111 protein-coding genes and 5 pseudogenes (1 of these 116 running past the window's edge) are annotated in these 115,343 nt (G+C 65.3%); 43 read left to right on the top strand and 73 right to left on the bottom strand.

Features of this window, described 5'->3' with window-relative positions; all coding sequences use genetic code 11:
• On the bottom strand, positions 1-763 hold the start of the coding sequence (locus tag AB0L58_RS34640) for an MMPL family transporter (RefSeq protein ID WP_364393739.1). Its footprint begins 1,358 nt before the window's first position; 763 of the gene's 2,121 nt are visible here — the first part of the coding sequence; the start codon lies at positions 761-763; its stop codon lies off the left edge, out of view.
• 438 nt (positions 764-1,201) lie between these two features.
• Here AB0L58_RS34640 and nrdF point away from each other — a divergent pair, with 438 nt between their 5' ends.
• Positions 1,202-2,164, top strand: coding sequence for a class 1b ribonucleoside-diphosphate reductase subunit beta (nrdF, locus tag AB0L58_RS34635; protein ID WP_364393736.1), 963 nt, complete (start codon positions 1,202-1,204; stop codon positions 2,162-2,164).
• Positions 2,165-2,228: 64 nt separating this feature from the next.
• On the opposite strand, the gene AB0L58_RS34630 is transcribed toward nrdF, so the two are convergent.
• From AB0L58_RS34630 to mgtE, 3 genes are all read right to left on the bottom strand, one after another.
• A complete protein-coding gene (locus AB0L58_RS34630; RefSeq protein WP_364393733.1) occupies positions 2,229-2,630 on the bottom strand; it encodes a hypothetical protein in 402 nt (133 codons plus the stop codon).
• A gap of 17 nt (positions 2,631-2,647) precedes the next feature.
• Positions 2,648-2,938 carry a hypothetical protein gene (locus tag AB0L58_RS34625; RefSeq protein ID WP_364393731.1) on the bottom strand — a complete coding sequence of 97 codons (291 nt, stop codon included), beginning with the start codon at positions 2,936-2,938 and terminating at the stop codon, positions 2,648-2,650.
• Between the two features lie 120 nt (positions 2,939-3,058).
• Positions 3,059-4,423, bottom strand: coding sequence for a magnesium transporter (gene mgtE, locus AB0L58_RS34620; protein WP_364393729.1), 1,365 nt, complete (start codon positions 4,421-4,423; stop codon positions 3,059-3,061).
• A 655-nt stretch (positions 4,424-5,078) separates the two neighbouring features.
• Between mgtE and AB0L58_RS34615 the strand changes: the two genes are divergently transcribed.
• Positions 5,079-6,071, top strand: coding sequence for an LLM class F420-dependent oxidoreductase (locus AB0L58_RS34615; protein ID WP_364393768.1), 993 nt, complete (start codon positions 5,079-5,081; stop codon positions 6,069-6,071).
• Positions 6,072-6,265: 194 nt separating this feature from the next.
• Positions 6,266-7,078 carry a CPBP family intramembrane glutamic endopeptidase gene (locus AB0L58_RS34610; protein ID WP_364393728.1) on the top strand — a complete coding sequence of 271 codons (813 nt, stop codon included), beginning with the start codon at positions 6,266-6,268 and terminating at the stop codon, positions 7,076-7,078.
• 95 nt (positions 7,079-7,173) lie between these two features.
• Here the strand turns inward: AB0L58_RS34610 and eccCb are convergent, their stop codons facing one another.
• The 6 genes and pseudogenes from eccCb to AB0L58_RS34580 form a co-directional block, all read right to left on the bottom strand.
• A complete protein-coding gene (gene eccCb, locus AB0L58_RS34605) occupies positions 7,174-11,478 on the bottom strand; it encodes a type VII secretion protein EccCb (protein WP_364393727.1) in 4,305 nt (1,434 codons plus the stop codon).
• The gene (locus AB0L58_RS34600; protein ID WP_364393724.1) at positions 11,471-11,842 is read right to left on the bottom strand and encodes a hypothetical protein; all 372 of its coding nucleotides are present in this window, start codon (positions 11,840-11,842) and stop codon (positions 11,471-11,473) included. The genes eccCb and AB0L58_RS34600 overlap by 8 nt, the downstream gene beginning before the upstream one ends.
• 120 nt (positions 11,843-11,962) lie before the next feature.
• Positions 11,963-14,068 (bottom strand): annotated as a pseudogene (gene nrdE, locus AB0L58_RS34595) (class 1b ribonucleoside-diphosphate reductase subunit alpha); the annotation flags it as partial.
• A 38-nt stretch (positions 14,069-14,106) separates the two neighbouring features.
• The gene (gene nrdI, locus AB0L58_RS34590) at positions 14,107-14,568 is read right to left on the bottom strand and encodes a class Ib ribonucleoside-diphosphate reductase assembly flavoprotein NrdI (RefSeq protein WP_364393722.1); all 462 of its coding nucleotides are present in this window, start codon (positions 14,566-14,568) and stop codon (positions 14,107-14,109) included.
• A gap of 48 nt (positions 14,569-14,616) precedes the next feature.
• Entirely contained in the window at positions 14,617-14,850 is a 234-nt protein-coding gene (gene nrdH / locus AB0L58_RS34585; RefSeq protein ID WP_364393720.1) for a glutaredoxin-like protein NrdH, read from the bottom strand.
• 394 nt (positions 14,851-15,244) lie between these two features.
• Positions 15,245-15,811, bottom strand: coding sequence for an NAD(P)H-dependent oxidoreductase (locus AB0L58_RS34580; RefSeq protein ID WP_364393718.1), 567 nt, complete (start codon positions 15,809-15,811; stop codon positions 15,245-15,247).
• 130 nt (positions 15,812-15,941) lie between these two features.
• On the opposite strand from AB0L58_RS34580, the gene AB0L58_RS34575 reads away from it, so the two are divergent.
• Together AB0L58_RS34575 and nadE are read left to right on the top strand one after the other, a co-directional pair.
• On the top strand, positions 15,942-16,568 hold the full coding sequence (locus AB0L58_RS34575; protein ID WP_364393765.1) for a helix-turn-helix domain-containing protein: 627 nt from the start codon (positions 15,942-15,944) through the stop codon (positions 16,566-16,568).
• A gap of 6 nt (positions 16,569-16,574) precedes the next feature.
• Entirely contained in the window at positions 16,575-17,399 is an 825-nt protein-coding gene (gene nadE / locus AB0L58_RS34570) for an ammonia-dependent NAD(+) synthetase (protein WP_364393715.1), read from the top strand.
• Here the strand turns inward: nadE and AB0L58_RS34565 are convergent, their stop codons facing one another.
• From AB0L58_RS34565 to moaA, 3 genes are all read right to left on the bottom strand, one after another.
• Entirely contained in the window at positions 17,400-17,807 is a 408-nt protein-coding gene (locus AB0L58_RS34565) for a DUF1003 domain-containing protein (RefSeq protein WP_364393713.1), read from the bottom strand.
• Positions 17,808-17,904: 97 nt separating this feature from the next.
• On the bottom strand, positions 17,905-18,147 hold the full coding sequence (locus tag AB0L58_RS34560) for a MoaD/ThiS family protein (RefSeq protein WP_364393711.1): 243 nt from the start codon (positions 18,145-18,147) through the stop codon (positions 17,905-17,907).
• Positions 18,140-19,198 (bottom strand): GTP 3',8-cyclase MoaA, encoded by a 1,059-nt coding sequence (gene moaA, locus AB0L58_RS34555; RefSeq protein WP_364393709.1) that lies wholly within the window; start codon positions 19,196-19,198, stop codon positions 18,140-18,142. The genes AB0L58_RS34560 and moaA overlap by 8 nt, the downstream gene beginning before the upstream one ends.
• Positions 19,199-19,338: 140 nt before the next feature.
• On the opposite strand from moaA, the gene glp reads away from it, so the two are divergent.
• From glp to AB0L58_RS34535, 4 genes are all read left to right on the top strand, one after another.
• A complete protein-coding gene (glp, locus tag AB0L58_RS34550) occupies positions 19,339-20,607 on the top strand; it encodes a gephyrin-like molybdotransferase Glp (protein ID WP_364393707.1) in 1,269 nt (422 codons plus the stop codon).
• Positions 20,604-21,644, top strand: a complete 1,041-nt coding sequence (moaCB, locus tag AB0L58_RS34545; protein WP_364393705.1) for a bifunctional molybdenum cofactor biosynthesis protein MoaC/MoaB — start codon at positions 20,604-20,606, stop codon at positions 21,642-21,644. The genes glp and moaCB overlap by 4 nt, the downstream gene beginning before the upstream one ends.
• Positions 21,631-22,068, top strand: a complete 438-nt coding sequence (locus AB0L58_RS34540; RefSeq protein ID WP_364393703.1) for a molybdenum cofactor biosynthesis protein MoaE — start codon at positions 21,631-21,633, stop codon at positions 22,066-22,068. The genes moaCB and AB0L58_RS34540 overlap by 14 nt, the downstream gene beginning before the upstream one ends.
• Positions 22,069-22,215: 147 nt before the next feature.
• Positions 22,216-23,226, top strand: coding sequence for an AraC family transcriptional regulator (locus AB0L58_RS34535; RefSeq protein ID WP_364393701.1), 1,011 nt, complete (start codon positions 22,216-22,218; stop codon positions 23,224-23,226).
• Between the two features lie 44 nt (positions 23,227-23,270).
• Here the strand turns inward: AB0L58_RS34535 and AB0L58_RS34530 are convergent, their stop codons facing one another.
• The 4 genes from AB0L58_RS34530 to AB0L58_RS34515 form a co-directional block, all read right to left on the bottom strand.
• Positions 23,271-23,462 (bottom strand): hypothetical protein, encoded by a 192-nt coding sequence (locus AB0L58_RS34530; RefSeq protein ID WP_364393698.1) that lies wholly within the window; start codon positions 23,460-23,462, stop codon positions 23,271-23,273.
• A 199-nt stretch (positions 23,463-23,661) separates the two neighbouring features.
• Positions 23,662-24,693: a CobW family GTP-binding protein gene (locus AB0L58_RS34525; protein ID WP_364393696.1), complete on the bottom strand. Its 1,032-nt coding sequence runs from the start codon at positions 24,691-24,693 to the stop codon at positions 23,662-23,664.
• 215 nt (positions 24,694-24,908) lie between these two features.
• The gene (locus tag AB0L58_RS34520) at positions 24,909-26,450 is read right to left on the bottom strand and encodes an N-acetylmuramoyl-L-alanine amidase (RefSeq protein ID WP_364393694.1); all 1,542 of its coding nucleotides are present in this window, start codon (positions 26,448-26,450) and stop codon (positions 24,909-24,911) included.
• Between the two features lie 213 nt (positions 26,451-26,663).
• Positions 26,664-27,143, bottom strand: coding sequence for a sigma-70 family RNA polymerase sigma factor (locus AB0L58_RS34515; RefSeq protein ID WP_364393763.1), 480 nt, complete (start codon positions 27,141-27,143; stop codon positions 26,664-26,666).
• Positions 27,144-27,407: 264 nt separating this feature from the next.
• On the opposite strand from AB0L58_RS34515, the gene AB0L58_RS34510 reads away from it, so the two are divergent.
• The 5 genes from AB0L58_RS34510 to AB0L58_RS34490 all read left to right on the top strand — a co-directional run bounded on the left by AB0L58_RS34510 (position 27,408) and on the right by AB0L58_RS34490 (position 30,600).
• Positions 27,408-27,773 carry a hypothetical protein gene (locus AB0L58_RS34510; RefSeq protein ID WP_364393692.1) on the top strand — a complete coding sequence of 122 codons (366 nt, stop codon included), beginning with the start codon at positions 27,408-27,410 and terminating at the stop codon, positions 27,771-27,773.
• A gap of 52 nt (positions 27,774-27,825) precedes the next feature.
• The gene (locus AB0L58_RS34505) at positions 27,826-28,575 is read left to right on the top strand and encodes an SDR family oxidoreductase (RefSeq protein WP_364393689.1); all 750 of its coding nucleotides are present in this window, start codon (positions 27,826-27,828) and stop codon (positions 28,573-28,575) included.
• A 108-nt stretch (positions 28,576-28,683) separates the two neighbouring features.
• Complete coding sequence (locus tag AB0L58_RS34500; protein WP_364393686.1) at positions 28,684-28,851, top strand: hypothetical protein; 168 nt, start codon at positions 28,684-28,686, stop codon at positions 28,849-28,851.
• 140 nt (positions 28,852-28,991) lie between these two features.
• Positions 28,992-30,194, top strand: coding sequence for an MFS transporter (locus tag AB0L58_RS34495; RefSeq protein ID WP_364393684.1), 1,203 nt, complete (start codon positions 28,992-28,994; stop codon positions 30,192-30,194).
• Positions 30,195-30,198: 4 nt separating this feature from the next.
• Positions 30,199-30,600 (top strand): PaaI family thioesterase, encoded by a 402-nt coding sequence (locus AB0L58_RS34490; protein ID WP_364393682.1) that lies wholly within the window; start codon positions 30,199-30,201, stop codon positions 30,598-30,600.
• 17 nt (positions 30,601-30,617) lie between these two features.
• On the opposite strand, the gene AB0L58_RS34485 is transcribed toward AB0L58_RS34490, so the two are convergent.
• A complete protein-coding gene (locus tag AB0L58_RS34485; RefSeq protein ID WP_364393680.1) occupies positions 30,618-31,475 on the bottom strand; it encodes a cyclopropane mycolic acid synthase family methyltransferase in 858 nt (285 codons plus the stop codon).
• Between the two features lie 428 nt (positions 31,476-31,903).
• On the opposite strand from AB0L58_RS34485, the pseudogene AB0L58_RS34480 reads away from it, so the two are divergent.
• Positions 31,904-33,001: pseudogene (locus AB0L58_RS34480) on the top strand (transcription termination factor Rho, short form); the annotation flags it as partial.
• A gap of 137 nt (positions 33,002-33,138) precedes the next feature.
• On the opposite strand, the gene AB0L58_RS34475 reads toward AB0L58_RS34480, so the two are convergent.
• The 3 genes from AB0L58_RS34475 to AB0L58_RS34465 all read right to left on the bottom strand — a co-directional run bounded on the left by AB0L58_RS34475 (position 33,139) and on the right by AB0L58_RS34465 (position 35,734).
• Entirely contained in the window at positions 33,139-33,897 is a 759-nt protein-coding gene (locus tag AB0L58_RS34475) for a dienelactone hydrolase family protein (RefSeq protein ID WP_364393678.1), read from the bottom strand.
• 48 nt (positions 33,898-33,945) lie between these two features.
• On the bottom strand, positions 33,946-35,052 hold the full coding sequence (locus AB0L58_RS34470; protein WP_364393675.1) for an MAB_1171c family putative transporter: 1,107 nt from the start codon (positions 35,050-35,052) through the stop codon (positions 33,946-33,948).
• Positions 35,053-35,296: 244 nt separating this feature from the next.
• Positions 35,297-35,734 (bottom strand): DoxX family protein, encoded by a 438-nt coding sequence (locus AB0L58_RS34465; RefSeq protein WP_364393673.1) that lies wholly within the window; start codon positions 35,732-35,734, stop codon positions 35,297-35,299.
• A gap of 99 nt (positions 35,735-35,833) precedes the next feature.
• Here AB0L58_RS34465 and AB0L58_RS34460 point away from each other — a divergent pair, with 99 nt between their 5' ends.
• Positions 35,834-36,403 (top strand): TetR/AcrR family transcriptional regulator, encoded by a 570-nt coding sequence (locus tag AB0L58_RS34460; RefSeq protein WP_364393671.1) that lies wholly within the window; start codon positions 35,834-35,836, stop codon positions 36,401-36,403.
• A gap of 37 nt (positions 36,404-36,440) precedes the next feature.
• Positions 36,441-36,800 carry a hypothetical protein gene (locus AB0L58_RS34455; protein WP_364393669.1) on the top strand — a complete coding sequence of 120 codons (360 nt, stop codon included), beginning with the start codon at positions 36,441-36,443 and terminating at the stop codon, positions 36,798-36,800.
• Between the two features lie 321 nt (positions 36,801-37,121).
• On the opposite strand, the gene idi is transcribed toward AB0L58_RS34455, so the two are convergent.
• Genes idi through AB0L58_RS34415 form a run of 8 tightly spaced genes read right to left on the bottom strand, consistent with a single transcriptional unit; the run spans position 37,122 to position 52,016 of the window.
• Complete coding sequence (gene idi, locus AB0L58_RS34450; RefSeq protein WP_364393667.1) at positions 37,122-37,799, bottom strand: isopentenyl-diphosphate Delta-isomerase; 678 nt, start codon at positions 37,797-37,799, stop codon at positions 37,122-37,124.
• Between the two features lie 34 nt (positions 37,800-37,833).
• Positions 37,834-38,847 carry a UbiA family prenyltransferase gene (locus AB0L58_RS34445; protein WP_364393664.1) on the bottom strand — a complete coding sequence of 338 codons (1,014 nt, stop codon included), beginning with the start codon at positions 38,845-38,847 and terminating at the stop codon, positions 37,834-37,836.
• A complete protein-coding gene (locus tag AB0L58_RS34440) occupies positions 38,847-39,659 on the bottom strand; it encodes an SDR family oxidoreductase (protein ID WP_364393662.1) in 813 nt (270 codons plus the stop codon). Before AB0L58_RS34440 ends, AB0L58_RS34445 begins: the two co-directional genes overlap by 1 nt.
• A 2-nt stretch (positions 39,660-39,661) precedes the next feature.
• Positions 39,662-40,627, bottom strand: a complete 966-nt coding sequence (locus AB0L58_RS34435) for a DUF1702 family protein (RefSeq protein ID WP_364393660.1) — start codon at positions 40,625-40,627, stop codon at positions 39,662-39,664.
• 40 nt (positions 40,628-40,667) lie between these two features.
• Complete coding sequence (locus tag AB0L58_RS34430; protein WP_364393657.1) at positions 40,668-42,281, bottom strand: hypothetical protein; 1,614 nt, start codon at positions 42,279-42,281, stop codon at positions 40,668-40,670.
• Positions 42,278-44,245, bottom strand: a complete 1,968-nt coding sequence (locus tag AB0L58_RS34425; RefSeq protein ID WP_364393655.1) for a CRTAC1 family protein — start codon at positions 44,243-44,245, stop codon at positions 42,278-42,280. The genes AB0L58_RS34430 and AB0L58_RS34425 overlap by 4 nt, the downstream gene beginning before the upstream one ends.
• 38 nt (positions 44,246-44,283) lie before the next feature.
• On the bottom strand, positions 44,284-45,678 hold the full coding sequence (locus AB0L58_RS34420) for an aminotransferase class I/II-fold pyridoxal phosphate-dependent enzyme (protein ID WP_364393652.1): 1,395 nt from the start codon (positions 45,676-45,678) through the stop codon (positions 44,284-44,286).
• Positions 45,675-52,016, bottom strand: a complete 6,342-nt coding sequence (locus AB0L58_RS34415; RefSeq protein WP_364393650.1) for an SDR family NAD(P)-dependent oxidoreductase — start codon at positions 52,014-52,016, stop codon at positions 45,675-45,677. The genes AB0L58_RS34420 and AB0L58_RS34415 overlap by 4 nt, the downstream gene beginning before the upstream one ends.
• A gap of 284 nt (positions 52,017-52,300) precedes the next feature.
• Between AB0L58_RS34415 and AB0L58_RS34410 the strand changes: the two genes are divergently transcribed.
• The gene (locus AB0L58_RS34410; RefSeq protein WP_364393647.1) at positions 52,301-52,840 is read left to right on the top strand and encodes a nuclear transport factor 2 family protein; all 540 of its coding nucleotides are present in this window, start codon (positions 52,301-52,303) and stop codon (positions 52,838-52,840) included.
• Here AB0L58_RS34410 and AB0L58_RS34405 read toward each other — a convergent pair whose 3' ends face one another.
• The 14 genes from AB0L58_RS34405 to AB0L58_RS34340 all read right to left on the bottom strand — a co-directional run bounded on the left by AB0L58_RS34405 (position 52,841) and on the right by AB0L58_RS34340 (position 65,104).
• Entirely contained in the window at positions 52,841-53,548 is a 708-nt protein-coding gene (locus AB0L58_RS34405; RefSeq protein WP_364393644.1) for a TetR/AcrR family transcriptional regulator, read from the bottom strand.
• A 28-nt stretch (positions 53,549-53,576) separates the two neighbouring features.
• Positions 53,577-55,211: an MFS transporter gene (locus AB0L58_RS34400; protein WP_364393760.1), complete on the bottom strand. Its 1,635-nt coding sequence runs from the start codon at positions 55,209-55,211 to the stop codon at positions 53,577-53,579.
• A 217-nt stretch (positions 55,212-55,428) separates the two neighbouring features.
• A complete protein-coding gene (locus AB0L58_RS34395; protein WP_364393642.1) occupies positions 55,429-55,779 on the bottom strand; it encodes an HPF/RaiA family ribosome-associated protein in 351 nt (116 codons plus the stop codon).
• A gap of 133 nt (positions 55,780-55,912) precedes the next feature.
• Positions 55,913-56,449, bottom strand: coding sequence for an MFS transporter (locus tag AB0L58_RS34390; protein ID WP_364393758.1), 537 nt, complete (start codon positions 56,447-56,449; stop codon positions 55,913-55,915).
• A gap of 239 nt (positions 56,450-56,688) precedes the next feature.
• Positions 56,689-58,155 carry a nitrilase-related carbon-nitrogen hydrolase gene (locus tag AB0L58_RS34385; protein WP_364393640.1) on the bottom strand — a complete coding sequence of 489 codons (1,467 nt, stop codon included), beginning with the start codon at positions 58,153-58,155 and terminating at the stop codon, positions 56,689-56,691.
• A gap of 123 nt (positions 58,156-58,278) precedes the next feature.
• Entirely contained in the window at positions 58,279-58,872 is a 594-nt protein-coding gene (locus AB0L58_RS34380; RefSeq protein ID WP_364393637.1) for a hypothetical protein, read from the bottom strand.
• Positions 58,873-58,886: 14 nt separating this feature from the next.
• Complete coding sequence (locus tag AB0L58_RS34375) at positions 58,887-59,405, bottom strand: hypothetical protein (RefSeq protein WP_364393635.1); 519 nt, start codon at positions 59,403-59,405, stop codon at positions 58,887-58,889.
• A 1-nt stretch (position 59,406) separates the two neighbouring features.
• Positions 59,407-60,132, bottom strand: coding sequence for a WXG100 family type VII secretion target (locus tag AB0L58_RS34370; protein WP_364393632.1), 726 nt, complete (start codon positions 60,130-60,132; stop codon positions 59,407-59,409).
• On the bottom strand, positions 60,132-60,461 hold the full coding sequence (locus AB0L58_RS34365) for a type VII secretion target (RefSeq protein ID WP_364393630.1): 330 nt from the start codon (positions 60,459-60,461) through the stop codon (positions 60,132-60,134). The genes AB0L58_RS34370 and AB0L58_RS34365 overlap by 1 nt, the downstream gene beginning before the upstream one ends.
• A 163-nt stretch (positions 60,462-60,624) precedes the next feature.
• The gene (locus AB0L58_RS34360) at positions 60,625-61,287 is read right to left on the bottom strand and encodes a response regulator transcription factor (protein WP_364393628.1); all 663 of its coding nucleotides are present in this window, start codon (positions 61,285-61,287) and stop codon (positions 60,625-60,627) included.
• Positions 61,284-62,468 (bottom strand): sensor histidine kinase, encoded by a 1,185-nt coding sequence (locus AB0L58_RS34355; protein WP_364393625.1) that lies wholly within the window; start codon positions 62,466-62,468, stop codon positions 61,284-61,286. Before AB0L58_RS34355 ends, AB0L58_RS34360 begins: the two co-directional genes overlap by 4 nt.
• Before the next feature lie 84 nt (positions 62,469-62,552).
• Positions 62,553-62,930: a P-II family nitrogen regulator gene (locus tag AB0L58_RS34350; RefSeq protein ID WP_364393623.1), complete on the bottom strand. Its 378-nt coding sequence runs from the start codon at positions 62,928-62,930 to the stop codon at positions 62,553-62,555.
• Positions 62,927-64,363, bottom strand: a complete 1,437-nt coding sequence (locus AB0L58_RS34345; RefSeq protein WP_364393620.1) for an ammonium transporter — start codon at positions 64,361-64,363, stop codon at positions 62,927-62,929. Before AB0L58_RS34345 ends, AB0L58_RS34350 begins: the two co-directional genes overlap by 4 nt.
• Before the next feature lie 99 nt (positions 64,364-64,462).
• Positions 64,463-65,104, bottom strand: a complete 642-nt coding sequence (locus tag AB0L58_RS34340; RefSeq protein WP_364393617.1) for a TetR/AcrR family transcriptional regulator — start codon at positions 65,102-65,104, stop codon at positions 64,463-64,465.
• Between the two features lie 91 nt (positions 65,105-65,195).
• Here AB0L58_RS34340 and AB0L58_RS34335 point away from each other — a divergent pair, with 91 nt between their 5' ends.
• Positions 65,196-65,915, top strand: a complete 720-nt coding sequence (locus AB0L58_RS34335) for an SDR family oxidoreductase (protein WP_364393615.1) — start codon at positions 65,196-65,198, stop codon at positions 65,913-65,915.
• Between the two features lie 74 nt (positions 65,916-65,989).
• Here the strand turns inward: AB0L58_RS34335 and AB0L58_RS34330 are convergent, their stop codons facing one another.
• The 9 genes and pseudogenes from AB0L58_RS34330 to AB0L58_RS34290 form a co-directional block, all read right to left on the bottom strand.
• Positions 65,990-66,136: a DUF1059 domain-containing protein gene (locus AB0L58_RS34330; RefSeq protein ID WP_063721623.1), complete on the bottom strand. Its 147-nt coding sequence runs from the start codon at positions 66,134-66,136 to the stop codon at positions 65,990-65,992.
• A 133-nt stretch (positions 66,137-66,269) separates the two neighbouring features.
• On the bottom strand, positions 66,270-66,611 hold the full coding sequence (locus AB0L58_RS34325) for a histidine phosphatase family protein (protein WP_364393611.1): 342 nt from the start codon (positions 66,609-66,611) through the stop codon (positions 66,270-66,272).
• A gap of 93 nt (positions 66,612-66,704) precedes the next feature.
• Positions 66,705-66,890: pseudogene (locus tag AB0L58_RS34320) on the bottom strand (hypothetical protein); the annotation flags it as partial.
• 350 nt (positions 66,891-67,240) lie between these two features.
• Positions 67,241-67,501, bottom strand: a complete 261-nt coding sequence (locus tag AB0L58_RS34315; RefSeq protein WP_364393608.1) for a hypothetical protein — start codon at positions 67,499-67,501, stop codon at positions 67,241-67,243.
• A 120-nt stretch (positions 67,502-67,621) separates the two neighbouring features.
• Positions 67,622-67,786, bottom strand: a complete 165-nt coding sequence (locus AB0L58_RS34310) for a hypothetical protein (RefSeq protein ID WP_364393605.1) — start codon at positions 67,784-67,786, stop codon at positions 67,622-67,624.
• A gap of 80 nt (positions 67,787-67,866) precedes the next feature.
• On the bottom strand, positions 67,867-68,634 hold the full coding sequence (locus AB0L58_RS34305; RefSeq protein ID WP_364393603.1) for a 3-oxoacyl-ACP reductase: 768 nt from the start codon (positions 68,632-68,634) through the stop codon (positions 67,867-67,869).
• A 10-nt stretch (positions 68,635-68,644) separates the two neighbouring features.
• The gene (locus AB0L58_RS34300) at positions 68,645-70,003 is read right to left on the bottom strand and encodes an aldehyde dehydrogenase family protein (protein WP_364393601.1); all 1,359 of its coding nucleotides are present in this window, start codon (positions 70,001-70,003) and stop codon (positions 68,645-68,647) included.
• On the bottom strand, positions 70,000-70,740 hold the full coding sequence (locus AB0L58_RS34295) for a gamma-glutamyl-gamma-aminobutyrate hydrolase family protein (protein ID WP_364393599.1): 741 nt from the start codon (positions 70,738-70,740) through the stop codon (positions 70,000-70,002). Before AB0L58_RS34295 ends, AB0L58_RS34300 begins: the two co-directional genes overlap by 4 nt.
• Positions 70,721-72,085 (bottom strand): glutamine synthetase family protein, encoded by a 1,365-nt coding sequence (locus AB0L58_RS34290; protein ID WP_364393596.1) that lies wholly within the window; start codon positions 72,083-72,085, stop codon positions 70,721-70,723. Before AB0L58_RS34290 ends, AB0L58_RS34295 begins: the two co-directional genes overlap by 20 nt.
• A gap of 103 nt (positions 72,086-72,188) precedes the next feature.
• Between AB0L58_RS34290 and AB0L58_RS34285 the strand changes: the two genes are divergently transcribed.
• The 5 genes from AB0L58_RS34285 (at position 72,189) to AB0L58_RS34265 (ending at position 79,409) form a co-directional block, all read left to right on the top strand.
• Positions 72,189-73,844 (top strand): FUSC family protein, encoded by a 1,656-nt coding sequence (locus tag AB0L58_RS34285; protein ID WP_364393594.1) that lies wholly within the window; start codon positions 72,189-72,191, stop codon positions 73,842-73,844.
• Positions 73,845-74,271: 427 nt separating this feature from the next.
• Positions 74,272-75,108, top strand: a complete 837-nt coding sequence (locus tag AB0L58_RS34280) for an SDR family oxidoreductase (protein ID WP_364393591.1) — start codon at positions 74,272-74,274, stop codon at positions 75,106-75,108.
• A 70-nt stretch (positions 75,109-75,178) separates the two neighbouring features.
• Entirely contained in the window at positions 75,179-76,228 is a 1,050-nt protein-coding gene (locus tag AB0L58_RS34275; RefSeq protein ID WP_364393588.1) for a 3-oxoacyl-[acyl-carrier-protein] synthase III C-terminal domain-containing protein, read from the top strand.
• 3 nt (positions 76,229-76,231) lie between these two features.
• Positions 76,232-77,143 carry a hypothetical protein gene (locus AB0L58_RS34270; RefSeq protein WP_364393585.1) on the top strand — a complete coding sequence of 304 codons (912 nt, stop codon included), beginning with the start codon at positions 76,232-76,234 and terminating at the stop codon, positions 77,141-77,143.
• Between the two features lie 220 nt (positions 77,144-77,363).
• Positions 77,364-79,409, top strand: coding sequence for a LuxR C-terminal-related transcriptional regulator (locus AB0L58_RS34265; RefSeq protein ID WP_364393583.1), 2,046 nt, complete (start codon positions 77,364-77,366; stop codon positions 79,407-79,409).
• Positions 79,410-79,412: 3 nt separating this feature from the next.
• On the opposite strand, the gene AB0L58_RS34260 is transcribed toward AB0L58_RS34265, so the two are convergent.
• Both AB0L58_RS34260 and AB0L58_RS34255 read right to left on the bottom strand, forming a co-directional pair.
• Entirely contained in the window at positions 79,413-80,645 is a 1,233-nt protein-coding gene (locus tag AB0L58_RS34260; RefSeq protein ID WP_364393580.1) for an MFS transporter, read from the bottom strand.
• Positions 80,646-80,662: 17 nt separating this feature from the next.
• Complete coding sequence (locus tag AB0L58_RS34255) at positions 80,663-81,898, bottom strand: hypothetical protein (protein WP_364393577.1); 1,236 nt, start codon at positions 81,896-81,898, stop codon at positions 80,663-80,665.
• Positions 81,899-82,269: 371 nt separating this feature from the next.
• Here AB0L58_RS34255 and AB0L58_RS34250 point away from each other — a divergent pair, with 371 nt between their 5' ends.
• Positions 82,270-83,256 carry a DUF4389 domain-containing protein gene (locus AB0L58_RS34250; protein WP_364393755.1) on the top strand — a complete coding sequence of 329 codons (987 nt, stop codon included), beginning with the start codon at positions 82,270-82,272 and terminating at the stop codon, positions 83,254-83,256.
• Positions 83,257-83,260: 4 nt separating this feature from the next.
• Here AB0L58_RS34250 and AB0L58_RS34245 read toward each other — a convergent pair.
• Together AB0L58_RS34245 and AB0L58_RS34240 are read right to left on the bottom strand one after the other, a co-directional pair.
• Positions 83,261-83,377: pseudogene (locus AB0L58_RS34245) on the bottom strand (ATP-dependent DNA ligase); the annotation flags it as partial.
• A gap of 61 nt (positions 83,378-83,438) precedes the next feature.
• Positions 83,439-84,713 (bottom strand): annotated as a pseudogene (locus AB0L58_RS34240) (MFS transporter); the annotation flags it as partial.
• Between the two features lie 134 nt (positions 84,714-84,847).
• Here AB0L58_RS34240 and AB0L58_RS34235 point away from each other — a divergent pair.
• Complete coding sequence (locus AB0L58_RS34235; RefSeq protein WP_364393574.1) at positions 84,848-85,729, top strand: LysR family transcriptional regulator; 882 nt, start codon at positions 84,848-84,850, stop codon at positions 85,727-85,729.
• Between the two features lie 103 nt (positions 85,730-85,832).
• Positions 85,833-86,363, top strand: a complete 531-nt coding sequence (locus AB0L58_RS34230) for a phenolic acid decarboxylase (protein ID WP_364393572.1) — start codon at positions 85,833-85,835, stop codon at positions 86,361-86,363.
• A gap of 5 nt (positions 86,364-86,368) precedes the next feature.
• On the opposite strand, the gene AB0L58_RS34225 is transcribed toward AB0L58_RS34230, so the two are convergent.
• The 4 genes from AB0L58_RS34225 to AB0L58_RS34210 form a co-directional block, all read right to left on the bottom strand.
• Positions 86,369-87,601 (bottom strand): cytochrome P450, encoded by a 1,233-nt coding sequence (locus AB0L58_RS34225; RefSeq protein ID WP_364393570.1) that lies wholly within the window; start codon positions 87,599-87,601, stop codon positions 86,369-86,371.
• A gap of 404 nt (positions 87,602-88,005) precedes the next feature.
• Positions 88,006-88,587 carry an ElyC/SanA/YdcF family protein gene (locus tag AB0L58_RS34220; protein WP_364393753.1) on the bottom strand — a complete coding sequence of 194 codons (582 nt, stop codon included), beginning with the start codon at positions 88,585-88,587 and terminating at the stop codon, positions 88,006-88,008.
• A gap of 62 nt (positions 88,588-88,649) precedes the next feature.
• Positions 88,650-89,669, bottom strand: a complete 1,020-nt coding sequence (locus tag AB0L58_RS34215) for a winged helix-turn-helix domain-containing protein (protein ID WP_364393567.1) — start codon at positions 89,667-89,669, stop codon at positions 88,650-88,652.
• A gap of 46 nt (positions 89,670-89,715) precedes the next feature.
• The gene (locus tag AB0L58_RS34210) at positions 89,716-89,904 is read right to left on the bottom strand and encodes a hypothetical protein (RefSeq protein WP_364393564.1); all 189 of its coding nucleotides are present in this window, start codon (positions 89,902-89,904) and stop codon (positions 89,716-89,718) included.
• 192 nt (positions 89,905-90,096) lie between these two features.
• On the opposite strand from AB0L58_RS34210, the gene AB0L58_RS34205 reads away from it, so the two are divergent.
• Both AB0L58_RS34205 and AB0L58_RS34200 read left to right on the top strand, forming a co-directional pair.
• The gene (locus AB0L58_RS34205; protein ID WP_364393561.1) at positions 90,097-90,477 is read left to right on the top strand and encodes a cupredoxin domain-containing protein; all 381 of its coding nucleotides are present in this window, start codon (positions 90,097-90,099) and stop codon (positions 90,475-90,477) included.
• A gap of 220 nt (positions 90,478-90,697) precedes the next feature.
• A complete protein-coding gene (locus AB0L58_RS34200) occupies positions 90,698-91,315 on the top strand; it encodes an LppP/LprE family lipoprotein (RefSeq protein WP_364393558.1) in 618 nt (205 codons plus the stop codon).
• Between the two features lies 1 nt (position 91,316).
• Here AB0L58_RS34200 and AB0L58_RS34195 read toward each other — a convergent pair whose 3' ends face one another.
• On the bottom strand, positions 91,317-91,904 hold the full coding sequence (locus AB0L58_RS34195; RefSeq protein ID WP_364393555.1) for a hypothetical protein: 588 nt from the start codon (positions 91,902-91,904) through the stop codon (positions 91,317-91,319).
• A 160-nt stretch (positions 91,905-92,064) separates the two neighbouring features.
• Here AB0L58_RS34195 and AB0L58_RS34190 point away from each other — a divergent pair, with 160 nt between their 5' ends.
• The 3 genes from AB0L58_RS34190 to AB0L58_RS34180 are packed head-to-tail and all read left to right on the top strand — an operon-like array spanning position 92,065 to position 93,440.
• A complete protein-coding gene (locus AB0L58_RS34190) occupies positions 92,065-92,223 on the top strand; it encodes a CopG family transcriptional regulator (protein ID WP_364393553.1) in 159 nt (52 codons plus the stop codon).
• Between the two features lie 20 nt (positions 92,224-92,243).
• The gene (locus AB0L58_RS34185; protein ID WP_364393551.1) at positions 92,244-92,588 is read left to right on the top strand and encodes a VOC family protein; all 345 of its coding nucleotides are present in this window, start codon (positions 92,244-92,246) and stop codon (positions 92,586-92,588) included.
• Between the two features lie 3 nt (positions 92,589-92,591).
• Complete coding sequence (locus AB0L58_RS34180; RefSeq protein WP_364393549.1) at positions 92,592-93,440, top strand: class I SAM-dependent methyltransferase; 849 nt, start codon at positions 92,592-92,594, stop codon at positions 93,438-93,440.
• 57 nt (positions 93,441-93,497) lie between these two features.
• On the opposite strand, the gene AB0L58_RS34175 is transcribed toward AB0L58_RS34180, so the two are convergent.
• Positions 93,498-94,166, bottom strand: a complete 669-nt coding sequence (locus AB0L58_RS34175; protein ID WP_364393546.1) for a CPBP family intramembrane glutamic endopeptidase — start codon at positions 94,164-94,166, stop codon at positions 93,498-93,500.
• 93 nt (positions 94,167-94,259) lie between these two features.
• Positions 94,260-94,493, bottom strand: a complete 234-nt coding sequence (locus AB0L58_RS34170) for a hypothetical protein (RefSeq protein ID WP_364393543.1) — start codon at positions 94,491-94,493, stop codon at positions 94,260-94,262.
• Between the two features lie 240 nt (positions 94,494-94,733).
• Between AB0L58_RS34170 and AB0L58_RS34165 the strand changes: the two genes are divergently transcribed.
• The 3 genes from AB0L58_RS34165 (at position 94,734) to AB0L58_RS34155 (ending at position 96,680) form a co-directional block, all read left to right on the top strand.
• Positions 94,734-95,339 carry an MspA family porin gene (locus AB0L58_RS34165; protein WP_364393541.1) on the top strand — a complete coding sequence of 202 codons (606 nt, stop codon included), beginning with the start codon at positions 94,734-94,736 and terminating at the stop codon, positions 95,337-95,339.
• Positions 95,340-95,371: 32 nt separating this feature from the next.
• A complete protein-coding gene (locus AB0L58_RS34160; RefSeq protein WP_364393539.1) occupies positions 95,372-96,103 on the top strand; it encodes an MspA family porin in 732 nt (243 codons plus the stop codon).
• Positions 96,104-96,248: 145 nt separating this feature from the next.
• Positions 96,249-96,680 carry a hypothetical protein gene (locus tag AB0L58_RS34155; protein ID WP_364393537.1) on the top strand — a complete coding sequence of 144 codons (432 nt, stop codon included), beginning with the start codon at positions 96,249-96,251 and terminating at the stop codon, positions 96,678-96,680.
• Between the two features lie 28 nt (positions 96,681-96,708).
• Here the strand turns inward: AB0L58_RS34155 and AB0L58_RS34150 are convergent, their stop codons facing one another.
• From AB0L58_RS34150 to AB0L58_RS34110, 9 genes are all read right to left on the bottom strand, one after another.
• The gene (locus tag AB0L58_RS34150) at positions 96,709-97,650 is read right to left on the bottom strand and encodes an acyl-ACP desaturase (RefSeq protein ID WP_364393535.1); all 942 of its coding nucleotides are present in this window, start codon (positions 97,648-97,650) and stop codon (positions 96,709-96,711) included.
• A 187-nt stretch (positions 97,651-97,837) separates the two neighbouring features.
• Entirely contained in the window at positions 97,838-98,521 is a 684-nt protein-coding gene (locus AB0L58_RS34145; protein ID WP_364393532.1) for a hypothetical protein, read from the bottom strand.
• A 388-nt stretch (positions 98,522-98,909) separates the two neighbouring features.
• Positions 98,910-100,181: an ABC transporter substrate-binding protein gene (locus AB0L58_RS34140; protein WP_364393530.1), complete on the bottom strand. Its 1,272-nt coding sequence runs from the start codon at positions 100,179-100,181 to the stop codon at positions 98,910-98,912.
• Positions 100,182-100,218: 37 nt separating this feature from the next.
• Entirely contained in the window at positions 100,219-100,995 is a 777-nt protein-coding gene (locus AB0L58_RS34135) for an ABC transporter ATP-binding protein (protein WP_364393528.1), read from the bottom strand.
• Positions 100,992-103,679, bottom strand: a complete 2,688-nt coding sequence (locus AB0L58_RS34130; RefSeq protein WP_364393525.1) for a branched-chain amino acid ABC transporter permease/ATP-binding protein — start codon at positions 103,677-103,679, stop codon at positions 100,992-100,994. Before AB0L58_RS34130 ends, AB0L58_RS34135 begins: the two co-directional genes overlap by 4 nt.
• 337 nt (positions 103,680-104,016) lie before the next feature.
• Positions 104,017-104,997: an AraC family transcriptional regulator gene (locus AB0L58_RS34125; RefSeq protein WP_364393523.1), complete on the bottom strand. Its 981-nt coding sequence runs from the start codon at positions 104,995-104,997 to the stop codon at positions 104,017-104,019.
• Positions 104,998-105,206: 209 nt separating this feature from the next.
• Complete coding sequence (locus AB0L58_RS34120) at positions 105,207-105,737, bottom strand: ROK family protein (protein ID WP_364393520.1); 531 nt, start codon at positions 105,735-105,737, stop codon at positions 105,207-105,209.
• 504 nt (positions 105,738-106,241) lie between these two features.
• A complete protein-coding gene (locus tag AB0L58_RS34115; RefSeq protein WP_364393518.1) occupies positions 106,242-107,012 on the bottom strand; it encodes an MFS transporter in 771 nt (256 codons plus the stop codon).
• 116 nt (positions 107,013-107,128) lie between these two features.
• Positions 107,129-107,812, bottom strand: coding sequence for a GntR family transcriptional regulator (locus AB0L58_RS34110; protein WP_364393516.1), 684 nt, complete (start codon positions 107,810-107,812; stop codon positions 107,129-107,131).
• Positions 107,813-107,901: 89 nt separating this feature from the next.
• On the opposite strand from AB0L58_RS34110, the gene AB0L58_RS34105 reads away from it, so the two are divergent.
• Together AB0L58_RS34105 and AB0L58_RS34100 are read left to right on the top strand one after the other, a co-directional pair.
• Positions 107,902-108,435, top strand: a complete 534-nt coding sequence (locus tag AB0L58_RS34105; RefSeq protein WP_364393513.1) for a YbhB/YbcL family Raf kinase inhibitor-like protein — start codon at positions 107,902-107,904, stop codon at positions 108,433-108,435.
• A 182-nt stretch (positions 108,436-108,617) separates the two neighbouring features.
• Positions 108,618-109,460, top strand: a complete 843-nt coding sequence (locus AB0L58_RS34100) for an SDR family NAD(P)-dependent oxidoreductase (RefSeq protein ID WP_364393511.1) — start codon at positions 108,618-108,620, stop codon at positions 109,458-109,460.
• 88 nt (positions 109,461-109,548) lie between these two features.
• Here the strand turns inward: AB0L58_RS34100 and AB0L58_RS34095 are convergent, their stop codons facing one another.
• The gene (locus tag AB0L58_RS34095; protein ID WP_364393508.1) at positions 109,549-110,010 is read right to left on the bottom strand and encodes a PPOX class F420-dependent oxidoreductase; all 462 of its coding nucleotides are present in this window, start codon (positions 110,008-110,010) and stop codon (positions 109,549-109,551) included.
• 569 nt (positions 110,011-110,579) lie between these two features.
• Between AB0L58_RS34095 and AB0L58_RS34090 the strand changes: the two genes are divergently transcribed.
• The 6 genes from AB0L58_RS34090 (at position 110,580) to AB0L58_RS34065 (ending at position 114,665) form a co-directional block, all read left to right on the top strand.
• Positions 110,580-110,915: a hypothetical protein gene (locus tag AB0L58_RS34090; protein WP_364393506.1), complete on the top strand. Its 336-nt coding sequence runs from the start codon at positions 110,580-110,582 to the stop codon at positions 110,913-110,915.
• A 435-nt stretch (positions 110,916-111,350) separates the two neighbouring features.
• Positions 111,351-111,521 (top strand): hypothetical protein, encoded by a 171-nt coding sequence (locus tag AB0L58_RS34085; protein WP_364393503.1) that lies wholly within the window; start codon positions 111,351-111,353, stop codon positions 111,519-111,521.
• A gap of 39 nt (positions 111,522-111,560) precedes the next feature.
• Positions 111,561-111,740: a hypothetical protein gene (locus AB0L58_RS34080; RefSeq protein WP_364393501.1), complete on the top strand. Its 180-nt coding sequence runs from the start codon at positions 111,561-111,563 to the stop codon at positions 111,738-111,740.
• 66 nt (positions 111,741-111,806) lie between these two features.
• The gene (locus AB0L58_RS34075; RefSeq protein ID WP_364393499.1) at positions 111,807-112,943 is read left to right on the top strand and encodes a polyprenyl synthetase family protein; all 1,137 of its coding nucleotides are present in this window, start codon (positions 111,807-111,809) and stop codon (positions 112,941-112,943) included.
• Positions 112,944-112,955: 12 nt separating this feature from the next.
• The gene (locus tag AB0L58_RS34070; RefSeq protein WP_364393496.1) at positions 112,956-113,597 is read left to right on the top strand and encodes a biliverdin-producing heme oxygenase; all 642 of its coding nucleotides are present in this window, start codon (positions 112,956-112,958) and stop codon (positions 113,595-113,597) included.
• Between the two features lie 192 nt (positions 113,598-113,789).
• A complete protein-coding gene (locus AB0L58_RS34065; RefSeq protein WP_364393493.1) occupies positions 113,790-114,665 on the top strand; it encodes a geranyl diphosphate 2-C-methyltransferase in 876 nt (291 codons plus the stop codon).
• Positions 114,666-115,343: the final 678 nt, after the last annotated feature.

Below are 115,343 nucleotides of genomic sequence, written 5' to 3'. Positions count from 1 at the left end.
CCGCGCCGAAGACCAGGACGGTGAGTATGGCCTGGCTCTGCGCGTTGACGGTCAGCCCCACTTTGGTGGCGCCGAATACCGCGGCCTGCGATATCGCCAGTGCGAAACCGACGGTGAGCAGTGGAAACACCCACAGCATCGGACCGTAGGTGATCAGCAGAATGACGATGACGACCGCGGCGGCCGAATAGAGCAGCAGACCGTCGATCCGCTGGAAAACCTCGCCGAATTCGGCCGCGTACCCGGCCGGTCCGGTGGCATAGAAGGACAATCCGTCGGGTCGCTCCCCGGCCGCGTCATTGATCGCGTCGACCACATTCGTCAGGCGGTTCCAGCCCTCGGATCCCATCGAGATCGGCACCAGAATCTCGAGCGCCTGACCGTCGCCGGACTGGATCGGGCCGAGCACCTTATCGGAAACCACATGCTCGACCTGCCGGAACCGACCGGCATCGGCGCCGACCGTGAGTCGATCGGCCTCGGTGATCCCGTCGCGGCGCTCATATACCAGCACCACCGGAACCTGATCGCTATTGCCGAACTTCTCGGCCAGCTTGAATGCCTGGGTGGATTCGGCGCTGTCCGGCAACCAGGTGACATTGTCGTTCTTCTGCGCGCCGGTGAGCTTTCCGGCGAAGGTGCCCAGCGCCAGCAGGGCGATGATCCAGACGCCGAGCACCACCCATTTGCTGCGGCGACCGCTCGGCACCCGCGAGAGCCGGCCGAGCAGATCGGACATATCAGGATCGGTCGGTGCGGACATCGGGCCCCCTCGGTCGCTGCCACACGGTCGGACCGATGCTACTGCCGGGCTCCGACATCCGCGAGTGAAAATGTGATGCTGCGCCCACTTCGGTGCGGCCGACCAGGCCCGGCGCACCGTCGGTTGCCACCGGGCAATTGCAGCAATCCCGGCGCCGACACCAGAACCAGGTGTCCGTGGCGCACCGAGCCTGCGACCGGCCGGCCGGCAAACCACAGGCGACCGCGCCGACAGCGCCGACATCGATGCACGGATTTCGCGGCGCGTGGCGCACAATGGGGGCCGCACGCGGTGGTCGCCGGCGCATCTGCGCCATCAGGAAAGACCCCGCTGCGACACAAGCTGTTGTGCTGCAAGGACTTGTCACCCCCAAGGAGTAGTGTTCAGGGTGTAGCAATTCCGCGACGGCAGCGTGCTCGGGAAGGGTGTGGAGGCAGGATGAAACTGATCGATCGGGTGTCGGCCATCAACTGGAATCGGGTGCCCGACGAGAAGGATGCCGAGGTCTGGGATCGCCTGACCGGCAACTTCTGGCTGCCCGAGAAGGTGCCGGTATCCAACGACATCCCGTCGTGGAACACCCTCACCGCCGACGAGAAGCAATTGACCATGCGGGTCTTCACCGGCCTGACGCTGCTGGACACGATCCAGGGCACGGTCGGCGCGGTGAGCCTGATCCCGGACGCCGCGACGCCGCACGAGGAGGCGGTGCTCACCAATATCGCGTTCATGGAGTCGGTACACGCCAAGAGCTACAGCTCGATCTTCTCCACGCTGTGCTCGACCCGCGAGATCGATGACGCGTTCCGCTGGTCGGAGGAGAACCGAAACCTGCAGCGCAAGGCCGAGATCGTACTGGAGTACTACCGCGGCGACGACCCGCTCAAGCGCAAGGTGGCCTCCACCCTGCTGGAGAGCTTCCTGTTCTACTCCGGCTTCTATCTGCCGATGTACTGGTCCTCGCGGGCCAAGCTCACCAACACCGCCGATCTGATCCGCCTGATCATTCGTGACGAGGCGGTGCACGGCTACTACATCGGCTACAAGTACCAGAAGGGCCTGGAACTGCTCGGCCAGGCCGAACGCGACGACCTCAAGAACTACACCTTCGAGCTGCTGTTCGAGCTCTACGACAACGAGGTCGAATACACCCAGGATCTCTACGACGAGGTCGGTCTCACCGAGGACGTCAAGAAGTTCCTGCGCTACAACGCCAACAAGGCGCTGATGAACCTCGGCTACGAGGGCCTGTTCCCCAAGGACGAAACCGAAGTCAATCCGGCCATCCTCTCGGCACTGTCCCCCAATGCCGACGAGAACCACGACTTCTTCTCCGGCTCCGGCTCCAGCTACGTCATCGGCAAGGCCGTCAACACCGAAGACGAAGACTGGGAGTTCTGACGCCCGACGCATCAAAGAAATCCGGCTCACCCCTCAGGCTGAGCCGGATTTCTCATATCTCGAACTACTTGTCGCCCTTGGGCTCCCGCAAAATCTGCAGAATCTGCGCGACATCGGACTTCAGACACCCGACATCAGCCTCGATCGACGTCAGCCGTCCATCCATCACATCCTGCCGCGACACCATCGCATCCAACCCCGACGCCATCACATCCTGCCGCGACACCATCGCATCCAACCCCGACGCCATCGCATCCTGCCGCGACACCATGTTGCCGATGTCGATACTCATCGAGATCAACCGCGACGCAACCGACCGACCCTCGAGATCTCCAATACTGGTGCGGATTTCCGCAACGCTCGCATCGAGAGTATCCAGCCGATCATTGATACCGGTCACTGTCGCAGTATCCCAGGTGAGCTGGTGAATCCGCCACCGTTCGAGCGCTTCCAGTCGGCGCTCCACAGATCCCTCCGCCTTACTCATCGGGCTGAGCCCCCAGGCTGATCGGCTCCGACATCGACGGTGTCGTGCTTCTGCAGGATGTCCAAGATCTGCGCAACATCGACTTTGATGCGGTCGAGCTCCGACTGCACAGAGATCGGACCTACCGCATCCGCGAGACGGATCTCCAGAGTGTTGATTTCGGATTTGATCGCGAACACGTACTTGTACAGGTCTCGTACGATCCAACCGTCGAGCGGAAGCCGGTACTCCCGCCATTGTTCCAGCTCACGTATCCGTTCTTCAATTGTCTTTCCGCTGTTGATCATTGGGTTGAGCCCTCCCCTTCATCCCGGAATCGAAATTCTGTTCGATGATAGCGGTAGGCTCTGACATGTGCCAGAGGTTTGCTCGAAGGCGGGAATCTAGTTGCCGCAACGCAATTCGCCTCAGATGCCGAGGACCAGTTTGGCTGTGGTGAAGTAGATGATGAGGCCGGTGGCGTCGACCAGCGTGGTGACCATGGGGGCGGAGACCACGGCCGGATCGATGCGGAATCGCTTGGCGAGCAATGGCATGGTGCCGCCGATGGTTGCGGCCCAGCCACAGATGATGACCAGGGTGATGCCGACGACCAGGGCCGTGCCGGGGTCGACGAAGAGCGCACCGATGGCTATGCCCGCGGTGGCCAGCATGGTGCCGAGGACCAGGCCGACGCGGCATTCGCGCCAGATCACCTTGAACAGGTCGGAGACGCGCACCTCACCGACGGCGAGTGCGCGCACACATGCGGTCGCCGCCTGGGCACCCGCATTCCCGCCCGCGCCGATGAGCAGCGGAATGAACAACGCCAGGTGCGCCGCCTGCTGCAGGGTGCCTTCGAAGAAGTCGGTGACGCTGACCGTCAGAGTGGCGGCGAACAGCAACAGCAGCAACCACAGCGCGCGGTAGCGGGCCAGCTGGAACACCTTGGCCGCCATGTAGTGGCCCTCCCACGGTGCCGAACCCGCCTGCTTGGCGACGTCCTCACTGTCGGCGGCCTCGATGACCTCGACGGCGTCATCGATGGTGAGCAGGCCGACCAGTCGGTCCTCACTGTCGACGACCGGCAGGTTGATGACATTGGTTTCGCGCATCAGCCGCGCCGCCTGTTCGGCGGAGTCGGTCGCGCGCACGAATGTCGGTTCGGTGACAACCAGATCCGACACCATGGTGTCGGGCCGGCTGAGTACCAGCTCACGCAATTCGACAATGCCGGTCAGTCGGCGACCGGCGTCGACGACGGGCAGTGTGTACACCGTTTCGGCATTGATGCCCTTGATCCGTACCGTCTGCAGTGCGTCCGGCACGCTCAGATTGCGCGGCAGCGCAACGACTTCCGGCGTCATGTACAGCCCGACCGATCCCTCCGGGTAACCGAGCAATGACGCGGTCATCCGGCGTTCGCGCGCGCTCAGCCCGGCCAGCACCTTCTTGGCGACCTTGGCCGGCGCCTCGCGCAGCATCCGGGCGCGGTCGTCGGGATCCATGGCCTCGACCAGATCACGGAAGCTCTGATCGCGCAGACCCTCCAGAATCTGTTGCTGGTCAACGGGTTCGAGCTCTTCGAAAACGGCGAGCGCGAGATCCTTGTCGAGCAGACGGAAGGCGAGGCCCGCTTGGACGGCGTCCATGCGCGCGAGTTCGTCCGCGATGACGTGCGGCTGCTGGTTGTCGAGCCAGTCGAGTGCGGCATCGACACGATGGGTGTCCACGATGTCCTGCAGGGATGCGGACAGCGTCGGACGTGCTTCGACGAGATCGGTCTGTGACATGGGAGGTCCTCAGCACATGGCGAGTAAGGCGAGTGAATCGAAAACGAAGTCACACCGCGGGCACCAACCCCGGGACCGACTACTTCAGGACGGTTTTACGAAGGGGCGGCGCCGCGCGGCCTTCGACTGGGAGGTTCGCTGCGCATCGCAACCCCACCTCCTCAACGCCGCCGCAAGGCCGTCACCACTGCGGATTCTCGAATGCGCCGCCCGGATCGGGCGGACCGCACAGCTTCCGGTTGAAGGATACATGCGTTGACGCGGGTGTTCACACTCGAACCGCGTAAAGATCGACGGTATCTCGCTCGGCTATGAGCCGACCCACATCCGGTGTCATGATGTCGAAGTAGCCCCGACGGCGATCTCGACATCGGGCCAGGTGGGATGACCCAGGCCCGGCCGACGAATCGCCGCACCAACCGGGCCAGAACCTCGAACGCGTCGGCACTCGGGGTGATGCCAGCGCCTGCATGAACCGGACCGCACCCGCCCCGCCAGCGATTTTCGCGTCAGCAGCGTGATTCGACGCAGGCCGAGCCGAACTCTGTGCCGAGCACAGGAGGCCAGCGAGGATCGTTGCAGCTGAATTTACCCACCCGCCGGCTCCGCCGGCTGCCATCCCCTAAGTTCGGTGAAAACTATGAAGGAGAGATCTGTGCGCTTCGGCATCTTCATTCCACAGGGGTGGCGGCTGGATTTGGTCGATATCGACCCGGCGGCGCAGTGGGGGGTGATGCGCGATCTCGCCCAGCGGGCGGACGCCGCGGACACCTGGGAGTCGCTATGGGTATACGACCACTTCCACACGGTGCCGGTGCCGACCGAGGAGGCGACACATGAGGCGTGGACGCTGATGTCGGCGTTCGCGGCCACCACATCGCGAATTCGGTTGGGACAGATGTGTACCGCGATCAGCTACCGCAATCCGGCATATCTGGCCAAGGTCGCCGCGACCACGGATCTGATTTCCGGCGGCCGGGTCGAAATGGGCATCGGCGGCGGCTGGTACGAACACGAGTGGCGCGCATACGGTTACGGATTCCCGCCGCCGGGCGAGCGGCTCGGGCGCCTCGATGAGGGCGTGCAGATCTTCCGCCAGGCCTGGACCATAGGCGAGGCCACACTGGACGGTAGGTACTACCAGGTCGACGGTGCGATCGTGCGGCCACTTCCATTGCAGGAGGGCGGTATTCCGATCTGGGTCGCGGGCGGCGGCGAGAAGAAGACACTGCGCATCGCGGCAAAGTACGCCCAGTACACCAACTTCAGCGGCGCACCCGAGGAATTCACCCACAAGTCCGAAATCCTGCGCGCGCACTGCGCCGATGTCGGCACCGATTTCGACGCCATCGTGCGCTCCGCCAACTTCAACGCCGTCATCGGGTCCACCGAAGCCGAAGTCGAACAACGCCTTTCGGCCCTACAGGCCCGCTTGGCCACGGTAATCGGCGACGACCGGGCCAAATCCTTCGTCGACGGCATGCTCCGCACCTCCGCCGCCGTCGGTACCCCGGAACAGATCACCGAGCGACTGTCCGCCGTCGGCGACCTCGGCCTCGCCTACGCCATCTTCAACTTCCCCGAATCCGCCTACGACACCAGCGGAATCGACCTGTTCGAACGCGAAATAGCCCCAGCGCTGCGCTGACCCCATCCGCTGCAGCGGCGGTCGCCGCACGGCGTCCGCCGCTCGGAGACCACAGCGGAAACCCGTCCCACACGCGGAAGACAAGCCACAACCCGACAAACGCCCCCGCCGCGTGGGGACTCCGGTCCGACGTGTCAGCTCCATGTCAGTGCCGTGTCAGCGCTGTATTCGCGGAACCTGTGATGGTCTACGGCATGGACAAAGCACAGACTCCTACTGCCACCACGGAAAATCCTCGACCGACCGGAGTCGCCGGACGGCTGCTCGCCGACCGACACTCCCTGCCACTGTCCATCGCGCTACACCTCGTCCCCGGCGCCCTGATCGTCGCCGTCTACCTGCTCATCGCCGAACCACTCGTCAAGGCCATCGGTTATCCGCCGCTCATGGGTTGGGCGATCGCCCTGTGCCTGATTTTGATACCGGTCCTGTTGGCTCTGCTGTGGCTGGGCCGCAACTGCAACGGCCGGTTCTCGCTGCGCGGCGTGCTGCACTACACCGACAAACCGGTCCCGCGCGGAAAGCTTGTCGCGATGGTCATCCCGCTCATCGTGTGGATGGGGGTGCTGTCATTCGCAACCGTGCCGGTGAACAAATTCTTCTTCCAGAACTTCTTCACCTGGGTCCCGTTCACGGACAAAGGGGGCACCTTCACCGCCCCCTTCGATGGATACTCGCACTCGGTCGTGCTCACCACGATGGTGATATGTCTGCCGCTGACCGGAATTTCCCTCCCGTTCATCGAGGAACTCTACTTCCGCGGTTTCCTGCTGCCCCGCCTCCCCCAGCTGGGCCGGTGGGCACCACTGGTCGACACGGCACTGTTCTCGCTGTATCACTTCTGGTCGCCCTGGGTGTTCGTGTCCAGAGTGATCTTCTTCTGCCCAGGGCCCTGGCTCGCCTGGAAGCACAAGGACATCCGGCTTTCGATCGGGATGCACGTCGGGGTGACCTCGCTCACGGCGACGCTCGGCACCATCGCCTGTGCGCTGAACCTCTTCCCATAACACCCCTCGATGAGTCGATCCAACACCTACCAGCCGGAGGAGCTGGTACGGCTTGGACGGGGTGATACCCGCTGGACGATGTGGCGTGCCTTTACTCAGTCTTCGTGCGGAATGTCACAGATCTGCACCAGTTCCGGATCGCGGGCGCGGGTCACAAACACACCTCGGCCCGGCGGCAATGGCGACGGTCGCACACCGGCGATCAGCGCGCCTTCCTCCCGTGACCCGCTCATTACCAACCCTTCGGTCCCGAGATCACGCAACCTGCTGAGCACCGGATCGTAGAGGGCGCGTCCGGCACCGCCGGTGCGCCGGGCGATGATCAGATGGAATCCGAGATCCTTTGCCTGCGCGAGGTAGTCGACCAGCGGCGCCAATGGATTGCCCGAACTGGTGGCAACCAGGTCGTAATCATCGACGACGATGAACACCTCCGGCCCACTCCACCAACTGCGCTCGCGCAATTGCTGCGGTGTGACATCCGGCCCCGGGACGCGGCGAGAAAGGATCTCGGCAAGTTGGGTGACCATGGCGGACGCCGTCTGCTGGCTGGTCGAGTATCCCGCGAGATGGGCGTCGTCGACTATTCCGAGCATCGACCGGCGAAAGTCGAGCAGCGCAATTCTCGCTTGCTCCGGCGTGGCATGCCCGGTCAGCCCGGCGACAATATTCCGCAGTAGCGTCGTCTTACCCGATTCGCCGTCGGCGAACACCAGAAAGTGCGGCTGACTTCGGAAATCCAAAACCACCGGTCGCAGATCGGACTCACGTACGCCGATGATCACGCGATCCCAACTCTGCGCGATCGCCCGCGCTTCGGAGGTCGCGAGTACCTCGGCGCGGGTGATGTGCGCGGGCAGCAGCCGGATCTCGGGAGCACGCCGGCCGGGATATTCCGTGGCGATCCGGCGCGCGGCCGCGCGGATTCCGGCAGGCACGGTGTCGAGGTCGTTGTTCGAGTCCAGTCGCGGCAGCGCCATCATGACGTGCAGGACGGCCGCGGGCGCCCGCGTCACGCGCCCCGGTAGCCCGCGGATCAGCCCACGCCCAGACAGGACGGGTACGAGGGCCGCCGCCTTCCTGCCGAGTTCGGACTCATTCGGGTCGTCGAGCCGCAGCTCGATTTTCATATCGACCCGCTCGCGTACCGAAGGCCGAATGTCACGCCAGGCGGCGGTGGCCATAATCACCTGGATGCCGAACCGAAACCCTTGCACGGCAAGAGTATTCAGCTCCTCCTCCAGCGATTCGAACTGCCCCGTCAGGTCCCGCCAACCGTCGATGACAAGATATATCCCACCGAACTCCCTGCCACTACGGCGTTCATCCGTCCGGTCGGCGTGTTCGGAGTTGAACATATCCGCGCGCTCACGCATCCGCGTCGTCAATTCGGTGATGGTGCGGCGCACCCGATCGGGATCTGACCTATCCGCGACCGAACCGACATGCGGGACGTCCGCGAGTTCCCCGAGCAATCCGCCGCCGAAATCGAGAATGTAGAACTGCACCTGCTCGGGAGTATGTGTCGCGGCGATCGACAGCACCATGGTCGCCAATGCCCTGGACTTCCCGGACTTGCGGCCGCCGACCACCATTACGTTTCCCTGATCGCCAACCGCGGGCATGGTGAGCACATGTTGCCCCTGAAAGTAAGGGTCATCAATGACGCCGATCGGCGCGAACGCCATCCGCTGGTGCCCCGGGGGCGGCAACAGCCTCTCGATGGTTGTCGGCGAGGTCAATGGCGGCAGCCACACCGCATGCGCGGGCGGCGCAGCACCGTGGAGTTGCGCAACCAGTGCCTCGAGCAGCGTCCGCTGGACCGTTGCGCCGGTGTCTTTTCCTGGTTCGGCACGCTCTGGTCGCGATACGTACGCGGCTCGGATGCGAACCAGCTCGGAGTGGTCATACTTCAGATACGCGTGCCCCGGCGTGTTGGGCAGGTGATACGCATCCGGTACACCCAATACCGCGCGCGATTCATTGGCCGAGAAGGTCCGCAACCCGATCCGATAGGACAGGTGACCCTCCAGCGCACCAATCTTCTGTCCGTCGAGTCGCTGCGTTGCCAGCATCATATGCAGCCCCACCGAACGCCCGAGTCGTCCGATCATGACCAACGCGTCCGTGAATCCTGGTCGCTGTGCAATGAGTTCGGTGAACTCATCCACCATGACGAGCAACGGCGGCAGGGGATCGAGCTCAACGCCCACCGCGCGCGCCGCCTCGTATTCGGCGGTGTTCGCGAAGTTCCCCGTCGACCGCAGCAACTCCTGCCGTCGCGCGATCTCACCCGCGATCGTCTCGCCGAGGCGATCGATCAGCGGAAGATCGGCCTCCAGATTCGGGACAATCGCCGAAACATGTGGCAGCCCGGCGAATCCGTCGAACGCATCGCCGCCCTTGGCGGAGACCAATAGGAAGTTGAGCGCGTCCGGCGGGTGGTTGAGCGCCAGACCAGCGACAATGTTCTTCAGCAACGTCGACTTGCCCGATCCCGTGGCACCGACCACCAGGCCGTGTGGCCCCATACCTCCCTCTGCGGACTGCTTCAGATCCAGCTCGACGGTTTCGCCTATCGGTGTCACACCGATCGCGACGCGCAGCCGCTCCCGCCCCACTCTCGGCCGCCATGCCACATCGAGATCGACCCGGTCGTTCGCATCCAGCCCGAACAAGTCGGCGAAGTCGACCTCACCCTCGAACGGCGAACGCCGCGCCTCCGGACCGCCGGCTGCGGGCCGAGCTCCGACAACCCGGCTCACCAGTTCGCCCGCGCCATCGGTCATTTCCACCATGCCTACCGAATCCGGTTGCAGCTCACGCAGATCCGGCATGGCTGTGCGAAATGGCCGCTGCCCGTACAGCGCCCAGCCCGGCCCCTCGGGCAGACGCGCGGCGCGCTCGGGATTGAGCCGCGATTCCACCGGACGGTGCAGCCGGAGTTCGATATGCGCGGGCAGCAGATCGGCCAACCAGTCCGGGATTTCGGTCCAGTCGCGAGCCGTCGCGACCACATGCACGCCGTACTCCGGGCCGGCACTGGCCACCTGTTTGATCCTGGCGTCGAGTTCGGCAATGTGCTCACGAAAGTCACCCCACCGATCGATCAGCAGGAATACGTCGGCGACGGGTCCGTTGGTCAGCAGGGGCCGGGCCGCACGCAAGCTGGCAGGTGAGTCGATATTGTTGTCGCGGTAGAGCTTCTTGCGAGTGCGGATCTCGGCGGTGATCTTCTCCAGCAGCATGAGCACCTGCTCGGGTTCATCATCGCTTGCCACGTCGGCGAAATGCGGTAGCGCGCTCATCGAGCCCAAACGATTACTGGACTCCAGCACATAGATCTGCACTTCGTCCGGGGTATGTGTGAGCGCGAGCGATCCGGCGAGCGTGCGCAGCAATGTGCTCTTCCCGGCCCCAGCGCGGCCGATGACCAGCAGGTTCCCATCGGCCCCCGCCAGATCGAGCCAGACCGTCTCCCCCTCCGCGCCGTCCGCGCGCCGCTCCTGGCCGACCGGCACCTTCAGTCGGCCTGTCCCCCACCAGTTCTCGGCACGCAGCCCCGCCACCGGATCGCGTTCGAGCCGACCGAGCAGATCCCCGAGTTGAACTCGGTCGCCCGCCTCGAGGATGCTGGAATACTTCCGCCGGACCCGTGCGATGTACACCTCGTCCTTGAACACCCCGTAATGATTCGGAGTCTGCCTGCTCGTGCGGGCGCGCACATCGGCGCTGACATAGGTCCACAGATCGTGCACTCCGATGAGTCCGCTGCCGTTATCCGCCAGTCCGGTGCCGATGCCCTTCACCAGCGCCGAGGTGAAGACCGACAGTGGCGCGGACTGATCCGCGCTCGCCCGTCCGTCCTCGGCGGTCTCGATCGCACTGGACGCGGTCAGCACGCAAATACCGTCTCCCGCAGAGAGTTCGCGGCCGATATCGTCGATATTCGGCGCGGACTTGACCACATCCGGGCCGAGGAACGCGCCACTGTAGCAGCAGTCCAGCAGAATGATCTTCGCCGCCGCGGCCGATTCCCTGATCAATTCCCGGATGAAGGTCGAAGACACTGCCGTACTGCTGATCAACTGCGGGTCGGTATTGCTGGTCGCCAGATATAGGTTCTGCCGGGTTCGCAGGCCGTGACCGGAGAAGTAGAAGAGGATGACATCCTCCGGCTCGGCCCCGCGGAACAACCGCTCGATGCTACGTTCGATCTCGGCCTTGGACTCGTTGATCAATAGCTCGGTCGGCCGGAAACCACCGATCTCCGGGTCGCGCAGCAACTCTCGCAACTGATCGGCGTCGGTGACCGGCGCGTAGAGCCGAGGCAGGCCCGCGAAGTGGTAGGTGTCGTTGGCGACGAATAACGCTAATCGGCGGCCGGTCGGACTAGTCATCGTCGAGCAGCTCGCGCAGCTGATCGACGATCTTGTCGACCTGCCCGTCGCTCGCACGGGCGATGGTGACCTCCCGATCGCCATTCCTCACCGTGACCGAACCGGCCCTGGTGCGGTCGAGAAATCTGATCACGATGTCCCGTATCGCCCATGCCGCGGTACCGATCGCACCGCCGGAGGCCACCAGCTGGCCGACCTGCTCGAGCGCCCCGGATTTCACACCATCGCCCGCGGCCGCCGTCGCACGTCGTACGACGAGACCCTTGATCTCGCGCAGATCGGCCTGTAGCTCATCGGCCAGTTCGTCGAGCCACTCGACATCTCGTCGACGACCCGAATCGATCACCAGCACAACATCGGCCATGGCCCGTCGCCCCTCCTGTCGACTCACACGCACGGTGGTCCGATAACTCTAGCCAGAGATGTGACCGGAAAGCCGAAGGGGCGGTCTCGCAATCGAGACCGCCCCTTTTTCGGACAGGAACTACAGCATGCAGGAGACGCAGCCCTCGACTTCGGTTCCCTCCAAAGCCATTTGGCGCAGGCGGATGTAGTAGAGGGTTTTGATGCCCTTGCGCCAAGCGTAGATCTGGGCGCGATTGAGGTCGCGGGTGGTGGCGGTGTCCTTGAAGAAGAGGGTCAGCGACAGGCCCTGGTCCACGTGTTGGGTGGCGGCGGCGTAGGTGTCGATGATCTTCTCGTAGCCGATTTCGTAGGCGTCCTCGTAGAACTCGAGGTTGTCGTTGGTGAGGTAGGGAGCCGGGTAGTAGACACGGCCGATCTTGCCTTCCTTGCGAATCTCGATCTTCGACGCCACCGGGTGGATCGAGCTGGTGGAGTGGTTGATGTAGGAGATCGAGCCGGTCGGCGGGACGGCCTGCAAGTTCTGGTTGTAGATGCCGTGCTCCATGACCGAGGCCTTCAGCTCACGCCAATCGTCCTGGTTCGGAACGTGCACGCCCGCATCGGCGAACAGTTGCGCGACCCTTTCGGTCTTCGGCTCCCAGGCCTGATCGGTGTACTTGTCGAAGTACTCACCGGAGGCGTACTTGGATTCGGGGAAGCCACCGAAGTAGGTGCCACGCTCCTTCGCGATCAGGTTCGAGGCCCGAATCGCGTGGTACACCACGGTATAGAAATAGATATTGGTGAAGTCGATCCCCTCTTCGGATCCGTAGTGCACCCGCTCCCGAGCCAGGTACCCGTGCAGATTCATCTGTCCGAGGCCGATCGCGTGGGATTCGTTGTTGCCCTGTTCGATCGAGGGCACCGAGTAGATATGTGTTTGATCCGATACCGCGGTCAGCGCCCGGATCGCCACCTCGATGGTCCGCGCGAAGTCGGGTGAATCCATCGTCTTGGCGATATTCAACGAGCCGAGGTTGCACGAAATGTCCTTGCCCACCTTGGCATAGGTCAGATCGTCGTTGAACAGCGACGGCGTCGACACCTGCAGGATCTCCGAGCACAGATTCGAATGGGTGATCTTGCCCGCGATCGGATTGGCCCGGTTCACCGTGTCCTCGAACATGATGTACGGGTACCCGGATTCGAACTGCAGCTCGGCGATGGTCTGGAAGAACTCACGCGCCTTGATCTTCGACTTGCGGATGCGCTTATCGTCGACCATCTCGTAGTACTTCTCGGTGACATCGATATCGGCGAACGGCACGCCGTAGATGCGCTCCACGTCGTACGGCGAGAAGAGGTACATATCCTCGTTCTTCTTCGCCAGTTCGAAGGTGATGTCCGGGATCACCACGCCCAGAGACAGGGTCTTGATGCGGATCTTCTCGTCCGCGTTCTCCCGCTTGGTATCCAGGAACCGGTAGATGTCCGGGTGGTGCGCATGCAGATACACCGCGCCCGCACCCTGCCGCGCACCGAGTTGGTTGGCGTAGGAGAACGAATCCTCAAGCAGCTTCATGATCGGGATGACACCCGAGCTCTGGTTCTCGATCTTCTTGATCGGCGCGCCGTGCTCACGAATATTGCTGAGCAACAGGGCAACTCCGCCACCCCGCTTCGACAGCTGCAGCGCAGAATTGATGGAGCGCCCGATGGACTCCATATTGTCCTCGATGCGCAGCAGGAAGCAGGACACCGGTTCGCCGCGCTGCTTCTTACCCGAGTTGAGGAAGGTCGGGGTGGCGGGTTGGAAACGGCCGTCGATGATTTCGTCGACCAATCGGCTCGCGAGCACCTCGTCACCCGCGGCCAGCGTCAGCGCGACCATGACCACGCGGTCCTCGAACCGCTCCAGATAGCGCTTACCGTCGAAGGTCTTGAGCGTGTAGGAGGTGTAGTACTTGAACGCGCCGAGGAAGGTCGGGAACCGGAACTTCTTGGCGTAGGCCTGTTGGAACAGCGTCTTGATGAACGGGCGGCTGTACTGCTCGAGCACCTCTGCCTCGTAATAGTTCTCCTCGACCAGGTAGTCCAGCTTCTCGTCGAGATTGTGGAAGAAGACAGTGTTCTGGTTGACGTGCTGCAGGAAGTACTGGTGCGCAGCCTCGCGGTCCTTGTCGAACTGGATCTTGCCGTCAGCGCCGTACAGATTCAGCATCGCGTTGAGGGCGTGGTAGTCCATGACCTCGCCTGTCTCGGCGGTACGGACCGGGGCCTGCTCTAAGCGAGCCGTTTTTCCGGTCGGTGCTGTCGTTGCTGTTGCCAAAACAATCCCAATCCCTCGCGGACGCGCTCGACGTCCTCAGCGGTTCCCATGAGTTCGAAGCGATACAGGTAGGGCACCCCGCACTTTCGCGAGATCACCTCGCCCGCATAGCAATACGTATCGCCGAAGTTCGTGTTTCCCGCCGCCACGACACCGCGCAGCAGCGCGCGATTGTGCGGATCGTTGAGGAACTTGGCGACCTGCCGCGGTACGAAATCCCTATCGGATCTGTTTCCCCCCAGCACGTGCCGACCGCCCCCGTAGGTGGGGACGATCAGCACGTATGGTTCGTCTACGCGCAGCGAGTCAGCGGTGTGCAGTGGTATGCGAGTCGCCGGGAGTCCCAGCTTCTCGACGAAACGGTGCGTATTCTCCGAGGCGCTGGAGAAGTAGACCAGCGCTGTCCCTGTCGACATGGCTACCTCCTCCCCTTTCCATCGGATACACCGGAAAGCTGGCTGCGATCAGGCCGCCACGGTCGCGAGCGACTTGATGCGGTCGGGCCGGAAGCCGGACCAGTGGTCCGCACCGGCGACGACGACCGGCGCCTGCAGGTAGCCCAGCGCCATGACGTAATCACGCGCCTCGTCGTTCTCGGAGATATCGATGACGTCGTAGTCCACCCCGGCCTTGTCGAGCGCCTTGTAGGTGGCATTGCACTGGACGCAAGCGGGCTTGGTGTACACGGTGATGGTCATTGATGTCCCTCTCTCCTATGCCTGATCCATAGCCTGTGATCCGTATGCAGTGCTTTGATCCGACTACGCTGCGCAAACTCCTGGATCCGTACCTGAAACCCCTGCTCAGCCGCTCGCGGCCGACGCTGATCTCATCCCGTCTTCCAGTACCGAAGACACTACACCTAGTGGCCGACAGAGTCACAAAACACGACATGTTGCGAGTCACAAAGATGAAATTCCCAAGCGGTAAGTACCTGGACGCTCGATTCGCAACCTGACACAACAGTGGCGCAGATCACAATTTCGTACCGTAGCTCCCTTTCAGCAAACTTCTTTCGGCGAACGAAAAAGGGCCGCCCCCGCAACTCCGTGGATGGAGCCCGGGGGCGGCCCTGCTGGCGGGACTCGACGCTCAGGCGGACACCAGCTCGCCGGTCGCCTGGACAAGTTCGTGCACAGTCGCGCCGAGTTGCGTCAGCGCCTCGGCATCCTCGCGCGGATGCGAGTCGGTGAACCGCTCGCCGAATCCGGCGAAGTGCAGGTGGGCGTTCTCGACAACCCGGGCACCCGCGACGCCGAGCGCCTTGACCACATCGCCGTGCGCCCATTTGGCCGCATTGTGGCTGATCGAACCGCTGACCACCGCGACCGGCCGATCCTTCAGCGCACCGACACCGTATGGGCGCGAAGCCCAGTCGATGGCGTTCTTCAATACGGCGGGGATGCTGCCGTTGTACTCGGGCGTCACCACGAGCAGGCCGTCGGATACGGCAACCGCGTCACGCAGCGCCTGCGCCGCGGCGGGTACGGAGCCGGGCACGTCGAGATCCTCGTTATAGAACGGGATATCGGCGAGGCCCTCGTAGATGGTGATCTCGACGCCCTCCGGCGCGGTCTGCACTGCCGCCTCGGCAAGCCTGCGGTTGATCGATGCGGCACGAAGGCTGCCCACAAGAGTAAGAATCCGGGTCTGGCTCATGATGGCTCCTGGTGTACTGGGGTGTGGTGTCCGAACTTCCGCCTACACTAACCGGACTACGGTCCGATTCCATTCCCGGGAGAACCGCGAGAGGCCTGTGAGCTACAGCACATCCATGCCGGACGGAGTAATGCCCGAGCGACCGCTGCTCGGCGTCGGCGCGCCCCTGCCCGGAAATCACGAACGCGCCGATGCCGCGCGCAACCGCCAGCTACTCCTGGACGCGGCGCAGGAGATCGTGCGCGAACAAGGTGTGGACAGCCTGACGATGGACGCGCTCGCCAAGCGGGCCGGCGTCGGCAAGGGCACCGTCTTCCGACGGTTCGGCAGCAGGTCCGGGCTATTGCGCGCGCTCTTGGACCACGCCGAGCGAAAGTTCCAGGAAGAATTCATGTTCGGGCCACCTCCGCTGGGGCCGGGCGCGCCCGCGGTGGAGCGACTGGTCGCCTTCGGCCGGGCCCGGCTACTGGATATCGAGGTCGCGGGCGAACTGCATCGCGCCGCGGAAATCGGCGAGGCGAGCGACCGCTTTACCGGCCCGCCCTACGGCCTGCTCCGCGCGCACGTGACGATGCTGCTGCGGCAGGCGCGGGTCGACGGCGATGTCGTGCTGGTCGCCGACGGTCTGCTCGGCCTGCTCGGCGCCGCTTTGGTCATGCATCAGATGCATGTCCTCGGCTATGACCGCTGTCGGATCGGCGATAACTGGGAGGCGTTCGTTCGCCGGGTTGTCATCCAGGCGCGGCCAGTAGAGTGATGCGTCATGGGGAACCTGCGTGCACAGATCATCGCCGAGTTGGGCGTCCAATCGAATATCGAACCGAAGCTCGAAGTCCGGCGCCGGGTCGATTTCCTCAAGGACTATCTGAGCGCAAGCCCCGCACGCGGTTTCGTACTCGGCATCAGCGGTGGTCAGGACAGCGCGTTGACCGGACGACTGTGCCAGCTCGCCGTCGAGGAGCTGCGCGCCGACGGCGCGGAGGCCGCCTTCATCGCGGTGCGACTGCCCTACGGTGTGCAGGCCGATGCGGCCGATGCCAGGATCGCGCTGCGGTTCATCCAGCCCGACCGGTCGGTGGTGGTGAATATCCGCCCGAGCGCCAATGCCGTTGCCGCCGAGGTCGCCTCGGCGTTGAGCGTGGACAAACTGCGCGATTTCGTGCGTGGCAATATCAAGGCCCGCGAACGTATGGTGACCCAGTACGCCATCGCCGGTCAGGAAAATATGCTCGTCGTCGGCACCGATCACGCGGCCGAGGCGGTGACCGGCTTCTTCACGAAATTCGGGGACGGCGGCGTCGACATCACCCCGTTGACCGGTCTCACCAAGCGCCAGGGCGCGGCGCTGCTGCAGGAACTCGGTGCACCGTCGAGCATCTGGTCCAAGGTTCCCACCGCCGATCTCGAGGACGACCGCCCGGCCCTGCCCGACGAGGAGGCACTCGGCCTGCGCTACAGCGAGATCGATGACTATCTGGAGGGCAACGACGTCACCCCGGAAGTCGCCCGGAAACTCGAGACGATCTTCCTGAACACCCGCCACAAGCGCACCGTCCCGGTCACCCCGCTCGATACCTGGTGGCGCTGACTACTTCGAATCCGGGGTCTCGACCAGCCTGCGGTGCAGTTCCTTGGTCATCTCGTGGATGGCCCTGGTCAGCTCGGTATTGGTCTTGAGCTCCAACTCCTGCTCGTTGAAGTCGTGATCGGCCTTCAGCTGCTGGAATTGGGCCTGCCGATTCTGGCCGATCATCACGAAGGTGGACAGGAATATCGCCTCCAGGGAGACGACCAGGGTCAATGTCGGCCATGGACTCTGTTCGGCCCAGATCATCCAGACCGCGAAACCGATGGCGTGGAGGTAGACGAACCGCATCGACCCGGCGAATTTCGTGATCCAGTCCGCTACCCGCAGTTGCAGACTCTCGCCCCGCATCTCGCGTAGTCGCACCACCGACGGGTGCTGCACCGATACCTGATTCGACGGCTGGGACATATCGATGCGACTCCTCATCCGGTCCGGCGCACGGCATTGGCGCCGATGCTAGCCCGGCCGACCGGAATCTTCAGTGTCCGCACACCGCCGATGCGGGTCAGCCGCCCGCAAAGGGAGGGAGGACATCGACACGCGGAGTCAGCGCGACCGACGGGTCGCGGGTGAGTTCGTCGCCGACGAGGTAGGCGCAGACGGCGAGCATCTTGTCGAGGTCGGGCCCGTAGGACTCGGCGAGGGTGGTGCGTAGGTCGGCGACGGTGGCGTGGGCCGGCAAGTCCAGCGTTTCCCGATCCTTGCCGACCGCGTCGGCAATCGCGGCGAAATAGCGGATCTCAACCACCAATGGCTCCCATCGTGCGTTCCGGGGGGACGAAGTCTTCGGCATCGATACCGTGTCCTGCCCATTTGTTCCACATGGCGCCGCGCCAGATGGTGGCGATCTCATCGTCGTCGGCACCCGCGCGCAGTGCCTGACGCACATCGAATTCCTGATCGCTGAACAGGCACGACCGCAGCATGCCGTCAGCGGTGAGCCGGGTCCGGTCGCAGCTATCGCAGAATTTGCGGGTCACCGTCGCGATGATGCCGACCGCCGCCGGGCCGCCGTCGACGAGCCATTTCTCCGCGGGAGCCGCGGGATCGGACCGGCCGGCCTCGGTCAGCGTGAATCGGGTGCCGAGCACGGTGAGCAATTCGGCCGCGGTCACCATGTTGGTACGGGCCCATTCGTGGTCGGCGTCCAGCGGCATCTCCTCGATGAACCGCAGTTCACAGCCCTCGTCCAGACACCAGCGCAACAGATCCGGCGCACCGGCGAGAGTGTCGCGCATCAGCACGGCATTCACCTTCATCGGCGCCAGTCCGGCATCCCTGGCCGCGCGGATGCCCGCGAAGACCGATTCGAGCCGATCGCGGCGGGTCAGGCGCGCGAAGCCGAGCCGATCCACGGTATCCAGCGAGACATTCACCCGGCTCAGCCCGGCGGCCGCGAGACCGCGGGCCCGATGGGCGAGTCCGACACCATTGGTGGTCATCGACAGCGGAACATCGGGCACCCGCTCGTGGCAGCCCGCGATGATCCGCTCCAGATCGCGGCGCAGCAGCGGCTCACCGCCGGTGAACCTGACCTCGCGCACCCCCAACTCCCGCACCGCGAGTGCGACGAGCCGCACAATCTCCTCGACCGTCAGCAGTTCGTCCTGCGGGATCGCGGGCAGGCCCTCCTCGGGCATGCAATAGATACATCGCAGCGAACACTTCTCGGTGATCGATACGCGCAGATCACGTGCGGTGCGACCGAATCGATCAACCAGGAACGGCGTGTCGGGCCGTCCATCGAGCGAGGGCAGCCTGGACCGCACGGCGGGAATCCCCATCTCGACCAACGTCACAAGTCCATTATGACCGGTCCGCGCGCTGTGCCCATGGGCGGACCGCACCATCCTGGGCTCACAAACGCCGAGTTCACCGGGTGAGCGTTCGTGCGATACGACAAGCGAACTCGCTACCGCTCGGCGATTAGGCTGACCGTATGACCTCGCGTGCCGACACCTCCGGTGGCCACCGGCCGAGCCCGCCCGCCACCGCCCGGTCCGTCGACGCCTACCGGGACACCATCGAGGCGCTGCTGCGCCCGCTGGCCGCCCGTGCGGTCGAATCCGTCGCGGTGCCCGCGGCGCTGGGCAGACAGCTGGCCGACGATATCCACGCGCCGGTCGACCTGCCGGTATTCCGCAACTCCGCAATGGACGGATATGCGGTGCGCGCCGAATCGGTGGTGGTCACTCCGGTGACGCTGCCACTGGTCGGGGTGGTCGCGGCGGGTGCGGCCGGACAGACGCCATTGCCGCACGGCGCCGCGATGAAGGTGATGACCGGTGCGCCGATTCCGCCCGGTGCCGATTGTGTGGTGCCGGTGGAGGATGTGCACAGCGATGACACGACGGTGACCGTCGAGCGGGGTCGCACCGCGGGTGAGTTCGTGCGCGAACCGGGCACCGATGTGCGCACCGGCGATCTGCTGGCCCGTGTGGGCACCACACTGGCACCCCGCCACATTGCCGCGCTTGCCGCGGTCGGACTGCCGAATGTGCCGGTATTCCAGCCGATTCGGGCGGCGGTCATCACCACCGGTGACGAATTGGTCGCCGCCGGAACACCATTGCGCCCCGGTCAGATCTACAACTCCAACGGTATCGCTCTCGCCGCCGCGCTCGGCGCCAACGGCGTCAACGTGGTGTCGGTGGAGCACAGCACCGACGATCCGGCGAAATTCCGCGTATTGCTTTCCACCGCAACGAAATCCGCCGATATCGTCTTCACCTCCGGCGGGGTGTCGAAGGGTGATTTCGAGGTCGTCAAGGAGGTATTGCAGCCGCTGGGCGGCGAATTCGGTTCGGTCGCGGTGCAACCCGGTGGGCCGCAAGGACTTACCGTCGTCAATGGTGTGCCGGTGCTGAGTTTTCCCGGAAATCCGGTGAGCACCATGGTGTCGTTCGAGGTATTCGCGCGGCCCATACTGCGCCATATCGCGGGCCTGCCCGAGATTGAGATCTACGAGGTGCCGCTGCGCAATGCGGTGCGCTCCCCCGAGGGACGACGCCAATTCCTGCGCGGGCAGCTGGTGCGCGACGACGGCGCCGCACCCGGATTGCATCGCAGCCCAACGGCCGTCGAGGTCGTATCGGGACCCGGTTCGCATCTCATCGCGGGTATGGCCTGGGCGGATGCATTGATCGATGTGCCCGCCGAAGTCACCTCGCTCCCAGTCGGCGCACCTGTGCGAGTGTGGTCGCTATGAGTGAGTTGTCCCATGTCGATCGGGAAGGTCGCGCCCGCATGGTCGATGTGAGCGCGAAGTCCGACACCACCCGGATCGCGGTCGCGGCCGGTGAGCTGCGCACCACCGCCGAGGTCGTCGCGCTGGTCCGAGCCGACGATATGCCGAAAGCCGATGTGCTCGCCACCGCGCGGATCGCCGGTATCGCGGGCGCGAAGAAAACCTCGGAACTCATTCCGCTGTGCCATCAGCTGGCATTGTCCTCGGTAAGGGTCGAATTCGGCTTCACCGAGGACACCATCACGATCGAGGCGAGCGCGAAAACCAAGGGGCCCACCGGCGTCGAGATGGAGGCGCTGACCGCGGTCGCGGTGGCCGGACTCACGCTGCACGACATGGTCAAGGCGGTCGACCCGGCGGCGACACTGAACGGAGTGCGGCTGCTCACCAAAGAGGGTGGTAAGCACGGACACTGGGAGCGCCCCGCGGAGCAGATACCCGTGGAAACTCCAACGTTCGCCGAGGAACCCGAGGCCACCACGGAAGATAATGCGCCGGAACAGATCTCGGATGCCGACCGGCGCAGCGCCGTAGTCTTGGTCGCTTCCACCGGAGCCGCGGTCGGTACCCGCGTGGATACGACCGGTCCGGTACTCGCGGACTGGCTTGGCGGACTGGGCTTCTCGGTGCGCGGCCCGCTGGTCTACGCCGACGCCGAGATCGATATCGGCTTGGCTGATGCCCTGCGGTTCGAACCGTCGCTGGTGATCAGCACCGGCGGCACCGGCGCCTCGCCCACCGATGCGACACCCGAGGCGACGCTGGCCGTACTGGATCGTGAATTGCCCGGTGTCGCCGAGGCGATTCGGCAACGCGGCACCGCGAAATTCCCACTGGCCGCGCTCAGTCGCGGGGTGGCCGGACTCGCGGGCCGATCGGTGGTGGTGAATCTGCCCGGCTCCCCCGGCGGTGTCAAAGACGGTATGGCGGTACTCGAGCCGCTGCTGGATCATCTGCTCGCGCAAGTAGCCGGAGGCGGCAACCATGACAACAAGTGAATTCGCGGGCGTACGCCTGGCCGGGATCAGCGCAGCACCCCTCGATCCGGCGGTGGTCGAGGCGGCGGTGACCGGACCGGAGCACGGCGCCGTCGTGGTCTTCACCGGCAAGGTGCGCAATCACGATGGCGGACAGGCGGTTTCCGCTCTGGAATATTCGGCGCATCCGGAAGCTGAGCGGTTCCTGCGAAATTGCTGTGCCGACCTCGCCGAGCGCTCCGGACTCCCGGTCGCGGCCGTGCACCGGATCGGGCAGCTGAGCGTCGGCGATCTCGCGATCGTCGTCGCGGTCGCCGCCCCGCACCGCGCCGAAGCCTTCACCACCTGTGCGGAATTGGTGGATCGCATCAAACACGAAGTGCCGATCTGGAAGCGCCAGCTCTTCGCCGACGGGTTGTCGGAATGGGTCAACGCCTGCGGGTAAAGGCCCATTGCGAGTGAATAACCATGTGGTGAGCGCCTGTTGTTGTTACCCGCAACAACACTGTGACGCGAAATTACTGACGATTCAATAGGCGCGGGATAGCGTTCTCCCGCACAAGATACGTCGATCCGCGGTAGGAGGGGCGCATTGGGAACCGATCAGGTATTGCTGCACAGATTCGTCATCTCGCAGCTCATGGATGCGGGACTGGATCGAGATCGGCTGATCCGCGACACCGGCCTACCCGAATGGACCATGGTCGGCGCGGACGTGCACCTGCCGAGTCACACCTTCTCGCGACTCTGGGAACTGGGCGAACACGGGCTCGGCGATCCGAATGTCGCGTTGCATGTGGCCAGCCGCTACAAACTCAGCAGCCTCGGCCTCTACGACTATCTCTTCTCCACCGCGCCGACACTCGGTGCGGGCCTGGCCACCTGCGGCCCGTACGTGGCCGCGGTGACCACCAATCACCGCTTCGACCTGGTCGTCGAGAACGAACATGAGGTCACGCTCTATCTGGACATGATCGATGGCGAGGGCCGCGGCCGCGACCTCACCCAGTTGTGGGGGCTGACCGCGGTGCTCAGCCGAGCACGACGCGTGGTCCGCGAACCGCTGATTCCGTTGCGGGTGACACTGCGGCAGCAGGCACCGGCCGAAATCGATACATTCGTCGAGGTATTCGGTACGACCGCCATCGAATTCGACGCACCGGTCGATGCCATGACCTTCCGCGCCGCCGATATGGAACTACCACTGACCACCAGCGATCCCGTACTCGCGGCCGTGCTGCAACCGCTGGCCGATGCCCTCCCGCCACCGCCGCCCTTGGCGACCGCATGGCCGGATCGAGTGGCGACCGTGCTGGCCGAGGCGCTGGCGGAGGGCACGGTATCGCTGGATCGGGTGGCCCGCCGGCTCGCCACCAGCCCGCGGACGCTGCAGCGTCGGCTGATGGAGGCCGGCACCACTTGGCGGATGGAATTGGAGCGGGCGCGCAATGCCCGGCTCGCGCAGGCGAGCGTGGCGGGGACCGCACTGAGCCGACCACGCCAGGCCGAACTGCTCGGATATTCGGATGTGGGTTCGATGCGGCGGGCAGCCCGTCGACGATCCATGACCCAACTCATGTACCGATCCGACCTACCGGCCTGATCCGCCGCATCCCCACGCACCGCATCCTGCCCCGTCGGGCCCGGTCAGACCTTCAGGAAGGTCGCCGCGATCCGCCAGAAGGTCGCATCCTCGATGGCACGAAAATCCCAGCTGTCGGCAATATCCCGGGATGCGGCGACTATGGCCGGCACATCGAAATCGTCACGGGTCGCGGTGCCCTTGGCCTCCAGCGCGGCGACCACGTACGCGGTGGCACTCTCCCAGGTCTCTGACACGGAACTCTCCAATCGGTCGTAGAGACAAATACGGTCGATTACGGTTCTTGGGCCGAACCGACGCCGCGCGTGCCACTTTCGCTCCGTTGCGCACCTGCCGCGCGCGGCGGGGCAATATCTCAGTTCTATGTCCGCGCGATCGCCGCGCCAAGTACCGAACGCGCCAGCTTCCAACAGAACGCGCCAATCTTTCGAGGCATCAGTGCGGGGCATAGCGCCAGATACCCAGCATGGCATGCTCATCCAGCGGTTCGGCGGCGGTGTGCACCGTGTCGTGCAGTCGCGCCAGTGCCGCGTCGGCGGGCAGCCCCGCACCGATCAGCACCAATCGGGTCATGCGCGATTCGCCGCGCGACCAGGAGTCCGGTTCGAAGACGATGTGGCGACCGACCATGTGCAGCACGAACTTACGGCGTTCGGCCGCAACCCCGAAGGCCGCGAATCCCTTGGCGCGGAACAGGCCGGGCGGCGGATCCTCGAGGAATTCGACCAGGCGGCGTGGATCCAATTCCCGTTCGCTGCTGAAGGACACGCTGGTGTAGTCGTCGTGCAGATGGCGGTGCTCGGCGTGGTCGTGGTCGTGGTCGTCGAGCAGTTCGTCGAAGCTCAATTGTTCGGCGACGCTGGGGATTTCCCGCAGCGGCTCGTCGAAGAGCAGGCCCGGGTCGATGCGGCCTCGGGTCGTCGCGTAGACCGGCACCTGGCCGATCAGGTCGGTGATCTCCTGCCGCAAACCGGTCAGCCGCTCCGGCACCACCCGATCGGCCTTGTTGAGCACCACCAGATCAGCCAGCCGCAGATGGGTGGCGAGTTCGGGATGACGCTCGCGACTATCCGGGAACTGCTCGGCGTCGACCACCTCGACCAGACCGCCGTAGCGGATGCGCGGGTTCTCGCTGCCCACCACCATCCGAATCAGATTGCGCGGCTCGGCGAGCCCACTGGCCTCGACCACGATCACGTCGATCTTGGCACGCGGCTGCGCGAGCCTGGTGAACAGCTCATCGAGTTCACCGACATCCACCGCACAGCAGACGCAGCCGTTGCCGAGCGAGACCATCGCATCGACCTGTCCGGCCACCAGCATGGAATCGATATTGATGGCCCCGAAGTCGTTGACCACCACCCCGATCCGCGTGCCTCGGTTATTGCGCAGCAGATGGTTGAGCAGCGTCGTCTTCCCGGATCCGAGAAACCCGGCAACAATCAGAACAGGAATCGGCGGGGCCACCGGCTGAGTCTAGTGTTTTCGGCAGCGCCTTCGGCGCTGCGTGTTCGCGGCCCCCTTCGGTCTCGCGTCCGAGCCGTCGAGACTCGCGACTTCGTCGCATGCGCTTCGACGGCTCGGACGCGAGACAGGCCGCGAACTCCTCGCTCGTAAGACTCGCTCCGTGGTGGTTACGAATGCGGTCTACTCGTGTCCATGTCCATTGTCGGGCGACTGCATTACTTGGTCGGGCCGAGCAGGGTGCTGGCCAATGTGTACGCGAGGTTGATCAGCTCGGAGGTGATCACGGTGTTGTCCATGCCGAGGGACGTCGCCAGCGGCAGCATCATTTGTATGATCGTGCCGACCAGCGCGGGCAAGGTACCGGTCGTACTCGGGGCGGTCTGGCCCGGCACGAATGGGGAACCGGGCGTTTGGGCCGCACCTGGTGATTGCGGCGAGTTGGGCGCGAATCCATAGCCCTGTGACTGCGGCGAGTTGGGCGACAATCCGTAACCCTGTGACTGCGGCGAGTTGGGCGACAATCCGTAACCCTGTGACTGCGGCGAGTTGGGCGACAATCCATAGCCCTGTGACTGCGGCGAGTTGGGCGAGGGTGCGTAGCCCTGTGACTGCGGTGAACCCCCTTGCGGCGCACCGGGTGACTGCGCCAACCCCGGTGTCTGCGTATCCGGGGAGCTGGGCAGCGGCGCGTATCCCGGTGCCGGTGTGTACCCCTGCGGCGGATCCGATGATGCGGGCGCCGTCGGCACCGTCCCGTCCGATGTCGGCACCGCCGCAGGTTCGGGAACGGCCTGCGGCTGCTGGATGGCCGACGCTTGCGTTCCTTCGGGAACCTGCTGCGTGGCGGGAGCCTGCGGCACCGACTGCGCCGGCGGAACCGATTGGACCGGCGGGGTATCCGACGGCGGAGCCGAGGCAGGCCGATCGGCCGCCGAACCGGTGTACGCCGGAACCGCCCCCGCCTGCTGCGGTGCTCCGAGCAGGAAGCCGACCAGGCCCGTCGTAATGGCCAGGGCGTGTTTGACCTGTCCCTCCGGACTCTCCAGCAGTGCGGCGTCCTCGACATTGGCACCATTGCCCATCTCGAGGAACACATCCGGCACAGTGGTCATCGCCGGACCGGCCACATCGGCGCGCGTCTGCAGACCATCCTGTGCGCCCGCATAATTCGCGGCCGGGAATCCGGCCTCCAGATACGCGTCACGCACGGCCTTTGTCGCCGCGAGACCGGGTCCGGACTGGACCTGATCGGCCTTCGGATCCGGAATCGGCAGCTGCGGCACGATCAGATGGAAACCGCGGTCCTGCGCGGGTGCGCCATCGGCGTGGATGCTGACCGCGACATCGGCACCGGAGGCATTGGCGGCCTGCGCGCGTTCGTCGACGCAGCCGCCCCAGCCGGAATCGTCCTGACGACTGAGCACCACCTTGGCGCCCAGATCCTGCAGCGCAGCCCGGACCAGGTCGGCCACCTTCCAGTTGATGGTGTGCTCGGGTACGCCGTTGACCGTGGTCATGCCGGTGGTCTGGCAGTCCTTGGTGCCGCCGCGACCATTGCCGACTTGCCTCGCCAAGTTCTCGGCGTGGTTGGGACCCTGATGACCCGGGTCGAGGAATACTGTCTTGCCGACGAGTTTCGTGGATATATCGGGCGATGTCGGATCGGCGATCGCGACCGGGGCCAGCCCCGACAGCGTCACCACGACGGCGGCCGTCACGGCGCCGCAGATACCGGTGCTGATGATGCTTGGCTTCATGTGCGGTGTCGGTGCCCCGGGACGGAGCACCCCTCCCTTCCCACTAGTAACACCAAACCCAGTGGTTCACTCTGGCAACGCCAGCATCAGCAAAGCAAGCTACGTTATCGAAATGTTATCGATCTAAATCGGCACATTCTCGCTGATCAGACGACCAAAACCCGGTTCGCACCGCCGCGCGGCGCCGATTGCCGGATGAATGCGGGAGCGGACTCAAGCCCCGATCGGCAAGCGGCGCAACGACCGCAGTGCGTAGTGCACCCGGGTCTTGACCGTGCCGACCGGAATGCCGAAGTCATCGGCCACCTCTTGATAGGCCCGGTCCCGCAGGATCACCTCCACCACCGCGACGCGCTGCGATTCGGGCAGCCGGGCAAGTAGATCGGCGACGAGCAGACCGTCGACGAGGCGCTCGGCGAAATCCGGATCGGCGAAGCGGGCAGCACTGAGCTCGGTGATCTCGTCCCATCCGGCATCCGCGGGCCGGACCGCGCGGGCACGGGCGATATCGATCATGACGTTGCGTTCGATGGCGAGCAGCCAGGTGCGCACCGTGCCCTTGCGTTCGTCGAACACCGCGCAGGAGCGCCAGGCCCGTAGCAGGGTCTCCTGCACGGCCTGTTCGGCGAGACCCGAATCGCCGAGTCCACGCATGGCGCGCCAATGCAGTAGTGCCCGGTCCGCGGCAAGCACGGCGGCCAACCCATCGTCGGTACAGAGCCCAGCACATGCCGTCCCGCAAGTCGGCCGCCGGCCCGCGACGCCGACCACCGGACAAATACCACTCATACAACAGATATCGCGGGAATCCGCGCGAGTGGAATCACCGCCGGCCGGAATCTCGCGATTCCACCGAAATCGACCGCCGAGTCTGGTAGACCTTGGCCCCGGAGATTCGGGGATCTCCGCAGGTCAGCCGCCAGTGGCGGCCAGAGCACAACTCGAGGAGACAGCAGTATGCGTGCAAGCACGCTCGTGATCGCGGGGGCGATGGCGTCCACCGTGACACTGCTGGGCACCGGAACCGCGGCCGCCCAGCCCCGCAACACCATCACCGAAGATGGTGTCTACCTGGTCGGCGTCGATATCTTCCCCGGTACCTGGGAGGCACCGGGCACCCCAGACCCGGCCGTTGGTTGCGACTGGCGGCGGCTGCGCAAGGTCGAAGGCGATAACACCGATCAGCACTACATCATCAATAACGACTTCACCAGGAACAGTCCGGTCCGAGCCGAGATCGCACCGACCGATGTCGCCTTCAAGACCGTGAACTGCGGCGCCTGGCACATGGTGCCGCCGAGCACGGGCTCATTCGGCGGTTGAGTCGAACCCAGGGATATTGACTCGCGTTCAGTAACCGCTATGGTTCGCAACCATGACGCGGAGCAAGATCCTGATCACCGGCGCGAGCGCCGGACTCGGCGCAGCCATGGCGCGGGAATTCGCCGCCAAGGGCCGTGACCTGGCCCTGTGCGCTCGACGCCTGGATGCGCTCGCGGCCCTGCGCGACGAACTCACCGCCGCGCACCCGGGCATTACCGTCGCGGTCCGTGCGCTCGACGTCGATGACCATGCGGCCGTCCCGCGGGTTTTCGCGGAACTGCGCGATGAACTCGGCGGACTGGATCGGGTGATCGTCAATGCCGGTATCGGTAAGGGCGCACGGATCGGCACCGGTCGCACGGATGCCAATCTCGCCACGGCCACCACCAATTTCGTCAGCGCCCTCGCCCAGACCGAGGCGGCACTGGAGATCTTTCGCGGTCAGGAGTCGGGTCACCTGGTGCTGGTGTCCTCGATGAGCGCGGTACGCGGTCTGCCGGGGAAGAAGGCCGCCTACTCCGCGAGCAAGGCCGGACTGGCCGCCCTCGGTGCGGCGCTCACGGTCGAATTCGCGAACTCACCGATTGCGGTGACCACACTGCTTCCCGGATTCATCGCCACCGATATGGCGGCGCAGGCCGGTGACGCACGCATGGTCGCGCCATTGGCAAAGGGCGTCTCGGCGATGGTGCGGGCGATCGAGCGGGAGCGGATTCGCGCTTGCGTGCCGGGGTGGCCGTGGCGACTCGTCGATGTGGTGCTGCCACATCTGCCGCGCGCGGTCGTCGCCCGGCTGAGCTGACGCCAAGGAGGTCGGCGCCGTCGATTCGATGCCGCGCTCGGCACCGCGGCCACCCGGTTCGGTCCGGCCACCACCAGCGGCACCCTGGTCGGCACCGTCACCGGTGCGGTGCTCGGCGGTGTCGCGGGCGGCATTGTCGGCATGCCCGCGCTGTTCGTCGGCGGACCGTTCGGCAGGTGCCACGCCGGGCCGCCGCGGGCGTCACGCTCGGCGCCCGCGGCGGGCATGATCGTCGTCGGTGTGCCCGCCAACGCGATCCAGTTCTTCAGCTCGTAGCACACCGATGCCAGTTGTGCGATGCCTGTCAGGCCGCACAACGCGCATCGTGGCTCGCGTCGAATAGTGCGGCACGGCACCGACATTCGCGGCCTGAACCCGCCAGCACTCGGGGTGCCGGAGTTGCTGGACTGGAGCGCATGTCCACTGCTCTCGAGCCCGCCCCCGCCGTCATCACCCGGCCGCCGCTGATCCGGTGGCTCGCCGTCGTCGCGGTGATGCTCGGCATCTTCTCGATCGTGACCACCGAAATTCTGCCGATCGGCCTGCTGACCTCGATCGGAGCCGATTTCACGATCTCCGACGGCATGTCGGGGCTGATGCTGACCCTGCCCGGTCTGCTCGCCGCGATCGCCGCGCCCCTGGTGACGGTCGCGGCCGCACGGATCGACCGCCGACTGTCGCTGTGCGGCTGCACGTTGTTGCTGGTGATCGCCGATGTGGTGGCTGCGAACGCGCCGCAGTTCTGGGTGGTGCTGGCCTCCCGCGTACTGATCGGGATCACCATCGGCAGCTACTGGTCGATCGCGGCCGGATTGGCCGGACGATTGGTGCCGCCGGAGTTGGTACACCGCGCGACAGCGGTAATTTTCTCGGCCGTTCCGCTCGGCTCGGTGCTCGGCGTGCCCGCGGGCACCTTTATCGGAAGTGTCGCGGGCTGGCGCGCCGGGTTCGTCGTCTTGGGCGTACTGTCCGCGGTGGTGCTGGTACTGCTCGCGGTCGCACTGCCCGCACTGCCCACCGAACAGGCCCTTCACCTGACCACGCTGCGCCTCGGCCTGCGCGGCGCGGGTGTCCGAATCGCCTTGTCGGCCACGTTTTTCGTGGTGATCGCACAGTTCGGCACCTATACCTACGTCACGCCGTTCCTGGAACAGGTCACCGAGGTGAGTGCCGGCACGATCACGGTGCTGCTGCTGATCTACGGCGTCGCGGGTATCGCCGGGAACTTCCTGGGCGGCACCATGTTGGGCCGTCCCCGGCTTGCGCTCGGCTTCGCGGCGAGTGCGATGGCGGCCGCGATGCTGCTACTGCCGGTGCTGGGTCACTGGGAGTTCGGCACAGTCGCACTGCTGATCGTCTGGGGTATCGGATACGGCGGTGTGCCGGTGGTGCTGCAGACCTGGTTCGCCAGTGCGCTGCCCGATGTGCCCGAGGTGGCGTCGGTGCTGTTCACCGCCGCGTTCCAGGCGACCTTCTGCATCGGTGCGCTGGTCGGCGGGGTGATCGTGGATCGGACCTCGCCCGGGACAGTGCTGCTCTGCGGCGGCGCGACCGTGCTACTCGTACTGCTCATTACCTCGGGGGTAATCGACGCGCGCCGGATCTATCGGGCAGGCTGACTTCATGATCGATGAGGCGGGCACCAAGCTCTTTCACCAGTCCATGCCGTTCACCGAGCGCATCGGCGTCGAGGTGCTCGAACACGGCGCCGCATTGGTGCGCAGCCGGATCGCCTGGGACGAATCGCTGTGCACGCTGGGCGGGGTACTGCACGGTGGGGTGCTGATGTCGCTCGCCGATGGGACCGCCGCGGTATGTGCATTCCTGAATCTGCCCGAGGGCAAGCAGGGTACGACGACGGTCGAGTCCAAGACGAATTTTCTGCGGGCCGTGCGTTCCGGCTATGCGATCGCGTCGGCGCGACCGCTGCACGCGGGACGGTCCTTCATCGTAGTGGAGACCGAAATCCATGATGACGCAGACAAACTCGTCGCCAAGGTGACCCAGACCCAGGCCGTACTCTGATCCGAGGCCCGCCGGGTTCATTTCACCATCGTGAACTGCATGACATCGATGTGCCCGCTACGGAAGTACTGGGCACATCCGGTGAGGTACTTCAGGTATCTCGCGTAGACCTCCTCGGAGGCAATCCGCACCGCCTCGCTGCGATGGTCCGTCAATGCCTGGGCCCAGTAGTCCAGCGTGCGCGCGTAATGCAGCCGCAGCGGCTGGATCCGCTCGGTGCCGAATCCGGCCTGTCCGGCCAGACGGGTGACCTCGGTGGGCTGGGGCAGCTGTCCGCCGGGAAAGATCTCGCGCTTGATGAAGATGTGGAAAAGCGCGGCTTCCCTGGTCACCGGAATATTCATGCGACGCAGGTCGTTGAGTGTATGGCCGATAATCGTATGTAGGAGCATCCGGCCGTCGGGCGGAAGCATGCGGTGGCAGCGCGCGAAGAATGCGGGGTATCGCTCGCGACGGAAATGTTCGAACGCGCCGATGCTGACGATCCGGTCCGCACATCCGTCGAATTCCTCCCAGCCCTGCAGCAGAATCTCGACACCTGCCACACCCCGCCGATCGATCTCCGAGCGGACGTGCTCGTACTGATTGTGGCTCAAGGTGAGGCCGACGACCTTCACGCCGTAACGCTCGACCGCACGGAACATCGTTGCGCCCCAACCGCATCCGATATCGAGCAGGGTCATCCCGGGCCGCAGATCCAATTTGCCGAGCGCGAGATCTATTTTGGCGAATTGGGCCTGCTCCAGGGTCATATTGTCACGCTCGAAGTAGGCGCAACTGTAGGTCATCGACGGGTCGAGGAACAGTCGGTAGAAGTCGTCGGAGACGTCGTAGTGCGATTGGACTTGCCGGTAGAACGGTTCGAACTCGGCCATTGCAGCTCCTACCGTCGATCGGTCTCGGCCGGATACCCACTGATACGAGATACACCGCCGCGGCGTTTCGCATGATCGGCTACCGATACGAAAATGTGGCTCGCTCCGGTCGTCGTGGCCGGGCTGTGACCATTGCGCAACAGCCGTTCGACGATGTATCCTCGGCCCTGTCCTTGTGGATGCTGATATCCCGGCCGCTCAGAGCCCCGGGCTTCCCACAGGATCTCTCCGCTTCCCGACCACGCATGGTGGTCCACCCCGTTCCCGGAGCCCCACAGGGACATTCACCGCAGCGCGCCACGTCGCCGCTGCCTCACACGGCAATTCGCCGTATCCCACGCAAAGGAAAAACCATGAAAGACAACACATTTCCCGTATCACACGACGGGGATGCGGCGGCCGAGGACGCTGCGCGCCCCGTACGATCCGTCAGCGGCATCCTCGACATCGCCGACAACCGTGCCGCCGCCCTCCGGGTCGACGAATACCTCCCGGGTCCGCAAGACGTGCATGTGCCACCCCGGCTGATCCGCGAATTCGGTTTGCGCCGTGGCGATTTCATCGTCGGCATGGCTGAGCCGGCGCGCAGCGGCAAGCTCGACCCGCTGGTCCGCATCGAATCGGTCAACGGATACGATCCCGAACGCGCCGCGGCCCGGCCCCACTTCGAGGACCTCGTCCCCATCTATCCCAATCAGCGGCTGCGCCTGGAGACCGAACCGCATGCCATGACGACCCGGGTCACCGACCTGGTCATGCCCATCGGCAAGGGCCAGCGCGCACTCATCGTGGCACCGCCCAAGGCAGGCAAAACCTCTGTGCTGCAAGCGATCGCGCACGGTATCGCGAAGAATCACCCGGAGTGCGAACTGATGCTGGTACTGGTCGGCGAGCGTCCCGAGGAGGTCACCGATCTGGCCAGGTCGGTTCCCGCCGATGTCGCGGCCGCCACGTTCGACCAAACGCCACGCGAGCAGATCGCACTGGCCGAACTCGCCATCGAACATGCCAAGCGCCAGGCCGAAATGGGGCGAGACGTCGTCGTGCTGCTCGACTCGCTGACCCGCCTGGCCCGCGCCTACAACAACGCGGCCCCGTCCTCCGGGCGCGTACTTTCCGGTGGTGTCGATGCCGCCGCGCTCGCGCCGCCGAAGAAATTCCTCGGCGCCGCACGCAATTTCGAGAACGGCGGCTCGCTCACCATTATCGCCACCACCCTGGTCGAGACCGGCTCGCTGGCCGATACCGTGATCTTCGAGGAGTACAAGGGCACCGGCAATGCCGAGCTGAAACTGGATCGCGCCACCGCGAGCCGTCGGGTCTTCCCCGCCGTCGATATCGCCCAATCGAGCACCCGCAAGGACGAATTGTTGCTCACCCCGGACGAATTGGCGGCCACCCACCTGCTGCGGCGCACCCTCGCCGCGGTGGACGGTCAGCAGACCATCGAACTGCTGCTGGAGGGGCTGCGCCAGGCCCCGACCAATGCCGAATTCCTGGCCCAACTCGGCGTCAAGCGGCACTGATCCGCTCGACACGTCGCCATTAAGGCTCCGTTAAGGCCCTGTCAAGTGCTCCGAGGAATATTTATTACAGCCCGATCGGGCCTGTCTTCGGAGGGGGAGACAGGGCCGGTCGGGCTCGGCTCGTATTCGGCTCGGGCTCAGCCCAATTCGGCAGCGAACAGCTCGGATGTCCGCTGCCACGAATCCGTGGCAGCGGCTTCGTCGTACGGCTCCCGGCCGGGGAAGAAGAAAGCGTGCCTCGCGCCCGGGTACACCACCGATTCGTGCCGCACATCGGCCTGATTCAATGCCGTCTCGAGCTGTTCGCGCTGCGCGGCGTCGATGACGTGATCGAGTTCGGCGAAGAACAGCACCAGCCGCACATCCCCCTTGGCGATGTCCTCGGTCGCCGCCAGCAGCGGCTCCGGCCGACTCAGCGCGGTGCCCGCCGTGGTCAGCCAGCCCGGGTAGAAGACGGCCGCTGCATCCAGCTCCAGTCGGGTGGCCGCGAAGTAGGCCAGATGGCCACCGAGGCTGAAGCCGAGCACACCGGTCTTATCGGTGGCGCCGCCGTGTTCGCGGGCATAGGCGATGGCGGACCGGAAGTCGGCCTCGACACCATCGCGGGTCAGCTCGTCGAGCAGGCCGAAGGCACGCATCCGGTTCTCGTCGGTCTCGGCCAGGCCCGCCGCCGTCTCCGGACCCGAGCGGTGATAGACGTTCACGACGAAGGCCACATACCCGAGCGCGGCGACCCGATCGACGATCCGACGCGCGTCCTCGGTGAGTCCCCACAGCTCGGCGCCGACCAGAACCGCCGGAAATGTGCCGGTGCCCTGGGGGCGAGCGAGATAGCCATTCAGGGTTGAGCCGTCCACTTCGAGGTCGAACTGCCGGGAAACGATCTTGTAGGTCATGGGATACAGCCTATGACCGGGTGCGGCCCGTAGCACCCGATGCGAGCTTCATCGCACCGCGGTCTTCGGCCAGACGCGGGCGAGGCGGAGCAGATGCCGGACTTCGGTGTCGAAATCATGGGCGGTCACGCGCGGTCGCGGGCCGGATCCGACCACGACGGCCAGTTCGCCTGCCTTTCTGGCACGTACGGCGTATGCGAGACGGTGCGCGTAATCGGTTATTTCCCAGTCTGATTCGACCTGATTGGGCGGTTGCGCGGGCGCGGCGGGGAGGTAGGAACCGAGGTGTAGCAGTGCGTCGCGGATCTCTACGGTCATGCGGAACAGTCGGGCGACCGGATCCGCACCGTGTCGCGCGTCGGCGGGTAGCACTATCGCCGGTACCGCCGCGGTGAGGTCGCACCACAGCGGCCGCAGTCGGCGACAGATTCGGCCCTCGCGGTCCCAACCTGCCAGCGCGAGCAAAGTGCTGAACAAAGGGATGGCGAGCAGGGTCACATTGAGAATCACGCAGAGCACGAAATCGAGTTCGCCGCGCGGCAAATGCGGACCGAGGTCGGGTCGTCCCGTCAGCAGCTGAACGGCGGACAGTGTCTGATTGCTCAAGACGAAGCCGCCACTGCTGGCGAGAATCCAGCACACCAACTGCATCTTGACGCTCAGGTTGCCGAGGCGGAGTTCGTGAATGCCCCCGAGCAGGAATACGACCATATTGACGGCGAGCGGTGCAGCATAGGCGATCCCGAAGATCGCCGCGGGCCCGTGCGCACTCAGATCGACCGGGCGCCCGTTGTCCTGCGCCGCCATCCCGGCGAGCAGCATGACGACGGTGGCAGCCGCCGCGAGGTAACCGCACCGACGCAGCCGCTGCCATACCGCCGTCGGCTCGGTCTCGGCGCGAATGTATCGCGCGATGACATAGAGGTGCATGGTCGTCATGACCACGCAGCCCGATGCGAGGGCGTAGACCGGACTGGTGACGCTCGGCGTCGAGTCGCATCGGTACCAGAGCAGGGCGGCGATGCTCCAGACCAGGTTCCGATTGATGAGCTGATCGATGATCGTGTCCCGCAACAACATCAGCCGCCCCATCGTGATGGCGCCGACGTAACCGAGCACCAGCCAGCCGAATGCCGCGGGAACCAGTGATGTCATCGATGCCCTCTCGACCGCGAAACTCGTGCCCGTCGGAGGATACCGACGTGAACACCCATGCCATGGCGCTGTGGCACGGACTGCCGGTCGTACCCGAGCAACCGCCACGGGTCGGTGTCGAAATCATGGGCCATTCGCGGCCGGGCGCCGCACGTCGGCGGTCGCGGAGCCGTACGGGACACCTGGGGCGCACATAACAGTGCTGGCACACCGAATTCAGTGTGCCAGCAACCGGTTCCGCGGATCAGCCGAGCAGCACGAGGGTGGCTGCGCCGAGGAAGACGAGCTGAACGACGGTGCGCAGCGGCAGCGGCATGGTTTTGATGCCGATATCCGCCCGTGCCGCACGGATATTCGCCGGGAACATCACGATCAGCAGCAGGATCAGGCCCGCGGCCGCCAGTTCGGAAATGGGTGGGATCAAAAGGCCTATCGCGCCGCCGATTTCGAGCAGGCCGGTCAGGGTGACCCAGCCCGCGGGGTTGGGCAGCCGCGGCGGCACCATCGCGACCAGCGCGCCGCGCTTCGGCTCGACGAAATGCGCACTCGCGGTGAGCGCGAACATCGCGGCCAGCCCGAGCGCGGCGGCGTGCGGCCAGGAGTCGAGCCAACCGAGGTTGCCGAGCCAGCCGATGAACCGAGCGAGTCCGGCGATGACGATGAGTACAACCAACGGTGCCATCAGAGTCTCCTGTGGGTCGAGCACCTAATCTTGACAGTGACAAGATTAGGTCTGGGCGGGGAACTTGTCAATGGCTAGATTTTGGGCGACCATCGAGACATGGCGAAGAGCGGTTATCACCACGGAGATCTGCGGGCCACCATCCTGGCCGCGGCGGCCGACCAGATCGCGACCGACGGCGTCGACGCGGTATCTCTGCGCGGGCTGGCCCGCCGGGCCGATGTCTCGCATGCGGCCCCCGCGCACCATTTCGGCGACCGCGCGGGGCTACTGACCGCACTGGCCATCGAAGGCTTCGACCTGCTCGCCGCGCAGCTGGCCGCGGCCGGGCCGGAGTTTCGCGAGGTCGCGGTCGCCTACACCCGCTTCGCGCGCGAAAATCCCGGTCATTTCGATGTCATGTTCCGGCGCGAGCTACTGCACGCCGACGACGAGCGCCTGGTCACCGCCCGGACCGCGGCGGGTGCGGCGCTGCGTTCCGGCGTCTCGGTCATGCAGCCCGACAACACCGCTGAACAGCAACAAGCCACCCGACTCGCCGCCTGGTCACTGGTCCACGGCTTCGCGGCGCTGTGGCGTGAAGGGGCGCTACAGGATTCGGCGCTCGGTGACAGCTCCGACCCGGAAGCCCTGGCCCGCCGGATGATCGGCACCGTCCACTTCGAATAACCACGGCCCGTTGGCCTTTGGCCGTAAGTTCGCAGACATGGATATCCACGCCTACCCCACCGAGGCGAATACTCCGGTGGATCTCGCCGAGGCACAGCGCATCGCCGACCACTACCTGCCCACCGATGCCGGCATCAGCCACCTGCTCACCGAATTCGACGCGGGCTTCACCGTCGTCGCCATCCTCCCCCCACCACCGGGTATCGACCCACACAAACCCCCACACCCACCGGTCATCGGCGGTTCGGTCTGCGTCATCGATAAACCCACCGGCGCCATCTCCTACTGGCCCACCTACCCCACCGCCGTAGTCGCCGAACAGTACACGCAGGCAATGCAATTCGGCCGCCTCGTCATCGAGGACAGCTGGCCGGAAGATGACGGTGCCGAAGGCTAGGGCAGGTGGGCGCTGATGGCAGTTGCCCGAACTTCGGCGAGGTGGCGTCAAAGTTTCGTTGCGAGGCAACGGATCACGGTTCCCAGGTCCGATGAGCGGGCGCGCGCGACACTGGTCGGGCACACCCGGCCGGGTCTCACCTGACCGATCGCACCCTGGGAGACATCATGAACGAGTCCGCCATTCAGCTGCCGACCGCCGGCGAGCCGGTGTTCCAGACGTTCGATCGCATCCGCCGGCGCGGTCCGGTCGTTCCGATCGAATTGGCTGGCGACGTCGCGGCCTGCGACCCCATTCAGCAGTTCGCGGACTCGAACAAGATCAGGTGGAACCCATGGCGGCATCGCCCGACTTGGAGCCCCCGCCACCAGTTCCACCTGATCTTGTTCCTTTGGAGGGCTCGGGTAGGTGCTCTCGGTCGAGGGCCTCCTTGCTGTCCGCTTGCATGAAATCGGCTGCACGCGTGGCGATATCGAGGACGCCGCTTAACCACGGAGTGTAGGAGTCGGGTGCCGCCGAGATGTCTTCGAGCAGGTCGGCGGGGTCGGCCCAGAGGCATTCGGAGACCTCGGCCGGATCGGGGCGGGGTAGGTCGCTGGGGATGAGGCCGACCAGGACGTGGTCCCATTCGTGCTCCACCTGGTCGCCGCGCGGGTCGGCGGCCCGGTAGCGGTAGATGCCTGCCTCGGTCAACTCCGTGACCGCTAGGTTCAGCTCCTCCATCAGCCGGATCGATGCCGCGGCGAGCACGTCCTCACCGGGTGCGGGATGGCCGCAGCAAGTGTTCGAAAGTCGTCGCGGGAAGCGGGTTTTGACCGCGGCGCGGCGTTGCAGCAATATCCGTCCGGACGCGTCGTACAGCAAGACCGAGAAGGCGCGGTGCAGTTGACCGGGCGCGCGGTGTGCATCGGCCACGGAACGTGCTCCGATTGCGCGGCCGTGCTCATCGACCAGTTCGACGAGCAGAGTCTCACGATCGGTGCGAATCTCGGTGGTCATAGTGATCGTGGCTCCATGGTCTCTCGTGATGCGCTCATCGTAGGCAGAACACGGCGGCCGCGGGCACTACGGCCGCCCAGGCAACGAGCGCGACCATGTATACGAACAGCTTTGCCTGCGCTCGAACCAGCGGCATAGCGTCGTCCAGCGGCTTGCCCCAGGTGCCGAGCTGGGTCCGGCCCAGATAGCCGATAACGATCAGCACCCCAACGGCATACACGATCAGTGTCCAGGTGAATCCCACCATGGCGACGACCGACCCGGCCACGAGTGCGGCGCCGACGGTGACCCGGGTCATCGACTCGAACAGCGAGACGCGCAGGCCCAACGCCACCACCGAGGTCCGGAATCCGTGCTCCGTGTCTTCCGGAATATCCTCGGCGGTGTTGGCGACGAAGACACCGGTGGTCGTCAGGCCGAGGCCGAGAATCGCTATGAGAGCAGGGATTTCGATCGGCCGGTCATACAGTCGGAGCACGACGATGCCAGGGAAGACCATGGTCATGATGTAGGTCCACGGAATCTGCCAGAACCCCGCGGCCTTGAAATGCCAGGGCGGCAGCGAATACTCCAGCAGGAGCAAGGTGCCGATAGGGATGATCAGCAACAGGTCGTAATGTCCGGTGGCCACGGCGAGGTAGATCGCCGCGACGCCGATGCCCGCGGTGGTGAAATAGATCTGCCAGGCCACGAATCGCACGCCGAGATCTCGAACCATGCGGGAGAACTTGGATTTGTATTCGACGTCCACCCAGCGATCGGCCAAGCAGTTGGCGACGTGCAACAGTTGAATGGCGGCGGCCAGCATCACCGCGGCCACGATCATCGGCGCCGACCAGATCTCGGCTCCGGTGTGCGCGCTGAACAGGACATCGGCCACCATGACCGCACCGGACATCGGCGCGATTTCCGGCCGGGTCAGCCACAGCGCATAGTTGATCTTCGTGCGCAGCGGCAGCGGACGCCCCTCCTCGCCGGGGCCCGCGGTGAAGATGCGGCGCAACTCGGCACGCAACGAGGCTGCCCCGCCACTGACGGTGGTGGACATCAGGTCTGCTCCTGCTGGGCATGTCGACGTGCTCGGGCAATACTGCGGCGGAAGAACGGCCGGGACAGGTCCTCCGGGAGATTTGCCCACCGCAGGAAGAAGGCGGTCAGTGGATCCACCGTGATGTGGTGACGTCCGCGCTCCAGGCCGCGCACCGCCGCTTCGCCGACCTTGGCGGCGGGCATCGGCTTGATCGAACCGGTAATGGCCTTGGTCTCGGCCGGTTTGCGCAGATTCTCCCTGGCGAGTCCGGGCGTGTCGGTGTCGGCCGGGTACAGGACCGAAACCGACACCCCGGCGGGCTCGACCTCGTAGCGCAGGCACAGTCCGAGCTGACGGACGCTGGCCTTGGTCGGGCCGTAGCTCGAATATCCTGGGATGCCCAGGAAGGCCGCCGTCGAGCTGGTCAGCAGGACATGGCCTTCGCCACGTTCGACCATGCCCGGCAGCACACATCGAATGGCATTGACCGAACCGAGGTAGTTAGCATCGCTCTGGATGCCGAACTCGTCGCTGTCGATATCGAGGAAAAGTCCGGGCAGGGTGAGGCCCGCGCAGCAGGCGATCACCGCGCAGGCTCCGCTGCGGTCCTCCAGTTCTTTGACGGCGATCGCCAGTCCGGCACGGTCGGTGACATCGGCGGTGCGCCAGTCGGCCCCGATCCGCTCGGCGGTGCTGCGCAGCGGCGCCTCCCGCCGGGCGATGACCGAGACGCGCGCACCGCGCATCGCGAATGCGGTGGCCACGGCGGCACCGATGCCTTCGGAGCCGCCGGTGACGATCACATGCTTATCCGTCCAGCGCACAGTCATTCTCAGCTCCCGCCGGGTACGGCCAGCTCGCCGAGACGGTCGCGCCAGGCGTGATAGCTGGTGGCGGTCCCGTCCTCCGGTACGCCGACGAACGCCTTATCGATCAAGGCCACGGCCTCATCGATGGTGCGACCGGTATAGGTCCGCACCGCGACCTCGGTATGCGGGGTCGCGCTGTCGGCCTGCTGGCGGATCTTCGCGACCATGGTCGAACCCGCCGCCAACTGCTGGTGGAACTGCGGCACCAGGGATCGGATCGCTTCCAGGTCGGCGACTTCCACACCACCGGCGAAGGTGGTCGCGATGCCGATACCGTTCCACAGGTCGGCATGTCGGCTCGGATCGAACTGCGCGATCCGCGATGCGACACTGTCGACCGAGCCGCCACCGATGAACCACAGTGCGCGCCCGATGCCTTGATCGGCGGCGCGTTTCAATGGCGCGGTATCTCCCATCCACGATGGGTACCGCTCGTCGACGTGCTGTCGGTCGATGTATTTCTCGGTGCGGAAGAAGGCGTTGTAGAAGCCGTATCCGTCGATCGCGAGCCAGCGGTACACCGGATGTTTCGGAAAGACCTTCTTCCAAATGGGTTTCGGAATCTTGCCCATCGCAAGGCCGACGCCGACATACATGGTCAGGTCGTGCTTGGCCGCGGGTCCGGTGAACAGGTCCGCGGCCCGATGGCTGAACGGGGTGATCGAATCGACGGCCGCCAGCCCCGTCGCGGCGCCCTCGAATGCGAATCCCTGGTACTGCTCGGGCAGCTGTTGGATCTGCTCGATCAATTCCGCATTGTTCTTACTGCACACCGCGACATGGATGCTGGTGGACAGGTGAGTGGCGACCCGCTCGAGTTCGGCGGCCGTCGCCGGGCTCGGCGTCGCGAAGCCCGGCCGTTTCAGTGGTTCCTGCTCGATATTGGTACCGAGCAGGGTGGAGCGAAGTGGACCGATCAGTGATGGCATAGGACCCTCGATTCTGTCGCGGTGGTGGCGGTTCCGGTCGTCAGGACCGGGCCGGTTCCTTTTCCGGTTCGTCTGCCACTTGTTCGTCCGCCGCCAGTTCATCCGCAGCCGGTTCGACCGCCACTGGCTCGTCCGCAGCCGATTCGACCGCCACCGATTCGACCGCGGCCGGCTCATCCGCCACGGTTCCCTCCGCCGCCAACAGTTCGTCCACCACCGGTTCGACCACTGCAGGCCCGCCCACTACCGACTCGTCGGCCACCGGCTCGTCCGCCACCGATTCGACCGCGGCCGGCTCATCCGCCACGGTTCCCTCCGCCGCCAACAGTTCGTCCACCACCGGCTCGCCTACCACCGGCTCGTCCGCCGCAGCTTCGACCGCAGCCGATTCGACCACCGCAGACTCGTCCGCCACCGATTCAACCAACGCAGGCTCATCCACCACCGGCTCCTCTGCCGCGGCTTCGACCACAGCCGATTCGACCACCGCAGGCTCATCCGCCACCGATTCAACCAACGCAGACTCGTCCACCACCGGCTCCTCTGCCGCGGCTTCGACCGCGGCCGATTCGACCGCGGCAGACTCGTCCGCGGCAGGTTCGACCGCCGCTGCTGTCGCCTCCTGGACGCCCACCACCGCGACCGTTGCCCGCTTCGCCAGCCATTCGCGAATATTGCGGGACCACCAGAACAGTCCGCGACTCGCGCAGACGATCACCAAGGCGAAGAACAAGCCGAACGAAACATGCAAGGCCATCAGCACGCCGTACATCAGGCCGACCGACGCGCCGAAGATGATCTGATCGCGCTTGGCGAACGGTGAGGTCGCCGGATCGGTGATCATGTAGTTGGTGTAGAGCACGAAGGCGATACCGGTGATCGGCAGCAGCGCCGCGATGATCGAGATGTTGTCGTCCAAGAGGCCGCGCACCACCGCCTGCAGCACATACGCACCCAGCCAGGCCATGATCAGCGGCGTCTTCTTCGTCAGCTTGGCGTTCAGCATGGTGCCCGCACCGAGCAGAGCGAGCACGATCAGCGCGTCGGCCGGACCCGAGACGTTCTCGACGAAGTGATACGGACCGACCACGGCGATCGTCGGGAAGACCAGCAGCGCGACCACGATCCCGAAGTTCGACGGGTTCATGAAGTGCCTGACCTTGCCGTTGATCTTGGCCCGCAGCACCCATTTCGTGCCGACCGCGACCGTGATGCCGAACATGATCGGCAGGAATTGGTCTGCCGCGTACATCAGGAAGTTGAAGGCGACACCGGTGATGTGCGCGGGCAGCAGGAACACGATCAGACCGCGAAGTCCGTTGCCCCGGTATGCCGCTGGGCGGCGGTAGGCCCAGGCCGCCAGCGTTTCCAGGATCAACTCCACCGCGTACGCGGTGCCCGCACCGAGGAACGGCCACAGCCACGGCTGCTCGAAGCCGAGCCACAGGAAGCCCAGAATATTGAAGAATGTCAGCGAGGCCGCGAAGTTGCGCAGCGCGAGATAGCGCGGGTCACGTCCTTCGATATTGACGCCCAACCACTTGCGGCGCCAAGCCTGCACCGGTGTCGGCTCGGGCGCGGAGCCGTTGGTGTTTTCGATGACGTCCACGGCGACCTTGCCGTTGGAATGTGTGCCGTTTCCTTGAACACTCACTGGTGCACCTCCCGGGCATCGGAGTCGAGAACGAGGGTGTGTTGCCCCGGTTGCAGCTGCAGCTGCTGGTTATGCACGGCGCCGTGGTTGTCGCGCCACGCGAGTTGTACCGCCAGCGCGGTGCCTGCGGCGATATCACCGAGTCCGACGTGGATATCGGTGGAGCGCTTGCCCGCGTGTCCGCTGCCGCCGTCGACCTGTGCCACATGGGTTTTGCCGTCCGGCATCGTCACGGTGACTTCGGCGCCGAGGGCCGGAGACCCGAGCACCGGCTTGCCTGCGACCGTTGTCTCGCCGGCGGCAGCGGTGGTCGGTGGGGTCAGCAGTCGCAGGCCGAGGTACTGCCCAGGATGCGGTGCGTCGTTGCGGTAGAAGACCGGCGCTTCCCACTGCCTGGCGACCGCGAAGCTGAGGTTGCCGGTTCCGGTCGAGTCACCGACCGCGATGCCGCGGGTGGGTGTTGCCGCGAAGGTGTCCAGGGCGGGCGAGATATTGGTGAACTTGCCACTGTCGTCCTGGGCGAAGAAGCCGATCCGGTTATTGCCCGCCAGGTCGGATTCCTCGGTGAACTTCGGCCAGGCCCACGGGTACTTGGTGAAGTCGTCGTTCATCGTGGCCATTTCCTGTACCTGCGGCCAGCGCGTGCTCGAACCCTTGAACATGCCGTTGGTCTGCACGATCTGCGGTCGGCCGCTGTTGTCGAAATCGGCAACCTTGGTATCCCAGCACCAGCCGTCCCAGGCGATGCCCTTCTCCACGGCCCGGTTCTCGAACGGGGCGACACCCGACTCCAGTTGCGCCGCAGCCTGCTTCGGATCGGCAGCGGTGTTGTAGAAGGCGAGATTGGCTTCGACGATGCCCCACCGCTGCGCGATATTGCTGACGAACAGATCGGGCATGCCGTCGCCGTCGAGATCGGCGAAGTCCGCGCCCATACCCTTGAACGAATCATGGCCGAGCACAAAGGACTTCGGATCGGTTGGGCCGCGCTCACCTTCGGCCGCGCCGAAGCTGATATGTCCCGGTGTCGACTTGTTCACGAACAGGCGATCCGGGCCCATATCGTTGGCGACATAGAGCTCGGGTAGGTGATCTCCGGTGAGGTCCTGGGTCGCCGATGCCAGCGTCCAGCCGTTCGCCTTCCCCTCCGGAAGCGCATCGACCACCTCGCGGTAACCTGCGGTCGGCTCGGCGCCGCCGGTGCTCTGCTGGAAGGTGAGGATGCGGTCGGTCCCGGCATTGGTCGCTTTGGAGAACGATTCGTTCAGCGTCAGGCTGTGCTGGCCGTCCGAACCGATGAAATCGCTGTCCGGAAAGTAGTTTCCGAGGTAGACATCCGGGTTGCCGTCGCCGTCGAAGTCGGCGACCGAGGCGGCCAGGGTGAACCAGCGCGCGCCCTGATAGCTACCGTCCTTCGTCGCCGGCGGCTCCACCATTTCCACCGGCCGGAATGCCTTGTTGTCCAGATGCTTGGCACCCGCGCGCGGCAGGTACAGGATCGGGGTGCGGCCGCCGTAGTACACCATCAGACCGATGCGGCCCGAGTGGTCGAAATCGCCTGGGACACACCCGGTCGGGGCCATCCGGTCGTCGGTCGGCAGCGGGGCCGGATCGAGGACGAATGGCGCGTAGCGGCTGGTGTCGCTGTCCGGTGTCGGCGTCACGATCACCGTATCGGATCGAGAATCGACCAGGCACAGATCATCGGCGCGGCCGTTGCCGTCGATATCGTTGATGGCCGCCGCGGAGTTGACCGAGGACATCCAGGCGACGACATGCTCGTATCGTGGCTCGATATGGCGGATCTTGTGTTCGGGCAGGCCCGGCGGCAACGCGATCGGCATCTCGGTGAAATGGAACCGGCTCGCCAGCGGGCTGTTCGGATCGGTCTCGACCGGGGCGATCATGGCCGAGTGGGCCGGTACGAACAGCACCGCCATCAGCGTCAGCGATGCCAATGGCACCAACGCTTTTCGCAACAGAGAAGAACTGACCGGCAATTTCACGAGTGATGACTCTCTTCCGTGGTGAGACCGTCGAACACCGCACGCAGGGTGTCCAACGCATGATCGAGCTGCGCCTCGGTATGACGGCAGTTGATGAAGAACCGCAGCCGCGCCTCGCCCTCGGGAACCACCGGATGCCCGATGGCATTGGCCATCACATTGCGCTCCAGTAGTTCCATCGAGGCGCGCACCGCGGGTTCGTTCGCGCCGGTGATGATCGGGGTAATCGGAGTGGCTTGGCCGTTGCCGGTGTCGAAGCCGAGTTCGCGGGCCCGCCGATGGAAGTACTCGGCGTTGTGCCGCAACGTAGCGACGCGTTGCGGCTCGTCGTGCAGCACGGCCAAGCCCGCCAATGCGGCCGCCGCCGCGGACGGTGCCGGTGAGGCGGTGTACATGCTCAGACCGGCGGCGGAGTATTTGAACCCTTCGACGAGTTCGCGATTGGCCGCCAGGTACCCGCCGACGCTGCCGAGCGCCTTCGACAGTGTGCCCATCCAGACATCGACCGCATCGCCGGGCAGATCGAACAGCTCACGGGCGCCGAGCCCGCGCGCACCGAGCACACCGAACGAATGCGCTTCGTCGATCATGATCGAGCAGTCGTATTTCCGTGCCACCTCGATGATTTCGGGCAGCCGGACCACATCGCCATCCATGCTGTACACGCCCTCGATCAGCACCAGGGCCCGATCGAAGCTGCGTCGCGACATCGCCAGAATCGCCTCCAGCGATTCGGGATCGTTGTGCCGGAAGGTGACTCGTTTGCAGCCCGCCCATTCGGTGCCGGAGACGATGCTGTTGTGGATCAGTGCATCGCAGACCGCGATATCGCGCTTTCCGAGCAGGAAGGCGACCGCCGCCGCATTGGTGAGGAAGCCGCTGGCCGTCACGATAGCGGCTTCGGTGTCGTAGATCCGCGCGAGCTCGCGTTCCAACTCGCCGTAGAGCGGTAGCTCCCCGGCGACCATCCGCACCGCGGCCGCGGATGTCCCGTAGCGACCGATCGCGGCAACGGCGGCGGCATGCACGCGTGGCTCGGCGGCCAGGTCCAAATAGCCGAAACTGCTGAAGTTCAGCATGTCTCGGTCGGCGAAGCTGGTCACGGCCCCGCTGATGCCGTCGTGCGGCAGATAGTACGGATTGAGCACACCGGCCTCGCGAGTCCAGGCATCGAAGGCGGCGAACTTCTCATTGGCCTCGACTACACCCGGATGATCGCGGAAGGAGGTCTGCAGGCTCGGGCCGCGGGCGGTCCGCACATCGGCCGCACCGCGTTCGGGCCCCGGCGCCGTCGCGGTGCCGGCACGATTGGTGCTGGCACCAGTGCCCGCATCGTGCTTGGCCATCAGCGCACGGGCGAGCGCACGGGGATCGATGCTCTCAGTTGTCATGCAGTAGTCCTCACACTGTCGGTGGCGGTGGTTGCTTCTTCGTGCGCGATCTGGGCGGCGATCTTGACGCCGAGGCCCGCCAGCGAGAGTCCGGCCCCGATCGAGAGGACCGACATCTTGACCCCGAGGCTCTTCACGACGCGCGCGCCGAATTCCATGGCCATCAGCGAATCCAGCCCCAACTCCATGGTCGGGGTCGCCAGATCCACGGTGTCCGCGTCGACGCCGAGCACCAGCGCCAGTTGTTCGGCGAGCAGGCAGGCGACCACCTCACCGCGAATTTCCGGGTCCAGCGTGAGGATTTCGGCGCGCAGCGCGCTGGTGCCCGCCGCCCCGCCGCCGGCGGCGGTGACCAGTTCGACGAACCGCGGCGCGCGCGCCGACGAACGGTGCGCGAGTGCCCACTGCGCCCAGTCGATATCGAGCAGGGCGACCTGGGTGATATCGAAACGCAGACATTCCCGCAGCAGCAGCGTCGCGAAATCCATATCCAGCGAGCCGTATCCGGTCATCTCGGCATAGCGGGATACCGCGCGCGAGTCGGCCATACCGCCGTCGCCGCGCATGAATCCCCAGTCCACCGACAGCGCGGGTCGGCCCTGTGCGCGCCGGGCCCAGGCGAGTGCGTCTAGCGCGGAATTGGCTGACGCATAACCCAATTGGGGTGCGAGTCCGGCAATGCCACTGGCCGATGCGTAGAGCACGAACAGGTCGAGCTCGACACCGGCGGCGGTGGTGGCCCGATCGAGATTGGTCGCGCCGATCACCTTCGGATCGAAGATCTCGCGCAGCGATTCGGCGGTGACCTCGGGAATCTCGGTGTTGTTGACCACGCCTGCGGCATGGATGACACCGCGCAGCGGCGCACCACTGGCCTGGATGCGCGCGACGAGATCGGCGACCGCATCGTAGTCGGCCACATCGAGACGTTCCTCACGCACGTCGACACCCTCGTTCGCGAACCGCACCAGATGGTCTCGCGCCGCATCGGTGGTGGCGCCGCTGCGGCCGACGAGCACCAGATGACGCACTCCGGCACGCACCAGCTGACGTGCGGTGGCCAGACCGAAGGCCCCGAAGCCGCCGGTCACCAGATAGCTTGCGGCTGGGTCGAATTCGAAGTCGCCGGGAATGTGGCGCACCGCCGGATGCCGCTCGCGCAGATCGAGCACGACCCGGCCGATCTGGGCCGAGCGCGCCACTGTTTCGAAGGCCGCGGTCAGTTCGTCCAGTGCGAACGCGGTATTCGGCAATGCGGTGTACTCGCCGTGGAACATCGCGTCCACCACCCGCCGGGCCGCCCGGCGCACCTGTTCGGGTCGCCGGGCCAGAATGCGGTCGATATCGACGGCGAAGAATGCCAGATTCCGGTCGAAGGGCCGCAGGTCGATGGTGCCCGAGCCGTAGATGTCGGCCTTGCCGATATCCACGATCCGGCCGAATTCCCCCGCGACCCGGAAGTTCTGCTGCAGGATCTCGCCGGGCGCGGAACTGTAGACGACGTCGACGCCCGCACCGTCGGTCAAACGCAGTACCTCGTCGACGAAGCCGACCGACCGGGAACCGAGCACCTCGTGCGCACCCACGGCGCGCACCTGGGCGCGCCGTTCCTCGGTGCCCGCGGTAGCGATCACCCGCGCCCCCAGCCGCAGCGCGACCTGAACGGCGGCCATGCCCATACCGCCTGCCGCGCCGTGGATCAGCACCGTTTCGCCCGGCTGTACCCGAGCCAGTTCGCCGAGCCCGATTTCAGCGGTGAACAACGGCATCACCGATGTACAGTGCAGCGGATCGAAGGTGCCGGGCGGGAAGATATCCATGCGGGTGGTCGCACCGGTGTCCGGTCGAATCGTGACGTAGCGCTGGACGATTCCCGGTGCCACGACCGAAATCTCGTCTCCTGGAGCGATATCGGTGATATTTCTGCCGACCCGGCTCACGACGCCGTAGCCGTCCATGCCGATCTCGGTACCGAAAAACGTGCCGTCCAGCTCTCTTTCGGTGAGGACACCCAGCACCTTGAGGGTGTCCTTGTAGTTCAGGCCGACCGCTTGCATCCGGATCTCGACCTCGTCCGGTCCGGGTGCGACCCGATCGCAGGTGCGCAGTGCGAGTTCGGGCAGCAGCCGCGAGCGTGGGATATCGAGCCGGAACGACTGTTCGGGATCGGTGAGCGGCCGCGGCGCATCCCATCCGGCCAGCCGGTCGGTGAGGGTATGCCGCCAGTGGATCGTCCACCGCGCGCCCGCACGCAATGCCACCTCGTCGATGGTGGTGTCGCAGTAGATCTGTTCGAGGATATCGGCCGCCGGGGAAGCGGGTTCGGTGTCCACCAGCCGCCACTGTCCGGCCGGAAGTTCGTTGAGCAGTTCCCGCCGCGCGCCGGTCAGGACGGAATGCTCGAGTCGGGCGAACCGGTCGATCGGCAGGCACAGCGCATATTCGGTGACCACGACGGCGTGGATCACCAGCGGCAACTCGTCGGAAAGCAGTCCCTTGATCGCCTGCGCGACCTGGGCAAGTCCGTACACATTGCGCATGCCGTCGAGTTCTGATCCGGCGACGACGACGAGCCGCACGCGCTCGACCTCGGGCCGGGCGTGGGCGGCACGCAGCAGGCCGAGCAGCTCTGCGCTGTCGGCCGCCGCGGCGTGCTCGCCCACCGTCACCGCTTCGGCCCGGATCCGCACATTGGCGATTTCCTTGGCCCGCTGGGAAATTTCCGCACCGAGGTTGACGACGAGCAGGAATTCCTCATCGCCGGGTAGATCGGGCACCGCCGGTTCCGCGGTGTCCGCCACGATCTCCCACACCGGTTCGTAGAACAGCGGGTCGAGCTGCTCGGTGAGCGCCGACCGCGGTGTGAGCGCACGGAACCCCACCCCCGTCATGGTCAGTGCGACAGTGCCGCTCGCGGACACGATGCGGATATCGGCGCGCAGCGGATCGCCGGGCACCCGGGTGAGGACCACGACCGGATCGACAGGCATCGGTCCGGTCCAGCGGATCCCGGCGACCGAGGCAGGCACGACCACCTCGGCGTCGTCACCGGAATTCGCCTGTGTCGCAGCCGTTCGCGCGTACAACGCGGCGAAGCATTGCAGGGCCGAATCGACTATCGCCGGATGGGCGAGATGCCGATGCCCAACGGCGGCAGACGAATCGAGCTGTGCGACAACGCTATCCGGGCCGAGCCAGACGTGGCTCAATAACCGGAAGGCCGGGCCGTAGCGGAGGCCGTGCGCGGCCATACTCTCGTACAGCTCGTCGACCGCGACCTCCACCGCGTCCACGGGCGGCACCACGGCGACGGTGGTGGCGTCGGTGTCCGCCTCGATGAGGCGGCCGTGCGCATGGAGTGTCCATCCCCCGCCGGCCGCGGGACGGGACCGGATGCTGAACCGGCGGGTGCTCTCCTCCACACCGATCCGGACGACCGGCACATCGTGCTCGTCGATGACCAGCGGGCTGATGAATTCGACGGATTCGAGCCCGAACGAATCCCGGCCGGTGCGCAGCGCGATGGCGCTCATGGCGGCGTCCAGATAGGCGGCACCCGGCAGCACCACCGCACCGGCCACGACATGGTCGCGTAGCCACGGCAGATTCGAAACCGACAGTTGGACTTCCCATTCCGTGGCCACCGCCGCGGTGCGGTCGCCGAGCATGGCGTATCCGTTCCGGGTCCCGATCCGATCCAGCTCCGTCTCCGGCTCCTGGGTCCACACGAACCGGCGCTGCCACGGATAGCGCGGCAGGTCGACATGTCCGGCACCCGGATCGATCGCGCCGGGCAGGCGGTCGCCGTCCAGAGCACCCGCCCGGTACAACTCGCCGATAGCGGTCAGGATGTGCTCGCCGTCGCCGCCGCCGCGCGTCAGCGTGCCGATGGCGGTGCCGGTAATACCCTGCTGCACAAGGATTTCCCGGATGCTGCCGCTCAACACCGGGTGCGGACCGACTTCCAGGAAGACCCGGTGTCCGACATCGAGCAGTTCACCGATCGCGTCCGCGAATCGGACTTGGTCACGGACATTGCGGGCCCAGTACTCCGGACCCCAATCCTCGTGCGTCGCTCGCGTACCGGTGACCGTCGAATAGGTGGGCACGGTGCATTCGCCCGGTGCGAGCGCCGCCAATGCGGTGCGCAGGTCATCGAGGATCGGGTCCATCAGGTGGCTGTGGTACGGGACTTCGACCCGCAGCGCCTTGGCGAAAACGCCTTCGGCGGTCAGATGTTCGGCGAGGGCGGCCAGTACCCGACTGTCCCCGGCCAGGGTGAGCGCAGACGGGCTGTTGACCGCGGCGACGCAGACGCCGTCGAGGTCCGTCAGCAGTTCGCGTGCCTCGGCCTCGGCCAGCCCGACCGCCAGCATGCCGCCGGTCCCCGCCGTGGTGGCCTGCAGGCGGGACCGGTGATAGCTGACCAGGACCGCCTCGGTCAGCGACAGCGCACCGGATACATAGGCCGCGGTCACCTCGCCGACGCTGTGTCCCACCGCGACGGCAGGGCGGATGCCGAATTCGGCGAGTTCCGCCGTCAGCGCGGCCTGGAGCAGGAAGTTGGCCGGTTGCGCGATCTCGGTGCGCCAGATCCGCGAGTCCGCCTCGTCGCGACCCATCTCCTCGAGAATCGACCAGCCCGCGAGTGCGGTGAATTCCCTGTCGATTTCGCGCGCCAGCTCCGCGGCCGGACCTGCACCCGCGAGTAGCTCGCGGCCCATGGCCCACCACTGCGGCCCCATACCGCTGTAGACGAATACCGGGTCGGTGTGCCCTTCCGCGATCGCGCGCGCGGGCGGTTGACCACCGCCAGCGGCGAATTCCGCGAGCTGAGAACGCAATTCGCCGGCATCGCGGTAGTGGAAGGCGGTGCGCAGCGGGTGATGGGCACGGCGCACCCAGGCCGCCTCGGTCAGCGTATCGAGCGGTTCGGTGTCGGCCGCCGCCAATATCCCAGCGGCCAGCGTGCGCAGCGCCGGTTCGCTACGCGCCGAGAGCGGCAGGATCGGTAGCTGCCCTTTTCGCCGCATTGCCGCTGTGTCGGAACGAGTTTCGGCCGCGGCGGGTGCCGGGCCGATCAGCGCGTGCGCATTGGTGCCGCCGTAGCCGAAGCTGTTGACCGCCACCAACGGCCGGACCAGTGGTTCGGGCACCATCGGCACCCGCAGCCGCAGCTCGTCGAACGGTATTTCCGGATTGAGCTGATCCAGCCGGGCCTGCGGCGCGATCATCCGGTGGTAGACGGTCAATGCCGCCTTGATGGCTCCGGCCACGCCCGCCGCCGCCTCGGTATGACCGATATTGTTCTTGACCGACCCGACCGGCAGCGGATCGGTCCGGCCGTCGATCGCGCCGTACACCTTGCCGAGGGCCGTCATCTCCGCCGGATCGCCGACCGGCGTACCGGTGCCGTGCGCCTCGACATAGCCGATCTCATGCGGGGCGATGCCCGCACCGGTGTGCACGCGCCGGGCAAGTTCTTCCTGCGCGACAGGATTGGGGACCGGGATGGCCAAGGTGCGGCCGTCCTGGTTCACGCCGCTGCCACGGACCACCGCGTAGATGCGGTCACCGTCGCGTACCGCGGCCTCGACCGGCTTGAGGATCACCACCCCCGCACCCTCGCCGCGGCCGTAGCCGTCGGCGGCGGCGTCGAACGATTTGCAGCGGCCGTCGACGGACAGGAACCGGCCCTTGCACATGGAGATGAAGGTTTCCGGCTGCAGCATCGCGTTGGCGCCGCCGACGATGGCGGCGCTGCATTCGCCGAGCGCCAGTGCTTGGACGGCCTGATGCAGCGCCACCAGCGACGATGAGCAGGCGGTGTCGATGGTCATGGTCGGGCCGTGCAGGTCGAGCAGGAAGGCGATGCGCGCCGAGAGCAGGGTGTGCGACGAGCTCGTCGGGGTGTGGCTGTTGATCGCGGAGCGAACCACATTGCGGCCCACCGCATTGTCGTTCATGAAACCACCGACGAAGACGCCGATATCGCGCCCGGCGATCCGTCCGGTCATCCCGCTGTCGTCGAGCGCCTCCCACGCGACCTCGAGCAGCAGCCGCTGCTGCGGGTCCATGATCGAGGCCTCGCGCTGGGAGATGCCGAAGAAGTCGGCGTCGAACTCCCACAGCGACTGGGTCAGGAATCCGCCACTGCGGGTGTACATCCGGCCGGGCGCGTCCGGATCCGGGTCGTAGAACTTGTCGAGGCTCCAGCGATCCGGCGGCACCTCGACGATGCCGTCCCCCTTGCCGATCAGAAAATCCCAAAAGGTGTCCGGTCCATCGATTCCACCGGGAAATCGACAGCCGATACCGACGATTGCTGCATCGGACATTGCGCGACCCTCGATTTCTGCCCTGAGCATTGAACGGTAGGCAGCATACTTCGATATTCGATCCGCAGCACAGAATGACCGAAACCTGTTGCAGTAGCCCTTGTTCGGCGTCCACATAGTGAAATTACAGCGTTATTCGGACAGACCATGACATTGTTATTTCAGGGCTGACAACGTTATAACTTGCCGGTCGGCACACCGGGCTCGGAAAATAACAATGTCATGGGTTCGCATGACATTGTTATTCGAACCCATGACATTGTTATCGGGGTACGGTGACCGCCATGAACTCTGGTGAATTCGCCCTCGACCCGGCCGCCGAGCCCATCGTGGACACCGACTGGCTGCGCGAATTCGTCGACCGCTACATCGCGGGTTGGAACACCGGCGACGGCGACGCGGTTGCGGCCTGCGTCACCGAGGACACGCGCTGGCTCGACCCGTCCGAGCGCGAGCTGATCATCGGCCGTGCCGGGGTCGCGAAGTTCGTCCACGACACCAAGCGGGCATTCCCGGATGTCAACTACACCACCGTCTTCGAACCGGTAGTCACATCGGACACGCTGGCGGCAATCGTGCCGTGGCGGATGACAGGCACTCACCTCGGCATGATCGATCCGCCCGGATTCGCCGGTACCAATAAGAAATTCGACCTGTTCGTGGTCGACATCTGGCAGTTCCGCTCGGGACTCATCTGGCGCAGCAAGGCCACCTGGGATCTGAACGAACTCCTGCTGCAACTCGAATTGCTGCCCAAGCGCAACGGCTTCGCCGAACGAGCCATGGCCCTGGCTCAGCGCCTCACGGTCAAATTCCGCGGCTGATCACGGATGCGGACCGGTCAGCGCCGCGACGTGTTCGAGGGCACGCGCCAACGACTGCTCGACCGTCGCGCGTTCGGCGCCCATTCCGATCAGGATATTGACGATGGACGGCAACAGCACCTCCGACAGCCCCTGGTCGCCATACAGCCCCGCCATATCCAGCTGGATGAATCCGTACAGCCCGGTCCAGAACTGCGCCGCGGCCGAGCGCTCATTGATACTGTGCAGCAGATTCGCCTCCAGCGCCCGCCGGGTCGCGCGCACCACGAAATCGAAACTCTCCGCGAAGTTCTCGAAGTCGGAGTCGCTGCCACCGGCCAGCACATTGCCGCGGTGCACCCGCACCTCCGCCTTCGGCGACTCGGTGGCGAACATCAGCCGGAACAACTCGGGTTTTCGCAGCGCCTCATCCCGGAAGATGAAGCCGAGCACCAGGATTTCGGCGATCGGATCGTCGGCGACCTCGCATTCGCCCAGCCGCGCGACCAATTGCGCGAAACCCTCCGAGCCGACCGCCTGGATCAGACCCGGCATACCGCTGAAGTTGGAGTAGATGGCCATGGTCGAGACCCCACATATCCGCGCCACGCGACGCACGGTCAACGAGGCGAGTCCTTCCGTCGAGATGAGTTGAACTGTGGCAACTATCAGGCGATCGCGCATCGAGCCGGATAGTGCGGGCTCCAACGCCGTTGCAGTGTCGATCATTACCTCACCTAGCCAGTGCTCATGGTTGCTATGCCGCCGCGACACCCAGCTCGTCGGCGGTGATCTCCTCCAGTGACTTGCGCCGGGTCTCGACGATGAAACCGACGGCCACCACCGCCGCGATCGCGATCGGCGCGGCACTGATCAGTGCGGTCAGAGCGATCGATGGCGTGGTCACGGCGAGCACCACCAGCGCGACGACCAGCACGCCGCCCGCCTTGGTCATGGCCGCCGCAACACCGCTGCCGCGGGACCTGATCCGGGTCGGATAGACCTCGGCGCCGTAGGCGACGATGACCGCGACCACCGAGCTGGAACCCCAGATCGGCACCACGAGAAGCGCATACAGCAGCGTGGTGTTGTCCGCGACGTGATCGCCGAGGATCACGAACCCACCGAGCGCCACGGCGAGCAGGGTGCTGAGCGTGATCAGCGTCCATTTGGTGGAGCGGTGGTAGCAGTAGGCGACCAGGAAGTTCAGTGGGAAGCCGATCAGCGCGGAGTCGCGCAGGATCTTGTCCGCGGTGACGCCGGTGAATCCGAGGCTGCGCAGATTCGTCGGCAGCCACAACTGGAAGCCGTAGGTGACCAGTCCGACCCCGAGTCCCAATAGCGCGAGCACGATGGTCATTCCGGCAAAGGGGCGGCGCAGCAGCTGACCGAATCCACCGCCCAGACCGTCCTCGGCGGCGGCTTCCGATTGCTCGACAGCGGTGACCTCGGCATGGTAAGTGCGCAGCACCTTTTCGGCTTCGCGGTGCTTGCCGATGGCCATCAGGAACCGTGGCGACTCCGGAATCCAGCGGACCAGCAGCACCAGCAACAGTCCGGTGGGCAGGCCGATCAGCCACATGCTGCGCCAGCCGTAGGTCTCGCCGATCGTCGAGGACAGCCAACTCGTGATGACGTAGGCCCCCGCGATATCGCCACCGACCAGCACCAGCAACCAACCGCGATGGCGCGCCGGGATGGTCTCCGAGAGCAATGTGAAGGCGATCGGCAGCATCCCACCCGCGCTCAGGCCCATGATGAAGCACATCGCGACATTCAGTTCGAAGCTCGGCATGGCGCCACAGATCGCGGTCGCCACGAAGAAGATTCCGGCCAGCAGGATCGCCGCCTTGCGGCCGATACGGTCGCCGAGCCAGCCCCACAGGAACGACCCGAGCACCGTGCCGGTGAGACCGGATAGTGGTAGCAGCGCCACCGGTAGGGCGTCCAGGTGCGGATTCGCCGGGGTACGCAAGTGGTACTCGGCGCCGACACCCGGGACGACGAAGGCCAGGGTGGTCGGCTTCATCACGTCGATGGTGATCGCGGCGGCCATGATCAGCAGCAGCACCACGTGCACCCGGTTGATCGGTGCGTCGTCGAGTGCCCGCACCCGCAGCCCGGCCACCGTATCGTGCACCGCGCGCCGCGGGAACAGGCCGTAGGTGGTGACGCCCAAGCCGACGACGATCAGAATCATCCCCGTGATCATGGCGCCGTCCATGGGCATGCCCGCCATCCGATAGCCCATGTCACGGGCCATGAGATACATCGGAAAGTGCAAAGCGGTGCCGAGCACCGTCAACACCAGACCGAACCAGAAAGCTCTCGTACGCCGACGGCTGATCGGCCCCTCCGATCTATACGCGATATCGACGGCGTTCACATACATCACCAGGCCCTCATCAGCCCCCCACACACCAGTTACGGATCGGTATTACACACGAATTCCGGGTCGATGTGGGGCTTTTAATATGTTCGGAATCAACAAGTTCGGGGCGCTGCCGACTTTCCTATGAGAATGGTTACGGCCACGGTCGGCTGGGTAACCTGCTGCACCGATATCGTGCATGCCTTCCCATAAGTGGGGATACTGTTGATGTTGACTATTATTCGACGCGCAAGTGCCTGATGGATTCGCCACCCTTTGTTCGATGCAGGCGGCCGAAGCGACTGTCGAGGAGGTTGACCATGGCGTCGGCGGCGCCGGTATAAGCTTCTTCGACCGTAGCCGCACGATGGGTTACGGCGACCGGAGGCTGACCGGATATGCGGGCCTCCAATACACACTGCTTATCATCCGGACCGCCTTTTTGGGCGTTCAGATCGGTCAGATGGACTTCCAGCCGGGTGACCTGATCGGCGAAGCGGTCGAGTATCGAGGAGAGCGTCGATTCCACGCGCTCGGCCAGCGATGCACCGCCGTGGATATTGCTGCCGGTGTTGACCTGAATCTGCACTGGCGTCTCCAATCCGATAGATGCGACGACACTGTCTGCCTACGGTTACCGACGCACGGTGCGCGCTTATTCAGCAATCCGTCGGCAATACCGACACTACTCGCGGCGGTGTGCGCTCAGCAGATTCCAAGGTTCAGGCCGCGGTCTGCGCCGCGATCGGTGACATCGTGTGAGAATCGGGAACGACCGTGCCGCGCAACGAGGTACCCGCGGTCTCTCGCAGGAACGACCAGGCGACGAGTCCGATCAGGCTGGCGCCCACCATGTACGCGGCCGGGAACAGCGACCAGCCGGTCTGTTCGATCGCGGCCTCGTTCACCAACGGTGCGGCACCGCCGTATTCACCGCCGGTCGAGAAGCCCTGCACGACACGTAGTGCGATGAGCAGAACCGGTGCGGACCAACCGATCTGGGCATGGGTCGGGAGCAGGCCGATACATCCGGTCGCACCGGCCATCAGCAGAATTGTGGTGGCCAGCACGACTTTTCGGCCGAGTCGGTCGCCGAGCGGTCCCCAGACCATGCCGCCGAGCGGACGCAGCAGGAAGGAGATGGCAAAGCCGAGCATGGTGCCGAGGGTGCCGAGTTCGCCCGGGAAGAATGCGTCGGTGAGGTAGGTGGCGGTCGCGGCATAGACCCCGTAGTCGAACCATTCGGTGGCATTACCCATTGCGGAGGCGGCGACCGAGCGACGTAGCGTCGTCTCCGATTCGCGATCCGTCACCTGCGCCTCCTCACCAGCCCCGGTCACGGGCCTCGATTCGTCCGACCGGCCCGATCCGGTTTTCCGGGTGCGGGCACGGAATTAACCGATACCCAGGTTCCGAACTGGGCAAACCGGCGGCGGGCCCGCCGACCCGGTGACGGGCACGCCGCCACCTGCGGGATCAGCCGCAATTATGAGCGGGGTCACACTTGTACTTTTTGGCGACGAATGCTGTTCGTTATCAGCCGTCGGCGGGCACCTCGGGCTCGACGTGATTGCCGCCGGAACGAGCCGATGGCGACCACCGCGAACACGGCCACGGACAGCCAGCCGAACCAGTCGCCGAATCGGGCATACACCGTTTTGTCCGAGTCCAGCGGAATGGTGGCGAGCACCGATCGGGTCACCGTGACATCGGTCCGCGCCGACGCCAGGATATGGCCACGGGAATCACTGGCCACGAGTTCGCCGAGTTGAGGTGCGCGCGCGATGCCGACACCGGATTCGATGCCGCGCATAACGGCCATGCGGCTGTGCAGCCAATGGTCGTCGGTGAAGTCGAGGGCCGGGACCAGCAGCAATGATGCCCCGCGATTCCGGTTCTCGCGCACCAGGTCCGGACCATCCAGGTCGAAACACACTGCCAGCGCCCAGGGTTCACCCGGAATGCGCTGCCAGCCGGTACCTGGTTCGAGACCCTTCTCCAGGCCAGGGATCAAGCGATGCTTGGCGTATTCGACTCCCGACGGATAGTCGATGGCGGCGTTGACACTGGTTCCACCCGCGGTTTTCACCAGTCCCGCGACGACGTGGACACCGCGTCGGGTGGCGACCTCGGTGAGCGGACCGGACAGCATCGGTAACGTCGATTCGTCTGCGGTCCAAGCCTTTTCGGGCAGCACAACCACCTGCGCACCCTGATCGGCGAGCCTGTCGATCTCGTGCACGGCACGGGCGACCATATCGCGACCATCCGCCGAGTCCACCGGAACATATTCCGGCGGTTGGGAAACCGCGAGCAGACCGACGCTCACCGTATCCCGCCCCGGTGCAACGGCAAGGTGCCACCATCCGAACGCACCGACCACGACGAGCAGCAGGGTGCCCGCCCTCGCGATCCGAAACCGTTGTACACCGGTTACTTCGGGAGCAGCCAGGACCGCCACGGCCGCCGGCACCAGCATGATGAGGAACGCGATTCCCCACGGACCGGTCACCGCTGCCGTCTGCATCAGCGGCAGCAGGCCGAATTGGGTGTAAGCGATGCTCCACCACGCACCGAACTGCCCGGCCAGCGATACCGCGAACTCGAATGTCACCCATCCGGTCGGCAGTGCGAGCACCGCGAGTCCCGGCCGACCACGCAGCACCAATGCGCGCGTCATCGCCACCAATCCGCCGAATACCGCGGCGGTTCCGCCCAGCAGCAACAGCGCGACGAGTACAGGTTGCTCGATCGTGTCTATGAAGTACGGCCAATACCGCGATCCGCTCCCACACCATGCCAGCAATCCCGCAAGGAACGCCGTGCCCGCCCCAACGCGCGGGGCTATCAGCAGCACCGGCAGCGGTGCGAGAAATACCAAGCCGGGCAAGGGATGCAGACCGGTACCGAGGTACCACAGCACCGCCGACACCAGAATCGCGGCCAGTGCCAGAAAACGCGTCATCGACAGCTCCACATTCGATCGGATGCCACCCGATGCTCCGCTGTCGACCGCTCCCGCACATCACCCGCAGGAGCGAACCGGGACTCACTCCTTCGACGCGGCGCGGACGCGCATCGCTCGAGCTCAGCGCGGTTCGGCTCGGCGCTGCCGCACCGCCACGGCGAAGTTCGGGTGTGCCGAAACGGTCAGCGGGCCGGTCGTGTCCGCCAACCAGACGTCCGCGAAGTAGCGGGACCGCTGCCATACCACTACGGCGAGCAACAGCCCGATCGGAAAACATCCGGGCAGAATCGCGAAGGTCAGCGGCACATAGAACCGCGATGCGCCGAGATAGGTAGCGATGCACACCGCGATAACCGTCAGCGCGATGGCCAGTAGCAGAAGTCCCGCGATGCGCCGATATCGGCGGATATCGCACAGACAGTACGCACAGGCCGGGCATTCGAAACGCAGGATGGACTGCGCGCGACCCGCTTCGAATCTCCGTGCCGGACGCAAGGATCGCAGCACAGCGCGCGGCGTCGGCAGCTCCGAGCCAGGTCCGCTGGAGCTCACGGTGAACGGCCGAAATTGCACGCTCGGCTCGCCATGTTCACTGCATATCTCCGGCATCGACTCGCGCAGAATCAGCTCGGTCGGTGCGGTAGCCAGTAGCGGCACCCGATCGGGGTTGATATCGGTTTCGAACGGGACCCGCTGTCGCTGCTGTGTGCCCATCACATTCTCCCGGATCACACCAGCCAGCCGCGCTGCTGACGTTCGCGGTAATACAGGTCGTCGTCATCCGGTTCGTCAGGTGTGACGACGCGGTCGCGGTCGGGCTTGCGCGTTCCGGGGAGCACGACACCGGCCGTCGGTGCGGGCGGTGTCTGCCGCGGCGCCTCGGGTGGAGGTGTCGGTGTCCGGTCGGTCGGCAGAGCAGTCGCGGCAGGGGCCTGCTCCTGCGGCGGTTGCTTGCGCAGCCGCGTCAACTCTGCCTCGCCCTCTGCGGCGAGCCGCTGTCGTTCGTGCTCCGGCATCTCGGCGAAACGTCGCATCGCGGCCGGCAGCGTCCGATCGAGCACCTGATTGAAAGCGTTGCTGCGCAACAACTCTCGGGCGCTGCCTTTACCCTCGATAACGCCGCGGAGCTGATCCTTCAGCCGCGGATCGGAGGTGCCGTTCATGAGGGTTCGCAGAGCTCGGCCGAGCTGGCGCGAAACCGCCACATCACCACGAGCGAGGTCGTGGATCGGCTCGGGTGTACTCACCTCAGGCTCCCGGATGGTCATAGGTTTTGGTGGGCAACGACGGCAGATCGGTCGATTGGATAAGGGCCACCGCAGCGTGGATGAGCCCGGCAATGCCCTCGAGGGCGATGACGGCGTAGGTGAACGTCTCGACCAACTTGCCGAATTCCGCAATGACCTTCAGTGTGGTCGCGGTAGCGGCGGCGACCAACGCGGCGGTGGCGACCAGACCGACACCGGTGAGCGAGGACGCCTCCGCCGCCGCCCATTCGATGACAGCAATGGCGGCCATATCCAGCACGGTCTGCGCCCCATCACTGAGCGCCTTCGCACTGAAGTACGCCGACAACGCGAAGCTGTTGATTTCGTCGGAGATGTCCTGCAAGGAATCGACTTGTCCCGCAACGGCATCGGCGAACTTCTCGAAGTACGCCTGCGCACTCGATGCGGCATTGCCATCCCAGTGCGGATCAACGGCTTTCGCTGCAGACTTGATCTCGTCCGAGTAGCTCGAACTGTACGCCGCGAGATTGCCGACCGCCTTACCCGCCTTTTGCAGGGCCTCCCAGTCACCGGCGATCTTCGTCGAGACCCACTCCAATGGGTCCGTTCCGAGCACATTCTTGCACCAAGTCTGGACCCAGTAGGTCGGTGAGATCTCATTGGAGGTGAGCAGAAACTCGAACTTATCGGAGACCGGGTCTTCCGGCTCGGGCTCGGTCAGCTTTGCGACGGGGGCTTCGGCCATCACTCATCACCACTCGGGTAAGTGCGGTCCAATTCCTCGGCTCTGGCTTTGTCCGTGGTCCGATACATCTGCGCCGCCACGGACAACTCGACCGCCGCGGCGCTGGTGAGCTGACCGAGTGCGACGTAGTTCGGCTGCAACTTGTCCAGCGCGTCCCGAACGGCCTTGGCGCCGATGACGAATAGGCCGCCATCGCCGAACACACCATCGTCGACCTCGAGCCATTTCTTCAGGTACGAGTCGGTGTTCGCATTGTCCTCGGACAACTTCTGCAAGCTCGTGGAGAAGGTTCCCACTTCCGCCGGATCCACATTGAACTTTTCCGTCATCGGAGCCCCTCCCGAATGGCAACCTTTCGCACAATCCCTCCCTGCGCCTGATCAACAAACTCTCGCAAGAGTAGACGCTCCACACAACCCCCAGCCGAGCCGACCGTCGAATCCGCTGGTTGATGCTGATCGACGGCGGCTGCGGCGTGATCGACGGGTGGGTTCAGGCTGAGCGGCCGGGGACTACGAGACCCGCTTCGTAGGCGAATACCACGGCCTGCACGCGGTCGCGCAGCCCCAACTTGGTGAGCATGGAGCTGATATGGGATTTCACCGTGTGCTCGCTGACGACGAGGGCGGCCGCGAGTTCGGCGTTGGAGAGGCCGCGGGCCAGGTTGCGGAGGATGTCGCGTTCGCGTTCGGTCAGTTCGTCGAGTTGGCGGATCAGGTCGGGACGGGGCTGACCGCGGTGCGCCAGGTCGGCGATGAGGCGGCGTGTTACGGCCGGCGCGAGCAGTGCGTCGCCTGCGGCGATGACGCGCACGGCGTCGATCAGTTGTTCGCGGCGCGCATCCTTCAGCAGGAAGCCGCTGGCTCCGGCGCGCAACGCATCGTAGACGTATTCGTCGAGGTCGAACATGGTCAGTACCAACACCTTCGCGCTGGTCTGGGCGCAGATGCGGGCGGTCGCGGCGACGCCGTCCATGCGTGGCATCCGCACGTCCATGACCACGACGTCGGGTGCCAGTTCGCAGGTCAACTCGACGGCTTCGAGCCCGTCGGCGGCCGCGCCGACCACGGTGATATCGGGCTGACTGTCCAGGATCAGCCGGAAACCGGCGCGGAACAGGTCCTGGTCGTCGACGACGAGCACGCGCATGCTCAATACCCCTGTGCGATAGGAAGTTCGGCGGTTACTTCGAAGCCGCGGACGGCGCGTGCGGACGATGAGCGCCCGTAATGCAGCCGCCCGCCCGCACCGGTGACGCGCTCTCGCATCCCGATCAATCCATGCCCGAGAGCGGAACCGCGCCCACCACCGACTTCCCGCACGACCGCAGGACCATCATCGGACACCCGCACCGTCAGCCGATCCTCGAACCATCGCAACGACACTCGCACATCGGCGGCCCCCGCATGCTTCATCGTATTCGTCAACGCCTCCTGCACCACCCGATACGCCGTGACGCCGATATCACCGGAAACCACACGGCGCTCACCGAATTCGTCGAACGATACGACCAACCCACTGCGCCGCGATATCGCCACCAGATCGGGAATCGCCTCGATCCCGGGCTGATGCGGCGGATCATCGGTGCCGCGCAAAGCTCCGAGACTGCGCCGAAGCTGGTGCACCGCTTCGCGACCCGTATCGGCGATGCCCGCGAAGGTCGCATCGGCGCGATCCGGATCGGTGCGCGTCAGCAGCGCGCCGGTCTCGGCCTGGACGATCATCAGTCCGACCGAATGGCCGACGATATCGTGCACATCCCGCGCAATGCGCAGCCGTTCCCGATCGACCGCCGCGACCCGCTCCTCCTCGAGCCGCCGCGCCCGCTCCTCCAACATCTCGATCTGTAGCCGCCGCGCCCGCACACCGGTACCGAGCGCCCACGCCGTCACGAACGACATGGCCGCATAGCCATAAGAATCCGGACTCTCGTTCGGAATGATCAGCGAGATCAAAATTCCGATAGTCACGGTGACCAACGCGAACCGCCGTGGCCGAGGTGGACTGTAGGCCGTGATCGTGTAGACGCAGACGATGGTCCCATACGGCAAGGCGGGCATGGCGTGCAGACAGGCCAGCACCGTGATCGCGGGCCCGACCACGAGCAGTACCAGAATCGGCGCGCGCCGTCGCCACAGCACCGGCGTGGACGCGAGCACACAGCAACCGATCACCCACCACGGCGCCCGCGCCACGATCGCGGGTCCGGCACTGGCCACCGTGACCGCTACGGTGAGCACGGTATCTACCGCACTCGACGGCAACGCGCGCAGCCGCTTCGACACCCGAGACACAGCGGTATCCGCGGTCCGAGCAAACACACTGGGAGAACTCATAGCGAATCCAGTGTCTCCCGCACCAGACCAGCGCGCCTCCCGCATCCGGATGACGCGCCCATCATCCGCGCGAGCGAGACCGATTCACAACGAGCGCGCGTCGATCATCCAGATCTGAATTCCGGACGGCCCGGCATTCTCACCGATCCGATCGATCAACCGGACCAGATCGGCGACATCGTCATTCTTGGCCAGCAACTCGATGCGCAGCCCCGCCTCGACATCGCTGACGAACTGCTGCCCCCGATAGCGTTCGACCCGGGTACCCCGGTCGTCCACCCGGTAGACCTGACAGACCACCATCCGCCGCACGCCGAACATGGCCAGCGCCTGCTTGATCTGGTCGAAGAGGGCGGCGGGCAGCACCAATGTGATGAGCTTGGCGTCGACGCCGTCGCCAGGGCTCATCGGGTCATCGATGCCGTACCCGACACTGCCCTGGAGGTGGATGGTGGCATTCACGTGGTCGCCTGATTCCCGGGCGCCTCACCCGATGGTTTGTCCGGCGCCGGCTTGGGCAGGGCAGGCGCAGCGGGGAGCGTCCCCACATGGGCGGAGACCAGGGTCTCGTCCGGATAGGCCTCTTCTTCGTGGGCCGCGACGTCACCGGTCTCCAGTACATGGTCCGGCATGCGCAGACTCATAAACAAGCTCAAGATCTTCAGAATCACAAAGGTTACGAACGCATCCCATACGATCACCGTCGCCGCGGCGCCCGCCTGCCAGAGCAACTGTTTCGGATGGTGTCCGTACAGCCAGCCCGAAAATGCCACGTCGGCAACGTCACCGCCATTGCCCAGGTACACGATGATGTGCGGATCGGCGAGCACGCCGACCAGCAGACCACCGGCCAGACCGGCGACGCCGTGCGTGTGGAATACGCCGAGTGTGTCGTCGACCTTGCGGAACAATCTGGTGCGCCCCAATTTGTTCCAGGACAGCCACACCAGTGTCGAAGCGACGACACCGATGATCATCGCACCGAAACTGTTCACATAACCGGCCGCCGGTGTGATGGCGACGAGTCCGGCGATCATGCCATTGATCGCGCCGAGAAAGTTGGGCTTGCGCTGCGGTCCGGCGGCCATATCCCAGAACACCCACACCAGCACGGCCACCGCGGCGCACAGATTGGTATTCAATACGGCGAGTGAGGCATTCGCACCGCCGAAATACATATCGCCGCCGTTGAATCCGTTCCAGCCCAGCCACAGAATGCCCGCACCCGCCGCGGCCATCGGCAGATTATTCGGCACGGCCCGCTCCCGGTCCCTGGCCAGGCGCGGCCCGATAACCGCCGCCGCAACGAAACCCGTTGTGCCAGCAGCCAAATGGATGACGTAGCCGCCGCTGTAGTCCAGCGCACCCATAGACGCCCACCAACCGCCGCCCCACAGCAGGAAGGCGTTCACCGTATAGGCGAAGGTGGTCCACAACGGGACGAACAGCAACCACACCTTGAAGTTGATCCGGCCGATCACGCTGCCGAGGAACAGCAGCGGAGTAATTGCCGCGAAGGCGAAATGAAAGTATGCCAGGGTGGTTTCGGAAAATCTGAGCTTCGGCATCAGACCGTCGAGCAGCGGAATGACGGCCTGGTTCTGGTTATCGCTGCCGAGAATTGTGCGCGGTACACCGACCGCGGCGCGGAGGATACCGGGCCCCAGTTTCAGTGGTTCACCGAAACCCATTTCGAAGCCCCACAGCACCCAGACCACCAGCACCGCGGAGAAAGCGGTGAAGGCCATCAGGATCGTATTGACGGCCCATTTTCGTTGCACGATACCGCCGTAGAGGATGGCGATACCCGGAATGCTCATCAGAGCGACGAGTGTTGCGGCGACCAACTGCCAGGTGTTGTCCCCGGAGTTGAGCCAATCAGGGTACGGTGACATGATTCTGCGCTACCTCATCTACACGCGCAGGCAGGCACACACCAATCCCGCCTTAGCGCTGAAGTGTCTGTGGCGTAAGGTGTCTCGCGTCACACTGCTTCACCTAGTGTCATCACACGAGGTTTCGCTCCGGTTACGCTCCGTTAAATCTAGGTCTCGCGGCGCGAGCATGGAAGCGACGCTGCTCGTGACATCCTTCGCCAGCGCGGTATTCACCGGCGCATGCTGACTGAGCAGGCGGTACCACATCGCGCCGAAGACGAAATCGACGACGAGATCCAGCGGGACCGCCGGGGTCAGTTTTCCGGCGTCGACACCGCGCTGCAGCAGTGCGCGCAGCGTCGCTCGTCGCGGGCCGATCACGGTGTCCTGCAATCGTTCGGACAGGGCTCGATCGCGCTGCGCGTCCGCCATCAGACCGACCAGCGCCTGACCCGTCACCTGCTGCGCGAGCTCGAAAGTGGCCGTGAGCAGGCGCTCGACCGCGACAAGCACATCCACCGATTGATCCGAATCCCGCAATGCCGCGTACTCGTCGGCCAACCCGATCAGCGCCTCGATCAGAATCGACGCCTTATCCGGCCACCAGCGGTAGACCGTCTGCCGCCCGACGCCCGCTCCGTCCGCGATGGCCTTGATCGTCAGGTCTTGGTAGCCGTCCCGCTCGCAGAGTTCCAGCGCCGTGTGCAGGATCGCGCGTCTGGCGTCCTCGCTGCGGGGTCGACCGCGGGTTCCTGTCATGCGGCCCACTTTACAAGACACCGTGCCTCGAATATATTAACGAGGCACGGTGGTTCGAAAATCGCCGTGATTCGAACTTCAGGAGGATCTTGTGAACAACAAAGTCGTCATCGTTGGCGGAACCTCTGGAATCGGCCTGGCGACCGCTCGCCGACTCGCCGAGAACGGCGCGGAGGTCGTCATCGCCGGACGCAACGAAGAACGACTGGCCGCCGCACTGGCCGACCTCGGCCCGCAGGTCACCGGCAAGGTCGTGGACGCACGTGCCGAAGATGAACTGGCACAACTGTTTTCAGAGGTGGGTCCGGTCGACCATGTGGTGGTGACCGTGACCGGACCGTCGGGCACCACCCCATTCCGCGAACTCGGCCTGGACCAGCTGCAGGCCCACGTCTCGGGCAAACTGCTGCCACACGTCGCCACCATTCAGGCGGCGCTGCCGCATCTCGCGCACGACGGATCCATCACGCTGGTCTCCGCCGCATCCGCGGGCGGCGCCATGCCGACAACCGCCGCACTGGCCGCCATCAATTCCGGTGTCGAGGCCATCGTCCCTGTCCTCGCGGTCGAACTGGCACCGGTCCGCGTGAACGCCGTATCCCCGGGTGTGATCGACACCGAATGGTGGAACTTCCTCCCCGAGGAAGCCCGCGCCGAGGCGTTCGCCGGCATCGCGGCGCAGACCCCGGTCGGGCGCGTCGGCAGCGCGGACGATATCGCCAAGGCCATCGAATTCCTCACCGACAACACCTTCACCACCGGGATCGTGATCCGGGTCGACGGTGGCGCGCGCCTGGGCTCGCCCAAATAACCCCACCCCACACGGCTTTTCGTCACAGCACCCGGACAGCGCGGGTATGGGTGACGAAAAGCCGGGGTGGTGAATCAGTACGCGATGAACAGAATTTCGTCCCGGGAATAGTCGTGCCCCGGGTGGTTCTCGGCCAGATGCGCCTTGGTCTTCTCGACCAGGTCGTCCTCATCCGTCCCGACGATCTGTTCGCCGCAGGGGCAGTTCAGATTTCGCTTCATCGGTGGTCCTTCCTTCTCGCCCGTCAGTCTAGGCACGTGCGCCGGTCATGCCCGCGGACGGGGCATGGCGTCGGGTCCGGCTCAGCCGCGATCGACCGCAGGACCCGCTACGAATGCGGTCGAACTCGTGCTACTACCGGCGCACACCCGGCCATGCGGTCGACCACCTGCCAACCCGACTCACCATCGCCGACCCGCTGCGCGAGATCACCTCGACGATCCACGCGCGCAACACTTCCGCAGCCCGTCGCAGGACCGCCGGATCCCCGCTCCCCTCGAACTCACCGATACCGACCTCGGCCAATTCGTCCAAAGCAACGACATCGAGCCCATGTCCTGACGCCAGCACATCGGCAGTCTGCCGCGCACGCAACGCATTGCTCGAATTGACGCGAACGATCGGCGCATCAGCCAACGCCCGCGTCGCACCGACAGCTTGCCGTCGACCAGCCGCGGTCAACGGCGACCACGGCACAGCTCCAGCAACCCTCGTCGCGACATTCTCCGACTCACCATGCCGCAAACACCACACCCGCACCCGATCAGCCATCGTCGTGTCAGCGGTTTGTCATGCGTCCCCGACTACCTCGGTGTCGGTCGGCGCTTCAGGGTGTTTCGGGGCGGCGGGAACCCAGCCGCGCAGCGGCTGTACGACCGATCCGTAGAACGTGTCGGTCGCCGAGGTCACGCTGGCGATGAAGCTCGCCGCGGTCCCGGATCGGCGGTTGCCCATGGGAAAGGTTTGCTCCAGGGAGCCCAACAAAAGCGCCGATGCGTCGACCTCGATCTCCGACTCGGTCCACCCGAGCACCACATCGATGCGGATCACATCGTCCGGCAGCGACACGTTCTGGCCTTTGGCCAGCATCGGAGACATCACAGCACTCACCCCTTGTCATGGTTCGGCACGCACCGTCGCAGAGACCCGGGTCCAGCCCAGAATGCTGACCCCCAACGCCGCTTTGCGTGCGGCGACGCAGTGGTAGTCGACCCGCACCATCTCGGTGTTACACACGCCACAAAATGCAGGGCATGCGTATAAATGGCTTGCCGCGGCCAGCGATCGAAATGACTTGCCTCGCAGCAGCGTCGTGGCGGTGGCACCTATTCGGTGTCGTCGGTGGACCGCCTAGCCCATCCTTGGCTGGTTATGGCGTAGAAGATGGCTGCCAGGAGGTTGAGGATCAGGGCGGCTACGGGCCGGCGGAGGCCTATGGTCAGGCAGCTGGCGTAGATGAGGATGCCGGGGTAGGCGCGGATAGTTTCGTGGCGGGCGAAGGCGGCGTCGCGCTGTTCGCCGTGCACCCCGTATTCGGCGAGCGGGCCGGTGGGGAACGGCAATACCGAGACGCCGAGCAGGAGCATCAGATTCCACCAGCGGACTTGGCGACCGAAGAAGGTGTGCAGGGTAACGCCGTAGCGTTACCCATGGCCCGCGCTATTTCCGTGGGCGTAGCGCCGCACCGAATCCGGCGCTACCCGACCTCAATTCCCTTGGTCCAGTTGCGGATACGATCCGGGCGCGCTGCCGTCACTCCGGCTGAACACCGGGCGGAAATCGGCACCGCCGGTGTCGAGTTGCACCGACTGCTCCGTCGACAGGGCGTCGTGGCTGAACAGCCCTGACGATCGCCCATCTTCCATACTCATTTCACGAGCCTCCCTCTGATCGGCGACGGATGGCGAATCCTGGCTTGCCGCTCAGCAATCCGCCCGAATCAACCGTACCTTTACAACGGCGTGACGTACGCGCCGGAAATGCCACCGTCCACCAGGAACTGCGATGCGGTAATGAACGAGGCGTCGTCGCTGGCGAGAAATGCTACGGCCGCGGCGATCTCCTCCGGCTCGGCGAAGCGTCCGACGGGGATATGCACCAGGCGGCGTGCGGCCCGTTCCGGATCCTTCGCGAACAGCTCCTGCAGCAGCGGTGTGTTGACCGGTCCCGGGCACAGCGCGTTGACCCGAATGCCATTGCGCGCGAACTGCACTCCGAGCTCCCGGCTCATCGCGAGCACACCACCCTTGGATGCGGTGTAGGAGATCTGCGAGGTCGCCGCACCCATGACCGCGACGAACGACGCGGTATTGATCACCGAGCCTTTACCCCGCTCCAGCATGTGGTTGATGGCGTATTTGCTGCACAGATACACCGAGGTCAGATTGACCTCCTGCACCCGACGCCAGGCCTCGATACCGGTGGTCAGGATCGAATCATCTTCCGGCGGTGAGATTCCGGCATTGTTGAAGGCGATATCGAGTCCACCATAGGTGTCGACGGCGGTCTGGAACATGGCCTCGACCTGGGCCTCGTCGGTGACGTCCACCTTCACGAACAGCCCGCCCACTTCGCTGGCCGCGGCCTCGCCGGCGGCGGCATCGATATCGGCGACGACGACCTTGGCCCCCTCCGCCGCGAACCGGCGAACGGTGGCCAGGCCGATACCGCTCCCGCCACCGGTGACGACGGCGACTCGATCCTGTAAGCGCTGCAACACATCTCCTTAACTAGGTGGCGATGAAGACGTTCTTGGTCTCGGTAAAGGCAAGTGCCGCATCGGGCCCGAGTTCGCGCCCGAGCCCGGATTGTTTGAAGCCGCCGAACGGCGTCCAATACCGCACCGAGGAATGCGAATTCACCGACAGATTCCCGGCTTCCACACCGCGAGACACCCGCAGCGCGCGGCCGACATCATTGGTCCAGATGGAGCCGGACAGACCGTATTCGGTGTCATTGGCGATGCGGACGGCATCGGCCTCGTCTTCGAACGGAACCACCGCGACCACCGGCCCGAAAACCTCCTCGGTGAGCACCCGATCCGATGGCGCGTCGGGCAGCACAACCGTTGGCGGATACCAGAATCCGGGACCCTCGGGCTGCGTGCCGGTGAATGCGACCTTGGTCGACGGCTCCACGAACGAGGCCACCCGAGCACGATGCGCGGCCGAAATCAGCGGCCCCATTTCGGTGGATTCCGCCGTGGGATCGCCGACCCGCACACCCCGCACGGCGGGTTCGAGCAATTCCAGAAACCGGTCGAAAACACTGCGCTGCACCAGAATCCGCGATCGCGCACAGCAATCCTGCCCGGCATTGTCGAATACACCGTAGGGCGCCGTCGCCGCCGCACGCTCCAGATCGGCGTCGGCGAAAACGATATTGGCGCTCTTACCACCCAATTCGAGCGTCACCCGCTTCACCTGGCGCGCGCATCCGGCCATGATCTCCTTGCCCACCTCGGTGGACCCGGTGAAGACCACCTTTCGCACGGCGGGATGGGACACGAACCGCTGACCCACCACCGAACCCTTGCCGGGCAGCACCTGGAATACCCCTTCCGGTACACCGGCTTCGAGCGCGAGCTCACCCAGGCGGATCGCGGTGAGCGGTGTCAGCTCGGCGGGCTTGAGCACCACCGCATTCCCGGCGGCCAGTGCGGGCCCGAAACCCCATGCCGCGATCGGCATCGGGAAGTTCCACGGCACGATCACCCCGACCACACCGAGCGGTTCATGGAAGGTGATGTCGATCCCGCCCGCGACCGGAATCTGGTTGCCAAGCAGGCGTTCCGGAATTCCGGCGGCGAAATGCAGCACATCGCGCACATTGCCGGCCTCCCAGCGCGCATTGCCGATGGTGTGTCCGGCATTGGCGACCTCGAGCTGGGCCAGCTGCTCGAGATTCGCATCGACGGCCTCGGCGAACCGACGCAGCAGCCGGGCCCGGTCTCCCGGCGCGACCGCGCGCCAATCGGGCGCGGCCCGCTGCGCGCGCTCGATGGCCGCGTCGGTCTGCGCCGCGTCGACCAGCTCTACTGTCCTGACGACCTGTTCGGTCGCCGGGTTGACCACCTGCGTTGTCGTCACGAATCCCGTTCCTTTCGATAGCTGGCCGCCGCCTCGACCAGTGCTCGCATCAGCCGTACATCGGTGGCATCCGCCTCCGGATGCCATTGCACACCCAGCAGGAACGAACCGCCGGTCGCCTCCGCCGCCTCGATCGTGCCGTCCGCCGCATGTGCGGTCGCGACCAGGCCCTCGGCCAGGATGGCGACGGCCTGGTGATGGTGGCAATTCACCTCCACCTCCGGTCCGGCGATGGTGGCGACCAGGCTGTCCGGCACCGTCGTCACCCGGTTCGGGAGGAAACCGCCCGGCGTACCGGAATGGTGGTCGTGGCCGAGCAGATCCGGCAGATGCTGGATCAGGGTGCCACCGAACGCGACATTGACCAGCTGCAGGCCGCGGCAGATCGCGAGGATCGGCAAACCCGCAGCGCGCGCCAGGGTCAAGAGCGCGAATTCGGAATCGTCGCGGTCGGCTCGAAGTGGTCCGAGGGCCGTGTCCGGCGGCGCACCGTAGCGCGCCGGATCGACATCGGCGCCGCCGGTCAGCACCAGCGCGTCGAGCCGATCCACCAGCTCGGCGCGCGCCACGCCGGTGGGCGGCAGCAGCACCGGGATGCCGCCCGCACGCTCCACCATCGTCACGTAATTGTGTGGCAGTACCGCGCTCGGCACCTCCCAGGTGCCGAATCGGGCCTGCTCGAGGTAGGTCGGCAGGCCGATGACCGGACGGATCTCCTCAGAGCCGTTCGAAACCACGGATTCGCTCCCAATCGGTGACCGCGGCGTCGAACGCGTCCAACTCGACCTGTGCCGCATTCCGATAATGGTCCACCACGTCGTCGCCGAACGCTGTCCTAGCCACCTTGCTCTCGCCGAACAATTGCGCCGCTTCCCGCAGCGTACGCGGCACCCGCGGGCGCTGGGACCGGTAGGCATTGCCATGGAACTCCGGCTCGAGCGGGAGCCCGTGCTCGATACCGTGCAATCCGGCGGCAATTGTCGCGGCGACGGCCAGATATGGATTCACGTCCCCGCCCGGAATCCGGTTCTCCATCCGCAGGGACAGTTCCTCGCCGACCACGCGCAGCGCACAGGTCCGGTTGTCGCGTCCCCACGCCAGTGCCGTCGGTGCGAAACTCCCTGATACGAATCGCTTGTAGGAGTTGATATTCGGCGCGAGCAGATAGGTGAACTCGCGCAGACAGTCCAGTTGCCCGGCGAGGAAGTGCCGCATGAGTGCGGAGGTCCCGTGCGGGCCGTCACCCGCGAAAACCGGCGCGCCCGAATCGGCACGCAGACTGATGTGGATATGGCACGAATTACCTTCGCGCTCATTGTATTTCGCCATGAAGCTGAGACTGCGCCCCGCCTGGGCGGCAATCTCCTTGGCACCATTCTTGTAGATGCTGTGGTTGTCGCAGGTCACGAGCGCCTCATCGTAGCGAAACGCGATTTCGTGCTGACCCGGATTGCATTCGCCCTTGGCCGATTCGACATACAGCCCCGCGCCGGCCATTTCATTGCGAATGCGACGCAGCAGCGGCTCGATGCGCGCGGTCCCCAGCATCGAATAGTCCACGTTGTATTGGTTCGCGGGCCGCAGATCGCGATAGCCGGAGTTCCAGGCATCCTCGTAGCTGTCGTCGAAGACCAGGAACTCGAGTTCGGTGCCGACATAGGCGCGCAGCCCACGCTCGGCCAGCCGCGCCAATTGCGCCCGCAGTATCTGTCGCGGCGATACCGTGACCGGCTGACGCGCCGGAGAAACGTGCTCGACATCACACAGCACCAGCGCGGTTCCCGGCTGCCACGGCACCAGCCGCAGGGTGCTCAGATCCGGTCGCAGCACGAAGTCGCCGTAGCCGGTCTCCCAGGACGAGATCGCATACCCGTCGACCGTCGCCATATCGACATCCACCGCGAGCAGATAGTTGCACGCCTCCGTCGCGTGCCCGACCACCTCGTCCAGAAAAAACCTTGCCGCACAACGCTTTCCCTGCAGGCGGCCCTGCATGTCGGTCATCGCCACCAGCACCGTGTCGATCTCCCCCGCCTCGACGAGCGCCCGCAACTGCGCCAGCTCCAACATCCCTGTACGCATCGACAACCCCTCTCGGCAGCAACCTCGCCAACGCTAGAGCAAAAGGGTCGCGCGCGTGGCCCGACACACAAAACCCACTGGTCGGTTGGTGTTGAATGGCCTGGTGGACGACTCGAGCTTCGATCCGGCACACCATCCGGTGCCGACGCCGCCGCGACGGCGAGCGCTGCTGTTCGGGTCGGCGCAAACAGGTTGGCGGTGGCCGGTAGCGGCGCGATCCGCCCTCACATTCGGGCTGCCGGCGCTGATCGTGCTCGCGACGGGTCACCAGCAGCAGGCGTCGATCGTGGCGCTGGGCGCGTTCTCGGTGCTCTACGGCGAGACGCGCGCCTACCGGATGCGCTGGCGGGTAGTACTGCTCGCGGGTGTGGGCTTTCTCACCGCGGCCGCGCTCGGTGCCGTGATCGGGGCCCGCGAATCCGAACTGGGGCAGGCCGGGGCCGGAATCATCGGTGTGGCGGCGCTTTCCGTGGTGGCGCTGGTCACAAGCTATGTGATGGTCGCGACACGGGCCGGACCGCCGGGCATGTTCTTCTTCGTCCTGGTCTGCGCGGTGGCGACGCGGATGGCCGCCGCCGGTGTTTCGGTACCGATCATCGTGGGATATACCGCGCTCGGCGTGCTCAGCTCGGTGCTGGTATCGATGACTCCGATGCTGCGTGATGCGCGTGCGCCGGAAAAGACGGCGGTGGCGATGGCCTTGCGCGCCGTCGAGACCTATGTCGAATGCCGCAGGGCGGGAAAACCGTCCGCCGCCCAGCGGCATGCGGCAGGTGCGGCGCTGCACTCGGCGTGGGCCACGGTCCACGATGCGGGTCTGCCTGTCCGCGAACCGGATTCGGAGATCGTCCGGACGCTGCTTGCCGCACATCGCCAGTTCATCGGGATATCGGACGCCGCGCCGGACATACTCGACGCCCCGGTGCCGATGACCCGACCGACGGTCGGGCAGCGACTGTCTCGGTCCCTGACGATCCGCTCACATGCGGCGACCACGGCGCTGCGCACGCTGGCCGCCGCCGTGATCGCGGGCGGGATCAGCGTCCTGTTGGGTCTCGGCCGACCGGACTGGGCGGTGATCACCGCCGTTCTGGTGCTGAATTTGGGGCCGGATCGCATTGTCGGCACTGTGCGCGCAGCGCATCGTGTCGGTGGCACGGTGATCGGGCTGATGATATTCGCGGTACTGCACGCGCTCGCGCCGTCGGGCCTGGTCCTCATTCTGCTACTCATGGCACTGATGTTTCTGACGGATCTGTTCGTGGTGCGCAACTACGGGATCGCCGTCGTCTTCATTACGCCGCTGGCACTGCTGATCGGCGGCGCGCTCGGCGGGCCGATACTGGTTCCCGTCCGCGATCGACTGATCGAGACGTCGGTCGGCGCGCTCGTCGCGGTGGCGGCGATGTGGGTGATCGTGCCGCGTGCGCACCGGCACGACCTGCGGTGGAACGAATCCAGAGTGCTGCGGGTGGCCGCGGACCTGGTCGAAACCCTGCGTACGAAGCCACCGGGCGAGCCGGCCACCATGCGGTTGCGTCGCGATCTGCAGTTCGAACTCGTCGGCAATCACCTCAGCGGTGTCGCCGCATACCGCGATGAACCGGCATGGACGCGGGCGCAGTGGCCTCGACATGCCGAGATCGGGCGCATCGGATACGACCTGCTCGCGCAATGTTGGCTGACGCCAACGAAACAACTGATCGCCGATCCCGACGACCTGGCCCGACAGATCATCCGAATGACCGCACCCCGGTGAACGGCGCTGAACAAATCTACGCGTCCCGTTCGCGATAGCCGGCTAACGCCGATAACGTCCCACGACGCGGCGGTGCAGTTCGCCCGACGCCGCGACCTGCAGATTCCTCCAGAACACGGCCAGGGTCTCGGAATAGCCACCGGCGCTCGGGATTTCGCACAGCTGGCCGCGGCGCCTGCGCGCCGGCCGTGGGCGCTGGTTTGCCATCAGATGGAACGACCGCCCCCTATCGCCCCCTATCGACCGTCATGCACGACGGCTACAACTGCAGCGCAGCATCATGGACCCGAATTCGGCACGCGCGTGCTGATCTGCGCAATCAATCGATTGTGTGCGACCACCTGGTCGTTCGCACACATCGGGCAACTCGCCGAAGCAACGCTGAGAGCGGATTTCGGCCGTGGGATTGATGGCAGGCTAATCGGATATGAAGACGATCCTGATCACGGGGGCCACCTCGGGCATCGGTCTCGAAGCCGCGCAACAGCTCGCCGCAGGGGGCGATCGGCTGGTGTTGGTCGGCCGGAATCCGCAGAAGCTCGCCGACAGTGCGGAATTGGTGCTGGCCGCGGGGGCGGGGGCGGTCGATACGCTGGAATGCGATTTCGCATCACAGTCGTCGGTGCGACAACTCGCCAAGGCAGTCGAAGCCGCCTATGACCGCGTCGATGTACTGGCCAATAATGCGGGCGGCTATCACCAGACGCGCACCGAAACCGAGGACGGTATCGAGGCGACCTTCGCCACCAACCACCTGGGCGGATTTCTGCTCACCGAACTGCTCATCGATCTGCTGGTCCAGAGTGCTCCGGCGCGCATCCTGTTCACCTCATCGGTGATGCACTACGGCGCGACCCTCGACTTCGACGATCTCGGGTTCCGCACCGGCTATTCGGGCGAAAAGGCATACAGCCGATCCAAATTGGCCAATGTGCTCTATGCCCGCGCACTGGCCGATCGACTGGCGGGCACCGGCGTGACGGTCAATGCCTTCCATCCTGGCGCGGTCTCGACCGGTATCTGGAATTCCCTGCCGTGGTTCGGGCAACCGGTCGTCGCGCTCGCCAAACGCCTGTTCTTCATCACGGCCGCCGAGGGGGCCGCCGCGCTCACCTTTCTCGCGACGGATCCGAGCGTCGGCGAGGTGACCGGAGCCTATTTCCGCAAGACCCGCGAGCGCGAACCGTCGCGACTGGCCCGTGATGATGCGCGGGCCCGCCAACTGTCCGAGGTGAGCGCGAGTTTGGTCGGCCTGCCCGGATAGGGGAGTCACGACAGCGCCGTCGAAACTCCTGGCAACACAGGGAAATCACGCGACAGAGAAAGCAGGGGTAATGCTGCGCACGCGTTTCGAGTCCATCGGCTCGTACACACCATCCACTGTCCGTTCCACCGAGGAGATCATCGCCGGACTGGCGGTACCGAGATCCCTCGATCTGGAACGGATTACCGGTATCAAGAATCGGCGCGTCTACAACTCCAGCGACGAGGGTTACGAATCCTCCTTCGATCTGGCCCTGCGCGCCATCGGGGACTGCCTGGCGCATTCCGATTACGCTCCCGACGACATCGACGTGGTCATCTCGGCCTCCATCACCCGCACCCGCGGTAAGGAGATCTTCTGCTACGCACCGTCGTTCGCGGTCATGCTCGGCAAGCAGATCGGCACGACCAAGGCCCGTCATTTCGATGTCTCGAATGCCTGTGCGGGCATGATGACCGGGGTGCTGGTGCTGGATCGGATGATCAAGGCCGGTGTGGTGCGCAATGGGCTGGTGGTCAGCGGCGAACAGATCACCCCGATCGCCGAGACCGCGGCGCGGGAGATCAACAAGCCCTACGACCCGCAGTTCGCGGCGCTGACCGTCGGCGACGCGGCGGTCGCGGTGATCCTCGACGATCGCGGTGACGATGACGACGAAATCCACTACATCGAACTCATGACCTCCGCCGACGGCGCCGAACACTGCATCGGTATGCCGAGCGACCAGGCCCCCGGAATCGCGCTCTACACCGATAACCGCGCGATGCAGAACGAGGGCCGCTATCGGCAGGCCATCAATCGCATATCGACATTCCTGGCGGAGTCCGGGCGCACCTGGGAGAGCGAGAAGTTCGACTACTGGATCCACCACCAATTCAGCGCGCCCGCCATCGAGTACATCTCCCATCTCACCGAGCAGCACTTCGGCACCCCGATGCCGCAGGCCCTGAATGTGCTGCACGACTTCGGCAATACCGCGTCGACCTCACATTTCGTGGTCCTGCACGAATATCTCGCACAGCAGAAGATCCCCAAGGGCTCCAAGGTGCTGATGATTCCGGAGGCATCCGGCATCGTCTCCGGACACCTGGCCGCCACCATCTCCCGCCTGGAGGCCTGAGTCATGCAGACCACCATTCTCGCGGCCGCCGTCAATGCCGATCTCGATACCGGCAGCTATTTCGAACTGGCGGCGCGCGCGGCCGCTTCCTGCCTCGAACAGGCGGGAGTCGCCCCGGAGCAGATCGGAATGCTGATCAATGCCGGGGTCTTTCGCGATCAGAACATTTCCGAACCCGCGGTATCGGCGCTGATCCAGAAGCGCATCGGCATCGGCCTCGAATACGCACCCGGCCGGGTGCCCGCATTCTCCTTCGATCTGATGAACGGCGGGACCGGACTGCTACACGCGATCGCGACCGCCGAATGCTTCCTGGTCAACGGGGAAGTATCGTATGCGCTGCTGGTCGCCGGTGATACGCACCCGTCGACCGAGCGTCATGTCGACGGCTTCCCCTACAGCACCAGCGCGGCCGCGATCCTGCTCGGAACATCAGGCACCACAGGCGGATTCGGTGTGCTGCACACCACCGATACCGCCGGGCCCGCCGATCCGACCGCCTGGGTCGCCATGGGCGAAGTGGGCGCGCACGGCCGTTCGGCCATGAGCACCCGGGCCGGTACCGATGATCTGGTCGAATTGGCCGCGGTGGCCGTGCGCGACTGCCTGACCGCCGAAGGACTGGACGTCGAAGATTTCGCCGAGGGCCGCGCCGTACTGCTCGCACCCACCTGGACCCTCGCCTTCCGTACCCGCCTTGCGGCGGCGCTCGGACTCACAGCGGAAGCGATCGTCGGGGTCGATCCCTCCGTGGACAATCCGTACTCCGCGGCCCCGGTACACGCGTACGTGAGCGCACGCGACAGCGGTGCCCTCGGCGCCGCACGCACGGTGCTGTTCTTGGCCGCCGACGACACCTCGGCCGCCTGTCTGGCCTACCATCAGCACGCTCTCGTGCCGGCCGGGAGTCAATGACACGAAAAGGATTGAAAAACCTCATATTGCGTAGGTGTCATCAGTTGTCGTGACAGGAACGTGCGGGCGAATTAACCTGTCTGCACCGGCTGGATCAACGGGCGCGTCGACGCGCCCTTCCCGCTGCGACGATGCCGCATCCTCAGTGCACCCGAGCTGCTCGTTTTCGATGGTGCTCTCCCACAGTCGGGCACACCACCTCGACGAAGGGGCTCCGAGTATGTGCCAGCACGTCCCACGACACAGCGATCACCCAGCGCTGCGCGACCACTGGGCCGACTTCGCCAAGTCCCGTGTCGGTCAGGCCATGGCCGTGCTCGGTACCGCGAGCACGGTCGGCCTGGTCGCCGAACTGCTGGAGGTCGACGAGGCCGCCGTGCGGGCCGTGGTTCGACAACTCGCCGAAACCGCGCGCTTCGAACATCCGGAGGTCGGCGAGCGGATCCTGCGCAACACCCCCGACGAGGTCCGGCGGAAATTGCACGGCCGGGCCGCGCAACTACTGCACCACCGGGGTTTTCCAGCGAGCACCGTCGCCGACCACCTGGTCGACGCCGGTGCCGTCGGCTACCCGTGGGCCGTCGAGGTCCTGCGTACCGCCGCCGAGGACGCGATAGCGAACGATCAGATCGAACCGGCGGTCGAACGGCTGGAGTTGGCCTATCGCGCCACCCGGGAGGTGGGCGAGCGGGCCGCCATCGCGATCCGGCTGGTCTGCCTGGAGTGGCGGATCAACCCGTCGACCCGTTCGCGACAGTTCACCCGGCTGAAGGCGGCGTTGCGTGCGGGCCGAGTGCCGCACCACGAATTGCCCGCCGCCATCATGTATCTGCTGTGGCACGGGCGGGTGCAGCAGGCCGATCACGCACTCGGCCAGTTGAACAGCGGCAAGCCGGATGAGGCGACACCGGAGTTCGACTTCCTGCGCGCCTGGCTGCGGTACTCCTATCCCCCACATGTACAACGTCATCCGCGACTCTTCGCGGCCCCGGCCCGGCCGCCCGAGGTGCACACCGACCAGCAGTCACCGCACCGACATGGCGCCGATCTGCTCACCGGCCTGTTCACCCATCCGCTCGACGAGATAGCCACGCTCGCACAGCGCTTGCTCACCAGCCACCGCCTGACCTCGACCACGATCGAAACCCTGGTGGCCGCGGTGCACTGTCTCATCTACAGCAATCGGCTCGACACCGCGGCGGCCTGGTGCGAATCGCTGCTCGCCGAGGCCGATGCCCGCCGCGCGCCGACCTGGCAGTCGATCTTCGCCGGACTGCGCGCGGAAACCATGCTGCGCAAGGGAAATATTCGCGAGGCGATCAGCGATGCGGCGCTGGCCCTGAATTACGTACCCGCCGAACACCTCGGCCTCTGGATCGGCACGCCGATCGCCGCGATGGTGCACGCGCTGACGATCTCCGGTCGACATGCCGAGGCCGCGACCCAACTCGAAAGACCGGTGCCCCGCACTATTTTCGAATCGCGCTTCGGTCTGCCGTATCTGCAGGCGCAGGGCCACCATCACCTCGCGGTCGGTCGCGCCGACGACGCATTGCGCAGCTTCCGCCGCTGCGGCTATCTGATGGACCAGTGGAATATGGACTTCCCCTGGCTGGTGCCGTGGCGCAACGACATCGCCGCCGCCCATCTCGCCCTGGGCGAGCACCGGCAAGCCCGGGAATTCGCGACCAGACAGCTCGAGCTGCTCGGCGGCGCCGACCGGCACCGCTCCGGCGGCGCCGCACTCCGATTACTGGCCGCCACCAGCGATCGCTATCAGGCCTTCCGCTTGCTGCGCGAGTCCGCCGTGATCGCCCGCACCGGCGGCGACGATGTCGAATTGGCCACGGCCCTCGGCGAACTCGGCAAGGCCCACCGCGCCGTCGGCGATCACGAACGATCCCGCGTACTGATCCGCGATGCGATGCGGATCGCGGAATCCTGCGGCGCCGAGGTGCTGCTGCGCGATCTGCTCGACGGCAAACCGCAGACCGCTACGCAGCCAACCCAACCCATGCCCGCACTGGGTCAGCTTCCGGGTGGACTCACGACGCTGAGCCCCGCCGAACGCCGCGTGGCGGAGCTGGCGGCGCGCGGCAAGGCCAATCGCGAGATCGCCGATACACTCGCCATCACCACCAGCACCGTCGAACAACACCTCACCCGCGTCTATCGCAAACTCGGCGTCGCCCGCCGCAGCGAGTTGTACTTCGTATTGCCGACCGGTCACACCGGATCCGATGCCGCGATCTCGGCCACCGGATAGCGGCTACGATGCCGCCGCGAGTGCGTACCGGTCCCGCCGGGATTCCGCCTTTGCGACGACTACCGGTGCGAGCAGACCGGCGGCCAGCAGAATCAGCCCCGCGATATACCAGCCTGCGACACCGATCCCGATGCACAACCAGGTGAGCAAGGCCGGGCCGAGCGCATCGGCCAGTCGCAGTCCGGTGCCGAATACGCCGAGGTATTCACCGATGGCCTCCGGCGGCGCCAAGGCATTCGAAACCTCGAAACCACCTGCCGTCTGCCACAATTCGCCGATGCTCAGAACCGCCGCGCCGCTGGCGAGGGTGAGCACGGCGATCCAGCCCGACTGACCTTCGGCCGCGGCCAGCACAATGCAGGCCAGCAGGAAGGCCCATCCGGCGCGCCGTAGCGCGACGCCGCCCGCGCGGGCGGTATCGACGCTGCGGCTCGCGCGGACCTGGAAGAACACCACGATGAAGATATTGAGCATGTCGATCGCGGCGATCGACCAGCGCGGTGCCGTGGTCGCGCCGATGATCCACAGCGGAATCGCGACCGACTGAATTCGGTACTGCAGCGACAGCAACCCATCCAATACGGTGAGCGCCAGATACGGCCGATCACGCAGCACCGACCAGCGCGGTGCGGTCGCTGCCGACTCCACCGCCACCGGCCCCAGTGCGGGCAGCCGCCCGACCATGAGAGCGGCACCCGCGACGCAAGCAGCGCCGATGACGATGGCCGCGTGATAGAAATTCGCCGAATCCCACTGCACGGCAACGGCGGAGAGGCCGATACCGATGGCGATGCCCACATTCAGAATCGAGCGAATATAGGCCCGGAATTCATTGGCCCGTTCGGTGACGACGCGGGTGATGATCGTCGAGATCATCAGTTGCACGCAGGTCTGCGCGGCGGCCGTGGCCGGAATGACGACCAGATACCAGGCGAATGCACCGACCACGAGAAAGCCGAGGGTGCCACAGGCCGCGAAGATCAGACTGATCCGCAGCACGCCCAGCGGCCCGCGACGATCCGACAACTTCCCGGCCAGGATGGAGACGATGATGCTCACGGCCCCCGCGACGCTGAGGCCGACTCCGACCTGCATCGGCGAAATGTGCACGATCCGTGTGAAATACAGGACAACGGTAGACAGATAGATTCCGCTGAAAACGGCAGATGCCGCCGTGATCAGCGTGAGCACACGCTGCGGGCCGACCGGCGGCAGGGCAGCGTAGAACCGTGACACGATCCGAATCCCGCGACTCAGGCGACGGCCGGATCGACGGCCGGATCGAAAGCCACGCAATCCATCCGGAACCCCGCCGCGGTGCGTCGCAACGAGTCGATCACTTCCGCCGTGGAGTCGCCCCGGAAGCGGAACGCGGCGCCGATTTCGGCATAGCCGAACGTCTGGGTAATGGTTGTCCCCGGCTGCGGGACCGAGGCATGGTAGGGCGCATACTGCTGCGGGACGTGCAGCTGGACATCCACCACGGTGCACGGTGGAGTTACCGGCGGATGGATCAGCAACTCGCCGACCACCGATGTATCGGTGAGCGGATCGGCGGCGGGAATCCGGCCGAGTTGAATATCGACCGCCGCACCGAGCAGATCGTAGCCGTGCACCTCCCGCCACATATGTGTGGTTTCGCCACCCGTGGCCCGCGCGGCCACCTCGAGGAACTGGATACGCGGCGCGGCGCCGTCGCGACCGAGGAAGAATTCGAGGTGGAAAACCGTCGGCACATCCGCGCTCAGCGCGCCGAGCACAGCCTCGATGAATTTCGTCAGCTCCTCGAGCAATTCCGGATCGTCGAGCTCGACGTAGCCGAGAGTTATACCACCACTGGCGAATTCGAGACAGTTGCCGACATATTGTGAAGCCCGCCACGGACCGAGCTCACCGCCGGTCCACACACCGTCTACGGCGCCGACCGCATCCGGGCAAAAGCGCTGTACGAGAAAAGGTTCCGAGCTCAGGTCGGGCAATGCCGCGCAATCATCGATCGAATTCAGCCGGATGACGTCCTTGCTCCCGGCGCCGAGACGGGGTTTGACTATGAGCGGAAAGCCGTGCACCGCAGCGAAGTCCGTGATCGACTCGATATCGGCGACATGGGTGAACGCCGGTGTCGGCACGCCCGCGGTGGCGACCGTCGCACCCATCACCAGTTTGTCGCGGAACGGAAGTACATAGTCCGGACTGTCACCCGCGATACCGAATTCCCTCCGCAATTCCGCCGCGGTCAGCAAATCGAATTCGTGCAGCGCGACAATGCGGTCCGGCGCACCGAATCGAGCCGCCAGCGCGTGCACGGCCTCGGGCACATTCGCCATATCCTCGAGTAATTCGACGGCGGCGGCCGCATGCCGCGGTATTCCGTCGATCAAGTCCTTCGCACAAACATAGGTAACGACATCGGCATTGTGGTCGATACGTGCTAGGTAGGGGACGTCGACGCCGCGCACTCTATGAATCACGGTCACATGTCTGGGCACTGGTTCCTCCGCTGACAACTGTCTTACTAGATCCACTGAGGACCCGTACCGGCGGGCGTGGATTGTTCTCTCCGACAACGGAATTGTGCGCCGCGCCCACCGGCTGCGCCTGTTTGGAGACTGCTATTTAAGATCCCTTAACAGAGAGCTCGTCGCGTACTGTCGCTGCCACGGAAGCCGCCGTGGTCGGCGCGGTTACCGATCTATCGGCAAACTACGAGCTACATTCGATCTCGCTCATGCCTGCGCCTCGCTGGCGCTCGGCTTCGGCATGCGCGATGCGCGCTGGCACATGATTCGCTCGCTGCGCTCGCTCATAGGAGTTCTGGACAATTCCGCCGGACGAAGGAAGTGAGTGGGTCGCCGTGGTAATGAACGAGGGATCACCGACCGGTAGCGAACCTTTGGTCGAACTGGATGTCTTTCCGCCGAAGCAACACCGCCGCTGGACCGTTCTGTTGCGGCTGCTGTTGGCCATACCCCAGCTGATCGTGCTCTGGGCGCTGAGCATCGCCGCCTTCGTGGTGATCGTCTGCGGCTGGTTCGGTGCGCTGATGCTCGGTCGATTGCCCGACTGGTGCGGCGAGTTCCTGCGCGGATACTACGGCTACGCCGTACGGGTGCACGGCTACGTCATGTTGCTGGTCGACGACTACCCGCCCTTCGCCTGGACCGCACCGGATTACCCGATCCGGCTGCTGTTCCACCCGCCGACGCCGCTGAACCGCCTCGCGGTGCTGTTCCGGCTCATCCTGGCCTGCCCGATCCTGGTGCTGTCGAGTTGGTTCACCGCCGGTTGGGGAATCATCGCCTTCATTCTGTGGCTGATCGTCCTGATCACCGGTCGGATGCCGGGTGCGGTCTTCGAGGCCAGTTCGGCGGTGCTGCGCACCGAAATGCGGGTGTCCGCCTACGCGTACCTGCTGACACCGACGTACCTGAAGGGCGTCTTCGGTGATAAGCGGGCGGCGGTGTCCGGTCCGGCACTGACCGAACCCCCTCCGCAGTCGCCAACCCGCCCGCTGGTGCTCTCGAGCGGCGGTCGGACCCTGTTGATCGTCATGCTCATCCTCGGGATTCTCGGCAGCCTCGCCCGAACCAGCGCGGGCTGGGACGATGACGACGACGAGACCGATGCGATCTCGAGTTCACAGCTCGCCCGGCAGGTCGCCGTCGACTTCACCGACCAGACCGGGCACACACCACAAGACGTGCACTGCCCCGACTCCCTCGACGCCGATATCGGCGCGACCGTGGTCTGCACGGTCACCGATGACGGCGTCGAGTCCCGGGCCGTGGTCACCGTCGACGCGATCACCGACGGAGCGGCGCATTTCCGCACCGTCATCGAGCACTGAAAAGCTAACCCTGCCTACGGGCACGGGCCCGGCGCTTGCCCTCGTGCATCGCCTGGACCCTGGCCACCGGGATGGTGTGGCCCTCCTCGATGAGATCGACGGGCAATGCCTGCGGCGCGGGCGGCGGCGCTTTGGTAGACGAAGACGAGGAAGGCGAGTGCACAGGCCGCCGTGGAGGTCAGCAAGGACCAGCCGATGCCAGTGGTGACGAATGCGCCCATGACCGCGACGCCGAGGGTCGCGCCCACTTGGCGGACGGCGTTGAGCAGGCCGCCGACCGCACCGGCGGTCCCCGGCGGTGCCACATTGACAATGGCGGTGACCAGCGCCGGAAGGGCAAGGGCGACACCGAATCCGGATAACAGCAGACCGACCGCCAGCACCGGATAGGCGAGTTCCACGAACACCGCGACCGCCAGCACCACGCCGCCCGCCGCGAGCAGGCCGAGTCCGGCCCGTATCGGGCGACGCGGCCCGATGCGGGCCACGAGTTTGCCCGCGAGCGGCGGGATGACGGCGAACGGCACGGTGAGCGGCAGAAAGGCGAGCCCGGTCTGCAGCGGGCTCAGCTGACGCTGTTGCTGCAGCAGCAGCGGCAGGACGAACAGTGCCCCGGTGAGCGCGAAATTCACCGCGGCGCCCGCCAGCAGCCCGGCCCGTACCCGACCCGCGCGCACCAGTTCCCGATTCAATACCGGTGTGGCACTGCGCCGTTCGAGATACACGAAAACAATCGCCGCAACCACCATGCCGCCGAGCGACCACGCGGTGTGCCGCCACGACCGCGTGCCCGCCGCGATCAGCGCATCGGTGCACAGCGCCAAGGCGACGGCCGCGGTCAGCTGCGCCGCCCAGTCGATGCGGCGGTCACCGCGTGCGCAGGTGACCGTGGGTCCCATGCTCAGCCCCAACACAACAACCGCGATGGGGACGTTGACGACGAATATGGACCGCCAACCGGCCAGCCCGACCAAGGCACCGCCCACGATCGGCCCCGCCGCGACCGCCGCGCCGCTGATCGCCGCCCAGGTCGAAATCGCCCGCGCGCGTCGTCCCGGATCCGGATACAGCTGCGTGATCATCGCCATCGATGCCGGTACGCACGCCGCCGCCGCGACGCCGAGCAGCACTCGAAGCGCCACCAGCACCCACAGGTTCGGCGCGATGGCGCTCAGCAGCGAGACCAGGCCGAAAGCCGCTGTGCCGAAGCGGAATACCCGGTGCGCACCATGGCGATCGGCGACCGCGCCCGCCGAGAGCAGCAGTGCGGCGAAGGCGACGGTATAGCCGGTGGTCGCCCATTGCAGTCCGGCGATCGACGTGTGCAAGGACGCCGCCAGATCGGGCTCGGCGACCGAAAGCACGGTCATATCCAACAACACCATGAAGTAGCCCAGGGATATCCCCAATAGGGCTCTGGTCGACGCGGCGGACGTACTCGCCCGCGATTGCAGCATGCTCATCCGGTACCACAGCTCCTCGACTCGGTGATGACGCGATCGACTCTCGCCGGACGGGCACGACGGCTCCACCGGCTACGGCGCATGCCGCGTTCGGAATATCCGAATGCTCCGTCGCTGTTGGCCAGGTCATGGAGTTACGTCAGCTGCGGACCTTCGAGGCAGTGGTGCGCCACCGCACGGTCACCGAGGCCGCGGTCGCGCTGGAGCTCGCGCCGTCGTCGGTGTCCCAGCAGATCCGCACACTGGAAACCGCGCTCGGGGTCGCGCTTTTCGTGCGTAATCCCAAGGGCATGCGGCTCACGCCCGCGGGGCAGCGCCTCACCGAATGGGCGCGGCGGCTGCTCGAACAGGCCGAACGGGCGATGCGTGACGTACGGGAGGAACGGCCGGTGCTGCGGCTCGGAGCATTGGAAACCCTGGCGGGTGCGTATGTGCCGCGGGTGCTGGCGCGACTGGCCGAGCGACGACCCGATATCGAGGTCGAGGTGCGCTCGGATCGGGCCCGCGACGGCCTGCTCGCCGATGTGGTCGGCGGCGCGCTCGATGCCGCACTGCTGCTGGATTCCGGTGGCGCCGTCGGTGATCTGGGTTTTCCGGCCCCCGCCGAAGCACTCGCCTTCCTCGACCTCGATCCGGTACCGCTGGCCCTGGTCGCCGCGCCGACACATCCGCTGACCGCCCGGACCGGCCTGACACCCGCCGACCTCATCGATGAACGGCTGCTGGTCAATGTGCCCGAATGCTCGTTCTGGATGGCGGGTGAAAAGGTGCTCGGCTCGGGGCCGCGACGCGTGCGGGCCGGTGCGGTCCCGGTCATGCGAGCCTGGGCCGAGCACGGACTCGGCATATCCCTACTGCCGGAATTCGCGGTCGCCGACAGCCTCGCGCGGGGTGCCCTCGTCCGCTTGGACTTTCCGGTGCCCGATCTCGATCTGCGGCTGGTGTGGCGGGCGGATCAGGAAGCACTGCCCGGGATGCGCGAGGTCCTCTACGCGGCCGCGCGGCCATGATCGCACCGTTCCTGGCAAACCATCCGCAATGCTTGCCGCAGTGATTAGGCTGACAAGAAGACGCAGGTCTCGGCCTCGTAGGTCGACCGAGAGGAGTCAGGCGATGAGCGCGCAGCGGTTGGCGACCACGCACTTGGCACTACACGGCGATCTGACCGGCATTGTCGGCAAACACCTCATCTACGCCTATGAGAACGGCTGGAAATACGAGCTCTACGTGCGCGACGCGGACACGATCGAATCGCGGAGTCTGATGGGGCCGATGTTCGGACGCTGGTCCAAGAATCAGGTGGCGAAGCTGGTCCAGCTCAGCGACGATATGTACAAAATCGCCTGGGTGGAGCCGACCGGAACCACCACTGTGCTCATCGTCTGGCTCGGCGACCGTCGCGTGCACACCACGATCTCCTACCCGCAATGGATGCTCGACTATCCCGACTGCACCCTTACCCGCTGCGAGGAAAATCTCGACGCGATCATCGCCGAGCGCGACCGCGGACCGATCTATCCGCTGACCCTGGTCTCCACATCCGGGCGCATCACCTTCCTGGAATCCAGGGGTCTGGACGACGACACCGTGATCGACTGTCCGCCGCACAAACTGCCGCCGGGGTACGCCACGCGCACCAACTGAGCGCGTCAGGCGAGGTACACGGGGAAGGCGGCCAGATCGTTCTGGGTCAGCACCGGCAGATTGCGGATCTCCTCGACCGGCACCGCGAATCGCAGCTTCGGAAACCGCTCGAACAGCGCGGGCAGACCGATTCCGGCCTCCAATCTGGACAGCGCCGCACCTGGGCAGATATGCGCTCCGTAGCCGAAGGCCAAATGTCGGTTGGCCGTTGGACGGGTGATATCGAAATCGTCGGCATCGCTGCCGTGCACCGCGGTATCGCGACCGATGGCCCGATACGACATCACCACCCCTTCGCCCCGCTCGATCACGATGTCACCGACGGTGATGTCCTCGGTGGCGAAGCGCATGAGCAGATGGGTCACCGGGGTGTCCCAGCGCAGCGCTTCCTCGATCGCCCGCTGCCACTCGACGTCGCCGTCGCGGACGGCGCGCAATTGCTCCGGGCGGCACAGCAGCGCACGGACGGCGTTGAGCAGCAGACCGACGGTCGTCTCGTGTCCGGCCGCGACCAGTGCCTTCAGATTGCCGACGACCTCCTTCTCGGTCAGCGGCGCACCGCCGTCGGCGGCGAAGATGAGGGCGGTGGTGAGGTCGTCGGTCGGTTTGACGGTCTTCTTGCGCACCAGATCGGTGAAATAACCATCCAATTCATCGATCACCCGCAACCGCTCGTTTTGTGGGGTGAGGATCGAGAAGAACGCCTTGTACCAGGTGAGCAGCATCGCGTGATCGGCACGGTCGACGCCCATCAGCACACCGATGACCCGCATCGGCAGCGGATAGGCGAATTCGGTCTTGAGGTCGACCACACCGTCGCGACCCGTTCGCTCCAGGTCGTCGAGTAGTTCGGACGTGAGGCGCGCGATCACCGGACGCAGTGCATCCAACCGACGCGGCGTGAGCGCCTGCGTGGTCTTGTTCCGCAGCCGCCGGTGTTCCGCACCGTCCACCGTGAACATGGACCGTCCGGTATCGATCATGCCGATGAGCGGCCATTCCCGCGTCACCGTCCCCGAGGTCCACAGCGCCCACGAATTGATGTCCTTGACCAGCCGGGAGTCGGTGAGCAACTGCCTGGCGGCGGTGTACTCGGTGACGGTCCAGGCGGGCACACCGAGTAAGTCGATTCGCGCGAGCGGACCGGCCGCGCGCAGCCGACTGGTCTCCCCAGCGAGATCACCGACCATCGGGTCGATAACGATCGGCTGCGCGCTGTGCGGACATGCTTGCTGCACGAGATACCCCCTCCAGCCCGTTGGGCTGCATCAAACCCGCAGCCCGTCAAGCGGTTTCGATCTTCCGAACGAGCGTAGCCGCCCGATCCAGGGAAGGGAACACCTCGACATTCGTCGCGGGGTGGGTCATGGCAGCCGGATTCGACGGCCGTCGGACGTTCGGCTGATTCGCCCGCAATCGGATGGGTACCGCTGCGCTGAGGAGGTATGCCCATGACTCGTCCCGTACCACCGAATCCGAGCCCCATCCCGCCGATCCCGGACCCGGTGCCACCGACGCCGATCCCGGATCCGGTGCCGCCGAAACCCGGGCCGGAACCGGTGCCGGGGCCCGAGCCGTATCCGGAGCCGGAACCGTATCCCGAGCCGCAGCCGAATCCGCCGTCGGCAATGCGAAAGTGGGATCAGCGCCAGACCAGCGCGGCGACCGCTTTGGGCGCGGCCAGCCATTCACGAACGGTATTGCGCACCAATGTCGTCCGCTTGCATTCGCAGTATGCGGTGACACCGTAACCATCGATGCCCGCGCCGCGACACAATGCGACCGCCCGTGGCAGATGCTGGTATTGGGTGACGATGATCGCACGGTCGATGCCGAACAGATTCTTGGCTCGTTCGCATGTCGCTCGGGTCGACAACCCCTCGCCATCGGCGCGCACCACCGACGGATCAATACCGTGGTCCGCCAGATACTTTGTCATCGAGGTGATTTCGTCGCCCGACACGCCCGCCGCAGCACCGGACACCAGAACTTCGCGTACCTTTCCGGCCCGCAGCAGTTCGATCGCGACATCGAGTCGACCACGCATATAGGCCATCGGCGCACCATCGGCACCGACCTTCGCGCCCGGCACGATCACCACCGGAACCGTCGGCGCGGCCGCGGGTCCGGACCGATATCCGGCCGAGACCAGCCACAATCGGATATTGGCACCCGCGACGACCGTGGCCGCCGCGGCGATCAAGCCGACACTCACCCGGACCATCAGCACGCCGGACTCTTCCGGTCGGTTATGAACTGCACCGGCCCGACCATACCGGCGCGGCATCAAGCGATGCGCACACCACCGCCGAGATCACCGTCGAGCAGTGCGATGCCCAATGTCGTCGCCTGATGTCGCATCGTATTCCGGTGCCGCCAGCTCTCGATGAGCCCGGCCTCGCGCAGTATCGATGCGTGTTCACTGGCCGTCGCGGGGGAAACGCCCAGTCGGCGTGCGAGTTCGGTCGTCGTGCAGCCCTCGGCGATCTCCTGTAGCGCGGCGGCGCGCGTGCGGCCGAGCAGTGCGGTCAGTGCCTCGTTGGTCGCGCGCGGACCCCATGCGGTAGCGAAATCGGTGATATCACGCAGCACCGGAACCACCAATGTCATCGGCGCGTCCGTGTCGATCGTGGATTTCAGCAGCTTCGCTCCGGGCCAGATGAACAGCGACGGAATGATGATCAGGCCGCGCCCGTCGAGATGTTCGTCGTGGCATTCGGTCGCGTAGGGCACCTCCAGCACCGGCGGCCGCCACCGCGCGAAGGGCGCCAGCCCGGCGAAGAGCCGTTCGACGCCCTCGGTGGCGATGGTGCGGGCCATCCGCTCGGCCGCCACCTCGAGATACGACTGCATATGCGCCCACCGACCGGCAAAGGCCACCGCATGGAAAGCCTCGACGGCGCGCGCGACATCGCGGCGGGCGGCGCTGTCACGGTCGGACAGCTCCCGCGTCCACGCGGGGAGCGGATGGCCGGCCAGCGCACGCTGACGAGCGGCGTGCTCCACCTCGCGGCGAAGTTCGTCGCGGGAGGCCAGATGCAATGCCTCGATCCCCGCCGACATCGACCGTGCACCTCGGGTCGGCGTGATCAGGTCGACGAAGTGGTGCACGCCGGGGAGGATATCCGCGAGCACGCCGAAGTTCTCCGGCATCGCGCGCCGCACCTGCCCGCGCCAGCCGTCGTACAGCGGCGCGTCGGTGCGCTGCACCACCCGGGTGGCCAGCATTGTTTCGCCCATCGCGCCCAGCGGGGCCCCGATCCGGATGCGCGTCAAATCCTCTGGTGTGCAGTAGATCCGCTTCATACGTCGCCCCGCATCCTGGTGCCGAGATGCCTCACGGTACTCGCGATCACCGCGGACTTCGCAGCATCACCGCGAGAACCGGATCCAGCCGCAGGATCTGATCGGTGGCCGACCGGGTGGCCGACCAGCGAAACCGACTCGGCCGCCACCGCTTCCGCCGCCCGGCCACCACCGCACCGACGCTCAACCGTCCCAGCACCAGCCCCACGGGCCGCGCCACTACCTCGTTCACCATTCTCGACTCCTGAATACGCACTGTTCAGCAGCCTAGGAATCAGCGTGCCCGACCCCCACCATGTTTCGGCTGTGGCCTAAACACCGTCACTTCGACGATTGGACGACTGGTCGAACGCGACATCACCGCCCTATTCCGGACGAGGTAGACGGGTACGGGCATGACAGCTCGAATTATGGGCAGCCGGTCAAGGTGAACAGCACTCGAACCTCCGCGTGGCGGCATCGGATCGCGTTCGCCTTGCTGACCGTCGCATGGGCCGCGGGGTGCGGCACCTCGGAGGAGAGCGCCACGCCCCCGTGGTCCGGCCCCGCGCCGATATCCGCCGTCACCATCACCATCGAACGCCAGGACTACACCGGCACGCCCCCGATCACGCCGGGCGCGATGCTGACGGTGGTCAACCTCGATTCGGTGAAACACAGCATTACCAGCAAACGCCCCGGCCTCTTCGATCACGAGATCGCCCCCGGCCAGACCATCACCTTCACCGCACCCGACGAAATCGGCGCACACCCGTTCTACTGCCGATATCACGCGCACATGGAGGGCACACTGAGTGTCCGGCATTGAATACCCCGGCGCCGACCACCTGTCGCCCCGACAATTGGGGGCACGTTCCGTGTCTGCTGCTCGGTAACACCGACTGCGAATCATCCGATGTTCTGCATATCCGCAATTCGTTGCGGCACAGCGAGTTTCGCTTTATCGGTCGGCATCGAGGGGAAGCCGCGGGTATCAAGTCATCGGCATTTGCCATGCTCACGGCGAGCATGATGATCGGCGCTGTCGGGTGTGGCTCGAGTTCGTCGCCATCCGGTGCCACTGGAACGTCGGTTCCGGCGCAGGCCGGTGCGTCCACCGCTGCGGCACCCGCGGTCGATCCGAAACCCGCTGCTACGCCGAGTACTTCGGCGTCCAGCCCGAAACCTGCGGCAACACCGGAGTCCGCGGCGGACCCGCAACCGGTAACCGCGCCCGCGGAATCCACCCCATACGGCAGCGGACACGGTCTGTGCTTCGACGTGAACTCGGCACTCGCCGCCGCAGCGGTCGCCGAGCTGGGGCCGCCCCCGACCGGAGACACCTGGGTTGCTCGAGGCGGCAGCGGCGATCCGATCCGGGCGGGCTGCTCAGGTGTTCTGTCGTGGATGCAGGTCGAGTGGCAGGGCATTCACCCAGGCACCCACATCCTGTTCTTCACCAACGGCACCTACCTGGGCACCGCGACATCGAAGCCGTACGGCTACGCCGAGATACTCGGCAAGACTCGGACACCGTCTCGGTGCAATACCGCTGGGCCGAGCCCGACAATGCGCTGTGCTGCCCGCAGGGCGGGCCGAGCGTGGTGACCTTCACCCTCAACGGAAACTCGGTCCGGGCGAGCGGACAGTTCCCGCCGGACAAATGAGCTACACACAGTACTCGCAGGTTCCGCTGGCGGGCAGCTGGATGAAGCACTGCGGGCACACCTCGGCGCGGGCGGGCTCGGGCTTGGCCTCCTGCGGGGTGGCGCTCGCCGAGCGGCGGCCCGCCACCTTGGGCGTGAGCGGTGGGGCGGTCGGCTCGGCGGGCATGGTGGCACCGTGCTGCTCGTAGCACTGCCACCGGGCATAGGCGGCATGCGACTCGAGATCCTTCGGAATCGGCAGCCCGGCGAGTTCCAGCACGTACTTGTAGACGTCGCCGACGGTGTGGTTCTCCTGCACACATAACGAGGTCAGCGGCGGTTCGCCGGCATTGTGGCAACGCCGCGCGACCTTGCGCAGAATGGCCTCCATCCACATCCGCGTCGGCGCACCCGTATGCACCTCGGACGCTTCCTGCACCCGCTCGGCCAACTCGTCCACGGTGATGAAGTTCCCGTACCCGGTGGCGACCTCGGACAGCTCCGCATGAGCCGCGAAGGCCCATGCCACCGTCGCCTCCCGCAACGTCACCGGGACGCCGTCACCTGCCCGCCATGCCCCAGCCGTCGCGGATACCGAACTCTCGATCACCCGATCAAGTTATCGCGCCGCTTCGCGGCCCGCCGAATGCCCCCACACTCCGGCGGCAGCTCGAGATCGCCATGCGTCGGTGGTGCGCATTTGTCGCCATTTACCGCCATCAGCATATGACGATCTTGTCACTAGCTTACTAGAATGCTAGCATCGAGGTGTGGGCGACGAGGACGTGAAGCAGTTCAACGTGTATTTGCCGGTGGGGCTGATCAAGCAGGTCAAGTTCCGGGCCATCGAGTCCGGCATGTCGCTGTCGGCATTGGTCGCGGAGGCGCTGCGCGGATACCTCGACGACGCCCACGATCAGCAACCATGAGCGCGCGAAGGAGAGACGATATGACGACGCAGGGCATCGAAGGCGTATTCGTCGAAACGCACAATTGGGGTAAGGCGGCGCGGTTCTTTCAGGCGCTCGGTTTCGAACCCGAATTCACCACCGACCACAATTCCGGACTGTTCCGCAATGGCGATGGTCCGTATGTATTCATCGCCGAGATCCCGCGCAGCCAGACCCCGCAGACGCAGCTCGTGCTGACGGTGACCGAACCGGACGCGTTCCGGCCGAGCAGTGACATCGAGGTGGTCACGCCATTCGAGGAAACCCATTACGGGACAAAGGAAATGACGGTACGCGACCCGGACGGCCGGGTGTGGAATCTGCAGGTCGGAAAGGTCGGCTGAACCATGCAACAGGTCATCGGCCCGGAGAGCACGGCGGAGCGCGTCGCGCTGTGGCGTGCCTTGCACGTCGAAATCGATCCGGCGCCGCACGTGCTCGCAGACGAGATCGGGCTGCGGCTGATCGACCCCGACGCGGGATGGCGCGCCCGAGGGGATATGGATCCCGAGACGACCGGCCTCTCACGCGCATGCGTCGTGGCACGCGCCCGTTTCGTCGAGGATCTGGTGGTCGAGCAGGCGGCGCGCGGCGTCGATCAGTACGTCATCCTCGGGGCCGGACTCGATACCTTCGCCCAGCGTCGACCCGAAATCGCATCCGGTCTGACAGTGTTCGAGGTGGACCAGCCGGGACCGCAGACATGGAAGCGGCGGCGGTTGGTCGAACTGGGCTTCGGAGTTCCGCCGTGGCTGCGGTTGGTCCCGGTCGATTTCGAGGCCGAATCCTGGTGGGAGCGACTCATTTCCGCGGGCTTCGACCCGTCGCGTCCTGCCGTGATCGCCGAAACCGGCGTCTCCATGTATCTCACCCGTGAGGCGAATATCCAGACACTGCAGCGGATCTCGACCCTCGCGCCCGGCTCCACCTTGGCCATGACCTTCCAACTGCCGCTGGACTTACTCGATGCCGTGGAACGCCCGATACGCCAGGCCGTCGAGAATGCCGCACGCGCAAGTGGAGTGCCATTCCTCAGCCTGTTCAGCCCGGATGAACTGCTCGAGCTGGCCGAGGCAGCGGGCTTCGCATCGGCACAACACATTTCGACATCAATCCTGACCCAGCGCTACTTCGCCGACAGAACAGATGGTCTGCGACCACCGAGCGCGGAACAGTTCCTGGTAGCGACGACATGACGACGTCGATGCCGAACGTGTCCGGCTCGGCACCCCGCCGCACCTGAACGCGGTCCCTCAGCCGGCGGACCATCGCGCCGCGGGAGCGGCGCCGTGATAGAAGTACTGCCCCAAACCGACTGTGAAGATAAGCATTCCGTACACCGAGTGCTCGACGGATGCGGTGAACAGCGATCGGGTCCGCAAATACCGCATTGCGAAGATCCAGCCGCCGACACCGCTCAGCACGACCGATAGCCAACTGCCGAAGATGATGTGCACGTAGCCGAATGCGACCGCGCTCGCGGCCACCAACCCGATACCGTCGCCGAACACCGGCGCGTACCGGTGGAACAGAAAGGAACGGAAGATCAACTCCTGCGGGTAAACACTCAGCACGGGATACAGCACCATGACCGCCAGCCACAGCCAGGGATTCCGGCGCGGCAACTCGAACAGATTGTCCCGCCGCAGCACTACGACCGCCGCGGTGAGCGCGACCGCATTCGAACCCGCCAGCGCCGCCATGGGGCGCGCCTGCTTGCGAATCGCCTCCGAGCGCCAGAGCGTCACGCGGTCGAAGTCCGAGGAGCGCCGCAGGTATCCGGTGACGCCGACCGCCAATGCGAGCAGCGCGGGAATCGGCGGCCGACCCCGCAATACCGCGTTGTAGGCGGTCGTTCCGCCGAAGAACAGCGCCGCGTATTCGGCGCCCAGGTACGCGCGCCGCCACCGTCGAATCCGCACGCCCACACCATAGTTGTGATGTCGCGGGCACGCCGCCCCATGCGTGCTGCCGCAGGAAAATGCCCTATGTCCTTGCGGACATAGGGCTGCGGATCACTGTCCGGGCGCGGGGCATCCAGGCGGCGGACCCTGCGGATCGCCGGGCGGCGGGCCCTGCTGGTCACCGGGCGGCGGGCCCTGGTGGTCACCGGGCGGCGGCGGACACTGCTGCCCGGCCGCCGGTCCCTGCGGCTGATCAGCGCTCGCGACACCGGCGCCGACACCAAGTGCACCGAACACCACAACGCCAGCCGCAGCCGCGGTAACCAGCTTCGACTTGACTCCCATACGTTTCCTCCTCGGTTCTGGATCCGAACCGTCGGGCCGAACCGCCCGACGCGAGAATCGTTGCGGCACAACCTCTGTCGAAAATTGGAGCAGGTTATGAGCCAGCTGTGAGCGCGCGGATCCGATCGGCCGTGGCGACGGGATTCCGGTCGACAGCAACCACACTGCTGATTCCCAGCTGACGTTCAGGTTTGCGTGCGAGGTTCTCCCGTAGCTGCTGGCGGTCGAGGATGAGGTTTGATGAGGGTGATCGATGGCGTCGGCCGGTGGTCGGCTGGTCTGAGCGCGGGGTTGGCGGTGCTGATGCTCGGAGGTGGGTTCGCGCGCGCGGATACGGTGGTGCCGCTGCCCGACGGCGAGCAAGCTTTCACGACGGCAACGGGTATTCCGGTGGATCTGACCAGGACCGGTGAGACCGCGATCATCTCCCAGTCGCTCGCCGCCAACGGCATGTCACGCACGGCGCAGCTGTCCGCGACCGCGTACGCCACGGCGCCGGGCGCGACGGCGGGCAGTCTGGAGACCGGTTATCTGATCGGCTGCCAGGTAGACCTGTCCGGCGGGCTGTCGCTCGGCGGTGATGTCTACCTCGCGCCCGATTCGGTATCCCCGGAATTGAATCCGAGTATCAAACTGGTGCCCGGCGGCGTCGCGGTGGTGAAGTTCGGCACCAAGAAGCTCGACCCCGCGGCGGGTGCCGTCGGCATCGCCTACCGCAATCGCGGCATCCAGCTGAGCGGATGCGGCGGCTACGCGCAGGCGCGCGCGTACAGCTCCCTGACCGTGACCAACGACCAGGGCGCGGCCGAAGTGACGCTGTACGGCGACCCGTTCAGCGTCGGATGAGCGTAATGCGATCGAACGAGAGGGACAGCGCAATGCGCCGTTCAGTGTGTGCCGCGCTCATGACGTGCGCATTCCTACCCGTCGCGCTGGTGACATCCGGTGCGGCACAAGCCGATACCGCGATCCCCCTGCCCGATGGCCACGACCGGTTCACCATCCGCGACGGCGTTGTCGTCGCGGTCGACCGCACCGGCGAGCAGGCGACGATCTCCGGTTCGATGGCCGCGAGCCCACTTTCCCGCAATGCGTGGGTATCCGGTGTGACATCGGTGCACGTCACCGTGCCCGCGGATATCACCGTCACCGGCGGTCGAATCGAGACCGGTTATCTCGTGGGCTGCCAGGTCGATCTCGGCAGTGGCACACATGCCGAGGGCAGCGGCGATACGCCGACCAAGCCGAAAGCCGATGCGCCCGCCGGCGCGGACAACGGTGGTGGCGACGGTGACGGTGGTGGCGGTGGCGGCAATGGCGGGGTCACCGCGGGCGGGTACGCCGGTGGTACCGCGGGCAATTCGGGCATCTCGCCCTATGCCGATCCATCCCTGAGCGTTCAGTTGAAGCCCGGCAAGGTAGCCACCAAGGAAATCGAGGACTACACCTTCACCGGCACATCGGGCATCACCCAGTACGTGGACCACACACTGTCGGTAGAAGGCTGCGCGGGCGCCGCCGAAGCCCGCGCCTACACCACCGTCACCGTGCACGACAATGTCATGGACGACTCCGAAACCCTGTGGGGCCAACCCTTCAGCCTCGGCTGATACACCGAAACGGTGGAACCCTGTGGTAATCAGCATGTTCCGCGCGAACGATGATGGGACGGCGCGACGGCTGGTACCGTCGCACGGCATAACGTCGCCATGACACCACCGACCACCGGGGGTAATGATGCGTTCGGTCCGATCCATGATCGCTTTCTGCCTCGCCGCGATTACCGCTGCGGCCGCAATCGCGGCGGCCACACCAGCTTCCGCGGACTCGAGCGGCGGCAAGTTCACGACGATCTACTCGATGACCAACGGCCCTTGCGTCGCGATCGTCGACTCGTCGGTCAACGGCAACGCCTACCCTGGCATGGCCGCGTTCACCGTGACCGCCCAGATGATCGGCTTCGGCCGGTGCTCACTCGATATCACCCTGAACTACCGCAATGTCGACACCGGTGAAACCGGCAGCTTCACCGCACACGCCAATGGCCCCGGCTTTTGGGGCAACAGCGGCTACTCGGCGCTGTTCAGTCCCGGCCACGACAACTTTGTCGGCACCGTCACCCTCAACGCGACCCACATCCCGGAGTCCGGTGCAGTCCAGTTCACCAACCACCCATACCAGGGGTAGCGGCGAAGGACTGCGCACGCCGGGTGCGCTACCCGACTCGTGCCGCCTCGCGGGCGAGGATGCGGTCGCGTTGTTCTTCGAACCGGATGACGTCGCGACCGAGTTTGTCGAGATACGCGGCGAGATGTTCGCGGCTGCGCTCGCCGCGCGCGGTGAAGTCGGTACGCTGGAAGACATTCCAGGTGCGCAGGACCGGCATCAACACGTCGTCCAGATGCTGGCGCAGATCGTAGATCCCGTGCTTCACCATCAACACGCCATTGCGACGCCAGTTCGGCATGCCGGTGCCCGGCATGGCGAACGTCATCGCGATTTTGGTCACGGACTCCATCGTCTGGTCCGGAGCGATGTCGAACGCTGCGCCGGTGACGTTGCGATAGAACATCATGTGCAGATTCTCATCGGCCGCGATGCGCTGCAACATCCGGTCGGCGATCGGGTCATCGCAGACTCGTCCGGTAGTGCGATGGCTGACCCGGGTCGCCAACTCCTGGAATGTCACGTACGCGACCTGATCGAGCACACCGCTGAAGCCCTGCGGCGCGTGGACACCGCGGGTCAAATGCACCATCCGGTCGCTCTCCAAGGCGACCGGATCGACGGCGCGCGTACACACGAGGTAGTCGCGCATGGCGATGGAGTGACGGTTTTCCTCGGCGGTCCAGCGGCCGACCCAGGTGCCCCAGGCACCGTCCTGCGAGAAGTTATCGGAGATCACGCGGTGGTAGGAGGGCAGGTTGTCCTCGGTCAGCAGATTCGTGATCATCGCGATCTTGGCGACCTCCGAGAGCCGTGACTGCGCGGGATCCCAATCCTCGCCGCCCATTGCCGCGAAGTTGCGGCCCTCGTCCCAGGGCACATAATCATGCGGGCACCAGTCCTTGACGGTGGCCAAATGCCGGTCGATATTGGTCGCGACCACCGGCTCCAACTCGGTCAATAACTCGATTTGTGTCAAATCCATTGCCATGCAGCGCCTTTCGATTCGGTGGAAAAACCACGGAACGTACCGCTGATCACGCATCTTCGACTGCGCGGCATAGCCGCACCCACACCCTAGACGAGCACAGCACCTTCGGTGCAAATCACGCCGTCGGCCGCGACTGAGCCCGACACCGAAGCCGGGCGTTGGCGTGGCGGGTACGCTCGAACGACCTTCATCGGCCCGGAACCCGGACCACGGCGTGGCTCTCGGCGGCCCGTCCGGTGGTGGCGTCGAGCGTGAGAACGCCGCGGGTATCCGGAACCCACCCTCGGCGACCTCGGCGCGCAGGAGTGCGAGATGCTCCGTGCGCCCGATACGGCCAGACCCATGCCGGCCGCATCGGCTTGCCGCACGAAGTCCCGGGAGAGCAGTGGGGACGGATCGCGATACCGGTAGCCCCGGCACGGCGCACCTCGGCGATGATGGCATCGGCACCCAGCCGCACCGCGCGAACCACCCAACCGGCGGCGCCACGCATCCCTCTGGTGGCCACCGTCAGCGAGTTGATCATCGCCACGCGCCGACAATCCGGTGCCAGCTCCGCGGCCGCCGCCAACACTCGCAGGTCGACCGCGTGCAACTCGCCTCGCACACCGTGCCGCTCCCGCGCGACCGCCATCTCTCCCACCTGCGCGCGGACCTCCGAGTCGGACCAGGCGGGCCCTGCCGGCACCTCGATCGCCAGCGCCGCATCCGCGAAGGCCGCCGACCGACATACGGCGTCGAGCGCAGCCAAGTCGGCGGCGGCTCGGCGCACCTGCACGACGACCGCGTTCACTCCCAGCGCGAGCGCGTCGGTCAACGCCCGCCCGTCATCCGCCCGCCCCGAGATGTACTGCGATCCTGATCCCCACACGCGACGCGTCCGAAGCTCCCGCTCCCGCCCTGCCAGGCTGGACCGGACGCGTCCGCCCTGCACCAAACGGTTCGCTCGGTCCTGCTCCGGCGCGTTCGTCGAGCGCCGCGGCCAATTGCGGCGCACGGCGATCACGCGCGGTATCGACCACGACCGCCCGGATGCGATGCATCGGTGTCGGGTTGTCGACGGTGGGCCGATGCTGCTCCGTAGGCCCCTAGAGCGAAGATTTCGCACTTCGCCGCCCGGCGCATTGCCGCTGTTACCAGCCATGGCAAGGGCTGACCCCGCGCTGTGTCAGCGGCGAATCCGTGGCATCGAAACTGTGGATCCACACATCGGCGAGGCGGTGGAACGCCACCGCCTCGCCGAATACCGGTTCGGATGGTTATGCCGGCGTGAGTGCCTTCATCAGCGCAGCGGCAGTTGCCTGGTCGATGCACGTCGGCTTACCGCCGTTGGCGGAGTGGAATACACCACCTTTGGTATTTCCGGTGAAGTAGCACAGCGGGAACCCCGGTTGGCCTTCGGTGAAGGTCAGCGGCGGAGCGAGACCGTCCAGGGTCTCCTCGTGCAATGCGCGCAGTCCCTTGATCGCATCCGCGCTCGTCGAAGACGGGGAGAGGTTGGCTGCTTTGGCCGCCGCCAGGAACAGCTGCCCACCTGCCCACGGCCACAACAGCGGCGCGCTGAAATCCCCGCTGCCCCGAAGTCCGGGAATGTATTTGTCGAGGGCGTCGCCGAAATCCTTGATGGCCGGAATCGAATCATCGGTGTACAGCGCGTTCGAGCCCGCGAAGATGCTGCCCTCGAAGTTCGGGTCCGTGGCCCACGCTCTCTGCAGGCTCACGCCGGTAGGAGCCTGAATCGGTTTGTAACCTTGCTGCGCACACGATGCCGCGATGCGCGAAATCGCCTCGACGGAGACGCCGGGGAATACGGCGTCGACACCCTTGTCCTTGAATGCCAGACACGGAGCGATGTAGTTCGGCGCGGCAATCGCGACTTTCTCCGAAGCGAATCCCAGACCGGCCTGTTCGGCCATCGGTTTCAGCATCTGCGGAAGCTGCTCGCAGACCGGGATTTCGGCGCAATAGTAGACGCCGAGGGTCTTCGCGCCCGCCTGCTTGGCCTGGGCCACCTCACCCAGCATCAGCACCGGCAGCGTAGTTCCGGAGGCGAAGAAGTTCGGATCGGTGATGAACGGGGCATCGACCGGCTGTCCGCCGATGACCGGAATGCCCTTGCTGTCGACGTAGTTCTGCCAACTCGAACTGACCAGACTGGTCTGGCCGACGATGGCGATCACCTTGTCCTGTTCGACCAGCTTCTTCGCGACGGCCAGCGCTGTCGTCGGATTCTGCTCGTCGTCATAGGAGATGAGCTTGACCGGGTGCCCATTGACGCCACCGCGATCGTTGACCCACGATGCCCAGGCCTGCAGCACATCGGCGGCATGTCCCACCGACGCGGCGGCCGGGCCGGTGCAACTGCAGATCGACCCGATGAGGATCGGATCGCCCTTCAACCCACCGTCGGAGACCTTCACCGGCCCAACGGATTCGGTTCCGCCGCTCGTCGAGTCGGCCGAACACGACGTGAGCGCGAGTGCCGCCGTCAGCACCGACGCGACCCACCACAGAAACCTTGTTTTCTTCATTACTCCACTCCTGTACGGATACCGAGCATTCGATTCGCTACGCCCATCGCCCGGCCGCGGTTCCGGGTGGGTGTCCTGCCGGCGACGCCGGCAAGTCTGTGTGGCTGCCGTCGATGCCGAGATAGTTCTGCAGCACGGCATCTCGGTCGATATCTGCGGCGGGCCCGGCGAACGCGACGGTGCCGCGGCTGAGCAACACCACGTGATCGGCCATCGTCATGGCGTGGTCGACGTACTGCTCGACCAGCACAATCGCCGAACCGGTGGTACGCAATTCGCCAAGCGCCGTGAAGATCTCGTCAACGACCAGCGGAGCGAGGCCCATGGACACCTCGTCGAGCAGGACAACCGATGGATCGGCCAGCCAGGCACGCGCCAGGGCCAGCATCTGCTGCTGTCCACCCGACAGCGAACCGGCCCGTTGATCGAGCTTCGCCCGCAGCGCGGGGAAGACATCGAGCACCACGTCGACGCCGACACGGCGCCACGGCGGCGTCAGCAGGCGCAGGTTCTCCCGGACCGTCAAGTCCGCGAAAACACCTCGGCCCTCGGGGATCAGGCACAGGCCCGCGCGGGCGCGGCGCACCGCGCGAGCGCGGGTCAGATCGGCCCCGCCGATCGACACCGTCCCCGATCGCGCTGGAAGCAGTCCGGCGGCCACCCGCAGCAGCGTCGACTTTCCGGCGCCGTTCGGCCCGAGCAGCGCGACGACCGAACCGGGTGCAACCGCGAGGTCGACGTCGTGGAGCACGATCGTGGTGCCGTATCCCGCGGTGATCGAGCGCAATTCGAGCGCACAGTCGGTGCCGGTCATGCGACGGGCTCCGTCATCCGGCCTTCGTCGTTGACCGGCTCGCCGAGGTAGGCGTGCTGCACCACCTCCGACGCCCGCACCTGCGCGGGCGAGCCCCGGAATATCAGGCGACCGAAGTCGAGTACGAAGATGTCGTCGCAGATCTCGAGCACCAGCGACATGTCGTGCTCTACCAGAACGATTCCGACGCCGCGTGCGGCGACGACCTGCCGCAGGATCTGCCCGAAGCGCTCGGTTTCCGAGCGATCCAGGCCCGCACTCGGCTCGTCGAGCAACAGGATCCGGTACGGCCCGGCAAGACATCTGGCGAGCTCGACCAGTCTTCGTTGCCCGGTGGACAGTGCGCCGACGCGAGAATCCGCGATGGATTCGATACCGCACAACGCCATCGCGGAGGCCGTCGCGGTGCGCACTCGCCTGGTCTGTCCATGGGCCGAAACCAGTTGGGCCAACGGGTTTGCTCCGGCGAGTGGACCTTCGGCGCCCAACGCGACGTTTTCGGCGACAGTAAGGGAGTCGAACAGTTCCGTCTGCTGAAAAGTTCGCCCGATGCCCAGCCGTGCCCGGCGCGCGGTCGACGCGCGGCTGATCACCAGGTCCTGCAGCCGCACGTCGCCGGCGTGGGCCTGGACGAGACCGGTGCAGGCATCGAACGTGGTGGTCTTGCCCGCCCCATTAGGGCCGATGAGTCCGGTGATCCGCCCGGTGCGCGCGTCGAACGAGAGGCCGTCGACTGCCACTACGCCGCCGAAGCGAACCGAAAGATCGTGGACGTCCAGCACCGCTGCGGACTGCTCGGTGGCGGGTTCCGGCGCGAAGACCGCCGAGGACCGCTTACTGCGAAATGCGTTGTCCAGCCAGGATCGGATCGGGCCGGGAACCTCGAGGCGGCTCGCGGTGGCGGCACGCAGCACGACCAGGAAGCCGAACAGGATCTGGAGCCACAGCGACATGCCGGCGACTTGGATATAGGACGGCACGAGGATGAGCGCCACCGCCGCAAGCAGCGGATACCACGGCTCCCGACCCACCACGATGACAATGACCGCGAAATAGGTAACCGATAGCAGCGGCTGGTAGTTTGCCGCCGAGGCGGTGGTCTGGGCCATTCCGGCGAGTGCGCCACCCAATGCGGCAAGAAATGCGGAAACACAGAAGACGAGAACGCGGGTGACTTCGATTGTGACACCATTGGTCCGCAGCGCGGTCGGCGATTCGGCCAGCCCTCGGAGCAACCGTCCGAGCCTGCTCTTGTCCAGCGCCACCACGAGCAACGTGCCCACCGTGGCCAGCACCAGCACCAGATGGTAGAACGACGGGTCGGAGTCGAGTCCGAATACGCTGGGGCGCGGCATTTTCAGGCCCAGACCACTGGTGCCGAACATATAGGGCTCGCTGTAGCACATCATCTGCACCACGACGCCGAATCCGAAGGTCGCCAACGCCAGATACAGGCCACTGAGGCGAATGGCCGGTATCGACAACACCGCACCGATCGGTACGACCACCAGTCCGCAGCCGATGAGCGCGAGCGGCCACGGCCACTGCCGATCAACGGCCAGATGTGAGAACGTGCAGGCTCCGATCGCGGTGAAAGCCATGTGGCACAGCGAGACCTGACCGGATGTACGGACCAGGAGACCGAGCGACAGAAAGACGAGCGTCATCGCCAGCGCCACAGTCCAATCGGTCAAGTGGATACCCGCGAACAGCGGAACCAGCGCGAGCACCACCAACACCACGACCCCGCCCGCGGATTGCAACGCCGGTGGAGCAGTCCAACCGGACCGGATCCGCCGGACCGCCCGGTCCCGGTCCAGCAGGTAGCGACGCGGCATGATCAGCAACACGAGGAACAACGCCAAGAACGGCAATGCGGCAGGCACTCCCGCGGCTGGCCCGGTGGTGAAGTAGTGTGTAGCCAATGCGGCGAGCACTCCGATGAGCAATCCACCGCCGAAACTCCAAGGCAGACTGGTGAATCGGCCGATGGCCGCAGCTCCGAAGGCTTGGATGACCAGCAATGTCAGCTGCATGGGATCGAGCGGAATCAACGGCGCGAACAGCACCCCGGACAGCGATGCCAGACCAGTGCCGACACACCAAGCCGATCGTCGCGTGCGCACCGAGCTCGTCCCGGCCAGGTCCAGCAACACCGCATTCCCGACGACCGCGCGCATCGCGATGCCGCCTCGGGTGAACCGCAGTGCGGCCGATAGCGCGGCGGTCGCGAGTATCGCGACACCGAACGTTGCCACATCCGACCACTGCACCCGTACGCCGAAGGCGGCGAATCCGCCCTGGGGTAGGAAGACCGGAACGATGCGCGTCTTCGTGTGCCCGTAGTACAGAGCGGCCCCCGCCTGAACAACCAGCAGAATGCCGACCGTGGCGGCGATCCGCAGTTCCATTGTCGCCCGGTCGACGACGCGGGCCAGAAATTCCAGTGCCAAGCCCATGGCCGGGCCGATCCCGAGAACACAAATCGCCAGGGCGAGTTGCCATACGACACCATCGATGACGTACAACGTGTAGAACGCGTACGCGGACACGGTCGCCATGGCGCCGTGGGCGAAGTTGAATACTCCCGAAGTCTTATAGGTGAGCACCAAACCCGTTGCGGCCAGCCCATAAACCGAGCCGGATACAATTCCGGCTATGACAAACGGCAGGAGATCGGCCACGATGTACTCCAATTCTCGCTGATCGCCGACCGGCCGCGACCGTGTGGAAGTGCCGGCGCGGGCTTGCCTGACCTGGTCGGCTACTGATCGACGGCTGGGGCGAGCTGTGCCAGGTCAGTGTCGAGGGCCGACGCACGCATCACCATGCGAACCCGCAGCTCCTGCCTCGCAACAGAATTCGACCGCACAAAAACAAAGCACGGCGGCGAGGCGGAGGACGCGACGGCTCCAGGTCTTCTCGATAGTGGGGACTCGTGTCGCACCGGCTTCTCGAGTCGACAACGGAAATATCGAGCTGGCATACGAGGCATGCCGACCGATCGAGCATTGCGGTTGCTCATGGAGCGAGTGACCGCGTAGTACTCACTGTCGCGCTGGCACTCGAGCCGAGAGCCGCTGTCGGCCGGACCGACTCGGCCAACCTGCGTTTGCGAAATTCTCGGGGTGTCTCGCCGTATCGTGCCTTGAAGGCGGCGCAGAACCAGGTGAGGGTGAAGCCACTGCGTGCGGCGACCTCTCCGATTGTTGCTGTCGTCTCCGGGTTTTCGAGCATGGTCCGAGCTGCCCGCAGTGCTTCGTCTTGGCGCACTTCCCGATACGTGGTGCCCGCCTGTTGCAGTGCGGTGCGCAGCTGTCGCGGCGACCAGCCCAATGCCCGCGCCACCTCGGGCAGCCGGAGGTCCGCTGCTCCGATGTGCTGGCGCACATACTGTCGGATGGTCTCGGCGAGCTCTGTCAAATGACTCTGCTGCGGGCCGATATCCCCCGCGCTCATCAGGCAGAGCAGCTCGGCGATCCGGTCGCAGACCGCGTTGAACTCCCGGCTCGTCAGCGCGGATCGTTCGGCGTGCAGATCGCGGATCATGCCCGCGGCGATCCTGCCGAGACCCGAGCCGAGGTCGAGCACCGGCGGTCGTGGGCCGGGTCGCGCGAACTCGGCGCGGGGTATCTGGAACCCGTAGGCCACCGAGGCGGGGATATGCAACCGGCACTGCCGATCCAGTGCCAGCACCGCCGCCCGCCCTGATGTGATGTGGGTGACCCCGTGCTCGTCGGCCGCGGCGAACTGTCCCCGCTGCGGGACGACCACCCAGTAGAAGTCTTCGGCCGAAACCCGACGAATGTTCGACGGGGTGCGGAAGGCCAGCCGGTCGCCGGGCTGATCCCAGCGCAGCAGGCGGTACGTGGTTGTCTGCTGCACGGTCATCGCCACCTGCCAGCGGTCGGGTTCGCGGTAGCGATGATCCATCGGAACGAAACTGTTGGCGGTTTCTGTCCATTCGTCGACATCGGCGATGTCCAGCTCGTAATACTCCATTGCGACACCTCGAACGGTTCAGCCGGCGACAATCATGATGTCGCTCCGCTGAACAGCAGGTCGGACGGGCGTACCCGAGACGACAGCTGGTTGGGGCCCTGCTCGTCGAAGGGGAATTTCATTGTCAGGCCATCGGTTTCGGTGAGGTTCATGGCCATATGCATCAGGCCTGCTGGCAGGTCGATGCACTGGCGGGATCGGGAATTTGCTTACCGCGGCTGGTGGCGACCACATATCGCCCGGTCGGCCCTGCGATATGTGGCTCGATCGTGGAAGTGCCCGGCGACATGTTCGGCACCGATGCCGGGTGGTGTGTTGCGGGCCGCCCGGTCCGCTGCGAGTAGGGCGAGAATGCCGGCGCCGACCAGGATTGCTTCCGGGTGGTGTGCTCCGCCGACGTTTCGTTCGGTCAGGGTCAGGCACAGGCCGTCGGTCGCCACCTCGACGGCCGCGACCGGGAACAACCTCCGAACCGCTGTGACAATATCGAATCCACGGTGCCACTGCGGAATTCGCGTTGGGGCGATTATCCCGGCCGACTTGTCGATCGGCCCTGGGCAGGCAATACCGACCGCGGTGATCTCATCGTCTCCAGCGACATCGAGCAGCAGACCCCGGCAGCCGTCCCACACTGCATTCGCCGGTATCGGGATTCGCCGGATATCCCGAGTGCCGACGCGGCCGACCACCTGGTTGGCGGCGAATTCCGTAGGACCGATATCCAATGCCAGAACGGTCATGAATCAGCCACCACCACAAAGCCTTTCGTCCTGGTTGTGCGATGCGGGTAAGAGGCGGGCTGGCTCCCTCATGGGACCTCCAAGGTTGGTCGACCGTGGCGGCGTGCGCCTACCGGAACAGTGTCGGCCACCGGCGCTCGCCGCTTCGACCAAGTACACATTCCGTGCCGATGAACGCAGATTCGCTGCCCCACAACATAAAACGGGTGTAAATCGCGCCGTGATCTTGCCGCGGACCTGCACGGGATGGTTCCTTTACATCGCAGCCGAGCCCCTGAATCCCCGTGCGGAACCTGCTGCACGCATGGGTGTCCGTCATGCTCCACGCAGGCTTCCCCGCGTCCACTGTCGCCGCCCGGCACGGCCACAATGCTCGACTGTCCATCCTGCCGTCGGACAGAACCGCCCGCCTCCGCCAACTCACATCCGGCCGCGCTGCCGCCCGGCCATCGCCGACCGGACGAGACAACCTCTATCGCGAATGGTGTTCACGCCCTTTGATATTCACGCATCCACGGCGGTCATTGGTGGTGTGATTGTCATCCGACGTCCCGTGACGACGGCCAACACGGCCCCCGCCAGCACGACCCCGATACCGACCCCGAATGCGGTCGACATGCCGTGGTGGAAGCCGACGAGCACACCGCTCAGCAGCTGTGGCGGTGCTCCGGGTGCCGATCCGATTGCTACACCGGCGGCCGCCGAGTCCTGCGCGCTGCGCGCGAGATCCGGCGGTAGTTGCGCGACCGCCGCCGCGACCCGGTCACGATAGGCACCGCCGAACACGCTGCCCAGCAATGCGATTCCGAGGACACCGCCCAGTTCGCGGGTGACGTCGTTGAGCGCGGAGGCGACGCCGTGCTGTTCGGGCGGCAATGCCGCCATGATGGCCTCGGTGGCCGGGGTAGCGGCGAAGGCGATGCCGCTGCCGAGCAGGAAGACGCCGACGCCTATCGACAGGTAGGAGGAGTCGGCGGTCGCCCCGGTCAGGACCAGTAGTCCAACGCCGACATCGACATGCGCACCGCCGGAACGGATCTGGCGCGGAATCAACACCGTGGCGGCCAGCGTGATCGCCGTCAGCGCGACGTTGAAGACGAAAACCGACCGCCAGGAGAACATCTCGACCAACCCGCCCGCGGTGAGCAGGCCGATCAGCGCGCCACCGACAGTGACGCCGGACCAGATGCCCACCGCACGAGCCCGCTTCTCGGCCGGGGAGATCGTCGCAGGACGCGTGTCCGATAGCGACGCGGCCGACTTGATCACCACCACCCTGTTATCCGCCTATGCGCCACCGTCAGCGCCGGTCATCGCCAGGTGATACCCGCTCTGTAGCCGTTGGCCGCGCATTCGGGCCCGGTGAGCAGTCCGACGTCGTGGTAGACGAGTCAGGCCTCTTGCTCTGCCAGTGCGACCGTCGTCAGGGTGAGGTGTCGAGTCAGCATGTCGGCGGCGACGTCGGGGTTGCGCGCCAGCGCGGCCTCCTCCAATCGACGATGCTCGTCAATGCCATCGCGCTCCGGGTTGCGGTGCGCCGACCAGCGGCGGGCCAGCTCGCTCGCGACCCACATTCGGTCGAAGGTTTCCAACAACACCGGGTTGCCGCACCCTGCCAAGAGTGTGCGATGGAACACCCGATGGGCCTCGGCCCATGCCTCGCTGTAGTACTCGCCGTCCTCCGGGGTGAATACCGGCGTGCGCGCCAAGCGGTGGTGGGCAGCTCGAACGTCGCCCTCCCAGTTGACGTCACCACGTTCGATCGACATACGTAGCAGAACCGGCTCGATCGCCCGGCGGGCCTCGCCGATCTGCTGCCAGCGGTCGTCGGAGAACGCTGGGACCGCGAAGCCGCGATTCGTCAGCCGTTCGGCGAGGCCCTCCCCGACCAACCGCACGAGCGCCTCACGCACCACAGCCAGGCTCACACCGTGTTGCCTGGATAGATCCTGCGGCTTGAGCGCGTCACCGGGCGCGTACTCGCCGCGCATGATCGCGTTCCGCAAGTGTGCGTAGACCTGCTCGGAAAGCATCTGCTTCGCCGGCGAGGTCGGGGGGTGGACTGTCCGAGCCATGATCTGATCATAGACGATTTGCAAAATCATCGATTATTTCTGATATCATCGATCTTGCATGTTCGGCCCGACTCGAAAGGCGCGACACGATGAGCGCAAACAATCCCTTCGCCCGCCTCCCCGATGCAGCCTCATTCACAGTCACCAGCACCACAGTGAGCGACGGCGCCGCCTGGCAACCCGCGCAGTGGTCCTCCGGTGCCCCCGGCGGCAAAGACGTTTCCCCGCAACTGAGTTGGAGTGGCGCCCCGGCAGGCACCAAGAGCTACGCCGTTACCGTGTACGACCCCGACGCCCCCACCGGCTCCGGCTTCTGGCACTGGGCTGTCGCCAACATCCCAGCCACGACCACCAGCCTTCCCGCGGGCGCCGGAGACGACGCGGGCACCGGTTTGCCGGTCGGCTCCTTCCAATTGCCGAACGACGCGCGCCTACCTCGATACATCGGTGCGGCACCGCCGGCCGGGCACGGTAGGCACCGCTATTTCGTCACCGTGCACGCTCTGGATGTGGACGACATCGGCATCGCCGCCGACGCCACACCGGCTCTGCTCGGGTTCACCATCGCCGGCCACATCCTGGGCCGGGCGACGCTCGTCGCCACGGCCGAGACCATGCAGTGAATTCCGTTCGACGTGCCGGTTCCGCCACCAACACCGATTCCTCGCGATGTGCGGCTTCCAGTGGCTGAGTCGACCCCTGCCGGGCACCGGCGCGTCGTGCATGCGCACGTCGCGCTCGACCTGACCTCCACTTCGGCCAGCATCCGGACCGAGGACGGGAAATGAGACTGCAAGGAAAGGTTATGAGCGACAACGATATAGATCGCATGGTCGATCGCACTGTGCTGATCACAGGCGCGACGGACGGGCTCGGCCGGGAACTCGCGGTGCGGCTCGGCGCGGCGGGTGCGCGGCTGATTCTGCACGGCCGCAATCCCGATCGGGCCGCGGCGCTCGCAGCTGAGGTGACGGCCGCTAGCGACCCCGTGCCGGAGATCATCCTGGCCGACCTGTCACGGCTGGCGGAGGTGGACCGGCTGGCCGACGAGATCATCGCCCGCACTTCGCGATTGGATGTGCTGGTGAACAATGCCGGCACCGGCGGCCAGCCGAACGGGAGACGCGAACTCAGCGCCGACGGCAACGAATTGCTGTGGGCGGTCAACCATCTGGCCCCGTATCGGCTGACGCGGCGGCTGCTTCCACTGCTGCGGGCATCGGCTCCGGCGCGGGTGGTGAACGTGGCCTCCGCCGGGCAGCAGGAGATCAACTTCGACGATCCGAACCTCGAGCACGACTACGACGTGTATGCCGCCTACTGCCGCGCCAAGTTGGCGATGATCATGGCGACCATCGAGTATGCCGAGGAGCTCGACGGAACCGGTGTCACGGTGAACGCCCTACACCCGGCCACACTCATGGCGACGACCATGGTGGCGCAATCTGGAGTCACGCCGATCAGCACGGTCGCCGAGGGCGCAAATGCCACTCTCCGGCTGATCTGCGATCCGGGCCTGGCACAGACGACGGGCCGGTATTTCAACGGCACCCGCCAGAGCCGTCCGCACGCGCAGGCCGACGACCCGAAGGCGCGCCGTCGCTTGCTCGAAATCAGTGACACCGCAGTTGTTTCGGCGGTTGGCTGAGGTGGTGGGCCATGAGGTCACGCATCGGGTGGCCTATGCCGGATACGGGATACCGATGCTTCGGCGGGTGGCTCGACAGCCGCCGCGATCAGTCCGCGAGTTCGGGCGGGAAGCCGCCCGTCGCAACAGGTCCCCAGCGTTCGATATCTATGCGCAACAGCGACTTGTTCTGCCGTGCCATGGCCTCGCGGTACTCAGCCCAGTCCGGATGTTCGCCGGAGATAGCGCGAAAGTACTCGACGAGACCGTCGAGGGCCTCCGGCATGTCCAGGACCTCGGCGCGGCCATCGACCTGAACATAGGGGCCGTTCCAGTCGTCGGACAGCACGCAGATCGACACGCGCGGGTCGCGTCGCGCGTTGCCGACCTTGGCGCGGGCCGGGTAGGTCGACACCACGATGCGGCCCTCGGCATCAATCCCGCAGGTTACCGGGGACAATTGCGGGCGGCCGTCGCCGCGGCTCGTTACCAGGACGCCGCGGTGGCGAGTACGCAGGAATTCCAGCAGTTCGGCTCGCTCGATCCGGTCGGCGGTCGCAATACGCGGCATGGTCGGGCTCCTGTCGTGGCGATGGCGGAGACAAACGCAGTCGCCGGTCATCGTGTCACATCGATAGACCACACCACTGCGACCACCGCGGGCACACTGGTCGCGCTGCGTCGTATCGACCGGATGCCCTTCCGCTCTGACACCCACCACCAGCCCGGTTGGTTCAACCCGGCGATGAACTCACTGAGCAGTCGGTTCACCGAGCCGGGCTCGAACCGGCGCGTAAGGGTTCGGGCGATCCGGTGCCGGAATTCGCCTTGGTGCGGGGCGTCTCCGGCGTTGTGTACCAGTTCGGTCCACCACGTCGCGAATGCCTGGTAGTTCCATACGTGAGCGAGACACGTCGACGAGCAACTGTCGAGCCGGCGTTCGTCACCGAAACCTCGGCCTCGAGGCGAAGGTCTGCGCCACCGTTGAGGAACACAGCGATCAGGTGTTCCGCGCCCACTGCAAGCGATCCGCGCATCGGCCATACTGGTGACAGCCTTTGTCTCCCAACATCTTTGACAAGACGCCAAAGCGGGATCGATCAGTGTAGTCGGCCGTCCGGCGGCCGAGAGAGGGAAATCATGGGATTGCCAAGTGAATTCGGTAAGGCCGCCGGTGTGGGCATCGCGGCGCTCGCACTGCTCGCACTGCCAACCGGTACCGCCCAGGCGGCCATCGGCCGGGCCTCCTACGTCACTGTGGCGGGAAAGATCTTGTCGATCGAACGGCCGGACAGCGGCGCTTGTATCCAATTGCAGGATGCCACAGTACGTTTCGAGAACGGCACCAGCGACCGGGCCTATCTGTTCGGTGATTCCGCGTGCGGTGCGGGATCCGAGATCGAGGGTGTCGATCTCATCTGGAGGGCTCCAGCCGGAGTACAGGCCCTATCCGTACGCTTCGAGCCAACCGGATAGCCCGCGACATCGACGCCGGAAAGGCCCGAAACCGCCCACCCGAAGAATCCGATAAAAACCGCGTGGTTTCCCGGGGGCCGAGCTGAACAAAACAGGTCAGGCCCGGTTGAAAACCGAGCCTGACCTGGTGTTTACGTGGGCCTAACGCTCCACAACCCGAACACTTCGACGGTCGAAGGGCCAGCGATTCGGATCGTGCCGGTAGGTGTTCGGCGGGTGTAGACCATGAATTGACCTACCGATTCCACCAAGTTGTCGGCGATCGGCGCTCGGCTGGCACATCGGAACTACTCGGTTCCCGAACTATGCACGCCTAGCGTGTTTTTCAGCCCCGCCGCCGGGTCGATGCCGTGCCCGCATCGGCACCTCGGCGTTGGGTGCATACCAACACCGACAGCTGAAGTGGGCGGGAGATGGAACTCCCCGCGCGATTCGATGACGAAGATTCCACAGCTGGCGATAGCGGCGGATGCCGACGAAGAGTTCTGCCAGCACGACGACGGGTCATGGTCCCTGGTCGGCAACGACGGATGGGAAGTGGAGTTCGCCGAACCCGACGCCGATTTCGGCGATCGCGGCGGCTATGCATGCGCCGATCGACATTGAGCCGATCTCGGTGCGAGACAGCAAGATTCGGTGACCAGCATGGCGGGATGGCAGGAGTTCGCGATCGACCTGATCGCGGTGCTGGCGGGCATGGCCACTGTGGTCGCCGTGGTGTTGCTGTGGCCGAGCGGGGTACCTGAAGGGCAGTCCGTCAAGGAGACACGGCAGCGCGTGGAGCAGGAGGACGACGAGATGGACTACGCACCAGCACTGCGATAAGCGCAATAGATTAGGGCACGGTACGATCAGGGCCGCCGACGCGAAGTCGTCCGAAAGCGAGGCCCTGTGACCGCATTTGATAGTGCTTCTTCGGTAATCGACGCTGTGCGCGCCGACTCCGAACTCCTGGAATCCGATCTGGCTCAGTTTCTGGCTGAATTATTTACCGCGACAAGACAAGTAGCGGGTGCCGCAGGGGGCCCCACGGCGGTATGGGAAGCGCTGCGGCTAGCTTTTCACACCCCGCTCGCCGACGCGCTTGGCTCCAAGGTCGGCCAAGAGGCGCTGCGACCGGCGGGTGGGCAGGCACTGCGGCCGTCGATTACCTATTGGGTATACCGCAACTATCGTGGCTTCACCGACACGGCTGAATCCGCAGCGGATCTTATTGCCATCCGACGGGTGGCAGTGGCGGTGCGGATCCTGCTGAAAGCCTCCGTGGTGCTCGATGACATCCAGGATGGCAGCGCAATCCGCTACGGAGAACCCGCACTGCACGCTATCCATGGCATTCCATTGGCACTGAACACCGGGTTTTGCATGGTGCTTGCGGCATTGCGACACGCCGCACACCCAGGCGCGGTGCAATACCTGGAGCAGGCTCTCGAAGGCGGGTTCATCGGCCAAGCGCTGGACATATCCACCCGGTTGCCGCAGATGCGCAGCGAAGTTATCGCGGGCAGCTCCACCGACCGGACCCGATTTTGGGAAACAGTGGCGACCATGAAAACCGCCACGTTGTTCTGGATGCCGTTGAACACCGCGGCAATCGCGCTCGACGTACCGGAGGACGAACGCGCCGAGCTGCACGACGCCATGCGCACCATCGGCTTGGCCAGCCAGCTGTTCAATGACCTCACCGACTTCGTGCCGGAATTCAGCCCAGGCAACACCTATGAGGACTTCGACGGGATCACCAATCGGGTGTACTTGACCTTGCTGGACACTGCTCCGGAGTTGCTCGACGTCGCACCAGAACTCACCGGGACCCGACTGCGTGAGTTCGTACTCGGCCACGAGCAGCTCGGCGCAACCATCGTGCAACTAGCCGAACAGTCCGTTGAGCTGAAGCAATCGGCCAAGGAACGTGTCCATCGGTTATGTCGCACATCGGACAGCGCGGCATATTACGATCTGACCATTGACCGAAAGGGTCATGTCATCGAACGTTTGCGCGACGCCGTCCGCGCCAGGTACGCGTGAGCGAGGCCGATTATGACCGACACCATCATGCAGCGATTGCGAACTGAAACCCGCAGTTGGCATGAAGCGCTGGAGGCGACATCATTCAGCTTGGCGCTATTGGACCGAACCTTGCCGCTCGAGCACTATGTCGCTCAACTCACCGCTTATCGAATCATATTGGAAACCTTGGAAACCCAACTCGCGGAGTCCGCCGATCCCGCAATTGTCGCGGTATGGCGCGATGAGCTCGCGAAAACGCACCTCGTGGAACTGGATTTAGAGTTCTTCGATACCGTCCCCATTACCGCAATTCCAGTTGAAACCTTGGATGTAGCACAGGATTTTGCAAGCTCCATCCGTCATCATGGCTCAACAGACCCCGCATCGCTGCTGGGATTTCTCTACGTGATGGAGGGTTCGACGCTGGGCGGTCTGGAACTCGCTCCGCATATACGCGCCACCTTCGAGCTGGAAGGCAGCCGAGGTATGGCCTACTACAGCAGCGGTGATCGCACCCGATGGGAACAGTTCGGGGCCAGGATGAACGCGATACCGACTTGTCGGACCGCACACGACAGCATCCTCACGACCGCCGATATCGGCTACCGGTGGATCGCGGACACTATCGCCACGTTATCTCGCGACGACCAACCAGATTCGGCGCTGCGCTGAGTACTCGGTACCCGAATGTCGTTACCCAACTACGCGTTTTCGCCGAAGACGAAGCTCGATCACTGCGCGACGAAGTCGGCGACGCCGAGCTGCTGAATCAGCTGGATAGCGCGCCGAATCGGCTGCACTGGAACAGATACCGGGCGCCTCCCATAACACGACAACAAGGCTCATTACCGATAACCTCATGTCATGCTCGAAGAGACAGTCATGAATACGACCCCGGCAAACTCAGTATTCGATGACGCGTACCAACGCCAGGTCGCCGACTGGTGGAACAACCGCCGCAATGACGCGGTCAACCTCGCTCTTGGTGATATCGACAAGTTCTACCACCACCACTGCGGTGTCGGTGCGATCGACGAGGCCGTGCTTGCCGAACCCCCGGAGACCCGCGAGCAGTCCATCATCGCCGAACTTCATCGGCTGGAAACCGCTCAGGCCAACTACCTGCTCGACCACCTCGGCCCGCTCACCCGAGCCGACCGCGTGCTGGACGCAGGTTCGGGCCGGGGCGGACTGTCGTTCATGGCCAACCTTCGGTTCGGCTGCCGGGTCGACGGGGTCTCGATTTCGCAGTACCAGGTTGACTTCGCTACCGAACAGGCCGCAGAACGCGGAGTAGCCGACCAGGTCCATTTCTGGTTTCGCAACATGCTGCACACCGAGTTCGAAGACCAGAGCATGCAGGCCATCTGGAACAACGAGTCCACGATGTACGTAGATCTCGACGATCTGTTCCGCGAGTTATCGCGGCTGCTCCGACCCGGTGGCCGCTATGTATGCATTACCGGTTGCTACAACGACATACTCGGTCCCAAGTCCTCCGAAATGGCCTATATCGACGGCCACTACCATTGCGACTTCCACTCACGCAGCGACTACTTCCGGGCTATGGCCGCCAACAACCTGACGCCGATCAAGGTCATCGACCTCAGCCTCGAAATGATCCCGTATTGGGAGTTGCGTGCAAAGTCGTCCGTGGCCACCGGGATCGAGAGTCACTTCCTGTCTTCCCTCCGCGACCGCACAGCCCAATACCTGCTTATTGTCGCCGACCGCGTCTGACCGGGACTGGGGTCGAACGCCGGGCAATCGCGCTCGAGCATCGCGATCTGTCCCAACACCGGAACCATGGTGATGCCCGGACGCACGGCTGACCATGAGCAACAACAACACAGGTATCAGGCGCGCGGAACTGTAAACAACAACGGCTCTGTCTCTCGCATTCGAATCAATGAGGTCGGCCCGAACCCGGCGTGCCCATTACCGAGCACCGGGCTCGGTGATGTGAACCGAGCGGACCGGCCGCGCTGGTGGGCTCGCCGTAGCCGCGCGGATCTGGTCAAAGTTCGGCACAAGCTCAACGAAACCGAGGCCCCTGCCCATGCCAGGGGCTTCGCGTTCGCAAGTCGGGGTTCAGCGCGCCGACAGTGCAATTGACCTGACGTGGAGCGAATCACGGGGTCCCGTCATGGGCATGCTAAGCAACCGACCGGAATTAAACACGCAGGTGTCGACACGCCGCGACGGCTGTTGCGAACCGGAGTTGATCCCGATACGCCGGTGGTAGCAGTGCTCGTCTGCAGGGAGACCGCAACATGGGGATGGAAGTTGTTGTCGGGCTGGTGATTGCCTGGGCAATCGGCAATGACGGCGCTCACTGAACTTCCCCACTGACGCTCACCGAAATTCCCCATTTGTCCCGTGTGGCTCCGCCGTGAAGGGCGGGCCTCCTCCGATGCT

Source organism: Nocardia sp. NPDC052112 (assembly GCF_040680135.1).
In the GTDB taxonomy this organism is placed as follows: Bacteria; Actinomycetota; Actinomycetes; order Mycobacteriales; family Mycobacteriaceae; genus Nocardia.
The sequence above is the reverse complement of the archived record's forward strand: the minus strand, read 5'-3'. Positions and strand labels throughout refer to the sequence as shown.

Excerpts from the sequence above, each read along its gene's own strand:
- AB0L58_RS34365 (WP_364393630.1), bottom strand. The coding sequence starts at position 60,461 with ATGACGGAAAAGTTCAATGTGGATCCGGCGGAAGTGGGAACCTTCTCC.
- AB0L58_RS34385 (WP_364393640.1), bottom strand. The coding sequence starts at position 58,155 with ATGACGCGTTTTCTGGCACTGGCCGCGATTCTGGTGTCGGCGGTGCTG.
- AB0L58_RS34475 (WP_364393678.1), bottom strand. The coding sequence starts at position 33,897 with ATGACCTACAAGATCGTTTCCCGGCAGTTCGACCTCGAAGTGGACGGC.
- AB0L58_RS34265 (WP_364393583.1), top strand. The coding sequence starts at position 77,364 with ATGTGCCAGCACGTCCCACGACACAGCGATCACCCAGCGCTGCGCGAC.
- AB0L58_RS34290 (WP_364393596.1), bottom strand. The coding sequence starts at position 72,085 with ATGCGTACAGGGATGTTGGAGCTGGCGCAGTTGCGGGCGCTCGTCGAG.
- AB0L58_RS34210 (WP_364393564.1), bottom strand. The coding sequence starts at position 89,904 with ATGGTGAACGAGGTAGTGGCGCGGCCCGTGGGGCTGGTGCTGGGACGG.
- AB0L58_RS34230 (WP_364393572.1), top strand. The coding sequence starts at position 85,833 with ATGAGCGCGCAGCGGTTGGCGACCACGCACTTGGCACTACACGGCGAT.
- AB0L58_RS34150 (WP_364393535.1), bottom strand. The coding sequence starts at position 97,650 with ATGGCAATGGATTTGACACAAATCGAGTTATTGACCGAGTTGGAGCCG.
- AB0L58_RS34565 (WP_364393713.1), bottom strand. The coding sequence starts at position 17,807 with ATGTCCCAGCCGTCGAATCAGGTATCGGTGCAGCACCCGTCGGTGGTG.
- mgtE (WP_364393729.1), bottom strand. The coding sequence starts at position 4,423 with ATGTCACAGACCGATCTCGTCGAAGCACGTCCGACGCTGTCCGCATCC.
- AB0L58_RS34100 (WP_364393511.1), top strand. The coding sequence starts at position 108,618 with ATGAGCGACAACGATATAGATCGCATGGTCGATCGCACTGTGCTGATC.
- AB0L58_RS34600 (WP_364393724.1), bottom strand. The coding sequence starts at position 11,842 with ATGGCCGATGTTGTGCTGGTGATCGATTCGGGTCGTCGACGAGATGTC.
- AB0L58_RS34445 (WP_364393664.1), bottom strand. The coding sequence starts at position 38,847 with ATGTCCACCACCGTCAGTGGCGGGGCAGCCTCGTTGCGTGCCGAGTTG.
- AB0L58_RS34280 (WP_364393591.1), top strand. The coding sequence starts at position 74,272 with ATGAAGACGATCCTGATCACGGGGGCCACCTCGGGCATCGGTCTCGAA.
- AB0L58_RS34070 (WP_364393496.1), top strand. The coding sequence starts at position 112,956 with ATGACCGACACCATCATGCAGCGATTGCGAACTGAAACCCGCAGTTGG.
- AB0L58_RS34160 (WP_364393539.1), top strand. The coding sequence starts at position 95,372 with ATGCGCCGTTCAGTGTGTGCCGCGCTCATGACGTGCGCATTCCTACCC.
- AB0L58_RS34440 (WP_364393662.1), bottom strand. The coding sequence starts at position 39,659 with ATGACTGTGCGCTGGACGGATAAGCATGTGATCGTCACCGGCGGCTCC.
- AB0L58_RS34220 (WP_364393753.1), bottom strand. The coding sequence starts at position 88,587 with ATGGTCCGGGTGAGTGTCGGCTTGATCGCCGCGGCGGCCACGGTCGTC.
- AB0L58_RS34410 (WP_364393647.1), top strand. The coding sequence starts at position 52,301 with ATGAACTCTGGTGAATTCGCCCTCGACCCGGCCGCCGAGCCCATCGTG.
- AB0L58_RS34275 (WP_364393588.1), top strand. The coding sequence starts at position 75,179 with ATGCTGCGCACGCGTTTCGAGTCCATCGGCTCGTACACACCATCCACT.
- AB0L58_RS34085 (WP_364393503.1), top strand. The coding sequence starts at position 111,351 with ATGACGAAGATTCCACAGCTGGCGATAGCGGCGGATGCCGACGAAGAG.
- AB0L58_RS34340 (WP_364393617.1), bottom strand. The coding sequence starts at position 65,104 with ATGACAGGAACCCGCGGTCGACCCCGCAGCGAGGACGCCAGACGCGCG.
- nrdF (WP_364393736.1), top strand. The coding sequence starts at position 1,202 with ATGAAACTGATCGATCGGGTGTCGGCCATCAACTGGAATCGGGTGCCC.
- AB0L58_RS34625 (WP_364393731.1), bottom strand. The coding sequence starts at position 2,938 with ATGATCAACAGCGGAAAGACAATTGAAGAACGGATACGTGAGCTGGAA.
- AB0L58_RS34405 (WP_364393644.1), bottom strand. The coding sequence starts at position 53,548 with ATGATCGACACTGCAACGGCGTTGGAGCCCGCACTATCCGGCTCGATG.
- AB0L58_RS34235 (WP_364393574.1), top strand. The coding sequence starts at position 84,848 with ATGGAGTTACGTCAGCTGCGGACCTTCGAGGCAGTGGTGCGCCACCGC.
- AB0L58_RS34510 (WP_364393692.1), top strand. The coding sequence starts at position 27,408 with ATGCGTGCAAGCACGCTCGTGATCGCGGGGGCGATGGCGTCCACCGTG.
- AB0L58_RS34215 (WP_364393567.1), bottom strand. The coding sequence starts at position 89,669 with ATGAAGCGGATCTACTGCACACCAGAGGATTTGACGCGCATCCGGATC.
- AB0L58_RS34355 (WP_364393625.1), bottom strand. The coding sequence starts at position 62,468 with ATGAGTTCTCCCAGTGTGTTTGCTCGGACCGCGGATACCGCTGTGTCT.
- AB0L58_RS34575 (WP_364393765.1), top strand. The coding sequence starts at position 15,942 with ATGCCCGAGCGACCGCTGCTCGGCGTCGGCGCGCCCCTGCCCGGAAAT.
- AB0L58_RS34415 (WP_364393650.1), bottom strand. The coding sequence starts at position 52,016 with ATGTCCGATGCAGCAATCGTCGGTATCGGCTGTCGATTTCCCGGTGGA.
- AB0L58_RS34485 (WP_364393680.1), bottom strand. The coding sequence starts at position 31,475 with ATGGCCGAGTTCGAACCGTTCTACCGGCAAGTCCAATCGCACTACGAC.
- nadE (WP_364393715.1), top strand. The coding sequence starts at position 16,575 with ATGGGGAACCTGCGTGCACAGATCATCGCCGAGTTGGGCGTCCAATCG.
- AB0L58_RS34580 (WP_364393718.1), bottom strand. The coding sequence starts at position 15,811 with ATGAGCCAGACCCGGATTCTTACTCTTGTGGGCAGCCTTCGTGCCGCA.
- AB0L58_RS34080 (WP_364393501.1), top strand. The coding sequence starts at position 111,561 with ATGGCGGGATGGCAGGAGTTCGCGATCGACCTGATCGCGGTGCTGGCG.
- AB0L58_RS34505 (WP_364393689.1), top strand. The coding sequence starts at position 27,826 with ATGACGCGGAGCAAGATCCTGATCACCGGCGCGAGCGCCGGACTCGGC.
- AB0L58_RS34465 (WP_364393673.1), bottom strand. The coding sequence starts at position 35,734 with ATGGCACCGTTGGTTGTACTCATCGTCATCGCCGGACTCGCTCGGTTC.
- AB0L58_RS34370 (WP_364393632.1), bottom strand. The coding sequence starts at position 60,132 with ATGGCCGAAGCCCCCGTCGCAAAGCTGACCGAGCCCGAGCCGGAAGAC.
- AB0L58_RS34315 (WP_364393608.1), bottom strand. The coding sequence starts at position 67,501 with ATGCTCCTGCTCGGCGTCTCGGTATTGCCGTTCCCCACCGGCCCGCTC.
- AB0L58_RS34310 (WP_364393605.1), bottom strand. The coding sequence starts at position 67,786 with ATGAGTATGGAAGATGGGCGATCGTCAGGGCTGTTCAGCCACGACGCC.
- AB0L58_RS34460 (WP_364393671.1), top strand. The coding sequence starts at position 35,834 with ATGGCGAAGAGCGGTTATCACCACGGAGATCTGCGGGCCACCATCCTG.
- nrdH (WP_364393720.1), bottom strand. The coding sequence starts at position 14,850 with ATGACCATCACCGTGTACACCAAGCCCGCTTGCGTCCAGTGCAATGCC.
- AB0L58_RS34120 (WP_364393520.1), bottom strand. The coding sequence starts at position 105,737 with ATGACCGTTCTGGCATTGGATATCGGTCCTACGGAATTCGCCGCCAAC.
- glp (WP_364393707.1), top strand. The coding sequence starts at position 19,339 with ATGACCTCGCGTGCCGACACCTCCGGTGGCCACCGGCCGAGCCCGCCC.
- AB0L58_RS34155 (WP_364393537.1), top strand. The coding sequence starts at position 96,249 with ATGATCGCTTTCTGCCTCGCCGCGATTACCGCTGCGGCCGCAATCGCG.
- idi (WP_364393667.1), bottom strand. The coding sequence starts at position 37,799 with ATGACCACCGAGATTCGCACCGATCGTGAGACTCTGCTCGTCGAACTG.
- AB0L58_RS34540 (WP_364393703.1), top strand. The coding sequence starts at position 21,631 with ATGACAACAAGTGAATTCGCGGGCGTACGCCTGGCCGGGATCAGCGCA.
- AB0L58_RS34470 (WP_364393675.1), bottom strand. The coding sequence starts at position 35,052 with ATGACATCACTGGTTCCCGCGGCATTCGGCTGGCTGGTGCTCGGTTAC.
- AB0L58_RS34180 (WP_364393549.1), top strand. The coding sequence starts at position 92,592 with ATGCAACAGGTCATCGGCCCGGAGAGCACGGCGGAGCGCGTCGCGCTG.
- AB0L58_RS34330 (WP_063721623.1), bottom strand. The coding sequence starts at position 66,136 with ATGAAGCGAAATCTGAACTGCCCCTGCGGCGAACAGATCGTCGGGACG.
- AB0L58_RS34455 (WP_364393669.1), top strand. The coding sequence starts at position 36,441 with ATGGATATCCACGCCTACCCCACCGAGGCGAATACTCCGGTGGATCTC.
- AB0L58_RS34105 (WP_364393513.1), top strand. The coding sequence starts at position 107,902 with ATGAGCGCAAACAATCCCTTCGCCCGCCTCCCCGATGCAGCCTCATTC.
- moaCB (WP_364393705.1), top strand. The coding sequence starts at position 20,604 with ATGAGTGAGTTGTCCCATGTCGATCGGGAAGGTCGCGCCCGCATGGTC.
- AB0L58_RS34490 (WP_364393682.1), top strand. The coding sequence starts at position 30,199 with ATGATCGATGAGGCGGGCACCAAGCTCTTTCACCAGTCCATGCCGTTC.
- AB0L58_RS34125 (WP_364393523.1), bottom strand. The coding sequence starts at position 104,997 with ATGGAGTATTACGAGCTGGACATCGCCGATGTCGACGAATGGACAGAA.
- AB0L58_RS34090 (WP_364393506.1), top strand. The coding sequence starts at position 110,580 with ATGGGATTGCCAAGTGAATTCGGTAAGGCCGCCGGTGTGGGCATCGCG.
- AB0L58_RS34110 (WP_364393516.1), bottom strand. The coding sequence starts at position 107,812 with ATGGCTCGGACAGTCCACCCCCCGACCTCGCCGGCGAAGCAGATGCTT.
- AB0L58_RS34420 (WP_364393652.1), bottom strand. The coding sequence starts at position 45,678 with ATGACAACTGAGAGCATCGATCCCCGTGCGCTCGCCCGTGCGCTGATG.
- AB0L58_RS34270 (WP_364393585.1), top strand. The coding sequence starts at position 76,232 with ATGCAGACCACCATTCTCGCGGCCGCCGTCAATGCCGATCTCGATACC.
- AB0L58_RS34250 (WP_364393755.1), top strand. The coding sequence starts at position 82,270 with ATGAACGAGGGATCACCGACCGGTAGCGAACCTTTGGTCGAACTGGAT.
- AB0L58_RS34435 (WP_364393660.1), bottom strand. The coding sequence starts at position 40,627 with ATGCCATCACTGATCGGTCCACTTCGCTCCACCCTGCTCGGTACCAAT.
- AB0L58_RS34065 (WP_364393493.1), top strand. The coding sequence starts at position 113,790 with ATGCTCGAAGAGACAGTCATGAATACGACCCCGGCAAACTCAGTATTC.
- AB0L58_RS34185 (WP_364393551.1), top strand. The coding sequence starts at position 92,244 with ATGACGACGCAGGGCATCGAAGGCGTATTCGTCGAAACGCACAATTGG.
- AB0L58_RS34390 (WP_364393758.1), bottom strand. The coding sequence starts at position 56,449 with ATGGGTAATGCCACCGAATGGTTCGACTACGGGGTCTATGCCGCGACC.
- AB0L58_RS34345 (WP_364393620.1), bottom strand. The coding sequence starts at position 64,363 with ATGTCACCGTACCCTGATTGGCTCAACTCCGGGGACAACACCTGGCAG.
- AB0L58_RS34165 (WP_364393541.1), top strand. The coding sequence starts at position 94,734 with ATGAGGGTGATCGATGGCGTCGGCCGGTGGTCGGCTGGTCTGAGCGCG.
- AB0L58_RS34520 (WP_364393694.1), bottom strand. The coding sequence starts at position 26,450 with ATGAAGCCAAGCATCATCAGCACCGGTATCTGCGGCGCCGTGACGGCC.
- eccCb (WP_364393727.1), bottom strand. The coding sequence starts at position 11,478 with ATGACTAGTCCGACCGGCCGCCGATTAGCGTTATTCGTCGCCAACGAC.
- AB0L58_RS34400 (WP_364393760.1), bottom strand. The coding sequence starts at position 55,211 with ATGTATGTGAACGCCGTCGATATCGCGTATAGATCGGAGGGGCCGATC.
- AB0L58_RS34135 (WP_364393528.1), bottom strand. The coding sequence starts at position 100,995 with ATGACCGGCACCGACTGTGCGCTCGAATTGCGCTCGATCACCGCGGGA.
- AB0L58_RS34610 (WP_364393728.1), top strand. The coding sequence starts at position 6,266 with ATGGACAAAGCACAGACTCCTACTGCCACCACGGAAAATCCTCGACCG.
- AB0L58_RS34170 (WP_364393543.1), bottom strand. The coding sequence starts at position 94,493 with ATGGGAGTCAAGTCGAAGCTGGTTACCGCGGCTGCGGCTGGCGTTGTG.
- AB0L58_RS34140 (WP_364393530.1), bottom strand. The coding sequence starts at position 100,181 with ATGAAGAAAACAAGGTTTCTGTGGTGGGTCGCGTCGGTGCTGACGGCG.
- AB0L58_RS34495 (WP_364393684.1), top strand. The coding sequence starts at position 28,992 with ATGTCCACTGCTCTCGAGCCCGCCCCCGCCGTCATCACCCGGCCGCCG.
- nrdI (WP_364393722.1), bottom strand. The coding sequence starts at position 14,568 with ATGTCGACAGGGACAGCGCTGGTCTACTTCTCCAGCGCCTCGGAGAAT.
- AB0L58_RS34380 (WP_364393637.1), bottom strand. The coding sequence starts at position 58,872 with ATGGGCACACAGCAGCGACAGCGGGTCCCGTTCGAAACCGATATCAAC.
- AB0L58_RS34095 (WP_364393508.1), bottom strand. The coding sequence starts at position 110,010 with ATGCCGCGTATTGCGACCGCCGACCGGATCGAGCGAGCCGAACTGCTG.